The 115,343-nt window shown below is 43.7% G+C and carries 107 protein-coding genes, 6 tRNA genes and 4 pseudogenes (2 of these 117 cut by a window edge); 30 read left to right on the forward strand and 87 right to left on the reverse strand.

What is annotated here, in order from left to right:
- Positions 1-332 carry the 5' portion of a helix-turn-helix domain-containing protein gene (locus tag BK582_RS03610; protein ID WP_088035827.1) on the reverse strand. It extends 340 nt beyond the left edge of the window, so only the first 332 of its 672 coding nucleotides appear in the window; its start codon is at positions 330-332; the stop codon falls past the left edge of the window.
- Positions 333-399: 67 nt separating this feature from the next.
- Here BK582_RS03610 and BK582_RS03615 point away from each other — a divergent pair, with 67 nt between their 5' ends.
- A complete protein-coding gene (locus BK582_RS03615; RefSeq protein ID WP_078593023.1) occupies positions 400-624 on the forward strand; it encodes a hypothetical protein in 225 nt (74 codons plus the stop codon).
- A gap of 640 nt (positions 625-1,264) precedes the next feature.
- Here the strand turns inward: BK582_RS03615 and BK582_RS03625 are convergent.
- The gene (locus BK582_RS03625) at positions 1,265-2,215 is read right to left on the reverse strand and encodes an alpha/beta hydrolase (protein ID WP_078593025.1); all 951 of its coding nucleotides are present in this window, start codon (positions 2,213-2,215) and stop codon (positions 1,265-1,267) included.
- A gap of 21 nt (positions 2,216-2,236) precedes the next feature.
- Entirely contained in the window at positions 2,237-3,328 is a 1,092-nt protein-coding gene (locus BK582_RS03630; protein WP_078593026.1) for a serine hydrolase domain-containing protein, read from the reverse strand.
- Positions 3,329-3,464: 136 nt separating this feature from the next.
- Here BK582_RS03630 and BK582_RS03635 point away from each other — a divergent pair, with 136 nt between their 5' ends.
- Complete coding sequence (locus BK582_RS03635; RefSeq protein ID WP_078593027.1) at positions 3,465-4,541, forward strand: M42 family metallopeptidase; 1,077 nt, start codon at positions 3,465-3,467, stop codon at positions 4,539-4,541.
- Between the two features lie 49 nt (positions 4,542-4,590).
- Positions 4,591-5,079: a YusW family protein gene (locus tag BK582_RS03640; RefSeq protein ID WP_078593028.1), complete on the forward strand. Its 489-nt coding sequence runs from the start codon at positions 4,591-4,593 to the stop codon at positions 5,077-5,079.
- Positions 5,080-5,658: 579 nt separating this feature from the next.
- On the opposite strand, the gene BK582_RS03645 is transcribed toward BK582_RS03640, so the two are convergent.
- The 8 genes from BK582_RS03645 to BK582_RS27605 form a co-directional block, all read right to left on the reverse strand.
- On the reverse strand, positions 5,659-7,281 hold the full coding sequence (locus tag BK582_RS03645; protein ID WP_078593029.1) for an ABC1 kinase family protein: 1,623 nt from the start codon (positions 7,279-7,281) through the stop codon (positions 5,659-5,661).
- 226 nt (positions 7,282-7,507) lie between these two features.
- The gene (locus BK582_RS03650) at positions 7,508-7,831 is read right to left on the reverse strand and encodes an antibiotic biosynthesis monooxygenase (RefSeq protein ID WP_078593030.1); all 324 of its coding nucleotides are present in this window, start codon (positions 7,829-7,831) and stop codon (positions 7,508-7,510) included.
- Positions 7,832-8,221: 390 nt separating this feature from the next.
- The gene (locus tag BK582_RS03655; RefSeq protein WP_078593031.1) at positions 8,222-9,271 is read right to left on the reverse strand and encodes a siderophore ABC transporter substrate-binding protein; all 1,050 of its coding nucleotides are present in this window, start codon (positions 9,269-9,271) and stop codon (positions 8,222-8,224) included.
- 178 nt (positions 9,272-9,449) lie between these two features.
- Positions 9,450-10,205: an iron ABC transporter ATP-binding protein gene (locus tag BK582_RS03660; protein WP_078593032.1), complete on the reverse strand. Its 756-nt coding sequence runs from the start codon at positions 10,203-10,205 to the stop codon at positions 9,450-9,452.
- Positions 10,205-11,152 carry an iron chelate uptake ABC transporter family permease subunit gene (locus tag BK582_RS03665; RefSeq protein WP_078593033.1) on the reverse strand — a complete coding sequence of 316 codons (948 nt, stop codon included), beginning with the start codon at positions 11,150-11,152 and terminating at the stop codon, positions 10,205-10,207. Before BK582_RS03665 ends, BK582_RS03660 begins: the two co-directional genes overlap by 1 nt.
- Positions 11,145-12,095 carry an ABC transporter permease gene (locus tag BK582_RS03670; protein WP_078593034.1) on the reverse strand — a complete coding sequence of 317 codons (951 nt, stop codon included), beginning with the start codon at positions 12,093-12,095 and terminating at the stop codon, positions 11,145-11,147. The genes BK582_RS03665 and BK582_RS03670 overlap by 8 nt, the downstream gene beginning before the upstream one ends.
- A gap of 318 nt (positions 12,096-12,413) precedes the next feature.
- Positions 12,414-12,929 carry a MarR family winged helix-turn-helix transcriptional regulator gene (locus tag BK582_RS03675; RefSeq protein ID WP_244895335.1) on the reverse strand — a complete coding sequence of 172 codons (516 nt, stop codon included), beginning with the start codon at positions 12,927-12,929 and terminating at the stop codon, positions 12,414-12,416.
- 338 nt (positions 12,930-13,267) lie between these two features.
- Positions 13,268-13,495 (reverse strand): hypothetical protein, encoded by a 228-nt coding sequence (locus BK582_RS27605; RefSeq protein WP_139368207.1) that lies wholly within the window; start codon positions 13,493-13,495, stop codon positions 13,268-13,270.
- A gap of 61 nt (positions 13,496-13,556) precedes the next feature.
- Between BK582_RS27605 and BK582_RS03685 the strand changes: the two genes are divergently transcribed.
- The gene (locus BK582_RS03685; protein ID WP_078593037.1) at positions 13,557-14,132 is read left to right on the forward strand and encodes a DUF6944 family repetitive protein; all 576 of its coding nucleotides are present in this window, start codon (positions 13,557-13,559) and stop codon (positions 14,130-14,132) included.
- Between the two features lie 111 nt (positions 14,133-14,243).
- The gene (locus tag BK582_RS03690) at positions 14,244-14,951 is read left to right on the forward strand and encodes a DUF421 domain-containing protein (protein WP_078593038.1); all 708 of its coding nucleotides are present in this window, start codon (positions 14,244-14,246) and stop codon (positions 14,949-14,951) included.
- A gap of 106 nt (positions 14,952-15,057) precedes the next feature.
- On the opposite strand, the gene BK582_RS03695 is transcribed toward BK582_RS03690, so the two are convergent.
- Positions 15,058-16,239 carry an acetyl-CoA C-acetyltransferase gene (locus tag BK582_RS03695; protein WP_078593039.1) on the reverse strand — a complete coding sequence of 394 codons (1,182 nt, stop codon included), beginning with the start codon at positions 16,237-16,239 and terminating at the stop codon, positions 15,058-15,060.
- A gap of 281 nt (positions 16,240-16,520) precedes the next feature.
- On the opposite strand from BK582_RS03695, the gene BK582_RS03700 reads away from it, so the two are divergent.
- Positions 16,521-17,540 (forward strand): ATP-grasp domain-containing protein, encoded by a 1,020-nt coding sequence (locus BK582_RS03700; protein WP_078593040.1) that lies wholly within the window; start codon positions 16,521-16,523, stop codon positions 17,538-17,540.
- Positions 17,541-18,298: 758 nt separating this feature from the next.
- On the opposite strand, the gene murJ is transcribed toward BK582_RS03700, so the two are convergent.
- On the reverse strand, positions 18,299-19,822 hold the full coding sequence (gene murJ, locus BK582_RS03705; RefSeq protein WP_078593041.1) for a murein biosynthesis integral membrane protein MurJ: 1,524 nt from the start codon (positions 19,820-19,822) through the stop codon (positions 18,299-18,301).
- Between the two features lie 205 nt (positions 19,823-20,027).
- Positions 20,028-20,414: a nuclear transport factor 2 family protein gene (locus tag BK582_RS03710; RefSeq protein ID WP_078593042.1), complete on the reverse strand. Its 387-nt coding sequence runs from the start codon at positions 20,412-20,414 to the stop codon at positions 20,028-20,030.
- Positions 20,415-20,552: 138 nt separating this feature from the next.
- On the opposite strand from BK582_RS03710, the gene BK582_RS03715 reads away from it, so the two are divergent.
- The 3 genes from BK582_RS03715 to BK582_RS03725 all read left to right on the forward strand — a co-directional run bounded on the left by BK582_RS03715 (position 20,553) and on the right by BK582_RS03725 (position 22,055).
- Positions 20,553-20,864, forward strand: coding sequence for a DUF3892 domain-containing protein (locus BK582_RS03715; RefSeq protein WP_078593043.1), 312 nt, complete (start codon positions 20,553-20,555; stop codon positions 20,862-20,864).
- Between the two features lie 123 nt (positions 20,865-20,987).
- On the forward strand, positions 20,988-21,170 hold the full coding sequence (locus BK582_RS03720) for a hypothetical protein (protein WP_078593044.1): 183 nt from the start codon (positions 20,988-20,990) through the stop codon (positions 21,168-21,170).
- A gap of 417 nt (positions 21,171-21,587) precedes the next feature.
- Positions 21,588-22,055 carry a hypothetical protein gene (locus tag BK582_RS03725; RefSeq protein WP_078593045.1) on the forward strand — a complete coding sequence of 156 codons (468 nt, stop codon included), beginning with the start codon at positions 21,588-21,590 and terminating at the stop codon, positions 22,053-22,055.
- On the opposite strand, the gene BK582_RS03730 is transcribed toward BK582_RS03725, so the two are convergent.
- The 10 genes from BK582_RS03730 to BK582_RS03775 form a co-directional block, all read right to left on the reverse strand.
- Entirely contained in the window at positions 22,039-22,716 is a 678-nt protein-coding gene (locus BK582_RS03730) for a hypothetical protein (protein ID WP_078593046.1), read from the reverse strand. The two genes, BK582_RS03725 and BK582_RS03730, sit on opposite strands and share 17 nt — an antisense overlap.
- Positions 22,717-23,341: 625 nt before the next feature.
- The gene (locus BK582_RS03735; protein ID WP_078593047.1) at positions 23,342-26,203 is read right to left on the reverse strand and encodes a VWA domain-containing protein; all 2,862 of its coding nucleotides are present in this window, start codon (positions 26,201-26,203) and stop codon (positions 23,342-23,344) included.
- Positions 26,187-27,989, reverse strand: coding sequence for a vWA domain-containing protein (locus BK582_RS03740; protein WP_139368208.1), 1,803 nt, complete (start codon positions 27,987-27,989; stop codon positions 26,187-26,189). The genes BK582_RS03735 and BK582_RS03740 overlap by 17 nt, the downstream gene beginning before the upstream one ends.
- Before the next feature lie 34 nt (positions 27,990-28,023).
- Positions 28,024-28,887, reverse strand: a complete 864-nt coding sequence (locus BK582_RS03745; RefSeq protein WP_078593049.1) for a DUF58 domain-containing protein — start codon at positions 28,885-28,887, stop codon at positions 28,024-28,026.
- A gap of 2 nt (positions 28,888-28,889) precedes the next feature.
- Entirely contained in the window at positions 28,890-29,888 is a 999-nt protein-coding gene (locus BK582_RS03750; RefSeq protein WP_139368209.1) for an AAA family ATPase, read from the reverse strand.
- Complete coding sequence (locus BK582_RS03755; RefSeq protein ID WP_078593051.1) at positions 29,885-31,468, reverse strand: hypothetical protein; 1,584 nt, start codon at positions 31,466-31,468, stop codon at positions 29,885-29,887. Before BK582_RS03755 ends, BK582_RS03750 begins: the two co-directional genes overlap by 4 nt.
- 70 nt (positions 31,469-31,538) lie before the next feature.
- Positions 31,539-32,402 carry an ABC transporter permease gene (locus BK582_RS03760; RefSeq protein WP_078593052.1) on the reverse strand — a complete coding sequence of 288 codons (864 nt, stop codon included), beginning with the start codon at positions 32,400-32,402 and terminating at the stop codon, positions 31,539-31,541.
- A complete protein-coding gene (locus BK582_RS03765) occupies positions 32,399-33,331 on the reverse strand; it encodes an ABC transporter ATP-binding protein (protein WP_078593053.1) in 933 nt (310 codons plus the stop codon). Before BK582_RS03765 ends, BK582_RS03760 begins: the two co-directional genes overlap by 4 nt.
- Positions 33,324-35,711 carry a hypothetical protein gene (locus BK582_RS03770; RefSeq protein ID WP_078593054.1) on the reverse strand — a complete coding sequence of 796 codons (2,388 nt, stop codon included), beginning with the start codon at positions 35,709-35,711 and terminating at the stop codon, positions 33,324-33,326. Before BK582_RS03770 ends, BK582_RS03765 begins: the two co-directional genes overlap by 8 nt.
- Positions 35,712-36,024: 313 nt before the next feature.
- Complete coding sequence (locus BK582_RS03775) at positions 36,025-36,585, reverse strand: DUF3231 family protein (RefSeq protein WP_078593055.1); 561 nt, start codon at positions 36,583-36,585, stop codon at positions 36,025-36,027.
- A gap of 312 nt (positions 36,586-36,897) precedes the next feature.
- On the opposite strand from BK582_RS03775, the gene htpX reads away from it, so the two are divergent.
- Positions 36,898-37,815 (forward strand): protease HtpX, encoded by a 918-nt coding sequence (gene htpX / locus BK582_RS03780; RefSeq protein WP_078593056.1) that lies wholly within the window; start codon positions 36,898-36,900, stop codon positions 37,813-37,815.
- A gap of 196 nt (positions 37,816-38,011) precedes the next feature.
- On the opposite strand, the gene BK582_RS03785 is transcribed toward htpX, so the two are convergent.
- Positions 38,012-39,196 carry a CYP152 family fatty-acid peroxygenase CypC gene (locus BK582_RS03785; RefSeq protein ID WP_338066798.1) on the reverse strand — a complete coding sequence of 395 codons (1,185 nt, stop codon included), beginning with the start codon at positions 39,194-39,196 and terminating at the stop codon, positions 38,012-38,014.
- 184 nt (positions 39,197-39,380) lie between these two features.
- Between BK582_RS03785 and BK582_RS03790 the strand changes: the two genes are divergently transcribed.
- Positions 39,381-40,832 (forward strand): DEAD/DEAH box helicase, encoded by a 1,452-nt coding sequence (locus BK582_RS03790; RefSeq protein ID WP_078593057.1) that lies wholly within the window; start codon positions 39,381-39,383, stop codon positions 40,830-40,832.
- A gap of 185 nt (positions 40,833-41,017) precedes the next feature.
- Here BK582_RS03790 and BK582_RS27610 read toward each other — a convergent pair whose 3' ends face one another.
- The 4 genes from BK582_RS27610 to BK582_RS03810 all read right to left on the reverse strand — a co-directional run bounded on the left by BK582_RS27610 (position 41,018) and on the right by BK582_RS03810 (position 45,877).
- A complete protein-coding gene (locus tag BK582_RS27610) occupies positions 41,018-41,230 on the reverse strand; it encodes a hypothetical protein (protein WP_078593058.1) in 213 nt (70 codons plus the stop codon).
- Positions 41,231-41,953: 723 nt separating this feature from the next.
- Entirely contained in the window at positions 41,954-42,565 is a 612-nt protein-coding gene (wrbA, locus tag BK582_RS03800) for an NAD(P)H:quinone oxidoreductase (protein ID WP_078593059.1), read from the reverse strand.
- 545 nt (positions 42,566-43,110) lie between these two features.
- Positions 43,111-43,557, reverse strand: a complete 447-nt coding sequence (locus BK582_RS03805; protein ID WP_078593060.1) for a MarR family winged helix-turn-helix transcriptional regulator — start codon at positions 43,555-43,557, stop codon at positions 43,111-43,113.
- Between the two features lie 139 nt (positions 43,558-43,696).
- On the reverse strand, positions 43,697-45,877 hold the full coding sequence (locus BK582_RS03810; RefSeq protein ID WP_169910832.1) for a sensor histidine kinase: 2,181 nt from the start codon (positions 45,875-45,877) through the stop codon (positions 43,697-43,699).
- A 309-nt stretch (positions 45,878-46,186) separates the two neighbouring features.
- Between BK582_RS03810 and BK582_RS03815 the strand changes: the two genes are divergently transcribed.
- Positions 46,187-46,732: a GNAT family N-acetyltransferase gene (locus tag BK582_RS03815; RefSeq protein ID WP_078593062.1), complete on the forward strand. Its 546-nt coding sequence runs from the start codon at positions 46,187-46,189 to the stop codon at positions 46,730-46,732.
- On the opposite strand, the gene BK582_RS03820 is transcribed toward BK582_RS03815, so the two are convergent.
- A complete protein-coding gene (locus tag BK582_RS03820) occupies positions 46,729-47,184 on the reverse strand; it encodes a hypothetical protein (protein WP_078593063.1) in 456 nt (151 codons plus the stop codon). The two genes, BK582_RS03815 and BK582_RS03820, sit on opposite strands and share 4 nt — an antisense overlap.
- A gap of 147 nt (positions 47,185-47,331) precedes the next feature.
- Here BK582_RS03820 and BK582_RS03825 point away from each other — a divergent pair, with 147 nt between their 5' ends.
- Both BK582_RS03825 and BK582_RS03830 read left to right on the forward strand, forming a co-directional pair.
- Positions 47,332-48,570, forward strand: coding sequence for an MFS transporter (locus tag BK582_RS03825; protein ID WP_078593064.1), 1,239 nt, complete (start codon positions 47,332-47,334; stop codon positions 48,568-48,570).
- 60 nt (positions 48,571-48,630) lie between these two features.
- A complete protein-coding gene (locus tag BK582_RS03830; RefSeq protein ID WP_078593065.1) occupies positions 48,631-49,347 on the forward strand; it encodes a hypothetical protein in 717 nt (238 codons plus the stop codon).
- A 9-nt stretch (positions 49,348-49,356) separates the two neighbouring features.
- Here BK582_RS03830 and BK582_RS03835 read toward each other — a convergent pair whose 3' ends face one another.
- Positions 49,357-49,761: a phage holin family protein gene (locus tag BK582_RS03835; protein ID WP_244895336.1), complete on the reverse strand. Its 405-nt coding sequence runs from the start codon at positions 49,759-49,761 to the stop codon at positions 49,357-49,359.
- A 193-nt stretch (positions 49,762-49,954) separates the two neighbouring features.
- Positions 49,955-50,668, reverse strand: a complete 714-nt coding sequence (locus tag BK582_RS03840; protein WP_078593066.1) for a YebC/PmpR family DNA-binding transcriptional regulator — start codon at positions 50,666-50,668, stop codon at positions 49,955-49,957.
- A gap of 262 nt (positions 50,669-50,930) precedes the next feature.
- On the opposite strand from BK582_RS03840, the gene BK582_RS03845 reads away from it, so the two are divergent.
- Positions 50,931-51,836 (forward strand): hypothetical protein, encoded by a 906-nt coding sequence (locus tag BK582_RS03845; RefSeq protein ID WP_078593067.1) that lies wholly within the window; start codon positions 50,931-50,933, stop codon positions 51,834-51,836.
- Positions 51,837-51,944: 108 nt separating this feature from the next.
- Positions 51,945-54,512: a septation ring formation regulator EzrA gene (locus tag BK582_RS03850; RefSeq protein ID WP_244895483.1), complete on the forward strand. Its 2,568-nt coding sequence runs from the start codon at positions 51,945-51,947 to the stop codon at positions 54,510-54,512.
- A gap of 38 nt (positions 54,513-54,550) precedes the next feature.
- On the opposite strand, the gene BK582_RS03855 is transcribed toward BK582_RS03850, so the two are convergent.
- From BK582_RS03855 to BK582_RS03875, 5 genes and pseudogenes are all read right to left on the reverse strand, one after another.
- The gene (locus BK582_RS03855) at positions 54,551-54,856 is read right to left on the reverse strand and encodes a TIGR04104 family putative zinc finger protein (RefSeq protein WP_167553336.1); all 306 of its coding nucleotides are present in this window, start codon (positions 54,854-54,856) and stop codon (positions 54,551-54,553) included.
- A gap of 200 nt (positions 54,857-55,056) precedes the next feature.
- Positions 55,057-55,245 carry a hypothetical protein gene (locus BK582_RS03860; RefSeq protein WP_078593070.1) on the reverse strand — a complete coding sequence of 63 codons (189 nt, stop codon included), beginning with the start codon at positions 55,243-55,245 and terminating at the stop codon, positions 55,057-55,059.
- A gap of 151 nt (positions 55,246-55,396) precedes the next feature.
- Complete coding sequence (locus BK582_RS03865; RefSeq protein WP_078593071.1) at positions 55,397-56,077, reverse strand: PspA/IM30 family protein; 681 nt, start codon at positions 56,075-56,077, stop codon at positions 55,397-55,399.
- Between the two features lie 343 nt (positions 56,078-56,420).
- Positions 56,421-56,976: pseudogene (locus BK582_RS03870) on the reverse strand (DoxX family protein).
- A gap of 58 nt (positions 56,977-57,034) precedes the next feature.
- Entirely contained in the window at positions 57,035-59,338 is a 2,304-nt protein-coding gene (locus BK582_RS03875) for an ATP-dependent DNA helicase (RefSeq protein WP_078593072.1), read from the reverse strand.
- Between the two features lie 303 nt (positions 59,339-59,641).
- Between BK582_RS03875 and BK582_RS03880 the strand changes: the two genes are divergently transcribed.
- On the forward strand, positions 59,642-60,088 hold the full coding sequence (locus BK582_RS03880; RefSeq protein ID WP_078593073.1) for a GNAT family N-acetyltransferase: 447 nt from the start codon (positions 59,642-59,644) through the stop codon (positions 60,086-60,088).
- A gap of 61 nt (positions 60,089-60,149) precedes the next feature.
- On the opposite strand, the gene BK582_RS03885 is transcribed toward BK582_RS03880, so the two are convergent.
- Positions 60,150-60,614, reverse strand: a complete 465-nt coding sequence (locus tag BK582_RS03885) for a staygreen family protein (protein ID WP_078593074.1) — start codon at positions 60,612-60,614, stop codon at positions 60,150-60,152.
- A gap of 102 nt (positions 60,615-60,716) precedes the next feature.
- Positions 60,717-61,154 (reverse strand): GNAT family N-acetyltransferase, encoded by a 438-nt coding sequence (locus BK582_RS03890; protein WP_078593075.1) that lies wholly within the window; start codon positions 61,152-61,154, stop codon positions 60,717-60,719.
- A gap of 333 nt (positions 61,155-61,487) precedes the next feature.
- Here BK582_RS03890 and BK582_RS03895 point away from each other — a divergent pair, with 333 nt between their 5' ends.
- Positions 61,488-62,882: a hypothetical protein gene (locus tag BK582_RS03895; RefSeq protein ID WP_078593076.1), complete on the forward strand. Its 1,395-nt coding sequence runs from the start codon at positions 61,488-61,490 to the stop codon at positions 62,880-62,882.
- 148 nt (positions 62,883-63,030) lie between these two features.
- Here BK582_RS03895 and BK582_RS03900 read toward each other — a convergent pair whose 3' ends face one another.
- The 3 genes from BK582_RS03900 to BK582_RS03910 form a co-directional block, all read right to left on the reverse strand.
- Positions 63,031-63,543: an ankyrin repeat domain-containing protein gene (locus BK582_RS03900; protein WP_078593077.1), complete on the reverse strand. Its 513-nt coding sequence runs from the start codon at positions 63,541-63,543 to the stop codon at positions 63,031-63,033.
- Positions 63,544-63,705: 162 nt separating this feature from the next.
- A complete protein-coding gene (gene msrB / locus BK582_RS03905; RefSeq protein ID WP_078593078.1) occupies positions 63,706-64,662 on the reverse strand; it encodes a peptide-methionine (R)-S-oxide reductase MsrB in 957 nt (318 codons plus the stop codon).
- A gap of 263 nt (positions 64,663-64,925) precedes the next feature.
- Positions 64,926-65,162 (reverse strand): heavy-metal-associated domain-containing protein, encoded by a 237-nt coding sequence (locus BK582_RS03910; protein ID WP_078593079.1) that lies wholly within the window; start codon positions 65,160-65,162, stop codon positions 64,926-64,928.
- Between the two features lie 301 nt (positions 65,163-65,463).
- On the opposite strand from BK582_RS03910, the gene BK582_RS03915 reads away from it, so the two are divergent.
- The 3 genes from BK582_RS03915 (at position 65,464) to BK582_RS03925 (ending at position 67,049) form a co-directional block, all read left to right on the forward strand.
- A complete protein-coding gene (locus BK582_RS03915; protein WP_078593080.1) occupies positions 65,464-65,757 on the forward strand; it encodes a hypothetical protein in 294 nt (97 codons plus the stop codon).
- 181 nt (positions 65,758-65,938) lie between these two features.
- Positions 65,939-66,397 (forward strand): DinB family protein, encoded by a 459-nt coding sequence (locus tag BK582_RS03920; RefSeq protein WP_078593081.1) that lies wholly within the window; start codon positions 65,939-65,941, stop codon positions 66,395-66,397.
- Positions 66,398-66,533: 136 nt separating this feature from the next.
- Positions 66,534-67,049: a DUF3916 domain-containing protein gene (locus BK582_RS03925; RefSeq protein WP_078593082.1), complete on the forward strand. Its 516-nt coding sequence runs from the start codon at positions 66,534-66,536 to the stop codon at positions 67,047-67,049.
- An 813-nt stretch (positions 67,050-67,862) separates the two neighbouring features.
- Here the strand turns inward: BK582_RS03925 and BK582_RS03930 are convergent.
- From BK582_RS03930 to BK582_RS03950, 5 genes are all read right to left on the reverse strand, one after another.
- Positions 67,863-68,003 (reverse strand): YfhE family protein, encoded by a 141-nt coding sequence (locus BK582_RS03930; RefSeq protein WP_078593083.1) that lies wholly within the window; start codon positions 68,001-68,003, stop codon positions 67,863-67,865.
- 110 nt (positions 68,004-68,113) lie between these two features.
- Entirely contained in the window at positions 68,114-69,193 is a 1,080-nt protein-coding gene (locus BK582_RS03935) for a LolA family protein (RefSeq protein WP_078593084.1), read from the reverse strand.
- Position 69,194: 1 nt separating this feature from the next.
- Complete coding sequence (locus BK582_RS03940) at positions 69,195-70,655, reverse strand: HAMP domain-containing sensor histidine kinase (protein ID WP_078593085.1); 1,461 nt, start codon at positions 70,653-70,655, stop codon at positions 69,195-69,197.
- Positions 70,652-71,365 (reverse strand): response regulator transcription factor, encoded by a 714-nt coding sequence (locus BK582_RS03945; protein ID WP_078593086.1) that lies wholly within the window; start codon positions 71,363-71,365, stop codon positions 70,652-70,654. Before BK582_RS03945 ends, BK582_RS03940 begins: the two co-directional genes overlap by 4 nt.
- Positions 71,366-71,575: 210 nt before the next feature.
- Positions 71,576-72,217 (reverse strand): S1C family serine protease, encoded by a 642-nt coding sequence (locus BK582_RS03950; RefSeq protein WP_078593087.1) that lies wholly within the window; start codon positions 72,215-72,217, stop codon positions 71,576-71,578.
- Positions 72,218-72,614: 397 nt separating this feature from the next.
- Here BK582_RS03950 and BK582_RS03955 point away from each other — a divergent pair, with 397 nt between their 5' ends.
- Together BK582_RS03955 and BK582_RS03960 are read left to right on the forward strand one after the other, a co-directional pair.
- Positions 72,615-73,400, forward strand: a complete 786-nt coding sequence (locus BK582_RS03955; RefSeq protein WP_078593088.1) for an alpha/beta fold hydrolase — start codon at positions 72,615-72,617, stop codon at positions 73,398-73,400.
- A 646-nt stretch (positions 73,401-74,046) separates the two neighbouring features.
- Entirely contained in the window at positions 74,047-74,223 is a 177-nt protein-coding gene (locus tag BK582_RS03960) for an aspartyl-phosphate phosphatase Spo0E family protein (RefSeq protein WP_078593089.1), read from the forward strand.
- 279 nt (positions 74,224-74,502) lie between these two features.
- Here the strand turns inward: BK582_RS03960 and BK582_RS03965 are convergent, their stop codons facing one another.
- The 5 genes from BK582_RS03965 to BK582_RS03985 all read right to left on the reverse strand — a co-directional run bounded on the left by BK582_RS03965 (position 74,503) and on the right by BK582_RS03985 (position 78,792).
- The gene (locus BK582_RS03965; protein ID WP_078593090.1) at positions 74,503-74,703 is read right to left on the reverse strand and encodes a hypothetical protein; all 201 of its coding nucleotides are present in this window, start codon (positions 74,701-74,703) and stop codon (positions 74,503-74,505) included.
- Positions 74,704-74,912: 209 nt separating this feature from the next.
- Complete coding sequence (locus BK582_RS03970) at positions 74,913-75,995, reverse strand: AI-2E family transporter (RefSeq protein ID WP_078593091.1); 1,083 nt, start codon at positions 75,993-75,995, stop codon at positions 74,913-74,915.
- 150 nt (positions 75,996-76,145) lie between these two features.
- Entirely contained in the window at positions 76,146-77,507 is a 1,362-nt protein-coding gene (locus BK582_RS03975) for a sensor histidine kinase (RefSeq protein WP_078593092.1), read from the reverse strand.
- 1 nt (position 77,508) lies between these two features.
- On the reverse strand, positions 77,509-78,177 hold the full coding sequence (locus tag BK582_RS03980; RefSeq protein ID WP_078593093.1) for a response regulator transcription factor: 669 nt from the start codon (positions 78,175-78,177) through the stop codon (positions 77,509-77,511).
- A gap of 174 nt (positions 78,178-78,351) precedes the next feature.
- Positions 78,352-78,792 (reverse strand): CBS domain-containing protein, encoded by a 441-nt coding sequence (locus tag BK582_RS03985; RefSeq protein ID WP_078593094.1) that lies wholly within the window; start codon positions 78,790-78,792, stop codon positions 78,352-78,354.
- Positions 78,793-79,150: 358 nt separating this feature from the next.
- On the opposite strand from BK582_RS03985, the gene BK582_RS03990 reads away from it, so the two are divergent.
- Positions 79,151-79,861, forward strand: coding sequence for a C40 family peptidase (locus BK582_RS03990; RefSeq protein WP_078593095.1), 711 nt, complete (start codon positions 79,151-79,153; stop codon positions 79,859-79,861).
- 296 nt (positions 79,862-80,157) lie between these two features.
- Here BK582_RS03990 and BK582_RS03995 read toward each other — a convergent pair whose 3' ends face one another.
- Positions 80,158-80,286: a YjcZ family sporulation protein gene (locus BK582_RS03995; RefSeq protein ID WP_134163617.1), complete on the reverse strand. Its 129-nt coding sequence runs from the start codon at positions 80,284-80,286 to the stop codon at positions 80,158-80,160.
- Between the two features lie 266 nt (positions 80,287-80,552).
- Here BK582_RS03995 and BK582_RS04000 point away from each other — a divergent pair, with 266 nt between their 5' ends.
- A complete protein-coding gene (locus BK582_RS04000) occupies positions 80,553-81,503 on the forward strand; it encodes an arsenic resistance protein (protein WP_078593097.1) in 951 nt (316 codons plus the stop codon).
- A gap of 200 nt (positions 81,504-81,703) precedes the next feature.
- Positions 81,704-83,191, forward strand: a complete 1,488-nt coding sequence (locus tag BK582_RS04005) for a potassium/proton antiporter (RefSeq protein ID WP_078593098.1) — start codon at positions 81,704-81,706, stop codon at positions 83,189-83,191.
- 52 nt (positions 83,192-83,243) lie between these two features.
- On the opposite strand, the gene BK582_RS04010 is transcribed toward BK582_RS04005, so the two are convergent.
- The 12 genes and pseudogenes from BK582_RS04010 to sigW all read right to left on the reverse strand — a co-directional run bounded on the left by BK582_RS04010 (position 83,244) and on the right by sigW (position 96,369).
- Positions 83,244-84,533: a globin-coupled sensor protein gene (locus BK582_RS04010; protein WP_078593099.1), complete on the reverse strand. Its 1,290-nt coding sequence runs from the start codon at positions 84,531-84,533 to the stop codon at positions 83,244-83,246.
- Between the two features lie 195 nt (positions 84,534-84,728).
- The gene (locus BK582_RS04015; protein WP_078593100.1) at positions 84,729-85,355 is read right to left on the reverse strand and encodes a class I SAM-dependent methyltransferase; all 627 of its coding nucleotides are present in this window, start codon (positions 85,353-85,355) and stop codon (positions 84,729-84,731) included.
- A gap of 73 nt (positions 85,356-85,428) precedes the next feature.
- Positions 85,429-85,617: an SE1832 family protein gene (locus BK582_RS04020; protein WP_420841221.1), complete on the reverse strand. Its 189-nt coding sequence runs from the start codon at positions 85,615-85,617 to the stop codon at positions 85,429-85,431.
- Positions 85,618-85,662: 45 nt separating this feature from the next.
- Entirely contained in the window at positions 85,663-87,327 is a 1,665-nt protein-coding gene (gene rnjA, locus BK582_RS04025) for a ribonuclease J1 (protein WP_078593102.1), read from the reverse strand.
- 563 nt (positions 87,328-87,890) lie between these two features.
- Positions 87,891-88,127 (reverse strand): annotated as a pseudogene (locus BK582_RS28280) (LLM class flavin-dependent oxidoreductase); the annotation flags it as partial.
- A gap of 137 nt (positions 88,128-88,264) precedes the next feature.
- Entirely contained in the window at positions 88,265-90,067 is a 1,803-nt protein-coding gene (glmS, locus tag BK582_RS04035; RefSeq protein WP_078593103.1) for a glutamine--fructose-6-phosphate transaminase (isomerizing), read from the reverse strand.
- Positions 90,068-90,488: 421 nt separating this feature from the next.
- Positions 90,489-90,611 (reverse strand): hypothetical protein, encoded by a 123-nt coding sequence (locus BK582_RS28005; protein ID WP_276328189.1) that lies wholly within the window; start codon positions 90,609-90,611, stop codon positions 90,489-90,491.
- A 114-nt stretch (positions 90,612-90,725) separates the two neighbouring features.
- Entirely contained in the window at positions 90,726-92,087 is a 1,362-nt protein-coding gene (gene glmM / locus BK582_RS04040; protein ID WP_078593104.1) for a phosphoglucosamine mutase, read from the reverse strand.
- Between the two features lie 52 nt (positions 92,088-92,139).
- Positions 92,140-93,576, reverse strand: a complete 1,437-nt coding sequence (locus tag BK582_RS04045; protein ID WP_177344631.1) for a CdaR family protein — start codon at positions 93,574-93,576, stop codon at positions 92,140-92,142.
- The gene (gene cdaA / locus BK582_RS04050) at positions 93,569-94,387 is read right to left on the reverse strand and encodes a diadenylate cyclase CdaA (RefSeq protein ID WP_078593105.1); all 819 of its coding nucleotides are present in this window, start codon (positions 94,385-94,387) and stop codon (positions 93,569-93,571) included. Before cdaA ends, BK582_RS04045 begins: the two co-directional genes overlap by 8 nt.
- 766 nt (positions 94,388-95,153) lie before the next feature.
- The gene (locus BK582_RS04055) at positions 95,154-95,786 is read right to left on the reverse strand and encodes an anti-sigma factor family protein (protein WP_078593106.1); all 633 of its coding nucleotides are present in this window, start codon (positions 95,784-95,786) and stop codon (positions 95,154-95,156) included.
- 22 nt (positions 95,787-95,808) lie between these two features.
- On the reverse strand, positions 95,809-96,369 hold the full coding sequence (sigW, locus tag BK582_RS04060; protein ID WP_078593107.1) for an RNA polymerase sigma factor SigW: 561 nt from the start codon (positions 96,367-96,369) through the stop codon (positions 95,809-95,811).
- 189 nt (positions 96,370-96,558) lie between these two features.
- Here sigW and BK582_RS04065 point away from each other — a divergent pair, with 189 nt between their 5' ends.
- Positions 96,559-96,732 carry an aspartyl-phosphate phosphatase Spo0E family protein gene (locus BK582_RS04065; protein WP_078593108.1) on the forward strand — a complete coding sequence of 58 codons (174 nt, stop codon included), beginning with the start codon at positions 96,559-96,561 and terminating at the stop codon, positions 96,730-96,732.
- A 305-nt stretch (positions 96,733-97,037) separates the two neighbouring features.
- On the opposite strand, the gene BK582_RS04070 is transcribed toward BK582_RS04065, so the two are convergent.
- The 7 genes from BK582_RS04070 to BK582_RS04100 all read right to left on the reverse strand — a co-directional run bounded on the left by BK582_RS04070 (position 97,038) and on the right by BK582_RS04100 (position 98,412).
- Positions 97,038-97,113 (reverse strand) — tRNA-Ala (locus BK582_RS04070).
- A gap of 49 nt (positions 97,114-97,162) precedes the next feature.
- Positions 97,163-97,238 (reverse strand) — tRNA-Lys (locus BK582_RS04075).
- Positions 97,239-97,604: 366 nt separating this feature from the next.
- Positions 97,605-97,679 (reverse strand) — tRNA-Gln (locus BK582_RS04080).
- A gap of 95 nt (positions 97,680-97,774) precedes the next feature.
- Positions 97,775-97,849: transfer RNA gene (locus BK582_RS04085), tRNA-Glu, on the reverse strand.
- A gap of 6 nt (positions 97,850-97,855) precedes the next feature.
- A tRNA-Thr gene (locus BK582_RS04090) sits at positions 97,856-97,931 on the reverse strand.
- 2 nt (positions 97,932-97,933) lie between these two features.
- Positions 97,934-98,008, reverse strand: a tRNA-Asn gene (locus tag BK582_RS04095).
- 155 nt (positions 98,009-98,163) lie between these two features.
- Positions 98,164-98,412 (reverse strand): hypothetical protein, encoded by a 249-nt coding sequence (locus BK582_RS04100; RefSeq protein WP_078593109.1) that lies wholly within the window; start codon positions 98,410-98,412, stop codon positions 98,164-98,166.
- Between the two features lie 115 nt (positions 98,413-98,527).
- Here BK582_RS04100 and pdaB point away from each other — a divergent pair, with 115 nt between their 5' ends.
- Complete coding sequence (gene pdaB, locus BK582_RS04105) at positions 98,528-99,289, forward strand: polysaccharide deacetylase family sporulation protein PdaB (protein ID WP_078593110.1); 762 nt, start codon at positions 98,528-98,530, stop codon at positions 99,287-99,289.
- 92 nt (positions 99,290-99,381) lie between these two features.
- Here pdaB and BK582_RS04110 read toward each other — a convergent pair whose 3' ends face one another.
- Positions 99,382-100,056 carry a KinB-signaling pathway activation protein gene (locus BK582_RS04110; protein ID WP_078593111.1) on the reverse strand — a complete coding sequence of 225 codons (675 nt, stop codon included), beginning with the start codon at positions 100,054-100,056 and terminating at the stop codon, positions 99,382-99,384.
- A gap of 179 nt (positions 100,057-100,235) precedes the next feature.
- Between BK582_RS04110 and gerD the strand changes: the two genes are divergently transcribed.
- The gene (gene gerD, locus BK582_RS04115; protein ID WP_331249172.1) at positions 100,236-100,886 is read left to right on the forward strand and encodes a spore germination lipoprotein GerD; all 651 of its coding nucleotides are present in this window, start codon (positions 100,236-100,238) and stop codon (positions 100,884-100,886) included.
- A 102-nt stretch (positions 100,887-100,988) separates the two neighbouring features.
- Here gerD and BK582_RS04120 read toward each other — a convergent pair whose 3' ends face one another.
- The 3 genes from BK582_RS04120 to BK582_RS04130 all read right to left on the reverse strand — a co-directional run bounded on the left by BK582_RS04120 (position 100,989) and on the right by BK582_RS04130 (position 103,598).
- Entirely contained in the window at positions 100,989-102,038 is a 1,050-nt protein-coding gene (locus tag BK582_RS04120; protein WP_078593112.1) for an Mrp/NBP35 family ATP-binding protein, read from the reverse strand.
- A gap of 336 nt (positions 102,039-102,374) precedes the next feature.
- Positions 102,375-103,097, reverse strand: coding sequence for an N-acetylmuramoyl-L-alanine amidase CwlD (gene cwlD, locus BK582_RS04125; protein WP_078593113.1), 723 nt, complete (start codon positions 103,095-103,097; stop codon positions 102,375-102,377).
- A gap of 63 nt (positions 103,098-103,160) precedes the next feature.
- Complete coding sequence (locus tag BK582_RS04130; RefSeq protein ID WP_078593114.1) at positions 103,161-103,598, reverse strand: DUF2521 family protein; 438 nt, start codon at positions 103,596-103,598, stop codon at positions 103,161-103,163.
- Between the two features lie 319 nt (positions 103,599-103,917).
- Between BK582_RS04130 and BK582_RS04135 the strand changes: the two genes are divergently transcribed.
- Entirely contained in the window at positions 103,918-105,372 is a 1,455-nt protein-coding gene (locus BK582_RS04135) for a mechanosensitive ion channel (protein ID WP_078593115.1), read from the forward strand.
- A gap of 97 nt (positions 105,373-105,469) precedes the next feature.
- Here BK582_RS04135 and BK582_RS04140 read toward each other — a convergent pair whose 3' ends face one another.
- The 11 genes and pseudogenes from BK582_RS04140 to BK582_RS28285 all read right to left on the reverse strand — a co-directional run.
- Positions 105,470-106,285 (reverse strand): inositol monophosphatase family protein, encoded by an 816-nt coding sequence (locus tag BK582_RS04140; RefSeq protein WP_169910838.1) that lies wholly within the window; start codon positions 106,283-106,285, stop codon positions 105,470-105,472.
- A 72-nt stretch (positions 106,286-106,357) separates the two neighbouring features.
- Positions 106,358-107,161: a phosphonate ABC transporter, permease protein PhnE gene (phnE, locus tag BK582_RS04145; RefSeq protein ID WP_078593117.1), complete on the reverse strand. Its 804-nt coding sequence runs from the start codon at positions 107,159-107,161 to the stop codon at positions 106,358-106,360.
- Positions 107,161-107,979, reverse strand: a complete 819-nt coding sequence (gene phnE, locus BK582_RS04150) for a phosphonate ABC transporter, permease protein PhnE (protein WP_078593118.1) — start codon at positions 107,977-107,979, stop codon at positions 107,161-107,163. The genes phnE (BK582_RS04145) and phnE (BK582_RS04150) overlap by 1 nt, the downstream gene beginning before the upstream one ends.
- The gene (gene phnC, locus BK582_RS04155) at positions 107,979-108,752 is read right to left on the reverse strand and encodes a phosphonate ABC transporter ATP-binding protein (protein ID WP_078593119.1); all 774 of its coding nucleotides are present in this window, start codon (positions 108,750-108,752) and stop codon (positions 107,979-107,981) included. Before phnC ends, phnE (BK582_RS04150) begins: the two co-directional genes overlap by 1 nt.
- Before the next feature lie 343 nt (positions 108,753-109,095).
- Positions 109,096-109,998 carry a phosphate/phosphite/phosphonate ABC transporter substrate-binding protein gene (locus tag BK582_RS04160; RefSeq protein WP_078593120.1) on the reverse strand — a complete coding sequence of 301 codons (903 nt, stop codon included), beginning with the start codon at positions 109,996-109,998 and terminating at the stop codon, positions 109,096-109,098.
- Positions 109,999-110,540: 542 nt separating this feature from the next.
- Positions 110,541-111,371 (reverse strand): HAD family hydrolase, encoded by an 831-nt coding sequence (locus BK582_RS04170; RefSeq protein ID WP_078593122.1) that lies wholly within the window; start codon positions 111,369-111,371, stop codon positions 110,541-110,543.
- Between the two features lie 248 nt (positions 111,372-111,619).
- A complete protein-coding gene (gene fni, locus BK582_RS04175; RefSeq protein ID WP_078593123.1) occupies positions 111,620-112,651 on the reverse strand; it encodes a type 2 isopentenyl-diphosphate Delta-isomerase in 1,032 nt (343 codons plus the stop codon).
- Positions 112,652-112,752: 101 nt separating this feature from the next.
- Positions 112,753-113,565 (reverse strand): squalene/phytoene synthase family protein, encoded by an 813-nt coding sequence (locus BK582_RS04180; protein WP_078593124.1) that lies wholly within the window; start codon positions 113,563-113,565, stop codon positions 112,753-112,755.
- Between the two features lie 375 nt (positions 113,566-113,940).
- Positions 113,941-114,018: pseudogene (rpsI, locus tag BK582_RS26405) on the reverse strand (30S ribosomal protein S9); the annotation flags it as partial.
- 762 nt (positions 114,019-114,780) lie between these two features.
- Positions 114,781-115,242: a Mov34/MPN/PAD-1 family protein gene (locus tag BK582_RS04185; RefSeq protein WP_078593125.1), complete on the reverse strand. Its 462-nt coding sequence runs from the start codon at positions 115,240-115,242 to the stop codon at positions 114,781-114,783.
- A 2-nt stretch (positions 115,243-115,244) separates the two neighbouring features.
- A pseudogene (locus BK582_RS28285) lies at positions 115,245-115,343 on the reverse strand (ThiF family adenylyltransferase) (its annotated part continues 651 nt past the right edge of the window); the annotation flags it as partial.

Raw genomic sequence — 115,343 nt, forward strand, 5'->3', positions numbered from 1 at the left:
TTAAGTGCTTTATGACCATTATAAAGCTCGACCCATCCCATGAGAACCGATCTAGTTGAGATCCCATATTTCCTTATAACTTCATTTTGTGAAAATCTGCCGGAGAGATAGTCACGAACGGCTGCCTGCTTTAGTTCGGCTGAATAAGATGTATGACTCCTTATTGGTTCCAGGCTCTCAGCGCCGGACTCTTCATACAGAGCCCTCCAATTCCTAATGGTTCTTGCATTAAGACTATATTTTCTGGCTACCTCTTCACCAGGGAGGTCCCCTTCGTTATATTCAGCGATAATCCTAAGTTTTTCTGATGCCGTAAAGTCTTTTCTAGACACAAAAACTCCCCCAAAGGTAAACAGATTTTGTTTATTTCATCTGTCTACCTTTGGGGGAGCATATCAGATGGAACGCCCTTTCAAGCTTCCCGGAGGCACAATAATTGGCTGGTTTGCCGCTATTCTCGCTGGAGGAGTAGTACTTCTTTATATGCCTGGGATGCCTGCATCATTAGGTGCAGCAGAATGGGTTATGGTCGGTTTATGGAGCCTCGTTGGAGCGATCCTGTACATCTATTCCACAGCTAAATACGGAAAAGAGCATCAGCATCACGATGATCAGGCAGGATAACTTGAAAGAAAGAGCAGCCAGAGCCGGCTGCTCTTTCTTCATTTTAAACTGTTTTCTTCGGTGGCGATGCTAGCTCCTATTGCGTTACCGCTCGCTTCATTTTTTTGACCGAGCGGGCATGCGAGATCCTCTTGGGTTACCGCTCGCTTCATTTTTTGACCGAGCGGGCATGCGAGACCTTCTTGCGTTACCGCTCGCTTCTTTTTTTTGACCGAGCGGGCATGTGAGACCTTCTTGCGTTACCGCTCGCTTCTTTTTTTGACCGAGCGGGCATGCGAGACCTTCTTGCGTTACCGCTCGCTTCATTTTTTGGCCGAGCGGGCATGCGAGACCTTCTTGCGTTACCGCTCGCTTCATTTTCTTGTCCAAGCGGGCATGCGAGATCCTCTTGCGTTACCGCTCGCTTCATTTTTTTGACCGAGCGGGCATGCGAGATCCTCTTGCGTTACCGCTCGCTTCATTTTTTGACCGAGCGGGCATGCGAGACCTTCTTGCGTTACCGCTCTTCTCGCATTTTCCGAAGTTCAGGTATGCTGAACCCTCCAGCGTTACCTTTCTCCTCACATTTTCCAAAGTTCGGGCACGATGGACCCTCCAGCGTTACCGTCCTCCTCAAAATCCCCCCATAAACCTGCCTATCCTAATCTTCCATACTATTTTCCAGAAACTCCGCCAGCCTCTCCTGATACTCTGTTGTTGCAACTGTGTAAGATTCCACGTGCCCGGCGAATGGAACTGTCCATAATGTTTTTTCCCCACTGGCATTTTCATAGATCACCTCGGACATCCAGGCAGGGACAAGCTCGTCCCCTTCCCCATGCACAATAAATAAGGGAAGCGTGTTGTTCGCCACCTGGTCTACCGCAGAAGCCTCACCGAAGTAAAAACCAACCCTGATATTAGTCACGAAGCTAGTGATATCAAGCACTGGAAAAGATGGCAGTCCGTATAAATGCTCGAGCTGGTAGGTCAAAATGTCTTCCGCTGATGTGTAGCCGCTGTCGGCGATGATACCTTTCACCTCCGCCGGAAGTTCCTCTCCGCTCGCCATCAGCACTGCTGCAGCTCCCATAGAACTTCCGTGAAGAAAAATATCCCCGCTTCCCTTTTCACCAGCAAGAAGCTCCGCCCACTGGACCAAATCAAGCCGGTCGTGCCAGCCGTAGCCGACATAATTTCCTTCGCTTCCGCCATGTCCTCTTGAATCAGGCATTAATACATCGAAGCCTTTCTCATAATAAAACTGGACGAAATCTCCCATATCCACTCTTTCACTGCGAAAACCGTGGGCCAGAATGACAGCTTTCCCGTCCGAATCTTCATTCCTGAGATAATCGGCCTCCAGCTTCAGACCGTCATGGGAGGTAATCACCAACGTTTCAAACTCCTGTTCCTCGTACCACTGCTCTGCTTCCTCCACAATCTCTTCATTTTTTTCATCAAGAAAAACAGGGACGGCCTCTTCTTCCCGGTGAAGCTCCACCTCGGTTCCCCGCCTGACTGCCTCACCATAAAAATAATCCGCGGCAAAGGCAGCAATAACTATTAAAAAAACTAGTAAACTTCCGGCTATCTTTATAAACTTCCTCACAAAAATCCCTCTCCGTTTCTGTCAATCTGTCTGTCTTGTTCCCGCCTTCATTAACTCCTCTTTGAAAAGCTCTTTTGCGATATTTTCATTTACAAGCCCTTCTATATTTGTAAGCATTTTAATAATTCTCCATGGACGCAGCTGAATGGTGGAGAAGATAACTACACCTGCCTGTATCTCTTTGATAAAAGCGCAGTAAGTATGAAACCCAATGGTCGTTCCTCCGTGATGAATAACAGGATACTGGCTCCATTTTTTCTCTTCAATCATCCAGCCTAATCCCATTTTAATTTTCTTCGCGCTTGTTTTTCCATGGATTTGATGGGTTAACTCGATGGCTTCTTTTAAGGGGCTGTCTGTTAACCCTGTCTGATGCTCTAAATAAATGAGCATATCGTTCAGCGTGCTTTTCAGCGCTCCTGCGCCATTGATGGCAGCAAGCTCAATTGGCGGAACCCGCTCACCCTTCTTATTATAAGCCTTCACATACCGGCTGTTCTGCTCAGGAGTGCCGGTGATAAACGTGTCATCCATTCCGAGGGGTTCCAGAATCCGGGTTCTCACAGCATCTTCAAACGGCATTTCTTCGATCTCCGCCAGCGTGTTACCGAGAAGGCCAATGCCTATATTGGAGTACTGCCATTTTTTCTCCACTTCTCTCTTCGGCTGATGATTCGTGTAAAACTCGTGGAGGTCCGCTTCTGTAAAGTATTTAAAGGGATTATCCTTTTCCTCTTTGTTTTCCTTGATCCGCTGCCTTAGTTTTTTCATATCTTCCCGGGGCAGCCCTGAACGGTGAACAGCAAGATGCCTGAAGGTAATGTCCTTTCCGTTAAGTGACAATGCCTTCTCATATCTCGGCTTATAGTTTTTCACCGGATCGTCCAGTGACACCTTCCCTTCCTTTACGAGTATGGCGAGGAGCAGGCTTGTGAACGTCTTTGTTGTGGAACCTATTTCAAAAACATAATCACCTGGCTGAACACTTTCAAAAATCTCATTAAAGTAACTTGTGACTGATTTTCCATCCTTTGATACGACACCGATTGCAAGACTTGCCTCCCTTGCACTATCCAGTTCCTTCCTTACTAACGCTTCCAATGTTTTTCCCATTTGTTTTCCTCCCCTGCCTCTTCTACTTCCACTTAAGACATGTGAAAAGAATATCGTCAAGGTAATTTACAACACTTCTGTATAAAAAATCCTTTCTTAACTGATTCTATTAGTAAAAAAACAGGGGGGCTCCGCCATGTCAACTACTGATCATCAGCTAATGAAAGAGCTGACGGAAACAGAAGGACTGCCTGGTTTTGAAGACCGGGTGTATAACGTAATGAAAAGAGAAATTTCCAGCCATACAAATGAGGTGGAAACAGATAATTTAGGAAGTATCGTTGGGAAGGTCGGCAGCGGTAAAAATAAAGTACTGCTGGCAGGCCATTTAGACGAGGTTGGTTTCATTGTAAGTGCCATAACGAAACAAGGGTTTTTACGTATTAAACCTCTTGGAGGCTGGTGGGGGCATGTTCTTCTTTCCCAAAGAGTAAAAGTGCTGACAAAGTCCAGAGACTTGACCGGTATTGTCGGTTCAAAGGCTCCTCATGTTTTACCGCCGGAGGAGCGTAAAAAGGTGCTCCCAATCGATAAAATGTTTGTTGATATCGGGGCCAGTTCCCAGGAGGAAGCTGAATCATTCGGGGTTTCTGTTGGCGACCCTGTGGCGACAGTTTGTCCGTTCGAGCCGCTGGCAAACGAAAAGCTGCTCCTGAGCCGGACATGGGACAACCGGGCTGGCTGTTACATAGCTTTGAAGGTTCTGGAAAAATTGAAAGGTGAGTCCCTGCCGAACACTCTCTATTCCGGAGCTACTGTTCAGGAGGAAGTTGGCCTCAGAGGTGCAGAGACGTTAGCCAATAAGATTGCTCCCCAAATTGCTTTTGCCACAGATGTGGGTGTCGCCGGAGATATACCCGGCATGAACCAGGAGGAATCAGGGCTGAAGCTTGGGGACGGGCCAATTATTTATTTAATGGACCGGTCGATGATCCCCCACCGGAAACTTAGAGACTTTGTGATGGAAACAGCGAAACAGAATAACATTCCGTACCAGGTAGATATTATGAGCGGCGGCGGGACCGATGCTGGTAAGTTTCATGTAGCCCATGAAGGTGTGCCGACACTTGCAGTGAGTGTTCCTGCGAGATACATCCACAGCCACGTTTCTGTCGTGCATTATGATGATCTGGAAAACGCAGTAAAACTGCTTTGTGAAGTAATCAAAAAGCTTGATGATACTATGGTGCAGAAAATTACCGGGCTGGAATAACGGAGTCAGGTGAAACAGAGGCGCCAATAAAATAAGAGGTGAACATAACATGAAAAACTTAAGGAAAAACTTTGTTCTTACTTTGGCCGCAGCTTTCTTTTTAACAGCGTGCGGAACGGACAACGGTGCGGCGGACACACCAGGAGATGATCAGAATATGCAAAATAATACTGAGGAAACAGGCGATACCGGTGATATGGGGGAAGACACTGGCGAAACACCTGAAATTGAAGACTTTGAACTTGAAATAGATTTTGAAAACAATGACGAGCTGGACATGGAGTATGAAGACAGAGGCGGATCTACCTCCGCTGAAATTGAAAGGGAAACTGCTGAAGGCAAAGAGGAGATCAGCGGTGAGCAGGCATTAACAGAAATCAGGGACCTTCTTGACCAGGCTGCACTCCATCCTGACATGTCATCTGAGGAAGCTGTGGCCCAGATCCTTGCAGCACTTGATATCGCTGAAGAGGATGTACGGAAGCTTGAGCTGGAGGTTGATTTTACGACAGGCGATAAGCTGACAGCAAATCTTTAGTTAGAAATAAGGCTACGGCACCCTTTAAATGGGTTCCGTTATTGGGTGCTTTCTTAATTAAAAGAGACTAAAAGTGACGTATGAATTGGCATACGTCCTTTTCTTTGTTAACCCAGTTTTTACGAAATTTCATTAACCTGGGCATAGTAATTGCCATTATTATTAAAGCGGGCAATAAGTATTGTCCAATTAAAATAGGAGGGGGGCAGTACTTCTGCCATTTGCCGTGCCGGCTTTATTGACTTGTCGTTAAAAAGCTGTTGCTTTCCGCATCCAGGAGTGGTCAGGCCCGGGTTAAGAAGCGGAGGTGTTAAATAGACGGATAAATTCCCCTTAATTCGTAATTATTAGTATAAAACGCTTGAATAGACGGAGAGATTCCGCCTATTAACTCGAAACATTCGAAAATGAGAGCTTTTGCTTTGCTTAACCGGAAAACCTCCCCTTATCTCCTATCGAAACGTGCTCCAATCTGTATATAAACGGAAAATCTCCGCTTATTTAATGAAGGACAAGACATCAAAAGGAATTTTCTCAAAACCACCATATTGTTTGATGAATCACTGTAAAAGCTCAAAATCATCTCCTTACCTCATGCATAAATCTCATCCATTTTTTCAGCTTATGGCCGTAGATTAAAAAGCCTGCACCGCCAGCTGCAGCCGCTCCCGCTGAAATATAGAGGATTATCTGTTCAGCAGTATAAAAACCTGCTGCTATTCCAATAAAGCCAAGCAGCATTATCTGGAAAAAACGCTTCTTATTGTTTTCATAAAGCGTAAACTGAAACTCCCTCCGCTGCTCATTTTCCTTCAGATGTTCAAGCTTTTGCGGAAGCTTCGAAAACTCTGTAAAGGATTGGACCAATTTAAATAATGGCTGTGACTGAAGCCAGTACCAGATAAATGACCATTTGTTATTCCCCTGCTTATTAAGCCAGTCCATAAACACCGGTTTTACTATGTCAGTCAGCTCTTTATCGGAAGCGAGACTGCGGACAATTCCTTCGATTGTTATAAAAGACCTCCCAAGAAAAACAAATCTTGTGGGCACCTGGATTGGCAATGCTCTCACCATATCGTTCATTTCCAGCTTTAAAGCTACGAGATCCATTTCCTTCAGCTGGGCCGGCTGAAATAACATCAACTCCGCAAGCAGCCTTTCCATCGTCCGGGGATCGGCTTCAGGAAGCAGAAACCCTAAATGTGTTAAACTCTCCACCGCCTTCGGGTAGTTTTTCGACAGGATGCTTTCAATAAGTGTCTGGAAATGGACTGCGTCCCGCCTGGATATTTCCCCTGTCATCCCGAAATCCAGGAGAATGATCTTCCCTTTCTTCGTTACATGAATATTCCCGGAATGAGGGTCTGCATGAAATGCGCCAGGCTCAAGCCACTGGGGCAGAAATATGCTGATTAACCTCTTTGCCAGCTCCTGGCGGCTTACCTCCAGCTCCCCAAGCCGTTCGTCATCTGTCAGCCTGATCCCCTCCACCCATTCCATCACAAGAACTTTCTTCGTACTCAGTTCCGGATAAACATCAGGGATTTTTACTTCCTCTTTATGTTTAAAACGATTCTTAAAGTAAAGCAGTGAATTCATTTCTTTGGAAAAATCAAGTTCTCTCACGATCACCTGTTTCAGTTCATCGTACAATACTTTGAAGTTAATGAATCCTTTAGGCACCGGAAGAAGATGATCAACAAACCAGATAATAATTTTAAGTGTCCTGAAATCCGTTTGGATAATTGCCTGTATTTTCGGCCGCTGTACTTTAATAGCAGTTTCTTTGCCGTCTTTCAAAGTCCCTTTATAGACTTCTCCAATAGATGCTGAAGCGACTGCTTTTTTATCGATACACTCAAAGTGAGCTTCTATCGAGGCGCCCCATTCAGCTTCGAGGATTCTTTCCACTTCTTCCCATTCAGAAGGAGGCACTTTATCTGTCAGATCCTGAATCTGGCGGATAAAACCGTGAGGGAGCAAATCAGAACGAATACTTAAAAACTGGCCGATTTTAATGAGCAAGCCTTCCAGTTCAAACAGTGTTCTCCTGAACCTGGTACCGATGCTCTCCCACAGTTTTTCCCACTCAGCATCAGATTTTTTGCTGATTTTGAACCAGTAAATTTGAATAAAAATAATAAAAGCGAGCGACAATACTTTCCACATCCGCCGGACTTTACTCTTTGTTTTCAACATTCCCCACTCATTTCTCTCCCGATTATTTATCCTTACTTATTTAAACTTTTGCTTCCAAATTTCCTTTCTTTAAAGCTATTTACTTAAAGAAAACCCCATGCTGACTTTGCATGAGGTTAGAATTATTTTTCATATTTGAGGTTGCCCCATACTGCACAAGCAGTAAATTAAGAACAAAATTATACTTGTTAATTAGTCACTCTGAAGGAGCTCATTTTAGTCACTCTCACTTTTCAGCAGCGTTTTTCACTGCCTGCACTTCATACCTGCCGCCTTCTGCGCTGATTATGTATTCGGGCTTTGGTTTCCCTAAATTTGCTTTATGCATAGCTATATGCACGTCGCTTTTTTCCCACTGCTTCCAGTGCTGTTCAGATTCCCAGCGCATCATTACAACCACTTCTTCTTCCCCACGCTTTGCTTTTTGTTTCATGACAGTTAAATCAACAAATCCCTCTTGTTCCTCAATAACTCCAGGACTTGCGAATCTTTCTGTGACTTTATCTCCATTACCTTCCGTAACGACCATTTTTCTGAGTGTTACAAACATCTCATCAGCTCCCTTTTTGTTATGTAATTAAATATTCGCGTGTTAAGTTAATTAGGTTTCGCGTGATAACTGCTTAGTTTGGCGTGATTGCACTCCAACTTGGCGTGATAACAGCTTAGTTTCGCGCGATAACCCTTCCCTTCGGCGTGATAACTATGGGGTTTGCTCCATAACGCATTTTTGCCCTGAGTTTCCAATTTTCAATTTTCAAGTACCGCAAGAGCTTCTTGCGTGACGGGCAAAAACGAAAATCAAACAGCAACAACTTTTGAATAAAGACAGCCGAAGGGGGTACGGCTGTCTTCCTGTATATACTTAGCTTTTTATAAAACTAAGCCTCGAATATGGTGATAATGATTACTATTCTCAGTCAAAAAGTTTTTTTAAAAATTACTGGATTGCATCTTCGATTGATTTAATCATTTCAGCTACAGAGGTTAGTCCGCCGCCGGAAAGGTACCAGTAATCAGAGTGCAGGTAGACAACATTGTCGTTCTGGAATGCTCTTGTGCCTGCTGTCAGATCGTTTTCGATTACCTGTTGTGCGGATGATTCGCCGCCTACTGCTGCGCCGCGGTCAATAACAAACAAGTACTCAGGATCCATATCAGCTATATATTCAAATGATACGTTCTGTCCGTGGGTAGATACTTCAATACCTTCGTCAACTGGTGTGATGCCGAATTCATCATGGATAATACCGAAACGGGAACCAGGCCCGTATGCGCTGATGTTACCGTCGTTAGCAAGGATGATCAGTGCGTTTTCAACGTCTCCTGTTTTTTCCTCAAGTGCTGCAACTTGTTCTTCCAGCTGTGTAAGCTCACTTTCAATGAACTCTTCCTGTCCGAAAATATCGCCAAGGAGTCTCATATTATCTGAGAAAGATTCCATATAGTTTGAGTTATCGATTTGTACAAAAACAGTTGGGCCGATTTTTGAAAACTCGTCATATAATTCCATCTGTCTGCCGGAAATGATGATTAAGTCAGGGTGAATTTCGCTGATTTTTTCAAAGTCTGGCTCTTTCAGGCTTCCAGTGTTTTCATATGCAGAATCCCCGTATGCTTCCAGGTAAGAAGGTAGGTTCGCCTGTGGGAGACCTGCTACTTCAACGCCCATTTTGTCTAAAGAATCAAGGATGCCGAAATCAAATACAACTACTGATTCAGGGTTTTTAGCGACAGTTGTTTCGCCTAATTGATGCTCGATTACAATCTCGCCAGCATCTTCTTCTGCAGCTTCCGCATTATTGTTAGCTTCGTTTTCTTCATTTGCTTCATTTGCTTCATTTGCTTCATTTGCTTCATTATTATTTTCTTCTGCTGCGTTTGCAGCTCCGTCTGCACCGTTATTGTCTGAAGCGCTGTCTGCTGCGCCGCATGCTGCTAATGTAGCGATTAAAACTAAAGCAGCTATGATCAGAATAAATTTCTTCATGTTAAAATTCACTCCTGTTTTTTAGAATTGTGCCGGCTCCAGCTCATCAGGCACAGGGGTTCAGATTTACGCTCCCGGGTAAATATCGCAAACTATGAAAACTCCTGCCCTTCTTCACCTTGCCAGTTTGTATAACACTTGCCTGAGGAGTCTCGCCTCAGGCAAGTTGATGCCTCATTTAGAAATAAATACAGATATTTTTATCATTGATGCACTTAATATCAATGTCCATATCGTAAATCTCTTTCAGGACAGGGCTGTGGATGATCTCGCATGCCGGCCCTTTTTTCACGACCCTGCCATCCTTCAAAGCTACGATATTATCGGAATAGCAGGATGCAAAGTTAATATCGTGAATCACGATGACGATTGTTTTTCCAAGCTCATCAACAAGTCTGCGAAGTACTTTCATAATCTGCACGGAATGCTTCATGTCGAGATTGTTCAAAGGCTCATCGAGGAGAATGTATTCTGTATCCTGGGCAAGAACCATGGCGATAAACGCTCTCTGCTTCTGTCCGCCACTGAGCTGGTCAAGATACTTGTTCTCCATATCCTTTAGCTCCATATAGTTGATTGCTTCCTCAATGTGGCGCTTATCTTCCTTGTTAAGCCTTCCTTGTGAATACGGGAAGCGCCCGAAAGAAACAAGTTCTTTCACTGTCAAACGTACGCTGATATCATTTGCCTGCTTAAGGATAGAGATTTTCTTTGCAAGCTCATTGTTCTTTGATTTGGTAATATCCTGTCCGTCGATAAGGATTTCACCAGTGTCCTGTGCGATCAGTCTGCTGATCATAGAAAGGAGCGTACTCTTACCAGCACCGTTCGGCCCTATAAAAGAAGTGATCTTTCCTTTTTCAATGTTCAGAGAAACGTCTTCCACCACTGCTTTAGATCCATACACTTTTGATAATCCAGTTACTTCGACCATTATCTTTTCCCCCTTAATAACAGATAGATGAAGTACACGCCGCCGACAAAGTTGATGATGACACTGAGCGTCGTGGAGAAAGTAAACACTCTGTCCACGATGAGCTGTCCGCCCACAAGCGCGATAATGCTGATGAATATTGAACCCCAGATTAACTGGCTGTGCTTATATGTTTTTAAAAATTCGTATGTGACGTTCGCTACGAGAAGCCCAAGGAAAGTAATCGGGCCAACCAATGCTGTTGAGATGGAAACAAGTATTGCGATGATGACAAGGAGCCTTTTGACCACATAATCGTAATCCACCCCAAGGTTTACTGCTTGTTCCTTCCCGAGTGATAATACATCGAGATACTTTACAAATCTTAAAAAGTAGATAACTACCAGGACTATCATGACGATGGCTACCATCAGGATGTCTGTGTTCACATTATTAAAGCTTGCAAACATCCTGTCCTGAATGATCATAAATTCATTCGGGTCGATGAGCACCTGCATAAAGGTGGACAAGCTACCGAAAAACGTTCCGAGAATAATCCCTACAAGGAGAAGGAAATATATATTCCTTGCCCCCTGCCCCCGGAACAGGAGCTTAAAGAACACACCTGCAAAGAGCACCATGATCCCTACTGAAAGGAAAAAGTTTATATTTTTATCCGCGGCCGTTAAGCTCGTGGATCCAAAACTGAAAATAATTACTGTCTGGATCAGCAGGTAAAGCGAATCCAGCCCGAGAATACTCGGTGTTAAAATCCGGTTGTTCGTAATTGTCTGGAAGATTATCGTTGAAAATGCGATCGTTGCGCCAGTCAGCACGATTGCGAGGACGATCATCCCCCGCCTCGGTAAAATATAGCTTAAGTTCGTCCCGAGGTTAGTGAACATGAAAACAGCGATCAGTACGACAGAAAAGACTGCGAGTAAAGTAATTTTTATCCGGTTACTCATACGATTTCCTCCTCAGCAGCAAGTAGAGGAAGATACCGCTTCCAAGCACTCCGACAGTCATTCCAATCGGTATCTCGTACGGGTAAATTATCACCCGGCCGAGGATGTCGCAGAACAGAACGAATACTGCTCCAAGCAAAGCTGTGTGAGGAATGCTGTTTCTTAAATTATCTCCTCTGTAAATGGAGACGATGTTCGGGATAATCAGACCGAGAAACGGTATGATCCCGACGGTGAGAATGACCACCGATGTTACTAGTGCTACAAGGATAAGTCCGAGATGGACAATCCGTTTATGGTTCAGCCCGAGGTTCGTGGCGAATTCCTCGCCCATTCCGGCAACCGTAAACTTATTGGCATACATATAAACGATGACTAAAACCGGAATACTTATATATAAAAGCTCATATCTCCCGCTGATAATCAGGGAGAAGTTGCCTTGCAGCCAGGATGACATATTCTGTACAAGGTCTTCGCGGAGGGCGAAAAACGTTGTAATTGACCCGATAATATTCCCGAACATGAGTCCTACAAGAGGAATAAATATCGCATCCTTGTACCTTACTTTATCAAGTATTTTCATAAAAATAAGCGTCCCTGCGAGAGCGAAGGCAAAAGCGACCAGCGCTTTCACAAATGGGCTGGCCGATGCGAAAAGCATTAAGGAAACTAACACACCGAGCCTGGCGGAATCCATTGTCCCTGCTGTCGTAGGAGATACAAATTTATTTCTCGTAAGCTGCTGCATGATGAGTCCGCAAATACTCATCCCCATGCCGGCGATAATAATACTGATCAGCCTGGGCAGTCTGCTTACAAGCAGAATCTCCCTCTGTTCCTCTGTTAACTGGAAAATGTCCAGGGGTGAAATGTTATGTACACCGAGAAACAGAGAAATGAACGACATTATTATTAGTGCAGCGACTAGATACCATAATCTCATGTCAAAAACGTCCTTTGAAAACCAAGTTGTGTAAGACAGATTAGTAACTTACCAGATTAGAATCATTCTAATTGAGAACGATTCTCGTTACTAACTAACTCGTATTATAGCCGTCATTGAGAATCATTGTCAATGGAGTTTTTTTAAATTTATTTGTTTAAACAACTATTTTGTTTAAAAAAATTCACAATTTAGCCATTTGTTAAAGGGGTTCCGGTGTTTTGTTTTAATTGAAAAGTATTATCATTGTCTGGACAACCTTTAAGAACGCAAAAAAAGCACTCTGCTTCTCTGTAAGCTGAGCACTGTCATGTTTCTTTATTTTTCTTTCCTTAAGTTTTTATCAATCTGGTCTAAAACAGAAAGAAAAGTTTTCATATCCTCGTCAGGAATATTTTCTGAGATGTCCTCAATTGTTTTCTGGGCCTGTTCAATAAGCCCCACCTGCATTTTCTTTCCCGTTGCCGTTAAAAAAATTAGTTTTGTCCGTTTATCAACCGGATGTGGCATTCGTGTTACAAGGTCATTCTTTTCCATATTATTAATAAGCCGCGAAACACTTGGCTGATCTTTCCCAGTCAGCTCCGAGAGCTTGTTCTGGGTAAGTCCGTCTTCTTCCCATAAACGAATCATAATCGCCCATTGTTCATTGGTAACAGGGTAATTCCTCGCCTTAAAGTTATTATTCAGCCGGTTTATCACCAGCCTCGCAGTCGCAGTAATCCGGTAGCCTACTGATTCTGCAAGCACATATTTCCGGTAATCCATCGTTTTCTCCTGTTCTCGTAAAAATTTATTTCCTGAATCAATTTCATAATTCAAGATTTTCATCATTAATACGAACATTATCTTAAAATGTTACTTTGTTGTTCGATTTACGCTGCTGACTGATGCGTTCTGCGGGCACGGCTTCAACTAATTTTTTCCGGCTGAACGCCGTCAAAAATGGATTTTCAGCTTTTCATGCTTTTCCCGCAAGAACGAGCATCTTCTTCACCGCAAATACGTCGAGTTGTCTCGACGGATAATCTACGGAGCTAAGCTGGCAAAACTCTTTTTGCGACGAGTAACCGCAGGAGCAGAGGAAGAGACAACCACCGCCGTCTTACGCTGCAATCGAAAAATAATGTTCGTCCTTTTTTAATGCAAAGTCTATATATGAAATTCATACCCTATGTTAAATATACCATAGATACAAGTCTTATTTGCATGGAAATCAGTCTATGGCGAGTGGTTCCGGACTTTGTTGGATAATCTGGGATTACTTCGGGAATTGAATGCCTGATTTCGAGAATTAGCCCCCTGGTTTCGAGAATGGAAGCACTGATTTCGAGAATTGAACCGCCGTTTTCCATCGCCATAATTAACAAACCTCGGCCATCTTTTAATAATACAGGCAAAATAATTTTACCTTCATACTTTATTAACAGCAGACTTTTTACCAAAGGATGGCGAGACGGCATGCCACACGAGGGGCTCTATATACTGGGTAACTGGATCGAGGCAATCGGTGCTAACCTTGCTGCACTGGGAGTGGATATTGAAATACGGGACAGCGATCAGGGCAAAAGGCTCCGTATTTTAGGGGACGCTGTACAGGGAGCGGGAAACTTTCTTATTGCGGAAACAACACCTTCCGATGGACTTGCTGTACTCGGAAACCGGCTTCAGGCCATCGCTTCCACAGGAAATGCGATCTTAGCCCACAGGGAAATGTATGTGGATGAACTCATTAATGACCAGTTGGAAATTATAAGTGACTCCCTGCAGGCGATCGGCTCTTATGTAACTGCAATTGCCCGGCTGGATGACAACCCGCCAAAAGCAGCGGGGAACTTCATTCAGGCAGTTGGCGCAATCATTGAAGCGGCCGGAGTACTGAATATAATACTCTCAGATAAAGAAAAAGGAGATTTAATGAGAAGCTCCGGCAAATGGGTGCAAGGATTCGGAACGATTATTCAGGCGATCTCCGTTACTCCGGGTCTGAGAGAACTTGTCGGCCAAAGCGGCGACCAGGAAGATGGTAACAGCTGACAGTCCCCCTTTAAGCAACTCCTTTCCTGCAAAAAGGCCCGCCATCACATTTGTTTTTAAAAATTAAAGCGGGGAATATATTAGGCAAGCAGCCAGGAAAGGAGATATAACATGTTATATTTATCTATCCTAAAAGGTATGTTTATTGGATTGCTGGGAGTTGTCGTAATTACCCGCTTCCTTGGGAAAAAACAGCTGTCCCAGGTAACGACGCTTGATTTCGTATACATTCTCGTACTTGGCGGCATTGTTCAGCAGGCAATCTATGAGCCTCACATCCGGACCCATCATATGCTGTTTGCTTTCTTAGTATGGGGAGGATTCATCTGGATTGTGGAAACATGCGCCCAGAGATTTGATAAATTCAGGACTATTATAAAAGGTCCTAATTCCATCCTGGTGCAGAACGGAAAAGTGAATGTAAAAGCTCTGGAAAAAAGCAAACTGGAAATGGGCCAGCTCAGGACCTTACTGCGGGAGCAGGGTGTATTTTCCGTAAAGGACGTAAAACATGCCGTCCTTGAAACAAGCGGCATGCTGAGTGTAATGACGTACGCAAGTAAAGAACCAGTCACTAAAGAAGACATACTGGAAGACTATCCGGAAAATGACCCTACTTATTTACTGGTGGAAGAAAAAGATATTAACTATCGTAATCTTAAGCATATAGGAAAAACAAAAGACTGGCTGCTTAAGGAACTCGAAAAAGAAGGCCATAAGCTGGAGAATCTTTATTTTGCAGAATGGAACAAGCTGAACGGTTTCTATTTCCAGACATACGATGAAAAAGAAAGCGAAGGGGCGTTTTATACAAAATAAAAAGAGGAGTACCCCAGGCTGGCCCTGGAAGGCCGCCTCTACTGTACTCCTCCTTATTTATCTGCCGGGGCTGTCCTGGGATTCCGCAACCCCGCCCAGGATTAATCTACTCCCGTTCTACAATCAACGAGGTACCCTGGCCCCCGCCAATACATAGAGTGGCAAGACCAGTTTTTGCCTCGCGCTTAACCATTTCATGCAGGAGAGTTACGAGAATCCTCGTACCTGAAGCTCCTACCGGGTGGCCGAGTGCAATTGCCCCTCCGTTTACGTTCACCTTCTCCGGGTCGAATCCTAAGTCCTTCACAACAGCTAATGACTGGGCTGCGAAAGCTTCATTCGCTTCCACTAAATCAATGTCTTCCACTGATAAACCAGCATTCTCAAGTGCTTTCTTCGTTGCCGGCACAGGACCGTAACCCATGATTTTCGGATCAAGTGCCGCGGAACCGTACGATTTAATTACCGCTAACGGTTTTACCCCCAGTTCTTCCGCTTTTTCCCTGGACATGAGTACGACCATAGCTGCACCATCATTAATACCGGACGCGTTACCTGCAGTTACTGTACCGTCCTTCTTAAATGCCGGCCTTAGTTTTCCAAGCTTCTCCGCAGTTGTCCCGTGTTTCGGATACTCATCTTTGTCAACTACAACCGGGTCGCCTTTTCGCTGCGGGATTTCCACAGAAACAATCTCATCCGCAAAACGCCCCTCCTGCTGAGCCTTTTCTGCCTTCTGCTGGCTTTTCGCGGCAAATTCATCCTGCTCTTCCCTTGAAAGGTTCCACTGTTCAGCAATATTTTCCGCTGTGATACCCATATGTGTACCGTCAAATGCATCGGTCAGCGCATCATTAATCATCGTATCAACAATTTTACCGTCGCCCATCCGCTGGCCCCAGCGTGCTTTTGGCATAACATACGGAGCATTGCTCATACTCTCCGAACCGCCTGCTAAAACAACGTCTGCATCGCCGAGCATAATAAACTGAGCTCCCATGCTCACAGTTCTCAGCCCGGAACCGCACAGCTTATTGATCGTCATAGATGGAGTCGTATTTGGTATACCCGCATGAATCGCAATCTGCCTTGCCAGGTTCTGGCCAAGCCCTGCTGATAGAATATTTCCTACTAAAACTTCCTGGACTGCGTCCGCTTCAATCCCGGCACGTTTAATAGCTTCCTTTGCCGCCACAGTACCAAGCTCCACCGCCGACAAAGAACTTAAAGCTCCTCCAAAGCTGCCAACCGGAGTTCTGACAGCGCTTGCAATAACAACTTCCCGCATAATGTAAATTCCTCCTTTTATGTCTTCTATTACTATTCTATTGCAAAACTATTTAGAAAACTACTAAACTTATGCTGAGTTTTACCTGTTTTTTGCGGAAAATAATAGTTTAACTCTGCGCAATCTAAGGTATAAGAACTAGACGAGCAGACAAACAGAAGTATCCAAATGCTTAAATTCATTTAATGCTGTTTAATAATTTTGAATTTACTTTCAATTAGTTTTACACTATAAATGATACATACAAACCGGATTTTAACAAAAAAGAAGGACGATGCGTGATGATAAATGTTTTAGTAACAGGAATTGGCGGACCTACTGCCCAGGGTATTATGCGCGGTTTAGCCGACATTGAGAATATTCATATCATCGGCGTAGACCGGCGGGAAATAAACAGTGGCACCCCTCTTTGTGACACCTTCTATAAGGTGCCAAGTGTCAGGGATGAGGAAGACGCATACAAAAATGCTGTAAAGAATATTGTTGAAAAAGAAAATGTCGATGTTATTTTTCCATCATTACACGAGGAAATTAGTATTTACCATAAGTTCCGAAAACAGCTTTCCGCAGTTGTGGCTTCTCCGGAAAGCGAGATTTTACCTGCACTTACTAATAAAATCGAGACGTACCGTTTTCTTGAGGAAACACCTTTAAAGGAATATGTTCCAAAATATTTTGGATTTAAGAGCAGTGAAGAACTGAAGGAAATCATCGAGGAACATTTCAGCGATGAGAAGTACATTGCAGCAAAACAAACTTCCGCCCATGGCGCTTTAGGATTTGCTCTTTTAACAGACAGGGAGACTTATCTGAAAGGCCTGGAAGAGGGTAACAAACACCTCGTTCCAGTGGAAGATTATCTTCAGTTACAGCATTCCGGCGGAGAAATGGTCATGGAATACCTGGACGGCCAGGAATTCAGTGTCGATATCTACGTTTATGAAGGGGATGTAATAGCAACTGTCCCCCGTGAAAGATCCGGTGTGGCAAGCGGGATCGTTCTTGACGGTAAAGTAGTTTACAACGAAGAGCTGATCCACATCTCTTCTGCTGTTGCCCGGGAGCTTATCCGCACAGGATTTATAAACCTGCAGTTTATCACAAAAGGAAAATCCTACAAACTGACAGATGTTAACCCACGATTTTGCGGCAGCCAGATTATGAGTGTTGGCGCAGGGGTAAACTTCCCTTACCTGCTCATCCAGTATCAGCTGCTAAATGAATACCCGGCTGTTGAACCTGAGTGGGGTACAAGAATGATCCGGTTCAGGGATCAGTTTTTTATTAAAGAAAAAACTTGAGATTAATTGGGGACGGGTGCTGCTGCAGCACCCGTCCTTTTTTTGTGTCACTTTTCGTTGATTGACCAGCAGGTTTCGTTGATTAAAATCCCTGATTTCTCCAGTCTGGGCACGCGAGACACTCTTGCGTTACCGCTCCCCTATTTTTTTCCCCGAGCGGGCATGCGAGACACTCTCGTGTTACCGCTTCCCTATTATTTTTCCCCAAGCGGGCACGCGAGACACTCTTGCGTTACCGCTCCCCTATTTTTTTCCCCGAGTGGGCATGCAAGAACCTCTTGCGTTACCGCTCTCTACTTTTTTTGCCCCGAGCGGGCATGCAAAGCCCTCTTGCGTTACCGCTCTCTACTGATTTTTCCCCAAGCGGGCACGCGAGACACTCTTGCGTTACCGCTCTCCTATTTTTTTTCCCCGAGCGGGCATGCAAGGACCTCTTGCGTTACCGCTCCCCTATTTTTTTTTCCCGAGCGGGCATGCGAGACACTCTCGCGTTACCGCTCCCCCATTATTTTTCCTCAAGCGGGCACGCGAGACACTCTTGCGTTACCGCTCCCCTATTATTTTCCTCCAAGCGGGCACGCGAGACCTTCTTGCGTTACCGCTCCCCTATTATTTTCCTCCAAGCGGGCACGCAACACCCTCTCATCTTACCTCAATCCTCTTCCAACTCAGACACACCATACCCTCCCTCCCCAACCACACAAAAAAGAGCATCCAAAAGCCAGAACCTGCCCCCGGATGCTCTCCTATATTCTAAATTAACTTCGCTTTACCAGTCTTCTTTTAATTGCAGCCATTCCATTATCAAGGGCTTCCACTTTCATAAAATACAACAGAACAAAATAGATAACAGCTGCCAGGAAAATTGTCAGCAGAAGAGCTGCTGCGAAAGCCAGCACACCAAGTAAATAATTGTATAGATAGTAAGCTGCCAGCGCCATAACGGCAGAAGCAGCAACAATTTTACCAAAGGCCAGCCCCATTTTCCGGAACTGCAGTGATCCGATTCGTTTTCGCAAATTAAAGAAGAGGAGAATCGCGCAGAAGATTCCTGATATACTCGTTGCCAGTGCCAGGCCGTTGATTCCCATCACCGGAGCAAGGAGAAAGTTCAGTACAATGTTCAATCCCATGGCAATGGCAGCATTAATCATCGGTGTCCTTGTGTCCTGAAGGGAGTAAAACGCCTGTGACAGCACGACCCGGAGCCCAGCTCCCAGCATACCGATCGAATAAAAGAAAAATGCTCCTGCTGTCATCACTAAAGCAGTACTGTCAAAAGCTCCTCTGCCGAAAAGAAGCCGTACTACCGGCTCGGCAAAAACCAGTGCCCCCGCTGTTGCGGGTATAGTCAAAAGTGCAACTCCAACTACCGACTGATGGAGCGCATATTTCATGCTGGCTGTATTTCCCTTAGAAGCCATCCTCGACAAAGAAGGGAACATCACTGTTGAGATGGACATGACAAACACACCATGAACAAAGTTAGTAAGCGTATGAGCGTAATTTAATGCCGATATACCCCCGATTGCCACCTGGGAGGCCAGTGTCCGGTCTACAAGCTTGTTGATCTGATGCACTGCAGACCCTAATATAACCGGAACCGCCAGGATTAACATTCTCCGGAGATGTTCATCCTTTACATCAAATACCTTTTTGTACTTAAAGTCCTTCCGGTAAGAGAAAAACATAAGGATTACCCACTGGACAAACAGCGCTGCGACAAAACCGTATGGCAGTATCGCAGGTTCTCCCATTTCTGAGCTCACAACGATGGAAGCAATTACAATCAGGCTCATTGGAATACCAAGGAGATTCGGCACAGCAAAAAGCTTTTGATAATTTAAGTAAGCACTCAGCACCCGGATAAAAATGGTGAAATAAATACCTGCGAGAGTGACCCTTGTAAAATAAACAGCGGTGTCAAAGATCTCTCCCTCAAAGCCGCTGGCGAACAGCATCACTAACTGTTCAGCAAAAATCATTCCTAAACCGACTATCAATGTACTGAAAACGAGCAGAACATTGATTAAATTATTTGTGAACCTCAGAGCGTGCGCAGGGCCATTATTCTCTTCAATTCTGCTGTACATTGGTATGTAGCCGGTGGCAATCCCTCTGGCAACTACCCCGAAGATTACAACAGGAATCGTCAGAGCGATTAAGTATGCATCACTGATTCCTGAAGCACCGTAAAAGTATGCGAGGGTCACATCTCTTAAGAAACCTACTATTTTTGAAAGAAAAGTTAATATCATTAAAACGATAATTGCTTTTTTCATTAGAAACTCCTATGAATTTTAGCGGCTTTCTACAGTGTATCTGATAAGATTTCCTGTAAAAGGCCTTAATTTTCTTCATCTTCTGCTTATTATCTTATTATCAGCAGCGAGAAACAACTAAGAGCCTGCGTCATTAAGCTGCTGCCGCAAAGAATAAAACCGCAGACTCCCGTTAGAGAACCATGCGGTTTGCCGCTTAATATCATTAAATCTGGTTTTTTTTACTGGCGTCCAGAGTTACAGGGATATAATAGCTCGTTATCTCTGTAATTTTCCCCGGCTCGAATTTATCAAACTTGTAAACATCACAAAAAGCTGTTGTTTCCACGTTTCCGGCCGGGCATATAATTTTCATAATCCCATTACAGGAAGCCGTAAGTTCATGAGTGATAATATGTGAAATCTTTAATTCAATTATATTTTCTTCTTTCATCTTTCTGAATTCTTCCATTACTTCTTTTTTTCCGCGAAATGTTTCCTTCCCCATCAATGTCCAGATTACGTCTTCTATCATATGATCTGTTATAAATTCTGCATCATTAACTGTAAAGGCCTTGTTGAACTTCTCAATAAACTCCCGTTTTTGCGGCATAAGCCGGGACCTCCTTTATCTGTCTCTCTAACATAATCTTAACACTGCCGAAACGCCGTTTATATCTTTTTTTGTTCAAAGAGAGATTCATATTACTGATGAAACTGCAGAAACTAAAGAAAAAAGGAGGCGCAGTGTATGAGTGCAAAAGATTTTGAAGGCATCTACAATGAGTACAAAGCCCAGAGCGTCGACGTTACGAACTCTGCATTTGAAAATATGGAGAAAGGTAAGGAAGCAATTGCAGCTGTAAGGAAAAATGAAGATGGAGATTTAATCGCATTTAAAACAAATACAGGGAGGGAGCTTGATTATGTGACGGCTCTAAATGAAGCGAAGGCTGGGAAGCTAGCTCATATAGATGTTTTCCATAAGTATGGCAGAGATATTATCCGCAGTGAGCCAGACGGCATCCGCGAAAATAATCTGGATGAACTTCCTGAGTTTTAAGGTACAATAGAAGTGCAGACTATTTTTAACAACACACCCTTTTTAAATCTGTATATGGAGGGTACAAGGATGAATAGCATAGTAAGTATGTGAATATGTACAGTTTGCAGAAGGGGTGAAAAAATGAAAAAAAATCTGTATACAACAGGGGACCAAGTACAAATCAGAGCTACCGGGGAAACTGTGACTATCATGAAAGCCCAATACGTAAAAAATATGAAAAGGTATTCCTACACGGTGAACCAGTATCCAAATACCTTTTACTTTGAAGAAGAGCTTGCTGATTTGCCTGAAGGTGAAGAATAGAAAATCAGTGATACAGAAAAAACAGCGGGGACTCCTCTGAGCCTCCGCTGTTTTGTGCTGCATCTAATTTGTAAAGTATGGAACAAGATAATTTATAATCTGATAGCCGCAATAAACCAGGACAGCTGCAACAAGAATGATTAAAGCCCACACCAGTAACCTGACAGCTATCCTTCCCATTTCAGATCACCATCCCATATTTATTTCCATCATCCCATACCCCCGCACTTGCAGCACCCTTTCTTAATACTATTTTGAAAAAAGAAGATGTATTACTGTTTTTCAGAAGGATATTTAACACCGCACTGTTTAAAAACAACAGAGTGCTTAAAATACATGATCAAATTGTCCCGAAAAAAAGGATTACGGAACTTTAGCAGGAATATATAATCATCTGAACAGACAGGGGAGTTTGCTATGGTTTTATTGAATGGTGTATCTGGCTCCAATGGCCCTGATTCGAGGTCCGACGGTTTGTTATTTCAGAAGATATGTTATCTTGCCGCCGCTGAAGCCCAAGGGAGAGTCTTGTCTTTTCATGAGACGGAGGTTGCCAGAAATTATTATAAAGCTGAAGTTGAACTCTCCGGTAAGTCTGTATATAACCTGCTCAACAGCACTTACCCATTTGTCGCCTTTGCTGAGTTTGTTGATCTCACAAAACTGGTGTTCATTGATAACGACTGGCTTAGCAGAAAGTTCAAGCCATATTTTCAGGTGTTATCATCTGCTGAGCTCCATGAACCCATCCGCACCAGAGAGGGCAAAGGAAAAATTATTCTGTTAAATAACAATGAATTAAATGATGCAGAATTAAACATGCTGGAATACTACCGGTCTGTTACTTCCATTGTCGGGGATATTGTATTTAATTTCTGGGATTAGTTCCAGCACTGCCCGCACGCCTGCTCTGAAACAATTGCGTGGCAAACAGAGACAGAATCAGAACTAACTCGGTTATATTTCCTGCGGCCTTACTCTCAAAGGGAATAGAAAGAACGCCAACAACTCCCATGCCAATTAATCCTGCAATGAGCCATATCCACCTTTGCCTTCTCCAGAGGATAATGGAGGCAATTAGTATGGAGAGTGAGACTGCCATCATCATGAGAGGGCCACCGGAGGAACTCACCCGTTTATAGCTTAAAACACCTTGCTGCCATACTGGTTCAAGGGACAGTCCGAAAAGAGGGAGGGCTTCGATAATAATAATGACTCCTGTTAAAAAGACCACCCCGTATGTTCCCAATCTATTCAACGCCCATGTCACCCCTGCTGCCCTTAAAGTTTGCCAGGCAAAAAGGATGAGTAACGGGGTAAAAAAAACGTGCATCCAGTATCTCAGGAAATTTAACGATTCTAATAGCGTTCCTTCTCCAATATAACGCCCGGTGGTAAGTATGCCGTTATCATAAAGTAAAGCTGCGATAACAATTAACAGAAAGGCAGAAAATATATGCCAGCGGTCCTTAATTGCAAAGTATATTCCAGCTGCTAATAACAGAGCATACATAACCGACAGGGAAAAATAAATAACTGTATCCATCCGAAATCACTCGCTTCTTCATATAATGTTTATAGAATGCCCTTTGGTTGCAGATTCATGTGGGTTGGAATTCTGGCAGGCATCAAACGATATATTAACAGAAGCAAAATACAGTGAACCTTCAATCAGTGGCGTCCCCTCTGATTGTTAGTTGAACCATTCGGGATGTTAGCGTCCGTTATCCCCCGCCTAAACATCTTCGCTTCCACTCAGGAATTTTACGGACGGTTACCAGGATAAACGGAGGTTTTCCGTTTATATGGAGTTTGTAGCTCGTTTCGGGGTGATATAAGCGGAGGATATCCGGTTAGGCAAAACAAAATCTCCTATTTTCGGATTTTTTGAGTCAATTGGCGGAATTTCTCCGCCTATTTAAGCGTTTTTTTATAATAATTACGAATTAACCGGAATTCTTCCGTCTATATGAACCCAGGAAAGAATTCTGTGCGCTCTAGGGATGAATCACACTCATTCAGGAAATGAAATCTGTTGCTTAACCTGAGCCCACATACTCTTTAAATCCTGAAAGCTTAATAAAAAAAGACGTATGCAAATTCATACGTCTTTTTTGTCCCTGCTAGTAAGAAATTACCCGATACCTGCTGTTTTGGTAAGTTCCCTTAAATTACAATCCCCTTCGTTTTTTCGCTTCTAGTAGCCGTTTCATTCGATCCTGAGAACTTTCTTCCGTACTGGCAGTGTCTTTACCCTTTGTCTTTTCAGAGGAATACTGTAAACCTGCGGCTCCGGCCTTCTTCCCAAGCCCCTTTTTCCCGCCTGTCCCAGGATTTTCCGTTGAAATTACTTTCTCAGCTTCACTCCTCATCCGGCTCTCTGTTCCCTTCCCTGCCTTCCTACTAAACGAAGCAGCTTTCCGGCTCTTAAGCTCTCCAATTGTCCCTGCCCTCCCAGTTGTTCCTTCTTCTGCCCAGGCCCCTGAGTTCCCTCGCAATCTGGCGAAAGAAAACCTTGGAACACCAAATCTTCTGAGACCCACCTCTGTGAAAAACAACAGGAAGGCGGCTAAAATAAGCCAGTGAGCGATACTTTGTTTTGCAGACGGCGGCTCAGCAAGCGGACGGAAAGCTTCCGAAGCTTCACCGATTACCGCCCCATCTCCCCGGTCTGCCAGTTCCTCCAAAAACCGATCGTTCAATGGCTTTAGTTCGTACTCCTCGGGATAGGAAACAGTTACCCCAGTCTGAAACAGAGGAGTCTGTTCTTCATTCCGCTCTGTAAGCTGCACGAAATGCATTCCCTCATTACCTTCAAAACTCACTTCGTATTCCCCTGGTTTAGTCATACGCACACTGGCTTCCAGTTCGCTGCCCCGCTCATCAACCACTGCGGCATCCAGCGGTTTCGAGGTAGTTTCTTCAGCGGTAAATGTGAGGACACTAGTCATCCCGTCACGGCGCTGAGCCAGCTCGAATGGATCCTGTGTTCCAGCTGAGAATGTCCAGGTGACGATATCATTCCAGAGGGGAGCCCAATTTTCCCAGGCTGCCCAGTCACCAGACCACGCCCCATCCACATCGGATGTCCAGGCGACCGTTTTTCCAAGCCCGTACTGCCACCTGGAAAGAACGGGATCTTCTTTTTCGCTCGTTAACACATTTGTCGCCCGACCCTTTGGCGTTGTTGCGATATAAGCATTCATCCGGGGCACCCCGTTCATAAAAGCAGGTGTCCAGTCTGAGGTGCCTGAACTAATCTTTGGGTAAAAAGGATTGTCCTCGATATATGTCCTCGTCGCAAGCATCGTCTCTCTTGAGAGAATACTCGGCATAGTTGATTCATCGAAAACAGCGTAAAACCGCCCTGCACCATACTCAGCAAGCTCTTCAAGAAGATAGTGGTCTGCATCCGCCCCAACTGCAACGGCAGAAAGAGTAATATTATCCTCTAATCCCCCCTCGATTAAAGCTTTGTAGTCTCCGGTTTCCGGCGACTCCCCGTCTGTAAGGAGAATAATGTGCCGCCGCTGAAGTTCATGGGTCTCAAGCTGCCGGTACCCTTCTGCAAGACCCGGGTAAATATCTGTTCCTCCTCCTGCCGTAATCCCGAGGATTTTTTCCGTTACCTCTCCGATATCCTCCATTGGAGCTGTCTCCACAACCGGCCAGATCTGATCATCAAAGGCGACAACCCCGACTGTGTCCCCTTCCCGAAGAAGTTCAACAGATCTTGCTGCAGCTTCCTTCGCAAGCTCCAGCCGTTGGCCCATCATACTTCCTGACCTGTCAATAACAAATACCATTCCAAGGGACGGAAGCTCTTCTTCACTCTTGATCTCCATTTCAACAGGGAGAATTGTTTCGATCGGGGTGTCCTTGTAGCCGCCAAGTGCAAAACTGTTCATTCCCCCTGTCATAATAAAACCTACTCCAAAATCACGGACAGCTTTTTCAATAATCTCCATTTGTTGAGGGGATATACTCATTGCTGGTACATTGCTGAAAATGATAGATTCATACTGCAAATAATTGTTAAGTTCACCAGGGAGAAAATCAGCCGACACCCTTTCCACATCAAGCTCACTGGAAACAAGTGCATCATAAAGCGCATTTCCCGCCTGATATCTGTCTCCTTCCACAAGCAGCACTTTTGCTGAACCTCCCACGATGGTCATTGCAGAAAGCTGATTATTTTCCGGAATACTGTCTTCGTCGGTAAAAACCTCTGCGCGAATGTGATGTGTCCCGCTTTCTGTAACAGGATGGGTAAAGCTGAAAGAATTCGTCCCCTCCTTCAGCTCCACTACCTCCTCCAGGACCGCTTCTTGATTAATCATCACCTGGAGCAAAGCAGCTGCTTCTTCCGTACTTTCCACCGTAACGGAAATTCTGGCCTTCTCCCCTTTAAACATCTGCCGGGGCACCTGCAGATCCTTCATGGATACATCCTTCATTCCCTGAGAAAAGAACGGTACTGTGTCCACAGTGATCCCTTGTTCCCTTACAATACTCGCCTGATGCAATGCATCTCCTGCCGTTTCATTCCCATCACTCATAATGACAATTCTGCCGCCGCCTTTTTCAGCTAAAAGGCTCGTACTGAGCTGCAGTGCCGATTCCAGGTTTGTATAATCTCCGCTGATCCTGCTCCAGTCACTGCTGAAGCTGTTCTCTGAACTGATCATCCGTTCAATGACAGCATCCCTGCCAACAGAAACAATTGCAAAGGCATCCTCTTCCCCTTTCGCTGAAACAGCCTCCCTTATAAAAGAAGTCATTTCATTGTTCGCCCTGGTGTTTGAGTCAGAACGATCCATAATAAAAACGGTGTGAACTTCTTTTGCCGTAAATACAAGGTTTGGCATTGCCAATGCAACAGCCAGCAAGGTAAAAATAAGTATTCTCAGTGGAACAATAACAAGTTTTTCCCTTGAAGAAAGATGAAGCTTTGACCGTACAAACACTATTACAGCAATCAATACCGGTATAAATAACAATAAAGCGAGAGGCTGTTCAAGTTCGAATCCCACGCCGGAACACCTCCCACTCGATTACCAAAACGAAAAATCCTGCAAGGAGCAGCCAGGTCCACCATTCCGTTCTTGCAGATTCTGCCGGCAGTCCGTTCCCGCTTCCTTCTATGGAAAACGAAGCTGCCGCAACTGCCTCCTTCTCCCTGTCATCCAGGTTCACTGCAAAATAGGTGTACTGCTCCTCGCTATCAGCTAAATAATACAAACCTGGTTCACGAGGAGCCTGAAAAGTCTCTTCATCACGGTCAAACATCCCAATTTCCACGCCTTCCTCATCTATGATCCGGTGTGTGCCTCCTGTCTCCAGCTGTAACGGCCGGGATTCACCAGGGGAAAAATATCCAAGATGACCTGTTTCCCCTTGAAGAAACTCCAGTGCATTATAGACAAACACTGGAAAACTGGGCTGCAGCGGCCAGTCGGAATCCTGGATTTGGAAGAACATCTGCACATAGGGCTGTCCTCTGACCAGGCCCTTCTCCATTAAAGGGATCCCGCCACTTTCCATGATCGTCTCTCCTGACGCAGAAGCCATTGGAGTTGTTCCATCGGTTTTATATGCCTGGCTTATATAAAGCTCCCTCAAGTCCGCATATTCAAACAGCTCTTCCCCGCGTCTTGTTACAATATCTCCTTCGAGAGAAGCGAATTCCTCTTCCGGATCAGCAAGAAGGAGGAACGGACGCTCACCTTCTGTCACCTTTGGGTCTGAAGTTACCAAAATACTGCCGGACGCCGGATCATGAACATCAGACAGCTCCTCCGCCTGGACAATTTCATGCCCAAGCTGAAGCAGTACTTTATGTAAAAAAGGGTTAATATCCCCGATTAAATACAGTACAGATGCCTGCTCAGAAGACGCAAAAGCGAAGGCTGTGTTATCAAGAGCGTAACTGTCCTCCGTTTTTATTTCCGCTTTATAGTATATTCCATTGGGGATCTCTTCCACAGAAATGACAGTCTCCTCTCCTGCAGGCAGTGCCACAGTCTCTGAGTAGCTCGGCACTCCGTCGGCAAAAACCGTTAACTCAGCTGCCTCCGCTTCACCGCCTTCATTTTTTAAAGTAATCACCGCCTCTGCCGTATGCCTGCCAGTACTGACCCCAAACGTCGTAACTGCAATATTCCCTTCTGTCATCGTGTCGTAATTTACTACATGCACAGGCTGTCCTGGCGAAGCTTCCTCTATCATATCTTCCGTAACCTGGTCGCTGAATATATGGATACTGGCCGACTGCTGCTGGCTGAGCGCTCTCGCTAATGACAATGCCTGGCTGAAATTGCTGTGCTCGTACGTTAAATCCAGAGCTTCAATTTGATTTTTTACCAGATCTTTATCAAACTCCCGTGCAACAGCCAGTTCAGGAGATGCACCAGCAGAAATCACACTGACTGCCTGTTCCCGGCTTAGCTTGTCTGCCAGCTCCAGCATATCTGCTTTCGCCTGGCCGAACCTCGTTGTTTCTTCGTCTGTAAAGGCTGCCATCGTTGCCGAACTGTCCACGATAAAAATAACATGATCTCCTTCTACTCCTTCTGCATATAAAAACGGCCGGGCAAGAGCGAACATGAGCAGGAGAAGAATAAGAATCTGCAGCAATAAAAGCAGCTGGCGCTGAAGCTTTTTCCACCATTTAGACGCCTGTCTTTCATTCATCACTTGATCCCATAATATATTCGAGGAAACGATCTCCTCGTCGTACTGTTTCCGGAACATATAGAAGATTACCAATCCGCCAATAAATAAAGAAAGCCCGAAAAATGCAGGCGCTAGTAAACCCATTGCTGTCACCTTCTCCCCTCCGGCCGCTGCAGCTTTATGCCAGCCAGCCTTTTTTCCTCATTCTGCTGAAAAGAATTTCATCTATGGACTGGCCAGTGCTTACCTGCTCATACCCGATTCCCCGGTCCATGCATGTCTTTTCTATCAGGCGGCAATGCTCCCTTAACCGCTCCTTGTAGGAGGAAATTACTCCTCTTGTAACACTTACCTGCACTGTATCTGTCTCCTGCTCCACATTAATAAGCTTTACATCTCCAGACAGTTCCGGATTCATTTCTTTTTCGCTGAGCAAGTGAATGACTCTGAGCTGCTGGTTCGTCTGAAGAAGCTTCAGCCGGTCCGCCACCTGCTCCACTGGTTCAAGAAAATCGCTGATAATGAAGCTCAAAGCAGTCTTCTGCTGCCGGTACCGGGGGAGTTTCTCTGTGAAACTGCCACTCTCTCCCGCCTCAAAGCTTTCCATTTGCCGGAGCATCTGATTTGCGAAGACAACCCCTTTTTTCCGTGAAAAAGCAAGCCCCTTCTCTGAAACAGGAATCACCGAAACTCTGTCGTCGTTTACTAATCCTGTATAGCCAATAGCTGCAGCTAATGATTTAGCCATCTGCCACTTCTCTTTTTCCAGGCCCATAGAAAGGGAACAGTCCAGATAGACTGCCAGAGACAATTCCTGCTCATCTAAATAACGTTTAATATAATGGCGGTTGGTTCTCGCGTACACATTCCAGTCAATTTGCCGCACATCATCACCTGGCTGGTAAGCCCTGAAGTCGGAGAAGTCCAGGGAGCTTCCAAAAGCTGCTGAACGTCTCTTTCCTTTTTGCATCCCCCGCTTGAGCTGCGCAGTCTGCCAGTGATACTGACTGAGCCTTGTCCGTAAACCGGAAGACAGCAGCATCGTTAAACTGCCTCCGCCACAGACACAGCCTCTACTGCATCCTTAATCAGTTCATCGGTGGAAATCCCCGCTGCTTCCCCTTCAAAGTTCAGGAAGATTCTGTGCCTGAGCACCGGAAGTGCCGCATGTTTCATATCACCGATAGATACATGATAGCGCCCCTCCATTAAGGCTCTAACCTTGGCAACTTTTACCAAACTTTGCAGCCCCCTTGGTCCGGAACCGAACCTGACATACTGGCGGACTGATTCCGGAGCCAGTTCATTATCGCTATGTGTCGCCATAATCAGATTTACGGCAAAGTCCAGCATCTCATCTGCCACAAGTATGCCGCTGGCAAGCCGCTGTATATGCAGCATATCTTCTCCTGTAATAACAGGGCGGACTTTTTCCTGCTCCTTTGTCACTGTACGCTCAACAATCATCTTCAGCTCATCCCTGCCAGGATAGGAGATGTTTATTTTACAGAGAAAACGGTCCATCTGTGCTTCAGGAAGGGGATACGTCCCTTCGAGATCGATGGGGTTCTGTGTAGCCAGCACGAAAAACGGTCCTGGAAGCTCCTTCGTTTCCCCGATCACTGTCACTGTTTTTTCCCCCATTGCCTCCAGCAAAGCACTCTGTGTTTTTGGCGTTGCCCGGTTAATCTCGTCTGCGAGAACGATATTTGCAAAAACAGGGCCCTTGTGAAAAATAAACTGCTGTTTTCCATGCTCATCCGGTTCAATCATCATCGTACCGGTAATATCCGCCGGCATGAGGTCAGGAGTAAACTGTATTCTTGAGAAACGAAGTTCCAGTGCTTCGGAGATCGTTCTTATCATCATTGTTTTTCCCACTCCCGGCAATCCTTCCAGAAGAGCGTGTCCGCCGGCAAACATCGCCCATAAAGTCTCGTTTAATGCTTCCTCCTGGCTGACGATGAAAGACTGTACTGCTGATTTCACTGCCTGAAGCCGTTCACGAGCCTGTTCATATTCTGTTTCCTCCACTTTTTTCACTCCTCTTCCACATTCAATTCGCTAAAATAATCCCGGACGACCCCTTCTAAATAGCCCGGCAGCTGCATACGGTCCACACTTTCCCGGTAATTGGCTTCATATTCTCCGATCACTTCCCGATAAGGCCTCACTGTGCCTTTCAGTACCGGAGCAGTTTCCGACTCATATCGCTCTCCGCTCCCGGATCCTGTCTCCCCCTGGTCTCCTTCCACATTTTCCTGTCCGGATATTCTTTCTGGTACAGTGACCAATTCCCTTGGCCCCTGGCCAGAACCTGCACCCCGGCCTCCAGCTCCGGAGCCGATGCCCCCTGAGCCAGAGCCGCCGCTCTGGCCTTGTCCCTGCCCGTTTCCGGAACCGCTGCCCTCTCCTGCTGAACCGTTGTTCCCGCCGGAGCCGCTTCCTTCAGTACCTGACTCACCATTACTGCTTCCCTGGCCAGCAGACGGGTTCACTCCCGCCGAAGGGCTCCCTGAAGAGGCACTGGCGAAAGTGAGGGGCCGATTTTCAGACAGACCTGCATTTGCCATACTTGCATTCAGCGAGGTCGCTGCCTGCTGCAGCTGTTCCTGAAGGCTCTCCAGATCTGAAAGTGTGCGGCCTGCAAACAGTTGCTCCAATAATTGTTCTTCCAGCTTCTCCAGCATCTCGAAAAGCTCCTCATCGGTAAGTTCTGCCGGAGAACCTGCTGATTCGCCGCTGAGCTGTTCAAATAAGTCTGCCAGTGCCTGCCTTTCTTCCTGTGTGAGTTCTCCAATTTCATTTCTTATATCTGCAGCAGCTTCATTTAATGCCGACTCATGAAGGGTCTTCAATGCCTCGGCCAGTTCATTAAACCCAGACTTCTCCAGCTCCTCCGTATGATGCTGCAGTTGTTCTTCTGACATTTCCAGTTCCAGTTTCATTTCTTCCAGAAGCGCTTCCGCCAGAAGCAATTCCTCTAAGGCTGCCTCCGCCGTTTCCATTTCTTCCAGCTGCTCCTTTAAGTCGTTAACGATTTTTTCAAGCTGATCATCTTCCTGCTCTTCCAGCTTCTCCAAATTTTCTCCAACCTTTTTGAGCATCTGCTTATTTGCCTGCAAATCTCCTGCAACAAGCATTTGCCCTCCTGGAAATAAAACAGAAGCTGTAGTTCCGCAAACGAGGAGCAGTGCAGCCCCGCACTCTTTCCAGTGAAACCTCAGCTTCCTGCTGTCGAGCACTTCCTGTTTTTTCTTCTTCATTTTTGTTACTGCTTCCTGACGCTGCAGCAAGGCAAGGCCATTTGTATCCTCAAGAAAATCATATGCTGTCGCCACACGGTTTTCTCTCACTGCCTGATCGTATAAATGAACAGCCTTCTTGTCCCCCGGCCTGTTTTTTACCCAGTAATACAATACAGCTGCTGCTGTGAGTACAGCGGGGACCAGGACCCACCAGATAAAATTCATCATTATAAACCAGCGTGCCGCAAGACTAACAAGAAAGATTACAGCAGCTGTAAAGAAAAACACGTACTGAACTGCACTGAAAAAATGCTGCTTCACCAGCTTTCGTTTCACTTCTCTGATCAGCATCAGAAACTGATTTCTTCCTTTCACCTGATCCCCTCCTTCCCTTGCTTTCACAGATTTTTATCGCAGCAGCCCGCAAGATATTTGCCGTAAAGCTTCACCCCATCTTTTCCGCGGGCTTTCCTTTCGTCTTCATCCTTGGCCGGAGCTTGCGGACAGCGATCAAAAGGCATCCGGCGATAATTACTCCGTAGAAGATAAAGAAAGTAATCCATGGGGAAAAGCTTGTTCCCGCCATTGTCTGCAGTTCCTGCATCACTGACCCTTCGAAAACAGAAAAGAACATCACCGGTATATTCACAGAAGCGAAAACATACGGCCAAATATAATCCGTCCCCTGAGAATAATAAGCATAGTTGAAATTAGTGAGCATCATTGCAATGACAGCAATTCCGCCAGTAAGGAAAAACGCCACGCTGTATGTTGTCACCATCGCGAGTATCGTCCGGCGGATAAGTGTTGACATAAGCACACCGATACTGCCGACAACAAGCATTGTAAATACATAAAGGGCAAAACTTGCCAAAATGCTCACAGGCGATATTCCTCCAAAAAGGAAAACGATCATATATAAAGGAGCCGATGCAAAAACAATGAGTAATAAATAAGAAAGAGACGATGCAAGCTTGCTCAATATAATCGAACTGGAAGACTGGGCAGTTGTAAGGAGAATCGGCAGTGTCTGCCTCTCCCTCTCACTGCTGATTACTCCTGCAGTCAGGCCGGGTGTGATAAATATAACGAGAGCAAGCTGAAGCATACTGATCATCAAAAACATACTCCGGCTCTCTTCCGGGCGGAATACCCCAGCATAATCAAAGCTTAGTGTCATACCGATGAAACCGAGTGAGATTAACCCGAGAATCCCAAGGTAAGCGGCGATTCCAAGAAAGCTTTTCGCCGAACGGAACCGCAGACGAATCTCTTTATTAAGCACAGGATTTAAGAGTGCAGACTTCATGCTTTTTCCACCTCTTTCGTAATTTCCATAAAAACATCTTCCAGGTTTTTCTCTATTGGGCGGAAACTCAGCAGAGGGATATCATCCAGAACAGCTTTTTTCAGAAGAACCTGCTGTTTTTCATCTGACCCTTTATAGCCGAACTGAATTGTCCCATTCGGTCCCTTCTGCACGTTAATTACGTCCGGATCGTCTTCAAAAAACCTCACTGATTTCTCCAGCTCCCTTGAAACCGTGACAACAATTTCTTTCTGTTGCTGCAGTTGTTCCTGAATGTCGGAAACAGATCCAGTAGCAATGAGCTTCCCATGGTCGATAACGCCAATCTCATCGCACATTTCTGCGAGCTCCGGGAGAATATGGGAAGAAATAATAATTGTTTTTCCCATCGTCTTTAACTCTTTAAGGATTTCTCTCATCTCTATCCTCGCCCGCGGATCAAGCCCTGAGGCAGGTTCATCAAGTATAAGCACCTTTGGATCGTGGATAAGTGACCTGGCCAGACAAAGCCGCTGCTTCATTCCTCTCGAAAGAAGATCAACATAGGAATCATGCTTATGAGACAGATTGACCAGCTCCAGAAGCTGTGGAATTACCTCGGAACGTTCTCTCTGTGAGAGGCCGTAGCTGCTCCCGTAAAAATCAAGGTACTCGCTCGCTTTAAACTGATCGTATACTCCGAAGAAATCAGGCATATAGCCGATAACCCGCCTTACTTTTTCCGGATCCTTCGTCACTTCAAGTCCATTAATATAAGCCGTTCCGTAAGTTGGAGCCATCAAGGTGGCTAATATCTGAAATGTCGTGGATTTCCCTGCACCGTTCTGTCCTACAAAACCGAAGACCGTCCCTTCAGAGACAGTGAGGTTCAAGTCATCCAGGGCAGTAAATGCACCGTATTTTTTTGTTAAATTAACTGTCTCAATCACGTTTCATTTCTCCTTTCAGGGACAACTCAGGAACGAAAACTTCATCAGGCATCTCGCCTTTTGAAATTTGGATACGAATCTGGCCATATTCCTCAATATATTTCTCAGGGCTCTTAAACGTATTGTTCTCATCAAGGGAATCGAAGGTTTCTGTTTCAACGTTAAATACCTCATACGTAAAACCTCCGCTGTGGCGGATTTTAATTCCAAGTTCCGAGAACGCGGCCTTATTTTCCAGAAGTTCAACAGGCACTGTATAACTGAACTCATACTTCCCTGCCGGGGCGTAAACCGTCCGTTCTCCAGGATGCAATTCAAAATCGTAAGATCCAATATGCCCGTCTACAGAATAAAAGTATGGTAAAAAATCTTCCCCCTTAAGCTCAAATGGACCTGATAAGTGGCCTTTAAAATCAAGCGGATGAACAATGAGGCCCGTTCGTTCTGTCAGAGCCTCCCTGCCTGAAATGCTGCTGTTCAGTAACTGATCACCTGTAAAAGCGGCCAAAACAGGCTTTCCTTTTTCAAACATGTCAAATTCATGCATCGTGCGCATTAAATCTTCTTTTTTCCGCTCCGCCAGCTCCATATCATTCGAATAATTATAATAGTAGTCAGCCACGGGGGCCTGCAGCAGCGATCCTGTCAGCTCTATATTTACTTCGATTGTTTCACCAGGTCCTAACGAGCCTAATGATTCTTTCTGCCTTCCTGACAGGAAAACAAGGTCATCGATCCGTAATTCTGTTGGATTCGTAACCGTGCCTGAAATTTCCTGTTCGCCGCTAATTTCCAGATCCGTTTCAAGCTCACCTATATCAATCTTTGAAATCGGTCCGGAAGCATTTCGTATAGACCAGTATTCAACGTCCTTAAATAGGATATCCAGCTGATCCCCTTGCTGCCTGATCCCTCCGTCCGGCTCATCAGGTGTACTGCCCATTGAATAATTACTTCGGATTGGAAATGCTGCAAATCCTGCTGTTGCCACATTAAGTTCGTAGTCCCCGCTATTATTGCTTAAGACAGAAACACTTCCGTAACCCCGGCCTTCGCCTTGTTCATCGACAGTTACCACGAGAGATTCATTAATCTGCGGCTGGGCGATTCTGTCCTTGCCGCCAAACCCGAATATTCCGGCGGATATTAAGAGAGATATAGCAGGAAGGATCCACCACGAGTGCTCCCGCTTATCTATTTTTTTCAACAGGAAGTAAATGACCGGGAAAATTATAAGTACGTAAACTATGAAAATCGTAACGAGCACTGAAAACGGCAGAAAGGATGACGGGAATAAACTTGTCGTTTCTGCCAGACCCCAGTTTAATCTGTCATACACAGACTCATAGTCCATATAGTTTGGGGTTATCACTGACTGGAATGTTTCCGTCCAGTAAGATTCAGCCCCATCCCACTCTGCAAATGATTTAGCCCCTGGGGAGAACGCCAGCTGCACTACCTGCCCGCTTCCATGGAAGGCCCTTGCCGCAACTGGGGTGCCTGATTCAGCCCTCTGCAGGATATTAGCTCCGTCTGAAACAGCTCCGGCTGTCAGATCTATTGTTTTAGCAGGGTATTTACGGTCACCTTTATTAAAAAAATCAGCATCTTCTTTTTTCGTATTCATCTCTAATCCCATAGGCAGGAGTACTGCAAGACTGTCAAGCTTCTGCTGTAATCCCGGGTCAGCCCCTATAACGAGTGTGCCTCCAAAATCCACCCAGGCTTCCACCGCATCCTGCTGCTCCGGGCTCAGTGCCTCCGCCACAGAATACTGATCGATGATGATTGTATTAAACATCGTTAACCCAGCGGAATCGTTCGGAAGCTGCTTAGGATCGACCGGAACTATACGCATGGAATTCCCATGGGCAGCCCGGGCGTTTTTCAGGTAATTAAACGCATCGGGGTTATCTGTTAACAGCCCGACAACAATATCCTCCTCGTTTATATGGGCCGGGGTTAATTTTGTCTGTCCCCCAAGTTTTACTTTTTTCCCATTTTGCCAGCCGCCTTCATAAAAGTGGATATCGTCAGGTACTGGTCCGGGACCGCCATAATGCATATTACTGTACCCAGGAAGGCTCAGCAGGAATGTTTTTTCACTGTTTGCCGGCAGGTCTGCCTGTGTGATGACCATGCCATTATTCCAGTTGTACCCTGGCATGACCGAGATTGCCAGTTCCCCTGAAATATCCTCGCCATTGTTCTTCAGGGTGACAGCAATTGGGAAACCCTGGTTGGCCTTTATCAAGTTATTAAAGCCTACCTCCGTTGAGACTGTAATACGCTCTTCTTCATCAGCTGACACTGCATAGAACGGCAGTGCGAAACTTAATAGAAAAAGAGTTAAAGCTGCTATTGATAATTTTCTGATCATGACTCCCCCTGCTTTCTCTTTTTTCTGAACTACTGTTTTTACCGATAGTTATTAGAAAATGAAACTGCGTGTCCAGCTCCTTCCTATTTAATATATCTAATATACATTTTTTTCCTTGAAAAATGCATATATTTTTTTGAAAATTTACAAGAAATAAATTACTTCACTCTTCCTTAGACGAAACTCCCGCCAAAATAGTTTCTTCCCCTCCAAAAAATGTTCAGGGGCCAAAATGTTCAGGGGCCAGACCCCGCACGATTTTGTGAACATAGTAAAAGCCGGCCTCACAATGAGACCGGCACTATATGATGAATTATGTGCTTTCCTGCGGGGAGCCTGGAGTGTAATAGTACGGGGGCACTTTAAGCCAGCCCCGCTTCCTCATCAACGCTTTCAAAGTAGCTCCAAAAGTTACCCATTCAGAGAAAAACTGAAGCCAGAGCATACCGATATCATATCGAATGGCATCTGCCTGGCCTTTTGCGCAATGCTGGGCGCATAATACCATTTTAAATGCAATTCCGTTTGCGATTTCATCATCAGTAAGTTTAACTCCAAGAGGAATTTCATTAGGGTTGGAGACCGGCTTCGCGGAAGTAACATCTGGTAAAGGTATTCCTTCCTGTTTCATAAACTTCGAAAGCCTTTCTGCCTGTGATTCACACACTTTAATCACATCGTTCAGCATTTCTCTTATTTCGTCATCTGTAGATGTATTCATCCCCGTTTCCTCATAACGGAGAAAGTTCTCTACCATCGTCATGTATTTCCAGCAGTCACCTGCCTCTATAATATTCAGCGGAGCGGTTGGTTCATCTGCAGAATCCACTCCAACCTTCAACATATTCCATACAGCCTCAAAAGGATTTGGCATTCCTGGCACCTCACTTTCCATAGTTAGGTTTTCAAATTAACTGGAAAAAATGTATGTATGATAAAAATAATTTCCCTGCTCTTCCATCAAAGCATTTTAGTGCCCCGCAACTCCTGGTCCAGAAACCGTGCACCTGCTCAGGTAACAGCGTAATATTTCTTTATAAATCTGAAACCTTCACCCATTGCTTTCCGTATAAAACAATTGGCAGAAAAAATCTGGTTAGTTGTCTCTTTTACAGGGACAATAACCTGACCAGCCTGCGAAAACGTGATAAAATATATTACTATACTATAGATATGGAGGACTACGATGGGGAAAAGAGTTTTATTTTTTATTTTGACGAACATTCTCGTTATGACCACGATTGTTATTGTCTGGGGGCTTATCGTTTCATTCACAGACATTGGAGGCACATTTGATACCGGCGGCGCTGGTCTGGGAATAGATTTAGTTGCTCTTGGTGTATTCAGTCTTTTAGTTGGTTTTACTGGTTCCTTTATCTCTCTTGCCATGTCCAGGTGGATGGCAAAGAAGATGATGAAAGTAAAAGTGCTCGACCCGAACGACAACTTAACTTCACAGGAGCGTGCAGTAGTTGAAAAGGTGCACCGCCTTTCCCGTGCTGCAGGGCTTCCTCACATGCCGGAAGTCGGGATTTACCAGTCACCTGAAGTAAACGCATTTGCAACAGGACCTTCGAAAAAGCGTTCCCTCGTGGCTGTATCATCAGGCCTGCTTAATTCCATGGATGATGATGCCGTCGAAGGTGTTATTGCACACGAGGTTGCTCACGTTGCCAACGGTGACATGGTTACAATGACACTGCTTCAGGGAGTAGTTAACACCTTTGTTGTTTTCTTCTCCAGAATAGCTGCAATCCTCGTATCCAGACTCGTGCGTTCTGAAATGCAGACTGTCGTACGGTTCGCAGCAATTATCATTTTCCAGATCCTGTTCTCAATTCTTGGAAGTATCGTGGTTATGGCTTTCTCCCGTTACCGTGAATTCCATGCGGACCGTGGCGGAGCCGACCTGGCAGGCCGTGATAAAATGGCACACGCCCTTCGTTCTCTTAAAAGACATGTTGACCGTGCGAATGTTAACAATGACCGCACTGACGACGCAGCAATCGCTACAATGAAAATCAGCGGAAAAGGCGGAGTAGCCAAACTGTTCGCCTCCCACCCTGATCTCGACGAGCGGATTGCCCGCCTTGAAGAGCGTTAACAGAAAAAATTAAGCAACTGCCCATTTATACAGGCAGTTGCTTTTTACATAGTTAAAAACCAGGTGTTTCCGAAAATACAAAGTGATCGTGTGAACCCTGTAAAAAGAATCACGATCCGCCAGTTTTATTTTCGTTTAATATTTTTCATCACAATATGGCTTTCCGGGACACTTGGCATATCTACCATGCTGAAGCTTAGATCCTGCTCCGGAATCTCGTAGAAAGTTTGTTAACAAGATGATCGAGGCTCACCTTCATTATATCCATAGTGATCCATTCCCCGGCACAGCGATGCCCAATTTCAAATTCTCCTCCTCCTTGAGGAATAAAGTCAAATGGGCTTCCACTCCATTCCGCAAACCGCTCCGGTTCAAAACGATCAGGATTCTCCCAGTATTCCGGATGATGATTTGTCCCGTATAAATCCAGCAAAGTAAGTGTGTCTTCTTCAAATTCATACCCTCTCCAGCTGAAATTATCTTTCACTCGTGCCGCAGTAAACGGAAAGAAAGGATAAAAACGGCGTACTTCCTGCATAAACCAATGCAGCCGCTCACTGTCATTATTCTTTAGCTTATCTGCCTCTTCTTTATTAAAATAGACGGCATGCGCCGTAAAACAAATATAAACAGTAATCGCAACCATAGGACGCAGTAAGTTCAGAATCTCTACCGCCACAATACTTTTATCGAGGAGATTTCCATCGAGATCCCGATGCCAGGAAAATGTATAAAGAGGCTTATTTTCCGGCGGATTCACTTTTCCTTCTCTGACCTTTTCCACAAGTTCTTCAATCCAGTCTTCTCCCCTTGAGCGGGCTATCCTTCCTTTCCAGTGTGCCGGCCCAATAGCTGCCGAGGCTTCAAACATGTTGCTTAACTGATCTGCCAGATCTTCCACCTCATCATCTTCCAGCGGTACCCCTGTCCATTCGCAGGCAACCTTCGTAAGTATTTTTTTGGCTTCTTCATACAAAACAATTTCGTCCTTTGTTTCCCACCTGGCAGCAAACAAATCCCATTGTTTTTCCGTAAGATCAATAATTTCCTGCAGACTTTCTTTAGACATCACAGACATAAACATTTCTTTCCGATGCTTATGAGCCTCACCATCAAGGCCCTGGACGCCCCCTTCGCCAAAGAGTGTTTTTTTCACCCTCCCAGGCGCTGCTTCACTACGCTCAAATTTACTATTATCATAGAATATTTCAGCAGCATCCTTTCCAGTTAAGCAAATTGCCTTCTCACCGAGCAGCCTTGTTTCAAATACATCTGTCTGATATCTGTGCTGCCGGTTTAAAATATACTCATACCCTTCTTTTAACAGCTTCAGGCTATTGTCCAGCCCTTCGTCCTTCGGCAGGTTTCTTTCGCCTCCCATATACTAAATCCCTCCATTTTCTGGATATTAGTGTGTCATTGCACTAGTAAACGAATTTTGCTGTCCCTAAACGTCAATTTTTTACACCCTGGTATGAAATAATCAGTATCATATCTTGACTAGCATAGTGGGAATATATAATATAAGCTCAATAAACTATCAGGAAAAATGAGGTTGTTAATAGATGAATACAAGTAATTTTAAAGATTTTAAATTAAGCGGGGAAATCATCGAAGCACTGGAACAGCTGCATTATAAAAAACCAACCGAAGTACAGCAAAAAGTGATACCTGTTTTTCTCCAGAAAAAAGATCTGATTGTAAAATCTCAGACAGGCACTGGCAAAACAGCTTCCTTCGGTATTCCTCTCTGTGAACTGGCAGAATGGGAAGAGAACAGGCCCCGGGCACTCGTACTTACACCAACAAGGGAGCTCGCCGCTCAGGTCAAAGAGGACATCACTCATATCGGCAGGTATAAGCGGATCAAAGCAGCAGCCATTTACGGGAAAGAGCCGTTCGACAGGCAAAAACTCGAATTAAAGCAGAAAAATCATGTAGTGGTGGGCACACCTGGCCGTACCCTTGACCATATTCAGAAAGGGACGCTGCCAGTGGATAAGATCGAATACCTCGTAATTGATGAAGCTGATGAGATGCTGAATATGGGCTTCATCGACCAGGTGGAAGCAATTATAAATGAGCTGCCGGATGGCAGAATGACCGCTGTTTTTTCCGCAACTATACCCGAAGATGTGCAGAAGCTCTGCGGTAGATACATGACCGATCCTCAGGAGGTGGAAATTGCCGGTACAGGAGTAACAACGGAAAAAATCAGCCACGAACTACTTGAAGTCATGGAGGAAAATAAGTTTTCTCTGCTAAAAGATATAACCGTTGCTGAGAATCCCGACAGCTGTATCATTTTCTGCAACACTCAGGAAAAAGTGGACAAACTGTTCAGCCAGCTGAAACGCGCAGGTTACCCGTGTGAAAAGCTGCACGGCGGCCTCGTTCAAAAAGACAGATTCTCTGTTATGAATGCCTTTAAACAAGGAAATTTCCGTTATTTAGCAGCTACAGATGTGGCTGCCCGGGGAATTGACGTGGAGAACATTTCCCTGGTTGTTAATTACGATACTCCTATGGAAAAAGAGAGTTATGTACATCGTACCGGCAGAACGGGCCGTGCTGGCAACACTGGAAAAGCAATTACGTTCGCAACGCCTCGGGACATTAGATTTGTAGAGGAAATCCAGGAATACATCGGCTTTTCGATTCCGGTCAGGGAGGCACCCGCTCAAGAAGAAGTATCAGCAAATAAGGATTCCTTTAATCAGAAAATCAGTACAAAAGCTCCAGAGAAAAAAGACAAAAGTGCAGCAGTTAATAAAAATATAATGAAACTCTATTTCAACGGCGGCAAGAAAAAGAAGCTCCGGGCAGTCGACTTCGTTGGCACCATAACGAGTATTCCAGGGGTTACAGGCGATGACATCGGGATTATAACCATTCAGGAATCTGCTACTTATGTTGAGATCCTCAACGGAAAGGGTTCCCTGGTTCTTCAGGAAATGAAGGACAAAACGATAAAAGGTAAACAACTGAAGGTTCATAAAGCTAAAACGAGGAAATAAAGGGGTGTGCATATCGGCAATAATCTGGGCAAAGTAGGAACACCTTGTCTAAGTCTCTGTCTCTGCTGGCATCTCTGCGGGGGCTGTTGGGGTATCTTGTCTTCTTAAGTCTTATCATTAGAGGATAAGAGAGGGAGGGGGAAATCCGTCGCCTTTCGTTCCCTCAGTTGATGGGATTCCCTTCCTCAGATACCGCAAGAGCCTCTTGCATCCCTTGAGCAGTAACCTTTCCCATTCTCAAGTACCGCAAGAGCCTCTTGCATCCCTTGAGCAGCAATCTCTTCCCTTCTCATGTACCGCAAGAACCTCTTGCATCCCTTGAACAGCAACCTTTCCCCTTCCTCATGTACCGCAAGAGCCTCTTGCATCCCTTGAGCAGCAACCTTTCCCTTCCTCAAGTACCGCAAGAGCCTCTTGCATCCCTTGAGCAGTAACCTTTCCCTTCCTCAAGTACCGCAAGAGCCTCTTGCATCCCTTGAGCAGTAACCTTTCCCATTCTCAAGTACCGCAAGAGCCTCTTGCATCCCTTGAACAGCAACCTTTCCCATTCTCAATTCCCGCAAGAGCCTCTTGCATCCCTTGAGCAGTATCCTTTCCCCTTCTCAAGTACCGCAAGAGCGTCTTGCATCCCTTGAGCAGTATCCTTTCCCCTTCTCAAGTACCGCAAGAGCCTCTTGCATCCCTTGAGCAGTATCCTTTCCCCTTCTCAAGTACCGCAAGAGCCTCTTGCATCCCTTGAGCAGTATCCTTTCCCATTCTCAAGTACCGCAAGAGCCTCTTGCATCCCTTGACCAGCAACCTTTCCCATTCTCAATTCCCGCAAGAGCCTCTTGCATCCCTTGAGAAGTAAGCTTTCTCCTTCTCAAATAGCGCAAGACTCTCTTGCATCCCTTGTACACCAATGTTGTTCCTATTCAAGCACCGTAAGTCATTTTTGTGGTATTTCGCTACTTCTGAAGCTACACTTCAAGAACCCCATGACACTCTTCCGGTACCTCAGTAGATGGATGGCATCCCCTCAAGGACCGCATGCATCTCTTGCGGTTCCAACTAACTCGACAGGTGCAAAAAAACCAGCAGGCAAATAAATGCCCGCTGGCTGATACCCATAAACTATCTTATTACTGCTTGCCCTGCTTAACCCACTCTGCAACTTGCACTGTACGTTTAGCCTGGTGTTTTGCAGCTTCTTCTACGTCTTCCTGCATTTGGCCGTCCTGGCCTACTGTAACACTCACACCGTAAGGATTACCTCCTGAAGCGAACTGTACTGGGTCGGTATATCCTGGTCCGGCGATGATTGCTCCCCAGTGGAACATGGATGTATAAAGAGAAAGAATAGTTGCTTCCTGTCCGCCATGAGCGTTGCTTGCTGAAGACATTGCGCTCACAACTTTGTTTACCAGCTTGCCTTCTGCCCACAGTCCGCCTGTTGTATCAATGAACTGTCTCATTTGTGCAGGCATGTTACCGAAACGCGTCGGTACGCTGAAGATAATTGCGTCTGCCCACTCAAGATCTTCATGAGCTGCAGTTGGTACATCTTTTGTTTCCTCAAGATGTTTTTCCCAGGCAGGATTTGAAGCGATCGCTTCTTTTGGTGCAAGCTCAGGAACCTTAACAAGTTTTACTTCTGCGCCAGCATTCTTCGCGCCTTCTTCCGCCCACTTTGCCAGCTGATAGTTCGTACCTGTAGAACTGTAATAAATTACTGCTAAATTAACTTTTGCCATTCTCGTCATCTCCTTTTTTTAGGCTATGTTCTTTGCTGCTGATTGCGATAAAAGAAGATCGCTTGCCTCTGGACATTGCTTCAGCTGCCCCGAAAGCAAACATCGCTTTCGAGGGAAACTTCAGCTGATGCTATTCCCGAAGGCGCTCGCGCTTTTATCTCAAATCAACATAATTGTTTAAAAGTAACAATTACTTTTAACAAAGCCTTTTTTAAACATTCCTCATACAATTGACTCCGTATACTGCTTCCCTTTAAGCATTCCTATCATTCCGGAAAATTCCTGCTTTCATACATTACACAAATCTCTCAAATTAATTTATCTTTAATTCGAGATATAATAGCAGAGTACCGCTCAAAAAAGAATCTTTCGTACTCAACCACGTTTTCAGAATATATGAAAGTCTTTGAATTTCCTTCAATAAAATATTAACATATCGTTTATTACTAATTCAAGTTAAATAACTTTATTTTTGTAAGTTAGTAAAGAATCCCCCAAATTAACAGTGCAACAATGCAGAACATACTATGCCCGGGGCTGTTAACTTACAGCTCCTGGGCATAGTACCCCAGTTTTTTCAGGAGTAAAATCAGCTGTTCCTTTTCCTTTATATCCGCACCTTTAAATATCTCCCCGATAGCTTCCTGATGCTTGGGAAATATTTCATCCATTAAAGCAGTCCCTTCCTCTGTTATTGTAGCGTGTGTGATACGCCGATCCTTCGGGCAGGGCCTTCTTCTCAGATAATTCTTCTTTTCCAGTTTATCAACGACATAGGTAGTACTGCTGCTTGCAATAAGCACCTTATCACCAATTTTCTGGATCGGCTGGTCTCCCTTATTATAAAGAAGCTCCAGAACAGCGAACTCAGTAGGGTTGAGCCCATGTTTTCTGATATCTTCCTCCACACGTTTCTTTACTGACTGCATTGCACGTGTTAAGACGACGAACAATTTCAAAGAGAGTTCTTCTTCATTAATTTCCTTATCCATAGTGATCAAATCCTTTTTTCCTGCCAATTAATTCGAATTCGAGATAATTTATAATTACTATATTATACCCTTTTACCGCCTGTCAACACACCGATAAAATACGAAGGTCTGATACTGCCATCAGTACCAGACCTTCCGCTTACGCTCCTTTAAGTCCTGCATCCTTCAGTTTCACAGGAAGCCTTACAGTAAACACAGTTCCTTTGCCTGGTTCACTTTCAACTTTGATTTCGCCGCCTAATTCTTCAATAATCATATAACATGTAGGCATCCCCAGGCCTGTGCCTGTCTCTTTTGTAGTAAAGAATGGCTTTCTTAAATTTTCCAATGTGTCCGCATCCATGCCGATGCCGGTGTCTGTAAAAATAATGTCCACTGTTTCCAGGTTTACATTGTAAGAAGTCCTGATCATCAGGCTTCCTCCATCTGGCATAGCTTCAAAAGCGTTTTTGATTATATTAATAAAAACTTGTTTAAGCTTGCTTCCAAACGTAAGGAATGTCGGGACATTCTCATCCAGCTCTTTTTCAATAGCAACTTTTGAGCTGGAAACCTGTCCGTCATAAAGAAGGGTAATATCTTCAAGAAGCTCATTTACATCGGCTTCCATCAGCTGAGTATTCCCGTTAGGCCGGACAAGATTCATTAAATCTCCTACTATACCATTGATCCGGTCAATCTCCTGAAGGATAATCTGGTAGTAGTTTCTGCTATTTCCCTGTTCCCCTATCCCTCTCGCTTCCATGAGCTGAATAAAGCCCCGGATTGTGGTAAGAGGGTTCCTGATTTCATGGGCAAAGCTTGCTGCAAGCTCTCCCGCGGCTTTTACCTTTTCAGACTGGATAAGCTGCTTTAACATCATCCTGTTTTCAGTAACATCCGATATGATGACAAGTATTTCTTTTTTGTCTTCATTTTCAGATGCCGGAAGCTGATTAAACAGGATATAAAAATACCGCTCTTCCCCGTCGATTGGACAGGTAAACTCGAAATCTTCCAGGCTCGTTTCAGTCTCTAAACGTTTTATTAAGCCAGAATGTTCCTCAATGGATCTGAAAGACTCTGATGACTCGTTTAAATCCTTCACTGTAGCACCAATTACATCCGATTTATTTTTCCTAAACATAGTTTCACATTTTTTGTTAAACGTAGTAACTTCAAGTGTATCAGTATTGACTGCAAACACTGCGTTATCTGTTGCTTCAAGAATTAATGTGGATTTTTTATGGATGTTTTCCCGCTCCACCGCTTTAGCCATCGTTACGTTAAATTCACTGGAGAGCTGATTGATCTCCTGATAGGAATCAACCGGCACAGGATCGGGCTTATGACCTTCCGAAAACTCAGCCTGAGCTTTAAGCAGCCTTTCTACAGGTGATACGAGATAATTAGAAAAATGAATAATTGCAAGCCACATTGCTGCTAATACAAATAAAAAAATCATTAAATACTGAGTGAGAAGATTTTTCAGCGGACTCATTAGTTCAGCTTCAGGCACCGCCACTCCAAGATACCAGTTATGGGTGAAGATGTCTGTATGCGGAATCTGCCTGACCATGCCAACTTCCCCATTTTGACCGTTATAAAACAGCCCGTCCGAGGCAGCCAGTTCCGGCAAAATACTTTCTGAAAGATTAAAATCCCTTAAATAATTTCGTGTTAAAATCTGCTCCTCCTCAGGGTGGCCGATAACGTCTCCCTGTTCATTCAGAAGGAAAGCATAAGCGTGATTGCCTATTTCCTTCTGCAGTTCAGAAAAAGCGTAAACATAGTCCCATAAGTGGACCAAATCATAATAGGGGCTGAGGATACCCACTAAATTTCCTTCATTGTCAGTTACAGGAACAGCAATAACTGAAACGGGCTTTTCTAAAAGAGAAGAAAAGTAAATCTCCGCAAAGTTTGCTTCACCGTTCAGAGCCCGGCCAAACCATTCCCGGTCTTTCACATTATAGCCAATAAATCTCCCGTCAGCTATATCAGCGACTACCGTACCATCCAGATCCAGCAAAACCACATGTTCAAATATTGAAAAATAGGTGACGAATTCTTCTAACTGCTCCTTGATTTCTTCCGTTGAAGCATCTGGGTTTTTCAGGACAGGATTAGCAGACAGATAACCTACATCTCTGCTGACTTCATCGATAATATTATGCACACTGGTGATCAGCCCCTGAGCATACAGCTGAAATGATCTTTCAAGCTGGGTCTCCATGGCTTCCTTTTGCGAATTATAGGAAACAAACGCAATAACAAATAAGGAAAAAAAGGTAATAGTCATAAAGAACAGAAGTAATTTCGACCGAAGTGTTTTCATCATATTACTAATACCTGCTTTTTTATAATTTTGGCAATAAAATTCTGTTATGTAAAAGATACCATATAATTGCGAAAATAATGTAAAATTCTTGAGATTTTTTTGCCAAACTTTCTCGTATTTTATTAGATTGCAAATTGCCTGGTTCTTTCCCCAGTTCCCCCAGGGTCTTTTTACCACGAAAAAGGAAATTAATGTTAATATCTGAGTAGTTGCTCTTAAAAACATTGTTCCATTTACATCTGCATTTAGTTACAATTTTAATTAAACATTTGTTTAACAAATAATTCAGACAAAAAAAGGGGAATGTATATGTTTACCTGTAAAATTGACGAGAAAGTTTCATTGAAGCTGGTGGATTTGAGAGACAGAGATGCGATTTTCCAGCTTACTGACAGCAGCCGGGAATATCTCCGTGAATGGCTGCCGTGGGTTGACTTCACCACAAAGCCTGAAGATACAGAGCAGTTTATAAAATCAAGCCTCAAAAGCTTCGCCGAAAATAAAAGTTTAACTTCTGTCATTTTATATGAGGGAAAAGCCGTGGGGATTGCCGGGTTTAATAAGCTGGACTGGCAAAACAAGACAGCGAAAATAGGCTACTGGCTTGGAGAGGGATATCAGGGAAAAGGGATTATGACAAAAACGGTGAAGGCACTCACCAGTTATGCCATCAAAGATTTAAAAATGAATAAAGTGGAAATCTGGGCCGGAGTAGAAAATAAAAAAAGCCGGAGTATACCTGAACGTCTCGGCTTTGTTAAAGAAGGCGTGATCCGGCAGGCTGAATGGCTTAATGACCGCTATACCGACCATGCAGCCTACGGTATGTTAGCTGAAGAGTGGAAGGAAGATTAAATTTCCTCCTCTTCAAAAACGAGCTTCTCTATCATATGCTCACCGTCTTCAGACCAGTGAACTTCCGTCTTCCATTTCTGTCCGATAGAGTAACCTCGTGCGAATTCCCTTTCCTCGAAAGTTTTTTCGTACGGGTTACCGGGGGTCGGCAAAAAGTCGCCAATAATTACCATGGCTGGCTCTTCTTCCGCCCAGTCCTGCATATGCCTGTATGTAACTCTCTGATTTTCATCAGCTGTGCCGGCGGTATATACATACTCGATTGTAATATCAAAGTACTCCTCCGGCGGAGCCGGTGTAACCACTGTCATGGAAGCGTGCCAGCACTCTGTTTCCGCAGAAAAATGACGTAATTTTTCGTCACCTTCTGATGTGGTTATTGAGGCTGAACAAGCTGGCAGGAAAATTATCAATATAAGCAAGTAAAGCAAATAAGGCAGTTTTTTACCCATAACATCCTCCTTTGGCGGCACTTCACGTGAAAATATTTTCATACTTTATATTTGATTATTATACCATAAAATTGGAAATTTAGGGAAATTTACACTGATCTATTTATTTACGAAAGCTTTCAGAAAAAGGGAAGGTGTATCAGCAATATGACATACATAACAAAAGACCAGCCTGCCTTTAAAAAAGCGAATCTGGCACTTTTTTCAGGGAGCTTTATTACATTTATGATTTTATATTCTGTACAGACCCTCTTCCCCCTTTTTTCGGAAGAATTTGATGTAACGCCTGCTGCATCAAGCCTGAGTTTATCTGTCACCACAGGGTTTCTAGCCATTACTATGCTGTTTGCTTCCCTGATGTCAGACTCCTTCGGAAGAAAAAGGATAATGAGTATCTCCTTAACGTTTTCAGCTCTTCTTTGCATCCTGGCTGCATTCAGCCCGAATTTTTCCACTTTGCTAGCCATTCGTGTTCTCCAGGGGATCGTCCTTGCAGGATTTCCCGCTATTGCTATGACGTATGTGAGCGAAGAATTCCATCCAAAGCATTTAGGGATCGCCATGGGAATCTATGTAAGCGGGACAACGGTTGGCGGGCTGGCAGGGAGAATGGCAACAGGAATTATAACAAGTTATTTTTCCTGGCAGACCGCATTGCTGGCCATCGGGGCAGTCAGCCTGCTCCTCAGTCTCTGGTTCTGGAGATCCCTGCCTGCACCTAAAAACTCAGCACCTAATAAAAAGGATAATAGCAGTGTCAGAACACCATTGATAAAATCATTCGCCCACAATCTGAGAAACCCCCGGCTGCTCTGTCTGTACGGAATCTCTTTTTTACTCATGGGCGGATTCGTCACTATATATAATTACTTAGGATACCGGTTAATGGCCCCGCCGTATTTTTTAAGCCAGGCAGTTATCGGTTCCTTGTTCATCGTTTACCTGGTGGGCACCTTCAGCTCCACTTTTATGGGAAAAATGAGCGACTCTTTCGGCAAACCTAAGACACTCCCCCTCAGCATTTTGCTTATGCTTAGCGGGGTGCTCCTGACCTTGAATGACAGCCTTCTGCTGATTATTACCGGCATCGCAGTCCTTACATTCGGTTTCTTCGGAAGCCATTCCATTGCGAGCAACTGGGTAGGGGAACTTGCTTCTGATTACCGGGCGCAAGCAGCATCGCTCTATCTCCTCGCCTATTATCTTGGCTCAAGTATTGTTGGGACAAGCGGTGGAATCGTCTGGAAGCATCTTAACTGGGGTGGAATTGTCACTATGACCGGGCTTCTCACTACAGCCTCCCTGGTGCTTGTGACAATTATCGTAGTAAAAACCAGGAAAAAAAGCCGCCTTCACCAGGAAAACAGTGCAGGTGCAGGCCGTTAATCTATTATTCACGAAACTATTTAACCCCCACCTCGTCAAAGTAAATAAAGAGGTGAACCGATGTACAGTAAAAGCAGTGTGCCTGTCATTATTTTGCTGCTTTTGGCAGCCGGTTGTTCTGAGATAAACAGCACGTTAAGAAACTGTCCTGACGGAGCTATCGAGTGGGTGGACATACTAAAGTTTAACGACGTGGAATACCACGGATATGTGGATGGTTCTGAGCAGGTTGACCCTGCCGGCAGAGGAAGCGTACTTGGTGAAGTGACGTTTAAAATGGCAGATAACGCTTGTTCTGACCATAACCTGAGAAATGGGGATGCAGCCTATCTGCCGGAGGGAACGATAATTTATGAATACACCGGTTTCTCCCCTGATTTCCGGGTTCTAGCCGGCAATAAAGTTTATCAGGTTCAGCACAATGATGCTGCCCAAACCTTTGATGATTTATTCGATATACACGGTAACCTTGAGCAACTTAGTATAGACAGCAGCTACGACGGACGGACGCTCACCTTTTTCCCGGAAGGAGAGGCAGCCCTGTTTATCGATGATTTTCTTACTCTCGATTATGAAGGATTTGATGAAATTTATCCTGTAATAGAAACAGAGTCTGGTCCTGGTGTATTCATTGGTTTTCACCTGACGGACGGTACTTCTTTTCAGCTCACATACTGGGTGGAAGAAAACGTTATAAATCCCGGTGGTTTTGCTACAGAAAGAATGCAGGAAATCATCCTTTCATTGAAGGAGGGGCTGGAACTGGAAGAGGAGTGAGATACTAACTTATTCTTTTTTCTTTTTCTCTTTTTTGAATACGTGAACCGCCCTTTTAAGAAGGTCCGGAACCGGAACCCCTGCTCTGCCGGCATTTTCTATGATGCTCAAAGCTTCATTTGCGATGTAAAAAAAGATGACCGCTTCTCTTATGAAATGGCTGTTTCCGAGAATTTTATCAATAAGGTGTCCTGCGGCAACCAAAGCAAAAATGAGCAGTTTCCTCGCAATCCCTGTAAAACCTGCTTTGCTGCTAAGCTTAGTCGTTCCAGTCTTTTTCCCTTCTATATATGCAGCGAGTAACCCTGTTATATAATCAAGCATTACAAAAGCAACGAGAATTGTAAGCAGCCCTGTCCATCCTCCAAATAAAAAGGACAGGGCTGCGCCTCCGATGCCTATTAAAGTTTTCATCACCGTTTCCACCATTACCCTCTCCCTTCCCTCACTTCTTTTCCTAGTATTATTAGATGATGTCTGCGCCAGGTTCTCCTGTATGTATGCCTGCTTATTGTTAAAATAGAGGATTGTCCATGCCTTGCCAACACAAAAAAAAGCCTGGCCCCCATACTTTCAAAGGACCAGGCACTAAATTTAGTATATCCCATTAATCTTCCACATTATGATAGACCTGCTGTACGTCTTCTAAATCTTCAAGAGCGTCCACCAGTTTTTCAAACTGCTCCTTTGCATCTTCCGGTAGTGCTGCTTCGTTCTGGGGAAGCATCGTGAGTTCCGCTGCTGTGAACTCTTCAATTCCTGCATTTCTCAACGCTTCCTGCACAGCATGAAACTGATCAGGTTCAGCGTACACAATGACATTATCCTCTTCCTCAATAATGTCCCTTGCATCCACATCTGCTTCCATCAAGATTTCCAGCACCTCTTCAGCCGTTTTACCTTCTGTCCCTATTACCGCCGTTGCATCAAACATATAGGAAACAGAGCCGCTCACGCCCATGTTCCCGCCGTTTTTCGTAAAGGCAGAACGCACTTCCGCAGCCGTCCGGTTCACATTGTTTGTAAGAGCATCAACGATAAGCATGGAGCCGCCAGGCCCGAAGCCTTCATAGCGTAGTTCATCAAAACTTTCTTCTCCTCCGCCTTTTGCTTTCTCTATCGCCCGGTCAATTATATGCTTTGGCACATTGTAAGTTTTCGCCTGCTCAAGAACGAATTTCAAAGGCTGGTTTGCTTCAGGATCAGGTTCCCCCTGCTTTGCAACAGAATATATCTTTCTGCCGAATTTGGCATATATGCGGCTGACGTTTTTATCCCGTGCCGCCTTCTTTTCCTTAATATTACTCCACTTACGTCCCATGAATACTCAACTCTCTTTCTGTGAAACTTTCATTCCGCTGGCAATAAAGAAACTTACCCGCTGAAAAACCGGAAGGGGCTGTTCCCTGCCTCTAATGGATTAATCTGTATTTGTTATTATACATCAGTTTACGGAAAGCGTGGAGCTATGCCTGAAAACGAAGCTCAATTATTGAGAAACTTATATTTTTTTTGTTTTGAGGGATGATATGTTCATAAATAGGAAATTTCCGCGCAGACACTCCACCTGGGAGGCTTATTATATGACTTATAATACTTACATATATATTTCACTTGCTTTCCTGGCCTCATTATTATTTCTCTGTACACTTGCCAAACAGAAGGATTTTAGAATTATATTGCTTTACTTTATAATGGCCGGCCATACATTTTTGTTTGAGTATGTGATATTCACCCTCCTGGACAGTTATGTTTATTACCCCAAAATCCTGCAAAACCCCTTTTACGACAGTATTATGGGAGCAATTGTTTCAAATGGCTTCGTTATTCCAATGGTTTCCGTTTCCATGGCGGCATTTTATGTAAGCTGGAAAAACAGATTCTTAACTGCCTTCTATATTATGGCTATTGAAGTACTGTTTCTTAGTCTAGGCATTTATGAACACAACTGGTACCGGACCATTTATACAGGATTCGGTGTCCTCGGAGCCTTTCTGATTGCAGATTTTTGGCATAGCACCCTAAGAGGCAAACCTGGCAGGCTGGCCAGATTCTTCAGTCTGTTTATCCCTGCTTATACCTTCAAAGCAAGTGCGCAATTTTTTGCCTCAGGAGTATTTAATAAATTTATCTATACAGCGGGCTGGTTTGAAAATCCATACCGGGACTCCATTGCTTACGCCACCCCTTCAGCAATATTCTGCAGTCTGATCCTTGCCTATACTTTTACCTATTACAAAAGATGGGCTGTATTACTGCTAAGCCTGATTTTCTTGTGTCTAACAGATTATCTTCAGTACTATTTCGGCTTCATACAGCTATATGACTGGTCATTGTGGATGTATTTCCTGCTGACCCCGGCTGCACTAGCTTTCATTTGGCTCCTGGATGCCATTCTTTCCGCAGGTGATTCCTTTTTTAGATGTCAGCCCTCTCCTGAAAAATTAATCCACTCTCCCTTTCCGATAATTGATATACTATATATGTAAACAATTGGCAACTTTGCAACCATTTCGTTAACTATACGTATATTTAATTATCGATTACATACCTCAGCCTCAAGCTGCAGGTTTTGGGAGGGGATAGTTTTGAAACTCATGCTTAAATGGGTTGTCAGCGCGCTTATTGTATTATTCATATTCGGCCCGGAAATCGTCCACGCAGATATAACCGTTGATGACGAAGGGAATTTTTTGTCCCTGGAAGAAATACAGGAACTTGAAACACGTTTTTCAGATACTGTTTTTGACTATTATGTGAGTACGGTTGAAAGCCTTAACGGGACGCCGATAAGGGATGCTTCCCTCAGTTTGTTTCGTTCAGTGAGTGATGAAGGCTTTGACACAGCAATTCTGATTTCAGCCGCTGAAGGAGAAATCCATATGAATGTGGCTCCTGGATCGGAAATTGATGAAGCAATCAGCCAGCTCTCCTCCACTGACCCGTTTGGAGAACTGATCGATAGTACGTTCCTGCCGGCCGCCTATGATGAAAGGTTCGCTGACGGCATTGCAGATCTTGTTCTCAAAGTAGAAGAGCTGGAAGAAATGCGCCTGGAAGCCTCAGGTTCAGAAGCTGCCCCTTCTGCCCCTGCAGCTGAAGCATCGGAAGAAAATTCAAACGAAGGGGCAGTTGGTACTGCCCCGGCATCAGGCGGTTTTGGCGGGGGATTTCTTTATGCCATTCTCGTTTTGTTCCTGGTTGTTATTGGGGGGCGTATCATTTATTTATTAAGCAGCGCTAAAAAAGTTAACAAGGAACTGCAGGCAGTGAAGGATGCGCATAATTCCCTCCTTGCAAATGTCCTCACTCCATATTCTGAGGCTAAAGACCGCAGTGAATTGAGCAGAGGACTTACCCAGCAGCAGTTCATTGCTTTAAAAGAAAACTTCTTCAGCTTACTAAACCATGTAAAAGACAGAGAAACTGCCCTTGATAAACTTCAGCTGTCTTTATCAAAGCAGAAATTCCGGACATTAAGTGCTTCATTTTTACCAGCAGGTAAGAAAAAAGGCCAGGAAACAACTTCAATGTCGCTGTCCTCTGTAAAACAGGAAATAAGCAAACTTGGAAAATGGACGAAGGAACAAGGCGGGGAACTTGAAGCCTTGAGTGGGGAGCTCAAATTATTATCCAGTAAAGAGCTTGAAACAACCCAGAAAATCAGCAGCATGAAAGAGACACTGGCCCGTTCTTCTGCGGCTGTAAGCATGCTTCAGGAAGAGACTTCTATGCCTTTCAGCCATTTAAAAGAAAAACTTGGCGAAGCCGCTTCGGCTCTGGAAGAAGTCGTTAAGCTTGATGAGTCGTTTGACTTCGCAGCAGCATACGAAGGCATCGCCGGAGCGGAAAACAGGATAGCAGAAGTCTCTAAGGATTCTGAAGCGATTAAAACTCTCGCTGAAGAGAAGAGTGATCTTCAGGAACAAATTAGAGAAAGAGATGCTGAGATTAGAAGACTGGCAGCGGAAGAAAAACTCCTGCTTGCAGACGAAGATCCTTATTCTGTTATCGAAGAAGCACGGCATTATTTTTCCCAGTTTGAAGCAACTCTTGCAGAAGGCGATGCAGCCAGGGCACAAAACACTAAAACTGCTGTTCTCAACTCGCTTACCGCAGCTTTAGAGAAGACGGAAGCGCTTGTGAAATACAGGAACGAGACTAAACAGGCTTATGAAAATGTAAACAGTACCCTGCCTCAGTATAAAAACCTGGATAGCAGTTTTGCTGCTGAGCTGGAAAAACTCCGGGTTTCTTTTACAGAAAATCACTGGGAGCATCTTAACCGAAGATTTTTTGATATGAAGAATCTCGTGCAGAATATTGAAGCTAAGCTGCCGTTCATTGCAGAAAACCTTAAGCCGGACGTTCAGCAGTACAAACAGGCATATGCAGAGATGAATGAAACTCTCCAGATGCTTGCTTCGGTGGAAAAGCTGCACAGCGAATGTTTCAGCACCTGTAACGACCTGACCGGGCAGCTGAAAGGGCTGAAAAAATCTGTTATTTCTTTAAATAATGACCTGCAGAGAGTGTTCAATGACAAGCAGAAACACGGTCTGCCGCTTGATATGCATCCTCTTACATCTTTAGAAAAGGAAATTAACTTCCTCCACGAGGAAGCAGATAAACAACCAGTAAACCTGGCTGAAATATCAGATCGCCTTTCGCATGAGCAGCAGCTCCTTCGTGAAGCAGACAATCAGATTCAGCAAATGATACGTGAAAAACAGAAAGTAACCCGTGAGCTGGACAGCCTGCAGGGCTCATACCGTGAAGCAGAAAGACGGCTTGGACTCCGTACAATGATGACTTCCTACAAAAATCGTTTTCAGGCGTGCGAAGCACAAATCAGGAATTATATTAATACTGGAAATTACGAGCAGGCAATGCACGAAGTCAGCATTGGAAGAAGAATCGTGGATGAAATGCGCGAAGAATATCGCCGGATTCAACACCGAAGGCAAATGGAAGCAGCAAGACGGGCGGCACGTACTGCCCAGCGAAATAACACCTTTGGAGGCGGTGGCGGTTTCGGCGGTGGCTTTGGCGGCGGAAGCCGGGGCGGTGGTTCAGGCTTTGGTTCCAGAGGAGGCGGTGGCGGCTTTGGCGGCCGTGGCGGCGGTGGAAGCTTCGGCGGACGCGGAGGCGGACGGAAGTTTTAACACCTCAAATGATAAAAAGGCTTGGAGAGTTCAGCTCTCTAAGCCTTTTTGCCTGAATGGTCCAACTCGTACCTTGTAATAAATGGAAATAATACAGAAATACAAAACCCGAAAACAAGAACAGATACGAATGCCGGAAAGGACGGCATTCCACTAAGGAATATACTAAAGAAAAAGATACCGGCTATAATTGTAATCACAGCAACAATTGTCTTCGAAACAGACTTCACCTCATGCCTGGCCCGGCAGTTCTCACAGACAATGGGCTTGTATGAAAATAATACAGATTTATATACCTGGCTCCATTTAAACCTTTCTTCACATATCTTACATTTCTGCAACAAAGCAATTTCCTCCTGGCTGTTTATAAAGTGCAACATCAATCAGTGGAGGTTTTGTTTATCCCCCACTGATTGTTAGTTAATCTAAATTGGATATTAGCGTCCGTTATCCCCGCCTGGGCATCCTCACTTCCACTCATGTTTTACGGCGGGGAGTTCCACGGAAGCTCGATCTGGATAGACGGTTTTGGAACAAAGCCGTCCTAATTTTCCCGTTTGTTCTCCGAGTTTCTGATCATCCTCATCAGCTTCACGACTCCTGCTATATTAAAAACCATACTTGCCGCAAGCATGATAACCAAAACTATATTTGGAAGAGGAATAACGAAGGTCAGCATGATCAGAGCAAAGCCGCTTAAAATAAAAATGATTCCCATCTTCTTATCTTCCACCAAAATCCCCCCTTAATCTGTAGTAATTGTAGCAGATTTTCTTATTTAAAAGAAAGGCTGCCTGATATATAAAAAAAAAGAAAAGCGCACTGGATTTCTGAATTGAAAATCCAATGCGCCTGTAATTTGTGTACCATACTCAGGCCGCCACTTACTCAGCCTTTTTATCCTGGCCCAGCTTAGCCTTAAGAGCGGCGAGTTCACTGTCTACAGAGCTGCTCTGATCAAGTACTGCAAGCTCATCATCCAGTGTTTTGTTTTCGCTGCGCAGTTCCTCTGAAGCCTCAGCAGCTGCTTCATCCCCGAGAACTTTCTCCTCCATACGCTCAAAACCACTTTTAGCACCTGTTCCAATACCTGACAGCGTACGGTTCACCTTCGCACGGGCTTTCGCACTTTCTGAACGTGCCTTCAGGGAATCCTTCTTCATTCTCATTTCCTTCAGTTCGTCCTTCATCTCCCGAAGCTTTTCCTTCAGTTCCTCTGACAGCTTTACCGCTTCATCAAGCAGCTGTTTGAGAGAATCAGCCTGAGACTGCTGCTTATTTTTATCTTCCAGCACTCGTCTTGCCAGGCCTTCATCCCCTGCTTCCAGCGCTTTCACCGCTTGCTCTTCCCGCTTTGCCACCATAGCAGCAGCTTCTTCATACTGTTTATTCAGCATTTTTTCATTAGCGATCTGCTTTGCAACAGATGCTTCCACTTCGGAAATATCCTTTTCCATATCAAGAATGAACTGGTCAAGCATTTTTCCGGGATCCTCCGCCTTATTCAATAATGAGTTCAGCTCAGACGACACTATTGTACGTACCCTGTTAAAGAACCTGAACATACTAATCCCCTCCACTATTAGTTTCCTGTTTTAAAGATACCACACTTCATTGCCTGTTTTTCTTTTATACGGAAATTAAACTGGGAAAGTTTCATATTTTGCATTGCTTTTTCATCTTGAACTGAATGGAAAAAAACAACGCAAGACGGTTCCTCATTCCACTAAATGGCTAAAAAGCGTGCTCCAGGCAGGTGCATCGGTTCCTCGTTCCGTTAAGCGGCAAAAAACGCTGCTCTTCCCCGGACCCAATCCGCAACTAAGCGCATCTCCCAGAGCCCAAACAAAACGCCTGGATACTAAAACCCAGGCGTTAATGCTCCATTTTCTAGTCTTTCGCTTTTCCTTATGGTGTACCTAAAGCAGGAAGTGCCCAGCGGTCAAGACCATACCAGCCGGCAACCTTCCAGGCCAGTATCAGAAAAATTGCGATTGTAAACATGACAGGGTTTGTACTTACCGTACCGGCAAGTAAAAAAGACATATTCATCAGGGCTCCAAAGAATGCGGCTATGCCTGTCAGTAAGCCGGCAATCAATCCTATTCCTACCAGTACTTCTCCCCATGCCACCATAAAACCAAATGGTGCTGCGTTCGGTATGACTACACTTTCCAGAAACCAGGCATACCATCCTGCAACTTCACCAGCTTCTGCCCTTGCAAGTGCTCCCTGCATATACCCTTCGATTGCAGCTCCTGCATTTTCACCGGTCCATGCATCATCGGTTACCTTTTCCCCAGCCAGCAACGAGCCAGGAATATCCAAGATAAACCCTTAAAATGAGCCAAATCCACGCAGACTTCGTATTGCTGAACAGCCAGCTCGACACAGGGTTTTCCTGAATAACGATTTCTCCTTCAGGTGTTCTGAAGTTGTTACCAGCCAAAGCAGCCACCTCCATAAGAGTACTACTAGTAGGCTTCCTCATTTTTCCCAATTTAAACAAATAAGTTTGCCTGCTATCTAAGCCGGAAATTCCTCCACTCGGCAGGAAGCAGCTGCTGATATTTAGGTGTAAGGAATCTGTCATCTATCAGAAGAAGCGTCCCTGTATCGGTCTCTGTTCTTATTAAACGTCCGCCTGCCTGAAGCACTTTGCTTATCCCTGGATAAACATACGCGTAATCATACCCATTTTTTCCGGCGGTCTGAAAATACTCTTTCATAATCTCCTGTTCTGTATTAAACTGTGGCAGCCCGGTTCCTATAATTACTACTCCCCCAAGACGGTCCCCTTTCAGATCAATTCCTTCTGAAAATATTCCCCCAAGCACAGCGAAACCTGCAAGAACACCTTCGTTACCGCTCTTAAACTCCTGTAAAAAGCGTTCCCGTTCTTCTTCATTCATGGAACCTTCCTGAACGAGGACAGGCACGTCCGGATACTTTTCCGTAAACTCTTCAAAAATAAGGTTCATATACTGATACGAAGGAAAGAACACAAGGGAATTACCTTTTCTCCCTTGCTCAGCCACGGTTTTATAAATGAGATCCGCGATTTTCCCGCTCGTCCGTTCACGGTCTTTATACCTCACCGAAATACCGGCGATAGAAACATCAAGATTATCTTTATCAAACGGAGATGTAAGCGCGAGGGTATAATCATCCTCTGTCCCTCCAAGCATGTCCTTATAATAGTGGCCTGGTATAAGAGTTGCCGAGAAAAAAACGGAGCCGCGGTAGTTCTTCGTGTATTCCTTCAGCAGCCTGGATGGATTCAGACAGAGAATTTTTACGATCACTTCACTCTTAAATTGTTCTAAATAAGTAATGAAGTGGTCGTCATACAGCCTGCATATTTTCATGTAATTGTTTGCGTTGAAATATACCTCGAGCAAATCTTCGTACAAATCACTGCCTCTGTTTTCAAGGAGCCACGCTTCACAAGCCTCCAGAAAGCCTTCCAGCAGTTCCTCCAGTTCAGCCGGCTTCGTCTGCCTCGTTGTATACCGCTCATCAGGAATTTCTTCTTTTTTCAGTTTCAGCAAATAAGAGTTTATTTCCCCTGCAACCGTGGATATTCCTTTATCCTTCCCGGTGAATAGCCGTTTCACAGACAGGAAATCGGATTTATTTAATGAAGCGGAGTACATCGACCTGGCTCTGTCAACGAGATTATGAGCCTCGTCCACGAGCAGGGTATAGTTTTTCCGGTTACTGTCTGAAAGCCTCCTCAGGGCCACCCGGGGATCAAATATATAGTTGTAATCACATATAATCCCGTCGGCAACCATGGAGAGATCAAGAGAAAACTCGAATGGGCAGACAGTATGCTTCCGGGCATACCGCTCGATTGTCTCCCTGTCATACTTATCTTCGTTTTCAAATATATCAAGGATAGCACCGTTAATTCTGTCGTAATAGCCATCCGCGAATTCGCAGTAGTCCGGCTGGCAGATCGTTTCTTCTTTAAAACAGACTTTGTCCTTTGCAGTAATCGTACAGGTTTTCATCCGGAGGCCCTTTTCCCGGAGCAGATCAAAAGTCTCCTCTGCGACAGTGCGGGTGATTGTTTTGGCGGTAACATACACGACTTTACTAATTTTCCCTTCACCAATCGCTTTTACGGCTGGAAAAACAGTCGATATTGTTTTTCCAATACCTGTCGGAGCTTTTACATAAAGTTTCTTTTTATCGAGGATAGTCTGGTATACAGAGGCTGCGAGTTTCCTCTGTCCTTCTCTGTACTCTGCAAAAGGAAAGTTTAGCTGCTTTACTGAAGCCTGACGGACCTCTTCATAAGCTGCCTTCACACTTGCAAACTTGATGTATTCATCAAGCACCTTATAAAGAAACATCTCAAGCTCTGTCAGTGTGAATACCTTTTTAGCGGATTTAATTTCATCACTATCCACATCTGCATATGTTACCTGCACAGCTATATCTTCCAATCTATGATCCTTCGCATACATAAACCCGTACAGCTTTGCCTGAGCCCAGTGGACTTCATTTCCCTCCGCATTAATCTGGCCGACGCCCCGCTGAGAGGATTTAATTTCATCGATGGTCACCTTCCCTTCTTCATCCTTCAGAAGACCATCGCACCTGCCTTCAATCTGGAAGGTAAAATCCTTATATTCAACAGTACATTCCAGAGGCACTTCCTTCCGGTCATTTACGCCGTACTGCCCCTGTACCCGCTGGTGAGTCTTCACGCCGTCCAGCAGAGCTGTATTTTTCACTTGTAACGCCGCATCAATACTGCCGCTCCGGAAAGCATATTCCACCAGCGGCCGGACCGATATTCGAATCTCCCTGCTCATTTAATCAACACCTGTCTGTCTGAATACGTGATTAGTTCTCTTTCTCCCGCAAAATTAATTAATCTAATTTTAGCACGTACGTTCGCTAAGAAGAAGACATTATCTTTTTACCCTGCCCTGTCTAATTTTTACCGTAAAAATAAATAGCTCTTTTTGAAGCACCGTTGTAATATACAAGTATACAAACGGGAAGGGGCCAGGACTATGATTGCTTTAAACCTGTCAGATGCAAAAGAGGCGAAAAAAATTTAAACTGCCAGACCATTCGTTCAGGCTGAGCCTGGCGGGAAAAAGGAGAAGAACATGGAACTGCAAACACAAAGATTAAGATTAATCCCTTGTACGGAAGAAACTGTCGCTGCCGCAGAATATGAGGCCGGTCCGCATATTAAAATGCATCTGGAGGAAATGAAGGAAAACCCTCATCTTAAAGGATGGGGTGTCTGGTATGTCATCGACATTGAAACAGACAGGATCATCGGTGATATTGGCTTTAAAGGAAAGCCAACACTTGAGAAAATGGTGGAAGTAGGCTACGGAATCCTGCCTTCCGCTCAGAACCGGGGATATGCCACGGAAGCTGTTGGAGAACTTATCAGGTGGGCGTTTACTTCCCCCGAGGTAGACAAAGTGACAGCTGAATGCCTTGATGATAATTCCCCCTCCATTAAAGTTTTGGAGAAACTAAAGATGGTCCCCATCGGAAAAGAAAATAATATGCTGAAATGGGAACTGGCAAGACAGCCTTAAACAGCGGAAATATAAGATTATAGAAAAAGCATGTGGTCCCCGGGAGGATTCACATGCTTTTTTACCTGGCTCTGCTCTTAAAGTCAGCAAAGCTTCCCCAGTTTTCTCTCCTGTTTAACTTTCGGTAAGAAGACTTAAAGTGAACAATAACAGGAGCGTAATCAAGCTGGGGGTAACTGCTGAAAAAATTGCTGTCACCATACCTGACCGCTTCTAAAGCCAGGGGAAGTTCCCGGATAAATACCTGATTTCTGATGGAAGCTTCTTCAAGGGTAAACTGCCTTTCATCCACATGCAAATAAACACAGTAAATATATCCTCTGTCGTTCTGCAGCCATTCTCCAAGAACTTCGTCCCGCATCTTCAGGTCCACTTTATCATAGGCAAACTGGTGCCCTGTGGTAAGAAAAAGCTCTCCGGTTATATCTGAATGAGTAAGGGTGTGCCGCCTTCCGGAAACAGGTGATGAATAACCGGCTCCGTCCCTGTACTCCCTAAAAAGCTTAGCAGGGTCTAATTTGCCCATATAACCTCTCCTTTTGGCCTGAAATTATATCGTATGAATATTTTATGCTTTGATACATGTTTCAGGACCTTTTCCGAAGAGACCTCGAAGCGGAGATAATTGTTAGTCTAACGTGTGCTTAAAGACATAGCTTACTTTATCATAGGACATTTTTTCTTCATAAAATCGATGGGCTGCTGTACGCTGGAGGCCGGAGGAAAGTGCCACACTTTCAAAGTTATTATTCCTTGCCCAATCATGCACAAAGGAGAGCAGCTTTTCTCCATAACCTTCCGAACGCTTTGCAGAATCTGTAACAAGGTCGCATATCCAGATAAACCGGCCATAGTATAATGTAGTCATCGGCTGAAACCCGGTCACTGCCGCCAGCTCCCCATCAGTAAAAAGACCGTACATCACATATCCGGCATTTTCTTTAGCCTCTGTTACAAGCTCAAGATAAGATGCTTCATCAAGATGGCTTCTCAGCTGTCTCATCACCTGAAAAGCTTCCAGAATTTCATGTCGATCAGACAGTTCTCTAATTATAATATTTCCCATTGTTATTAACTCCCTTCACGTGCAGTACGGTATTGGAATATCTTTTCTCCTTTCATACTACCACTCACCCAAGCTATTCGTCTTCCCTTCCTGCAGCACATGTAATTTCCGGAATTAACCAGGCTTGCGCCACATAATAATAAAGCAAATACAGCCTTTAATAATCACATTTTTTCAGGAGGTCTTATGAACTTTTCACCCACTTTCGCTAAAAAAGGTCCTCCTTAAAAATCCAAAAAGGTACTTTATACCTAGTTAAAAAGAGCAATAAGAACTATGACTTTTGTGAGACAATACTTTTGGAAATATTATCAATATTAAGGATGTGGAAATATGAGTTTGAAAAAAGCTGTTATAAGTATAGCGGTTCTCGCTGTACTGATAATTGGCGGGTTCCTGAGTTATTCAGCATTTGCTTCTCCGGAACTCAAGCTGGCTAAAGCTGTGAATGACATTATGGAAGAGGATGTCGTGCAGGTTAACACTGATTTTTCTATGACAATAGATTTTAGCGGATCACCTGAAGATCTCTATTTATCTCCGGATGAAGAAATCTATTTCGATATTTTGAGAGATTTACTGCAAAATATCGAGGGCAGTAATTCCGTAATAGTAGATTCAGAAGCTAAAGTTATTGAGATGATTGGTTCCTATGGAATTAGCGGAGATATTCAGGGAGAGAATATCAACTTACAGTTGCCGTTTGGTTTATACATAGATGAAGAAGCTGACGAACTGGCAATTGATTTAGACCCATATGCAGACTTTTTCCCTGAATTAGTAGATATTTTTGCATTTAATATTCTTCCTTATATTCCTGAAATAGAACAAGAGCTTCTTATTTTTACGAATGGTGAAGATACAGGAGAGTGGGTTTCAAGAGAAGTGAATACTTTGTTGGGCCCTGTACTGGAAAATACTTTAAGGGGTGCAAAATTCACAGACTCACTTGACCTGGAAGAAAGCATTTTTCCTGAAGATGGAGAAGAGGAATATTTAGCTCAATTCATGCTGGAGCATATTTTTGATTACCTGAATGAGCACGGCGGTGATTCTTTAGTTACTGAAAGAGACGACAGAATTTATTTGGAGCTTGATGAGGACTTGATGCTCCACTCTATCCTTCATTCTCTTCAGGAAGTTGAAGCTGACGAAGAAGCCAGAGAAGCTTTTGAAAAAGGAAGCGACGAATCTATTGAGTCGGTAATCAGCGATTTTGAAGAAATGATTGATGAGATCGAAAAGCTGTCTGTTTCCTTTGTTTCCGGGTTCAAAATTGAAAGTGGAAGAATAGTGGAATCTGATACAGAAGCCGTTATTTCCATTACAGAGGATGGCGTAACTGTAGACATGAGTGTAACTGCAGACAGCTCATATATATATGACAGAGCAGAATTCTCCTTCTACGGACATGACAGAGTCGTCTTTACGGAAAGCGACTTTGATGAGGTAGCATATGAACTGGAAATGCAGTTTGAGAGCCGTATGGGTGAGATTTTCCTTGAGATGGAGGAAGACTTTTACTTTGATGAAGATTATGACGACTCCGCTTACGATTATGACTATGATCTTACTGACGAAGACTTGGAATTCATCGCAATGATTGAAGCCCAGGAAGTCAGCCATGAAGATTTTGGTTTCACTCCTGAAGAAATGTATGAGCTGGTCCTTGAGCTTGAACTATCAGGGCTGGTGGAGCCAGGTACATCTGACTTGTACCTCGATTAATTCCGATCCGGCAGATTATTCTGCAAGAGCGGACTAATGGTTTTGAGGGGCCAAAAGGCTGCAGGCGAATTGCCTGCAGCCTTTTCTTATGCAGCCCGCTCCGCTCCCGACCCGGCAATTGGCTGTAAGCTTTTATGAACATCCTGCTTCAAGCCGAAGCGTCTGATACTCGCAGCAGCTCGGCAGCTTTTTCGTTCATCTGTTCCTCTGCCAGTTCCAGGGCAGTCTTTCCCCCTGCAGCTCTTCCGTTAACCTCTGCCCCGTGATCAATTAACAGCTTGATTAGTTCCGGATTATCCGCATGATAAGCGGCAGTATGAAGGGCGGTATGCCCGTTGCTGTCAAAAATCACAGTTTTAGCCCCATTGGATAAGAGCAGTTTAATAACATCCATATCCCTCTCGCCGGCAATTGCGGCATGTAATGCTGTATTTGAAGGTATGTATTCTATTTTAGAATGGGAAAGCGCGTTGATATCTGCCCCGAAATCCAGTAACACCTGTACAGCCTCTTTTCTGCCAAAGTGAGCTGCAAACCCTAATGGTGTCAATCCATCCTTGTTTTCTTCGTTTACAAGCTCCCCGTTTACCGAAAGTATTTTTTTCAGCCTCTCAGCATCCCCCGACTGTGCTGCCTGAAAAACTTCATTGATCAATCTCATCACTCCGTTCTGGTTTTATTACTAATTAATTCCAGATCGATCTGCGATTTCCTTTGAGAAAATTAATTTTTATCTATGAGGCTTGGCTGTCTTTGCTTTACGGTTAACAAGGCTAAAGCAGTAGGCATGCTGGCTTACATCAGGAACTACCCTCATAGGCTGCTAAAAAAACTTTTTATATTCCCCGTATCCTTCCTTTTCCAGCTTCTCTACAGGTATGAACCGAAGTGCTGCAGAGTTTATACAGTAACGGAGTCCACCTTCCTTTACCGGGCCATCCTGGAACAGATGTCCAAGATGAGAGTCAGCTTCCCGACTCCGCACCTCCGTTCTGACCATATCGTGGCTTACATCCATTTCTTCTTTAATACTGTTTTTATTTACCGGACTTGTAAAGCTTGGCCACCCGCAGCCAGCATCGTACTGATCTTTAGTGGAAAACAGCGGCTCTCCTGAAACAATATCAACATACAGTCCCTCTCTTTCGTTATCCCAGTACTCATTTTCATATGGCATTTCTGTTTTGTTAAGCTGAGTCACATTATACTGTGTGGTGGTCAGACGCTTTCTTAACTCCCTGTCTTTTTCGGTGTCCTTCCAGATTTCTTTAAGGGCTGCCTCCCGTTTGGATCGTTCAACAAGAAGCTTGTAGCGGAAAGGATGCTTTTTGTAAAAATACTGATGGAACTCACTTGCATAGGAGAAGTGTTCCAGCTGAAGTATTTCAACAGCTATAGAGGTTTGGAACCGGCCGCTGTTTTTCAGATCCCGCTTTGTTTTCCCGGCCTGGAGCTTCTGTTCTTCATTATGGTAAAACACTGCAGGTGCATAGCGTTGTCCCCTGTCGTTAAACTGTCCTCCACCATCAGTGGGATCGATCTGGTGCCAGAAAACATGCAGGAGATTATTATAGGAGGTAATGCCTGGATCATATTTTATCTGTACTGCTTCCCGGTAGTTGCCGTTATGGCGATCGTTATGTTCTCCCCCGTCTGCATCTGATGCCGGATAAGCATAACCCGAAATAACTTCTTTCGTTCCCTCCAACTCAATGAATGGCCGGACAAGATACAAGAATCGCCCTCCTGCAAAGGTCGCTGTTTTATAGTGATTGGTCATTTTGATTCCTCCTTTCTCAGTTAGTTTTTTCGCAGGTTGGCCTGCTGGTTTCGCAAGCAGAAGCTCTATTTTCGCTGATTGACACGCTGATTTCGCAGGTTGGATACTGGTTCGCTGGTTAGCGTGCTAATTTCGCAAATAGATCTTCTCTTTTCGCAGGTTGGCTCCTCCACTTCCATCCGGGCAGCTTATTTCCCACTTTTAATTGACTAAACTATCCCATCGCAAGTAAACAAGCATGAGCCCGGGCAGGCTCATGCTTGTTATGCGTTTATATCTCCGCCCTGGTTCGGTCCTTTAAGAGTGAAGCCTTCCTGCTTAATCTTATCAATAATTTCTTCCTGAGAAACCGTTTCTTCATTGTAAGTCAATTTAACCTCCCCGTCATCCGTATCGACGAGTGCTCTTTCAATGCCCTCAATATTCATCAAAACTGATTCCAGCTCCTGTATCGGCTGCTGCTCAGTAGCTTCGCTCACAATAAGTGTAGTTTCAACCATTTTGAATTCACCTTCCTCAGATTATATTTTTTTACACTCTATGTTTTTTCTATACCCTCCACGAGGAAGATTGACCCTAAACAATTTTCTATTCAGGCAAGAGCAATTATACCCATCCTCAAAAAAGTTCGGGGGTCTGGCCCTATGTGAAAGTTTACACAAAACAAAAACAAGGTAAATAATTTAGCAGAAGGTACCCTTTTTGGGGCCTCATTGACTGCAGATCCCCCTCGTTGACGAGGAGAAGTAATTTAACACTTTTAACTGATTTTTATCAACGAAGAAGGAAGGGTGAGGCGAGATGATAGAAGTAAATGTATATAACAGCGGAAGAAACGTGCTCAGTAAAGAGTATCCTGGCAAGTTCGTTCAGGAAGTTAAAGGCGTACTTGACGAAAAAAATGTAAGTTACGAGACTGATATTCCAAAGCAATATATTAAAGAATCGTCCGAGGAAAAGGGCAAAGAGCTAATAAGCATCGGAGTATACGCTGAAGAAGGAAAAGGACAAATCGACGACAACTACGTTGAAGGCTATTGCCTGGATTACAACGAAGAAGTATTAGAAGATCTGATGAGAAGATTAGACGTTTAATATAGTGATGAAACGGCATCCAGCTTTGAGGGTGCCGTTTATTTATGAATAAAAGAAGGTTCTCAACCTTATATGAGTACCCCCCTGGGTGGCAAAACTTAAATGTCAATTTTTTGACTCCCCTGCCGCGTTACGCTACATTGTAGGTAGATACATATCCTGAATTTAGGAGGAATGGAAAATGAGCAAAAGTGATAATTTTGTAAACTACTTTTTATCTCACCGGAACGTAACGGATGAGCTGGCAGCAAAAATCAGCAAAGAGGATTATGACTATAAACCAACAGAAACGTCGATGAGCGCGAAGACCCTTGTAACCCACATGCTTACAAGCTTTTATCAGTTCGCTTCCGCAGCTGCAAAGCAGGAGGCAAAGAAACTCCACGACGAAAATGAAGAAGTGGATTTACAGCAGTTGACGAAACTTTATACTGATGAAACGGTTAAAGTTATTCAGTCCATGTCCGATGAAGATTTTGATGCCATGGTGGACATGACGAAAATGCTGGGAGCCGAACTCCCTGCAGGACAGCTTCTCCGCATTGCCATGGACCATGAGATAAACCATAAAGGGAATTTATTTGTTTATGTACGTGAGCTCGGCCATACGGACTTGCCGATGTTCGTGAGCAGAGGTTAATATCAATAACGGGCTTTCCGGGTACGGAAGCCCGTTTTTATTTATACTAAAGAATACTGTTACCGGCGGACCACTGCCAGAAGGAGACGTCTGTTCTTTACAGGAGAATAAAGTTAATAATCAGGGGGATAACACGATGACAAAAAAGAAAATAAGAGGGCTGAGCCGCAAAACCGAAGCGATCACCCGCCGCCTTAAACAGGAAACGGAACATTTTCCAGCCGAGTTTTATAATGGCTTCTGGCACTTGCACCTTCCTGCAGACTACAATTTTATAACTTCAAAGAAGGTCCCCCGGAAAGTAAAGCGTCAATGCATCCAGACATTAATAGACAGAGCGGCACATTTAATCAGCTGCAAGCCTGATGGGCCGGAAAAATACTATGTGTTTGTCTCCGCAGATTTACCTGCTCTTTGGAATGCTCAAATCATCATCTTTGAAGGAGCCGCCAATTTTGAAGGATTCTTTACACGGGACAATGAGTATCAGAAGTGGATCCCTCTCCCGGAGAACAGAAACCTGAAGGAGGAATGGGCACTGGCCGTGCCGGAAAAAATGCAGGTTTCAGGATATAAAGAAATCCTCGCTGACGAAACAGGGGCTTCAAGTGAAGGTGAGATATGGTTCTTCGGCGAGTTAGGAGAAGAATAATCTCTTGCGGTCGAGCTTATTAAATAGCCTGCCTGTGCCGGGGATATTTTACTACCAATGAGCCTTTATAAATTTATTCTGCTGAAGGAATATTGCTTGCTTGTAGGGATTTGTTTAGGGGATTACCTTCAGAAGGGATTATTTTAAATTTTTCTGAGCGTTTTCTGGACAAACTTTCACCTTTAAAGGAAAATTTGTCCTGCAAATTCTTTTTGCTGGACATATTTCTCTTCCCGGGGCCAGATTTGTCCAGTAAATCTATTTTGCTGGACAAATCCAGCCTATTTTTCTGGAATTTGTCCAGGTATTCACCTTTAAAAGGAACTAAAGGAATTTTATGGAGCTTTTTTTGGACAAATCTTTGCCTTTAAGCGAATATTTGTCCTGCAAACCTTTTTTGCTGGACAAATTTCCCTTCCTAGAACCAGATTTGTCCAGTAAATCTATTTTGCCGGACAAATCCAGCCTATTATTCTGGAATTTGTCCAGGTATTCACCTTTAAAAGGAACTAAAGGAATTTTATGGAGCTTTTGCTGGACAAATTTCCCTTCCTAGAACCAGATTTGTCCAGTAAATCTATTTTGCCGGACAAATCCAGCCTATTATTCTGGAATTTGTCCAGGTATTCACCTTTAAAAGGAACTAAAGGAATTTTATGGAGCTTTTGCTGGACAAATCTCACTCGCCACAACCAAAACTGCCCTGAAATTTCTAAATGCAGGACAAGCAAACTAAACTATCATAGTCTGCACTAAGTCAAAAGCCAGCCCCCGGAACGACACGCTCCGGAGGCTGGCACCTTTACAAAAATATTAACGGCCGCTGCCTTTTTTTGCACTCTGGGCAGCACGGTCTGCCTTCTTAAAATCAGCACTGTAGTGAACTTCCTGTGCTGAACTTAGTCCATTGTGTTTTTCGTTCATGTGTTTATGCGGTGAATGTTTTCTGTCCATTTCAGATAACCCCCTTCAAATTGTAAGAGTTATCTTCTTCTTTCCCGACATTCCCAATCTATAAACTACAGTGGAACAGCAGGCTGCCGTGACCTCGGGCCTGTATTTTCTTACTGCTCTTCCGAACTAAGAATCATTTTCTCAGCCATTTCGAGTATTACTTCTTTTTCCAGTTCTGGGTTCTCTATTATTAACGAGTATCTCAGCTCCTCTTCATCCCAGATAAGGCCTCTGATTAATTCTTCATACCCTGCCTGATTGCCTCTCACCTGGAGTTCGCTGTCCTTATAATCCTTTTCGGCTCCTTCAGGGGAGGGGAAAACTGTTAAATTAAAGGCTGGCAGGCCATCCATCAGATAATCAATCGAAATTTCCTCCCGATCCACTATCCCTGACATTGAGTATATTTCTATATTTGCGATTTCCGCTTTTTCATCAGAGAATAAATAAAATGATTTGCCTAATGCTTTCTCGGCCTCATCTACCGTGCCTGACGTGCCGGAGGAAGTGACATCATCAAGAGAGGTGACCTCAATTTCTTCGGGAAGGGTTAATACAAATGTTCCGTCATCGAAATCAGGAGTGAAATCAATATCCGTATAAACCACTTCACTCATGAATTCCCCAGCAGCAGACTTTGTTTTTACCATGAACCATGTTTTCTGGTCTACCCAGAACTCTATATCTCCAAGAAGAGAGCTCTCTGAGTCCGCCTTCATTTTCAGGTGATACGTCTGCATCCCGTTAATCTCTTCTTCCCCTATGACCTGGTACGTATGGGTATCCTTCATGGACTCCAGCATATTTGTAACCTGCTCCCGTGGGGCCATCATGCCGGGAAGCTCCATATTTTCAATATTGATCGTATGGGCAGTTCCCCCCGCTTCCTCATAGATTAGTATTTGTTTTCCATCGTTTATGGAGATAGTCTTTTCCTTTGTGTCCATATCCATTAAGATAGTTTTCCTTTTGCCATCTTCAGCAGCATATTCCTGGAAGTACGACCTTTCTGAGGTATCCTCCCCGCTGTAAAAAATCATCTCGCCTTCCCCGTAATAAGCATTAATCTCTTTATCTGATTCTAAAACATTGGTTACAATATCATCTGCAGATGCCGCCATTTCCCCAGCACACCCCGTTCCTGTTAATAATAAAAACAATGAAACTGCTAATAAATATATTTTTTTCATCCTATTCCTTCCTTTCCTCAAGACGGCAGGCAGCAAGAGTTCCATAGCCTTTTTTTGACCATATGCGTATTTTCCCGCCATGTAGCTCCATGATCATCTTAGAAATATTAAGGCCGAGTCCCGAGCTTCCACCTTTTCCCCTCGTATCTTCACCCTGGACAAATGGCTCAAAAATGCGTTCCAGCCATGCCTCCGGGACTGCTTCTCCTTCATTCTGAAAGATAAATACTGTCCCGTTGCGCCGCCATAATTCCAGTTCTTCTTTTATCCTAGGGAAAATCCACTCTGGCAATGGCTGATTTTCAGAAGCTGCGCCGATCCACAGCATACGCCCGGCATCTGTATGCCTCAGGGCGTTCCCTGCAAGGTTGTCAGCCACCCTGATCATCTGCTTCACATCAACCGAATATGTTCCTGATACTGCCTGCTCCACTGTTAAGCCAATTCCTTTTGCTGATGCCGCTTCCTCGTAGCCGGACAACAGCATGTCAAAAAACTCTTCCCCGTCCACCTGCACGAACTCCATATTGAGTCTCGCGGAGCTCAGGGCATTATACATTACCAGATCATCGAGCATCTGCTTCATATAGTGCAATTTTTCGAATAAAACAGCTTTGTATTCCCGGCGCTCTTCCAGGGAGAGTTTCCCTCCGTTAAGTGCCTCGGTATATGCCTGAATGACGGTAAGGGGTGTTTTCAGGTCATGTGATAAAGAAGCTACAATAAACTCCTTCTCCTGCTGCTGTTTCAGTAATTCTTTCCTTGCACTGTCAATCTGAAGCCGCATCTCATCGAAGTGGCCCATCAGCTCGCCGATTTCGTCACCGGATCTCTTCGTCTCCGTTTCCACTGGATGCCCCTGAGCAAAAGCATCCATTTTCAAACGAAGTTTTTCCAGCGGCCGGTTCAGCTTTCGGTGAAGAAGGATGATAACAACCACGTAAATAACTAAAAATATCCCGCTGAAGATGATAAATAAAGTAGATGTTCTCTCATTAACTCCCTGCAGCCACTCTTCACGGCCTTTCACGATTTCATAAATGCCAACCACTGACCCATCCTGGAAAACTGGTTTCTTTAAGGAATATGTCCGGTGATTCATCTGTATCTCGTTCAGCCCCTGATACAGCTGATCAGGTTCCGCTGAGTAAAAATAACTCTGTTCCGGTGTTTCCAATGAAGAATAGAGTTTTAATCCATCGTGCCTGTACAAAGTAACCCGGAGCGATTCGTCTGTAAGCTGATTTACCGGTTCATAGTCTGCACGAGGATTCGTCTGATAAAGAGATGCTTCTGCTAACTGCGGGGCAAGCTGTGAAAACAGCTGTGATACCTCCACATATTCCATAAAGCTTTGTTTCTGATCGTAATTGGTCAGGCTGACGTAGATGCCGTAAAGGGCAGCAATAGGAAGAACCATTACGAGAAAGTAGCTGATCATAAGCCAGGAACGGATCTTCATGTCGTTTCCTCGCCAATAAACCGGTACCCTGCTCCCCATACTGTCTGAATAAACTTCGGCGACTTGCTCACGTCCTTCAGTTTGGAACGGAGACCTTTAACATGCACAGTAACTGTATTATTACCGTCCACATCCTCCAGCTGCCAGATATGCTCGTACAGCTCTGGCTTAGAAAAGGTCCGGAAAGGGTTTTTAGCCAGCAAAAACAATAGTTCAAGTTCCTTAGCCGTCAGAAGAACCTGATCGCCTTCCAGCTGCACAAGCCTGTTAGTAAAATCGATTGTAAGGCCATGCAGGTAGGTCGTTTTCCGGCCTCCTTCTCCTCCATTTTCATAGCGCCTGTACCTTCTTAAGTGAGAGTGAACTCTTGCAGTAAGCTCCTCCAGGCTGAATGGCTTTGTTATATAATCGTCAGCCCCGGAATCCAGACCAAGCACTTTATTTTCGTCTTCATGTTTGGCACTGATAATGAGAAGAGGAACATCGCTTTCCAGCCGGATCATCCTGGAAAGGCTGAATCCATCCATTTCCGGCATCATAAGATCAACTAGTACCAGGTCAAACGGCGTCCGCTTAAATTCTTCCCAGCCTTCCTTTCCGGTTGACGCCCAGACAGTATGGAAACCTGCTTTACGGAGATGATCAGCAACGATGCGGGCAATTTCCAGGTCATCTTCCACAATGAGAATATTTTGCTGTGGCAAATTCATCTTTAATACCTTCTTTCTGTCTTCATTATAGCTCCGCCATGTATGTATTTTTTTAATCTTTATATTTGCTTAATAATTACAGATCCCCGCCGGAAAAAGAAAATTCCGAAAACTCCACGAAGGCAACCAGAGTTTATTCTGGTTACCTACGTTATTTTCCAGGGGATTGATTATATGAAAAGTAAAAATCTGATGAGCCAGCAGTGTTATTTACTGGCCTTCTACGTATTCTGCAAAATACTCTGTCGGAACTGCAAGCCCGACCCGTTGTCTCGATCCGCCGTGTTCTATCCTCGTAGTAGCATAAACAACCGCCACTACCTCACCTTCATGATTTATGACTGGACTGCCGCTGTTCCCCTTGTAAATGGGAGCGTCAAGCATCAGCATTGGAGCTCCCTGGCCATGGTCTGGCCGGAGCCCGATTACTTCCCCTTTATTAGCTATATAATTAAAGAACAGCGGGTTACCAATAATATAAACCGGCATATCCGGCTCCCATGTATCAGTAAATTCCAGGGCTGGCCGTTCGGTATCCTCTGGATTTATCCGGAGTACTGAAATATCAATGTCAGGATCGCTTGAAACAACCTCCGCAAGATGGCTTTCTCCGCCGTCAAAAACAACGAGAATTTCAGGCGCATCTTCTATTACATGATGATTTGTCATAATGTAGCCGTCCTCCGAGAAATAAAAGCCTGTCCCTTTGCTGTCTCCTGCTCTTACGACCACAACTGACTCTTTATATAACTGGACGTCTTCATTTTGCGAAAGCTCTCTCGATACGGCTAAAAATTCAACCGTATCAAAATTAAACAGCTGGGGCCACATGCTTAACACACTGCTCAGCATTGCAACTGCTACAATGGAGGCAATCGTCGCCTTTATCCACTTTCTTTGTTTTTTCGGCTTGAGTTCTTCTTCTGCTTCGTCTTCAGGGGGGTTAAAAAATTCCTCTTTTGTATAATATCTTTCCCCGTCAAAAAACAGCTCTTCTTCCTGCCTCTCCGGCTTATCCTGCTTGTCCTCATTTTTCTCATCTTTATTATAATCAGTAATCGTGTTCCCCTCCTGACTGCCCTTCCTGCTGCTATAATTTTACCATGCGCCGCTTCATTAGTTACAGTCTTTAATCGAACTTCCCATTCTAAATAAACGTTTGTTTAAATTTTATAAAAAAGCGATTGCCTTTATGGCCTCTCTCAGTTACCCTTGGCTTAAATGGTGCAGGTAAGGGGGCGAGTAGTGTATGGCTTATGTTAAAGTCAACGGGGTAAAGCTTTTTGTGAGAACATACGGTGACGGTGCTGGAGAACCTGTTGTTGTCCTGCATGGCCTTCATTCCTCCCATGCCTCGATGCTTCCTGTCATCAACGGACTAAAGAAAAAGTATAAAGTCATCGCTTATGATTGCCGGGGTCACGGCCGGAGTGAAAAACCCGTAAACTACAGCCTGAAGGATCATTCAGAAGATTTGAAGTCGATTATCGGCCATTATGGGCTGGAGAAAGTTAATGTAATAGGGTTCTCGATGGGAAGCTACATTGTCCAGCAGACAGCAATCCTGTCTCCAGACCTGTTTAAAAAGATTATCTTAATTGCCCCTAAGTCCCGTGGAGCAGGATCGTCTGTAGAAGAACTTCTTAAGGGACAGGGGATAAGTCTAAGTGAGTTGTCGGAATTAAAGCTTGGGCGGTTACTTTCCAGACAGTTGTTCTCTCCGGGGACTTCCTTCCTGAAAAAAATAAAGCCTATGCTTTTAAAAAGGTTTTCCCCTGGCCTCACTTCTGTTCAAAGAATGACAGCAAGTCATGCATTAAAGGGATTTGATTTCACAGTGGATTTAAAAGAGCTGCCAGCCCCGACACTCATACTCTCCGGAAAAGAAGATAAAATCAATCCCCCTGAGCTGGGACAGGAAACAGCTTCTCATATTCCCAGCTGCGAGTTCCTCCTTTTTGAAAAATCCGGCCACATGATTCATTTTGAAGAGGAAAAAAAGTGTATTCAGGCTATTAATAAGTTTTTAAGTTGATAAGGTAATTGCAGGTTGAAGTGGCAGGACCTTAGATTGCTCAATTGGTTCTCTCGCGTTACCGCTTCGGGCGAATTTTTACTCGAGCGGGTATGCGAGGCGTTCTCGCGTTACCACTTGAGGACAATTTTTACTCGAGCGGGCATGCGAGACGCTCTCGCGTTACCGCTTGAGACCAACTTTCCCTCGAGCGGGCATGCGAGATGCTCTCACGTTACCACTTCCGGCTAATTTCCCCTCGAGCGGGCATGCGAGACGCTCTTGCGTTACCGCTTCCGGCTAATTTTCCCTCGAGGCAAGACACCTTCGCGTTACCACTTCCGGCTAATTTTCCTTCGTGCCGGTATGCAAGACACCCTCGCGTTACCACTTCCGGCTAATTTTCCTTCGTGCCGGTATGCGAGACACCCTCGCGTTACCGAACTCTTCTATTTTTTATCAGTTAAGCCCACACCAAAAGTACGTCATATTACGCTTCCCGGCTGACTCAGGAATTTCGGTCTGCCTGATTCACTAGGACTTTTTACTAAATTTTTACCTTAGACAAATTTCTACAATAACTTTCCTGGCAATATTATATGCTGATAATTATGGTACTCTCTTATTAATTTAACAAATCAAAGTATAAATAAAGGCGGAGACTAATATGGTAACTATATTAAAAAAATACACGCTGTTAACTCAAATTAAGATCAAACAAAGGAAAATGTATGTTAACGCAAAGAAACTCAGCTTTACAGATCCTAGGGTTGTAGATTGCAGCCAGCAATTGGACAAGCTCCTGAATGAGTATCAGTCCAAATATAAAAACAACTTATATTAGGAAAACTTTCTGCTAATTAGCTTTCCTTCCATTTAACCGGGCTTTTCAGACAGATGGTTTCTTAATAGTTCTTTTTCATTCTGTCCGTGTAAATATAAAGTCCAGGTTCCTCCTGACCTCAAGTTATCGCTTCTTTTGTGTGGACATGCGGATAGAATTCGTATACCTGCATACAAAAAGCCTGTCCCAGGCGAGACAAGCTTCCTCCGGCACCTGCTCTGAGAGCTTCCGGAAATAACTCTATGCTGTTAACAATCTGAAGTTTCTTTCTGCTCTTTTTTACGGCCAGTCAGTTTGTTCAGAGCTGAACTTGTTTCTTTTACAAAGCTCAGCATGAACACCCTGTCCCTGCAGCTTACTGATAATTTGTTGTACAGACTTTTTCTGGTATCCTCTTTCCTGTCCGGAAGAGCTTATCATGTTGGAAACTGCCGGTTTCTCGGCGGAAGGAGCATATTTGTGAAAGTCGGTGACATCCATTAGCAACACACCTCTTTACTTTTGCCAGGAACAGGCGGCTGTTTCTTTCTTCCTGCGTTGGAGAAGAAGCAGCTCACCTGCTAAGCCCTGGCTTTTTTTAGGCTTGCCCTTATCTTCTTTTATTATAAATCATTTATATGAACTAATTATGAACTCAAAAACATTTACAGATTTTTTTACAATTTGGCTCTGTTCACTTTATTTTGGTTTTACGCTTCCCGCTGCCGCAGCTTCCATATCCTGTATAAATGGGAGACGATTACCTTCCCTACTGCATAAGCAGGTACAGCAAGGATCATACCTACAATTCCGGCAAACCGCCCTGCAACAAGTACCAGGAACAGTACAGTTACCGGATGCATTTTCATCTGCTTACCCATTACCTGGGGCTGAATCAGTATGCTTTCAAGCTGCTGAACGATGACAATGACGATGATAACGAGCAGTGCCATAAATGGAGAATGAAGCAGTCCTACTATGACGGCCGGCACAGCTCCGATCCATGGCCCGAGATATGGTATGACGTTAGTTACCATGGCAATCAGCGCAAGGATCAAGGCGTAGTCAAGTCCGATAATGGTGAAAGAAATATAACATAATACCCCGATAAAAGAGCAGACAATTAAAACTCCTTTTATATAAGAGCTAAGTTTCTCATCAAGGGCATGCATAATTTTCCTGACTTCATCCTGCTGGTTACGATTAAAAAACTGGACGATTCTTTCAGGAAACTTTTCTCCTTCTTTAAGCATATAGAAAAGGATAAACGGTACGATAAAAAACAATAGCAGAAAATTAACAACTGCTCCGAGAAAACTTACTACGTTGGTAGTGACTCCCCTGACAAAGCTGTTTACCATACTTCCCAGCTGTTCAAGCTGATCTTCCAGGATGAAATTTTCCGTCAGGTCAAGCTGATGGATAAGTTCACTTTGCTGAATCTGAGCCAGTAAAATCTGGATTTCTGTAATGACCATTGGCAGGTTATCCATCAAACTGAGAAACTGATCTCTGACTTCCGGAACAATCAGAGAGAAAACACTAACGAGCAGACCCGTAAATCCCAGGTAGATGATAATAATTGAAAGTGTGCGGGGAATTTTTCTGTCCAGCAGCCGCACAACAGGCCGAAATAAATAAAACAGCACCCCTGCAAGGAGCACAGGAACAAATAGAGTCTGTACCAGAATTAAAACAGGCTGAAACAGCCAGTCAATAAGCGTGCCGAGATATATGATCAGAAATAATATAATAACTCCAATCCCTGTCTGAAATAACTTATTATGAAACATTTGATAGCTCCTTAAACCCCGCATTATGTAATCGAAGACGAAAAAGCCTTCAGTGAAGGCTTTTTCCTATAAATACTCACTACTATCTATATTAATCTTTTTAGCCAACTTTATCATTATTAATCTGCAATTAAATAAAATTTTACTACCTTATTTTTCCCCTGTTGTATTAAAACTTCTGTACAAGGTAACCGTGAAGACTGATCCTTCTCCTTCTTTGCTGTCTACGTCAATGAAGGCATTATGGAGCTCCAGTATTTTTTTGACAATCGACAACCCAAGGCCGGTCCCTTCTGTGGAGCTGCTTCTGGCCTTATCCACTTTGTAAAACCTTTCGAATAAATAAGGGATCGCTTTTTCTGGTATTCCTTTACCGGTGTCGGACACACTAACCTTGACCATTTCGCCTTCCTTTTGCATAACAACCCGGATCTCTCCACCATCCTCTGAATATTTAACAGCATTGCTTATCAGATTCAGCCATACTTGTTTGAGGAGATCCTCATCCCCTGATGCCAGTATCGGCTCCAGTTCCAGATGAATTCTTAAGCTTTTATCTTTCCATTGCGGCTCTGTAGCAAGCACCACTCTTCTGATTTGTTCATCAAGCCTGAAGCTGACCAGGTTAAATGGATAATGCTCTGATTCAAGTGACGCCAGCTGCAGCAGACTTTCGCTTACTCTTGAGAGCCTTTCTGTCTCCTGATATATAATATCTAAATATTCTTTCTGGCTCTCCAGCGGCACAACTTCGTCCCGGATCGCTTTCGTAAATCCTCTGATCGAAGTCAGGGGCGATTGGATTTCATGGGAAACGCTGCTGACAAAATCTTCTCTCATTTGATCTGTTTTCTCTACTTCAGATGCCATATGGTTAAAACTTCTGATCAGTTCCCCAACTTCACTTTTATCGTTCTTGCTCTTGATCCGGGTGGAAAAGTTCCCTTTTGCTATTTCTTTTGCAGCTCCCGTTAATTTCCGTATAGGATCTACTATATACCTGGAAGCGAGAACGATAAGCAGGCTCCCGGTAATCAAAACAAGAAGCAGTGCAATAAGAATAACTTTTCTGACAGCCTGTTCTTCTTCCTCGTAATCAACATGGACATACAGTGTATAGTTTTCCCCGTTTATTTCAATTGGCATGCCGCCCACTCTTGTGTATGCATCCTGATAAACAAACGGAGTACCCGGTCCTGATCTGTGTATACCAGCTGCTGCCCCTTCATTAATCACCCCAGGGTTATCGGTTGCATAAACGAGACCATCTTCCCCTTCAATAAAAACATTGAAATGAAATTCTTGAAGCCTTTCAATAAGCCCGGGTATTTGGTCAGCTTCCGCCGACTCAATAAGCCCCGCTACTCCTGTAGTGATATCAATAATCTCTTCCTCGAACCCCGTATCTTCCGGAAAAAACAATGAAGTAATTACAAACGAGACAAATAAGCTAATTAACACAATACTGATAAAGATACCAACAATTCGCAGGTAAATGCTTCTTTTGAGCACTTTACATTTCCTCCAGACGGTAACCAAGACCTCTGACTGTAGTGATTATTATATTTTTAAAGGGGAAAATCTGCTCTCTTAAACGTTTAATATGAACATCAACTGTCCGTTCATCCCCTTCATAATCATAACCCCAGATTTTCTCAATGAGCTGAGCCCTTGTAAAAACTTTACCCGGCGACCCTGCAAGAGTAAATAACAGTTCGCATTCCTTCCGTTTCAGATGAACGGAAGCATCCTCAGATTCCGCTGTCAGCCTGTCTAAATCAACAGTAACTGAACCAGCAGTTACTTTATTTTCTGATCCTGGGTGATAGCGTTTCAGCAGGGCCTTTACCCTTAGCGTTAGCTCTACCGGGTCGAAAGGTTTTACTAAATAATCATCTGTTCCAGCATGAAAGCCCTTTACCTTATCCTGGGATTCTCCTTTAGCAGTCACCATCAGTATTGGAATATCCATAAATGAGCGAATGTCTTCTGTGAGCTCTAGCCCATCCAGATTGGGCATCATCACATCTACAATCGCCAGATCAATTTTTTCCTTTGTTAACAGGTCCAGAGCCGCCTGGCCATCAGCCGCTTCCAGTACAGAATAACCGCTGTTCTCCAGATAAAGGCGGATGAGTTTTCTAATATGGGCGTCATCATCGGCAACAAGTATAGTATTCATCTTTTTCAGCCTTTCTTCATATCATTCGTCACCGTTAGCATAGCATTCTTTTATGAACTATGTATGAAATTCCGCTAACTAAAATAAAAAACGTATTCCTGATTACAGGAATACGCTGTCAGTCAGCAGCTTTTTTGGGGATATACAGGATGTGTGTAATCCCTGGCAAGCTGCTTAATACAAGTCCCGGCCATCGGCATTAGGGACAGAGATATTTGATAAAGCCTCTTCCGCCTCATCCTGGTAAATATTCTGTCTGGCAAGGTCACCTATTGCCAGCATTCCCACAAGCTGTCCATTTTCCACGACAGGGAGCCTGCGGATCTGATTTTCTCCCATGATCCTGGCGGCTTCATGGATATCCATATTTGCGTCAGCTACTTTTAATCCCTCACTCATACACTGGGAAACAGGTGAATGAGCAGCAAGACCTCTGGCAGTCGCTCGAAGAGTAATATCCCTGTCCGTTAAGATCCCTCTAACCTGTCCATTTTCCACAACCGGTATTGCGCCAATATCATTCTGGTCCATTAGAGCTGCTGCTTCCTGAATGGATTGCTGCGGAGAAACGGAAACCACATTGGTGCTCATTAAATCTCTGATCATTTGGCTCATTTTATCGCTCCTTTCGCTGTTATCTTTTGCAAAATGGTGAAATTAATGCGAAAGAAAACCCATGAATGATGAGCAATGAAAGATCTTGAATTTTTTTAGTTATTGTCGAAACCAGAGGACTTTCGAACGCCTGCACAGGTAATAATTTCCATAAAAACCAACTTATATTACGATCAAGTAACAGGGAGTTTTTAGTTAAATAACATTCGCAGAAAAGGGTTTATTTTTATACCCTGCTGCATGTAGTATTAAACCTGCGAGCGGGACAAGCCGCCGAAACAGCAGTAAAAAAACTTCATAAAAAACTTAACAGACTTTATATATATAATTTTTTAGAGAAAGTGGGAGAGGAAAGTAAATGAAAAAGTTCATCATGAGTATAGCATTGGCAGGAGCATTTTTCGCGGTACCGGCAATTTCAGAAGCATCAATGAATATCGGTGACAGAGGAGATGACGTTAGACAGCTTCAGTCGGAATTAAACAGCAACGGTAAGAGCATCGCAGTAGACGGAATTTTTGGGCCGGAAACGCTTGGAGCAGTAAAAGCATATCAGCTGAGAAACGGCATCTCCAGCCCGGCAGGCAACTTCTATGGAACAGCTGGCCCGGCAACAACTAGTTCACTGGGATTGTCAGGATCTAACAGCGGAACTCAGACAGCAACAAGAACTACAAGCACAGCAAGCAGCACTGCTTCTTCATCTGCAACAAGCAGCAGCGCAAGCGGAGTTATTTCCACAGCAAGAAGCTTAATCGGAAGCTCCTATGTATGGGGAGGAACTACGCCACGAGGATTTGACTGCAGCGGATTCATTCAGTATTCATTCGCTCAGAACGGTAAGAGCCTTCCGCGTACTGTAGCGCAAATGTGGAGCGCAGGTACTTCTGTATCTAACCCACAGGCTGGAGACCTTGTATTCTTTGAAACTCGCACAGGTCCTTCACACGCTGGTATCTACCTTGGAAACAACCAGTTCATCCACGCTGGATCTTCAACTGGCGTAACAATCTCAGACATGAACTCTTCCTACTGGGGACCACGTTACCTTGGTGCGAAAAGGTTCTAATAAATTTTAATATACAGCTGCAGAGGGTGTCCCAAAAGCAACTAGCTTTTGGTGACACCCTCTTACTTTATAGCGAATTAATTGAAGTAAATATAATAAGTTCGCTCGAATCGCTCTCGGCTGAAGCGTTCCCCGGGCAACGCTTCAGCCGTTGCTTTTCCCGCGGGAGTCGCCGCCTGCCACTCTTTCGAGCTATTTTAATAAAATTGAACCAGAAACCAGCCTTGACTTGATCTAATGGAAAGAGCGCCCAAAAAGGCGCCCTTCAGATCAAACTTCATCTCGAAAACAGGAAATTAATATCCGTAACCGCTCCAGGCAACAGCTCCAATAATAACGAGCAGGATAAACACTACTAAAATAAACGCGAAGCCCGCGCCTGCACGAGGTGCTGCCCCTGTATCTTTGCATACATCGTGACTCATAAACACACCCTCCTCCCTGTAACAGGTCATTTTCATGTTATGCGGCAAGGTTTTCAAATGACTGGTTAATTAGCCTGTATGTGTTAAATTAATTGCCCCCGCTTTTTTATCTGAGTCAGAAGGGAGAGCATTCTGCTTCAGCACCTGAAACCTTTCTGATTTATAGAGAAGTTATGGAATGGTACAATATGCTACAGAACAAAAACTTCTGTCCCGCTATAATCAGAAACAGAAGCTGAAATTGTAATGATTAAGCTGGTGCTAATATGAAAATGATTGAAAAACTTTATACCTTCCTGATCATTCTGTCGGCGCTTCTGGGGATCTTTATAGGTCAGACAGAGACAAATCTTCAGTGGGACTACTATATAACCCCGCTGCTAGTAGTTATGCTTTATATTGCCTTTTTGCAAATCCCCTTTAAACAATTCACAGCATCCTTTAAAAACATCCGCTTTACTACGACTGCTATACTGATGAACTTTATTTGGACCCCTGTCCTGGCCTGGAGTTTAGCATACTTATTTTTATTAGACCATCCGATGTTATGGATTGGATTTATTATGCTGATGGTGACTCCCTGCACAGACTGGTACATCATTTTTACCAGAACTGCCAGAGGAAACATTCCTTTGTCAGCTTCCATTTTACCGGTAAATCTTATATTACAGGTTACTCTGCTGCCTGTTTATTTACTTATGTTTACTGACACTACAGGGATATTGCCTGTACAGCAGCTTATTGAAAGCATTATTTATGTACTGGTTATTCCTCTGTCCCTTGCCTGGGTTACGAACCTGCTGCTGAATAAACAGGTAAAGTTAAAAAGACAGTTACAGGAACGAACAGAATCACTTCCGATCGTTTTATTGTGTCTCGCTGTAATCGCTATGTTTGCTTCTCAGGGCCGGCTGCTTACGGAGAACCTTGGGCTCCTTTGGCTGATCACTTTGCCGATACTTTTCTTTTTCAGTATTAATTTCATTGCCGGACTGGCTGCAGGAAGGTTTCTCCGTTTTTCATACAGGGATCAGGCCAGCTTTTCCTTAACAACACTGGCGAGAAATTCACCCATTGCTCTTGCTATCGCACTGACGACTTTCCCTGAGGAACCATTAATAGCTTTAACTTTAATTATCGGTCCTTTGCTTGAACTCCCATTACTGGCCTTTTTCACCCAGCTGCTGCTTTGGCTGAATGTTAAGTGGGATAATTAAAGCATTCTCCGGCCGGTTTCAGTTTTATTTTTTCAGGACTAATCTTTTTACACATTACATAATATTATAGTAAAATGGTATTATGACACATTTGAGATGTAAGTTTTCACTCATTCTCTGATAACACTGCAAAAACCAGCTTAGCCGAAATATAAAATGGCTATAAAATAAATAATAAATTTCAGGAAAGGGGGCCGTGTATGTTTCTTGAATCTTTCGGAACAGATGCTTTAGTTTTACTTGGTGCATTGCTGCTCATAAGCGGTGTATTAGTCGCGAAATTCTCCAACAGGCTGGGGCTCCCTTCCCTTGTTCTCTTCATACTTGTAGGGATGCTCCTTGGAAGTGACGGCCTCGGGTTTGTTTACTTCGACAATGCCTATATTGCTCAGATAATAGGTATCTTTGCACTTGTCATTATTTTGTTTGAAGGTGGTCTCCAGACAAAATACTCTACTGTAAAGTCGGTAATTGTTCCGTCGGTGTCACTGGCTACCCTTGGTGTTCTTCTTACATCGGCGATTGTAGGCTGGTGCGCGTATTTAATTTTTGATGTAACCCTTCTGGAAGGTATGTTATTCGGAGCGATTGTAGGCTCAACAGACGCGGCTGCCGTTTTTGCTACATTGAAAGAAAGAAATATTAAAGCAAAAATGGGCGCTACTCTGGAGGCCGAATCAGGAACCAACGACCCAATGGCTGTGTTTCTTACTATTTCTTTTATAGAACTCATAAGTATCCCTGAAACAAGCATTTGGTTATTGGTTCCGTCCTTCTTCTGGCAAATGGGGATTGGCCTTGCTGTCGGACTAGCTGTCGGTAAACTCGCTTCCGTCTCCATTAACAGAATCAATCTGGATTCAAGTGGTCTTTATCCAATTTTTTCAGTAGCCTTTGCATTATTAACTTTTGGTATGGCTTCTATCATAGGAGCCAGCGGGTTCCTTGCAGTTTATATCGCTGCTCTTGTCATTGGAAATTCAGAATTAACCTACCGATACTCTATTTTTCAGTTTAACGAGGGTTTTGCGTGGATGGCACAAATATTGATGTTTATCCTCCTGGGACTACTCGTATTTCCTGGACAGCTGTTTACTCTTGGAATCATCCTTGAAGGCTTGCTGTTGTCTTTTATTTTAATGTTTATCGCCCGTCCTGTAGCTGTTTTCCTTTCCACAATAGGGATGAAATACACACTAAAAGAAAAAACGTTTCTTTCGTGGGCTGGTTTAAGAGGAGCAGTACCTATCGTACTTGCAACTTTTCCAATTGTTGCTGGTCTTGATAACGCTCAGTTTTTCTTCAATGTCGTCTTTTTCGTTGTCCTTTCCTCTGCGCTCGTTCAAGGGTCTACAATATCCTGGCTTGCGAAGAAGTTACATTTAACAGGACCGAAAAAAGATAACCCTCACCACTCCCTGGAATTGATCTCCATGGGTAAGGCGAACGCTGAAATGGTACAGTATAAAACTAATGCCGACTCAGCCATAGTAGGGAAAAAACTCCATGAAATTGCTTTCCCGAATAAGGCAAATATCAGCGCGATTGTCAGAGACGAAAAATTAATCACTCCTTATGGGGAGACAGAAATTCAAGAAGGAGACTTCCTCTATATCCTCGTTTCTACTAAATATAAGGAAGACTTGAAAAAGGTGCTTGAAGCAAAAAAAGATGCTTCCTATTCTTAACAAAAAAAACCTTGAATCCCCGGCTTTATTCTGCCGGATGATTCAGGTTTTTTTAATTTGTCAGCTCCTGAGAAACGACCGTTAAATTATCCGCAGCACTTGCTACTTCTTCAAAGGCTGCTCCCAGCTCGTTCATCACATTTACAAAAGCTGTTATTTCCTGTTCTATTTTCTTATTTTGATCCTTGGTTTCTGTCATCGTCTGATGGATCTGTAAGAAATGGTCCTTTGTCTTTTGCATATTTCTTGTACCTTTGCCCATTTCTGCTTTAATAATTTCCATTGCACCTGTAAGCTTTTCTACCTGAGCTGTGGAATTTGAGATAAGCTGCCTTACCTTGGAAACAGACTCCTTCGTTTCGTCGGAAAGCTTTCTCACCTCACCAGCTACTACACTGAATCCCTTTCCATGCTCTCCGGCCCTTGCTGCCTCAATGGCTGCATTTAATGAAAGAAGATTAGTCTGGTCAGCTATATTTGTAACAAGGCTGATTATATCCTGCATTTGTTTCATAATTCCAAGCAGCAGTTCCATGTCTGTATTAATCTCATCCAATGAGCCGTCAATACTTGCAATCCCCTGAGTCTGGAAGTTCATCAGCTGCATTCCTTTATCTGCCCGCTCTTCCGCCACTGCCGCAAGCTCTGTGCCGCTGTTAGCAATAGATACAATCTCCCCGGACTGGGCAGTAAGCTCCTGAAAGGAAGCATTTGTCTGCTCAGATACAGCTGCGAGGTTCTGTGATTCCTTAAAAACCTTTTCCTGTATTTGTCCCTTTTGTGCTTCCGCTGCCTGTTTAATTCTTGCTGTCTCCAGATCGTATGCCTCCAGAACCAGCTGCTGTTCCAGATTTAGCAGTTTTGTAACGGCTTTTACAGCAGGAAAATACTGCTCCCTGTCCTCAATCTTTTCTTCAATTATTTCGATTATCGAAAGCAGCAGTTCCTGAAAAGAACATACATACCATTTAGTCGGAAGCCCGATTCTCACATGCATATTTGCAATCATTATCCGTTTATCCAGGTACTCTTCATCCACTGTACCTTGAAACAACTCTGTGATATGCTGCCTTAGCGTCCCTTTTAAGGCTTCCACTGAACTATGATTGTTTATAATCTGTAAAAGCGATGGTTCCGTTTCAAGATTATCGTAAAACCTGTTAACAATTTCGTGTATTTTTTCCGCTACAAACGGTTTAAGAAACTTAATAACCCCCAGGTCCTCCGGCGTTAAACCAGTCATAGCAAGCTGCTTTTCCACATCGCTTCCTCTTCTGACCTGAATGTCTCCCCTTAAGCCCTCATAAATATCCGGCTTCTGTCTTACTTTTTTCAAAAACATAACATCCCCCCCTTTTCAATGTTAAAGTAGCTTCTTATTATATCGGCTATATTAGCGGAAAATTTTAGGATTTAAGCCAGGAGATTTCCATAAAGCTCATTTAATATTTCGCTTCTATGGAACTTTCCTTTGCTGAAAACTTTTATTATAAAAAGCCAGCGCAAATTTAATTGCACTGGCCATTTGGAAAGTATATTAAGCTTTTACAGCAACGGCAATCCCGATTGGATAATCTCCTTCAGGGCGTTTATATTTCTCAATGGCTACCCCCTGCTGATAGTAAAAGTCTGTTGCTTTAAACTTCAGTTCACTGCTGAAAAGGGCAATAAATTCCCTTTCAGACAGCTGATGATAATGGAACGGGGAACCGCATGGTTTTCCTCTTCCTTCTCCAAATGGAGTTGATAAAACTAGAGTGCCCCCTGGCTTCAGCATGCTGTATAGATTAGCTAAAAATACCCTGTCATCAGGAACATGTTCTATTGTTTCAAACGACAAAATCGTATCGAACGTACCTGCCCTTTCTTTAAGTGCAGGGTCCAGAGCATCGCCGGTAAAGAATTTTAATAAAGGGTGGAAATGATTATGCCGCCCATATTCCACGGCATCTTCATTAATGTCCACACCGATAACTTCTGTCACGGTTTTTCTCCTCAGCTTGGCCATCATTTTTGCCCCGTAACCTGTGCCACAGGCAATATCGAGTACACGGCCGCGTCCGTACGGAAGGGCAAAGTAATACCGTGCAAGGTGCTCAAGAAGCAGACCGTTCGCAGGCTTCATTACTTCAGGAATAACTCTTTCCCCTGTATCTTTCAACACAAGAAATCACCGCTGTCTTTTATATTTTTTAGTAGCTAAAGCGCAGTCAGGTCTAAAAGAGCGTAAAGAAGTTTTAATCCTCTTTGTTATCACGCAGCTTTTCATTTAAAGAATGCAGTTCTGCCTCAATTTCAGTGAGCCGCTTTTCCAGTGGGGAAAGGTTGCCTTTTACAGACTCCAGTTTTTCCAGGTTGTGCTGAAGCTGCAAATATTCATCCTTTAACTCTGCGATTTCATACTTAATTTCTGTTTTATTCATCATATTCCACTCCCTCATTCACTGTTGTTCCGGCAACGACTCGGTTAGTCAGACCTCCATAATAATAGGGAGAATCATTGGTTTTCGTTTTGTTTTTTCATATAAGAACGGTCCGAGGAGATCTGTAATTTCGTTTTTAATCTCCGACCATTTCGTCGTTTTGCTGTCCATTAATCCGTCAAGATGGCCCGAAAGCTTTCTTTCAGCTTCTTTTATTAAATCTCCTGATTCACGCATGTAGACAAAGCCTCGTGAGATAATATCAGGTCCGGCTGACACTTTAAATTCCTTCATGTTCAATGTGACAACTACTACAACAAGCCCTTCCTCTGAAAGGATTCTTCTGTCTCTTAAAACGATATTTCCTATATCTCCGATGCCTTTCCCATCCACATAAACAGTGCCGGACGGAATTTTTCCTGAAATCGCCGCTTCTTTTTCTTCCAGCGCCAGTACATCCCCGTTATCCATAATAAAGCAGTTCTCCTCAGGGATACCGCAGTCATTAGCCAGCTTTACATGCTGTTTCAGCATCCGGAACTCTCCGTGAATAGGCAGGAAGTATTTAGGTTTCATTAAACGAAGCATTAACTTTTGTTCTTCCTGTCCTCCATGGCCTGAAGTATGGATATCGTTTAAAGGTCCATGGATAACCTCTGCTCCCACCCGGTATAACTGATCAATCGTTTTGCTTACACTTAAAGCGTTCCCTGGAATAGGTGAAGAAGAAAGAACAACTGTATCCCCAGGATGAATTTGAATCTGCCGGTGGGTGCCATGGGCTATACGGGACAGAGCCGCCATCGGTTCCCCCTGGCTTCCGGTACAAAGGACTGTTACCTGATCACCAGGAAGCTTATTTAATTGAGAGCGATCGATGAACGTCTCTTTAGGGACATTTATATATCCCAGTTCGAGAGCCAGGTCTATCGCTTTTTCCATGCTGCGCCCAAACACCGCTACTTTCCGGCCATATTTAACAGCTGCTTCCACGGCTTGCTGAAGGCGGTATATGTTAGACGCAAAAGTTGCAAAAATAATTCTTCCTTCTACAGACTGGAATATCTGGTCAATACTTTGTCCTACTTTCCTTTCAGACATCGTGAACCCAGGCAGTTCACTGTTAGTACTGTCAGACAGAAGACAGAGAACACCTCCTTCTCCGATTCTCGCCATCTTTGAAAGGTTTGCCGGTTCTCCTACCGGAGTGAAATCAAACTTAAAATCTCCTGTGTGGACGATATTACCAGGTGGCGTTTTTACTGTTACTCCGTACGAATCAGGAATACTGTGTGTTGTCCTGAAGAAAGAAACGGAAGTTTTATTAAATTTAATTACTTCGTCTTCATGTATTTCCCTTAACTCAGCTTTTCGCAGCAATCCATGTTCCTCCAGCTGGTTACGAAGAAGACCAAGTGCCAGTTTCCCTCCAAAAATAGGCATATTTACTTCACGGAGCAAATATGCAACACCGCCGATATGATCCAGATGCCCGTGAGTTATAAAAAGCCCTTTAATTTTATCTTCGTTATTCACTAAGTATGTATAGTCAGGAATGACATAATCGATTCCCAGTAATTCGTCTTCCGGAAACTTTATTCCTGCATCAATGATTATAATCTCATCCTGAAACTGCACTGCGTACATGTTTTTGCCAATCTCGCCCATTCCTCCGAGGGCAAACACAGCAGTCTGGTGGTTTTTAACTTTCATAAATTACTCTCCATTTTCTTAATTTTATTTGCTTAAAGAATTGATGCGGCTGCAATCCTCTCTTATGAGAAACGTTTGATAATTCCCCTTCTGCTTATTATCTCCTTAATGGCTGGGGGTTCAAACGCTTTCCCTCGCATCTTTTCTCCTTGCAGCAATCCAGCAAAAATTTTGCTCAAGCAGTAAACCGTAACTAATCATATAAATATTACTAGTAAACATTTTATCATACAGGCTCTCATTATGTATTTTGCCAGGAATAAAAAAATTCCGCTGGCGCAAAGTTTATTAGGCATTAAAATAAATTTTGCTCAGAAGTTTTCCTAAATCCAGAACCCGCATTGAAACAGTTCTTTCAAAATGAATTCTTTCATTGTGAAGTATTCAATAAATTAATTAATAAGCCTATTTACTGGTTTCTCTTCGAATTACTGGTGCAATCTCCGTTGCTAACAATTCAATACTTTCTGCTGCATGTTTAAATGGCTGGCCTCCAATATCCAACTGAGCTAAGAAACGCTGGTGTCCAAAGAGCTCATGCTGCTGGAGAGAATCTTCTCTACAATTTGCTCAGGACTACCCTCTGAGACTAAATCCAATGTAGCAGAGTCTTCAAACAGACGAACAGGATCAAGGGTACTTAGAACACTTATGGCACTCGTTAATCTAATTTGCATCGTTACTTGTGCAATAGCAGCCAAAAGCACAGGAGGAGAAAAAGAAGCATAATCGAGACGATGATGCTCTCCTAACCCAAAAACGTCAAGTCCTGCTTCATCAGCCAGTTCTGCGGCCTGAATATTTCTTTTACTCTTTCATTAACTGTTTGCTGCTATGGCCTTACTCAATTCTTCCTAAATTTAAAAAATCGAGACGCCATACGGACTGTATGGGTCTCGATTCCATGTATGTTAACTATTTTTTACAGGCAATTATCTTACTCTACAGTAACTGACTTTGCCAGGTTTCTTGGCTTATCTACGTCACAATCACGGTGAAGCGCTGCATAGTAAGAGATTATCTGGAGAGGTATTACACTTACAAGCGGAGTAAGGTATTCGTGTACACGAGGGATGACTAGCTGGTCATCATGTTCCTCGAGACCCTCCATGCTGATCATGCACTGGGATGCTCCGCGGGCAACTACTTCTTTCATGTTTCCTCGAATGCTGTAATTGACATGTTCCTGTGTAGCTAGCCCTACTACAGGCGTGCCTTCTTCAATAAGAGCGATAGTCCCGTGCTTAAGCTCTCCTCCGGCAAACCCTTCCGCCTGAATATAAGAGATCTCTTTAAGCTTGAGAGCACCTTCAAGGCAGACGAAGTAGTCAATTGCCCGACCGATGAAGAAACAGTTACGGGTAACACTCATGTAGTCACGGGCGATTTTTTCCATTTCTTCTTTTTTGTCTGTTAAAGTTTCCATGGCGTTAGCAACGATCGCCAGCTCCTGAAGCGGATCGAAGTCAATTTCAATCCCCGCCGCTCTTGCAGCGTCAACTGCAAGTATAGCTAATACAGCCATCTGAGCAGTATATGCTTTCGTGGAAGCTACGGCAATTTCAGGTCCGCCATACGTGTGCAGTGTGTAATCAGCCTCACGGGAAAGGGTGGATCCTGGAACGTTTGTTATTGTGAGGGCTTTATGCCCCATTTTCTTGACATTTACTAATACTCCGCGGAGGTCTGCTGTTTCCCCGCTTTGCGAAATAAAAATAAAGAGTGGGTTTTTGCTGATTAACGGCATATTATACAAAAATTCACTGGCAATATGCGTTTCAACAGGTTTTTGCGCGATCTGTTCAATCATCTGCTTACCAACAAGCCCTGCGTGATAGCTCGTTCCTGCAGCAATAATATAAATACGGTCTGCGCCGTTAACAGCCTGGCGGATATCTTCGTCGAGCTTGATGTTATCATTTTCATCCTGGTATTTTGTGATGATATTACGGATCACAAACGGCTGCTCATCGATTTCCTTGAGCATGAAATGAGGGTATGTCCCCTTTTCAATATCACTTGCATCAAGTTCAGCTGTATAAGGCTCCCGGGAAACTATTTCACCATCGAGTTTCTTGATGGTTGCTTTCTCCCGAGTAACAATAACGATTTCCTCGTCCATTAGTTCAACAAATTCGTTAGTCACCTGCAGCATTGCCATAGCATCACTTGCTACAACATTTACTCCGTCACTTAGCCCAACGAGAAGAGGACTTTTATTTTTCCCTACATAAATGGTTTCCTTGTCTTCTTTATCAAGAAGTGCAGTGGCATATGATCCTTTAAGCAAACTCAGAGTTTTCCGGAAGGCTTCCTCGGTATCCATTCCTTCCTTAGCAAAACGCTCTACCAGCTGTACGATAATCTCTGTGTCCGTTTCACTCTCAAGAGACACTTCAGATAAATATTCACGCTGAAGCTTGCTGTAATTTTCAATAACTCCATTATGAACGATTGTATAACGCTTCGTTTCACTCTGGTGCGGGTGAGCATTCAACTGGCTTGGCGCACCATGCGTTGCCCAGCGTGTATGTCCAATCCCGACGTAAGCCTGCTCGTCTTCATCCACTACATTACGTAAAGTTGCGATCCTGCCCTTTTCTTTATAAACATGGACGCCTTCTTCGTTTGCTATCGCAATACCAGCCGAGTCATATCCTCTGTATTCCAGCTTTTCAAGACCTTTTAAAAGGATTTCTTTTGCATCTTCTCTTCCCACATATCCTACAATTCCGCACATAAATAACATTTCCTCCCTTAAGCAGGGCAGGATAATACCGGGGCATTACCTGCCCCACTCTTTATCATCAATTAGTATAATAGTTACAGATCTGTTATATGCCCACGCAACTGCCTTTGTTCGGAAAGTCGCCTTTCCGTTTTAGTCAGCTGCTTGCGGCTGAGGCGTACAGCCGGGAGGTATCCGCCGAAAAACTCGATAAACCTCCTCCTCGTCAACTATCCATCGTTTCGTCCGCACGGATAGTTCAGGCGCTTTATTTAATAAGAGAGCTTCTGTAGTTCAGGCAGATCAATCCTGCACTTTTCAGCCTCTGCTTATTACTCGTACTCCTCTGTCCTCCTTTTCTGTATAGAATCTTTCTAATCATACTACACGAACAGAAATAAGGTCAACGTTTTTTCAGCAGTTTGGTGCCTGCCTACTGTTTACCCGCTGAAACCTCCTTTAAACTGTGTTTTTTCGGAAGCCAGGCGTAATCAATTCCTTCTCCCTGCTTCTCAATAATAAAATATGCACGAACGGCACTACCTGTGCTGCTCATGCATATTCATCCTTTTATTACAGTAAAGAGTACTTTCGTTCCGGCTTTGCAGCCTGTACAGGGAACAGTGCTTTTATTTTTCCCGGGTAAGGCTAATAAATCCCGGCCTCCCGTTTACTCCAGTGCTCCTAATTCTCTTTTTACTACATCCACAATTTTTTGAACATATTTATCGCACATTTCTTCAGAAGGCGCTTCTGCCATTACACGGACCAGAGGTTCTGTACCAGAAGGCCTTACGAGGATTCGCCCTTCGCCTTGCATTTCAGCTTCCACAGCATTAATTTCATCTGCAATTACCTCGTTATAGGTTAATGCATGCTTGTCCGCAACACGTACGTTAACAAGCTTCTGCGGATATTTTGGCATCTCAGCAGCAAGCTCGGATAATGGCTTGCCAGAAGCCTTCAGAATGCTGCAAAGCTGGATTGCCGACAGCAGACCGTCCCCTGTAGTGGCGTAATCAAGGAAAATAATATGGCCTGACTGCTCTCCGCCAAGATTATAATCCCCTTTTCTCATTTCCTCCATTACATAACGATCTCCAACTGCTGTCTGCTTTGTTTCCACCTGAATGTTCTCTAACGCTTTATAAAAACCAAGGTTACTCATAACGGTCGACACGACCGTGTTATTATTCAGAGCACCTTTTTCTTTCATATACTTTGCACAAATATACATGATCTGGTCCCCGTCAACTATGTTTCCAAGTTCATCAACAGCAATCAGTCTGTCAGCATCCCCATCGAAAGCGAGTCCAATATCTGCTCCCTTTTCTTTGACAAGTTCTACGAGAGTTTCTGGATGTGTAGAGCCTACCCCCTCGTTAATGTTAATTCCGTTAGGGGAAGAGCCTATCGTTGATATTTGATCTGCTTCCAGATCTGCAAACAAGTGAGCAGCTAAAGGAGAAGCTGATCCATTTGCGCAATCCAGTGCAATATGCAGTCCGGACAAATCTCCAATTATTGTCTGTTTGAGGAAATGAAGGTATTTTTGTCCCCCTTCAAAATAATCGTTTACCTGGCCGATATCTCCTCCAACAGGCCGGGGAAGCCCGTCTTCCATATCATCTTCTGACTGAAGCAGTTTTTCTATCTCTTCTTCCTGATCGTCAAGGAGCTTAAAGCCATCTGATCCGAAGAATTTAATACCGTTATCTTCAACCGGATTATGGGAAGCTGAAATCATTACACCGGCATCCGCACTTAGTGCTTTGGTTAAATAAGCAACTCCCGGAGTGGAGATAACGCCGAGGCGCATCACTTCCGCCCCGATGGATAAAAGCCCTGCTACAAGAGCACCTTCAAACATATGGCCGGAAACCCGGGTGTCCCTGCCGATCAGCACTTTTGGTTTTTCTGTTTCCTTTGTAAGTACATAACCGCCAAACCGGCCTAATTTAAAAGCCAGTTCAGGTGTTAATTCTTTATTAGCTATTCCTCTTACACCATCTGTTCCAAAAATCTTTCCCATTTGAATCTCTCCTTAAGGTTTATCAAAGGTCGATATATAAATAATTCCTGAATTAATTTTCGTTGTTTTCGTTACCGTTTGTCTCATCATCCGGCTCTTCATCCAGCTCTTCGTCAGGTTCCTCATCAGGCTCCGGCTCGTTTTCAGTCTCGTTCCCAGCTTCGTTTTCCTCTGTGTTCGCATCGTTATCGTTCTCTTCGACGGTTTCCTCGTTTTCGTCCGGGTCTGCCAGTCCTTGAGAAAAAACTTCATCAGTTTCTGTAATAACAATCCGGACGCTGCTCCTGTTTATACTTACTCGGACATTCTGTGGTCCGCTGAATTGCAGAGGCAATGTATGCTCTCCAGGACCCAGTCCTTCGGCGTCTGCATAAATTTGCAGATCCTCCCGGTTAACCCTTCCCAGTACGTTTGGGCTTCCAAACAACTGGAAATCTACAACCCCATTTTCAGGAATAATGAACTCATAATCATAACCTTCGTTTTCCTCAATACCTGTCACTTCTATTGGAAAATCAGAAAACTCTCTGGTATCTTCTTCTGTCACTTCCACAATTACATTTATTGTTTCCGGACTAACACTCTCAACGCCCCGTGGTACCGGGACCTCCACTTCGTATGTTCCGCTTTCTGATACCTCACTTAAATCAAGTGTAATACCATCAATAAAAGAAATATCGTTTATCACATCTACCGGCCCGAATATTGTAACTTCCTCAGGTTCAGTTACAATTGACTCTATTGCCATTCCTCCCGGAAGCTGCCCCTCTCTTTCTATTCGAACAGGAACTTCTTTATTTGGGCTTGTTATTGGCACCATTACTTCAACAGCCGGCGGGTCAGTATTCAGGTCCATCACATTGCCTGCTTCATCCAGAACTTCCACCCCTGCTGTTTCCTGAAAAGTTCCGTCTCTGCCCGCTAAGTCCACCACTGCCCTTACTCCAGCAATTTGATCTACCACACTCTGAGCGGCCGTAATATCCACATTGGACGGCTGTACAGAAGGTGTGCCGGCGCTGTATCCTTCTTCAATTTCACCGGAGTTTATTAATTCTATCTCTACAGGAAGAGATACTGTCTGCTTTTCCTGTATGGTTACCCTTACAGTCATTGGGACAATGGAGACTGATAAATCCGGCGGGAAGTTCCGGTGCCGCACTCTTTCATAATGTGTCCCCGCTTCTCTCTCCCGAAGATCAAGGTATACTTCATAATCTTCAGGTCCAATCTGCAGCATTGTCAGCACATTTTGCGGCCCTCTCACCGTTACTTGTACACTTTCCGGAGCTTCTGTCACTACATACTGATCTTCATCGTAATAAATATTAAGCTGTACTTCTTCCAGAACTCTTGAACCGTTCGTAATTCCAGGTATCCCTCCTGGCTGAGGCCCTCTGTTTTCCAGATTCACCATAAGAAAAAGCATGACGGCTATTAAAAGGGAAATCCCTTTAATGACCCAGGTATTATTAAACCATTTATCCATTCTTTTTCCCTCCCCATTGCCAGCGTGAAGAGGTATTTGCTGTGTCGTTTTTCAGAAGCTCATTTTCCAGTAACGTCCTGAGCGAATCTTCATCAAGGTTTCGGTGAAGTTCTCCATTTTTAGTAATGGAAATCCCTCCTGTCTCCTCAGAAACGACTAAAGTAACAGAGTCTGTAACTTCACTGACCCCTAACGCAGCTCTGTGACGGGTTCCAAGCTCCTTGGAAATAAAAGGGTTCTCTGACAGAGGCAGATAACAGCCTGCTGCCATAATTTCGTTATTTTTTACAATTACCGCCCCGTCGTGAAGCGGCGTGTTTGGGATGAAAACATTAATAAGTAATTCGGAAGTAAGCTTTGCGTTCAGCTGAATGCCTGTTTCAACATAGTCATTCAGCCCAGTACCCCTTTCCAGTGTTATGAGCGCTCCAATACGCCTTTTACCCATATAGTTAGCCGACTTGACTATATGTTCAATTGAATTCTTAACTTCTTCTTCTTCAGCAACGGTACTCTTTGAGAAAAACCGCCCTCTTCCAAGCTGTTCAAGCGCACGGCGAAGTTCCGGCTGAAAAATAATAATTATCGCTAATAAACCGTATGTAACAGCCTGCTGCATAATCCATTGCAAGGTATTCAGCCCTAAGTAACGGCTGAAAAACCACACGGCCAATATCACTGTAATCCCTTTGACGAGCTGCACGGCACGTGTCCCGCGGATTACCATGATTAGTTTATATATCACATAAGCCACCAACAAAATGTCGATGACGATAACCAGCATTTCAAGAAAAGTTAGCTCTTCAAACATGGCTCTGCCTCCATCGTATTACTGCCTTAATCCTTTAGTTCTTTAACTTTAACATTATATCATAAATTTTTGAAATCAGACCTTATTCATGGAGCTATCAAACTAAAGAAAACCCAGCCATATTTTATACTTTCTTAAAGTTTAAAAAAGCACAAGCGTCTTGACACGAAAGGAACTCTATATATGTGACGAGTAACCGCAGGTCCAGGGGGGGGCACTGCCTCTTCCTCTGCGAGTGTATTATGATGGTGTATTGGTAACGTTGATGGCCACTTGCTGCATATGCACGATAGACTGTAATATTACTTAACCGATTCAATTTAATTCCTTAATGAGCCGCTTTCGTACGTTGAGTGACTGCGTTCCTTCAATTCCTTAATGAGCGGCTTTCGTACGTTCAGTGACTGCGATCCTTCGATTCAATTCCTGAATCACCCGCTTTCGCACGTTCAGTGACTGCGATCCTTCAATTCAATTCCTGAATGAGCTCCAATTCATACCTTGAGTGATTGATTCGGCGGACCGTGGAGCTGGACATTGTCGTGGAAGGTTATAAATAAAATTTGCAAACCAAGCCTTAAAAATCGAGGATTATAATTTCTTCTGGGCCGAGACTGCTTCATTGCTAGTATATTATACATTCTTCCAGTGTTAAAAAAGCACATTGCTGGTAGCAATGTGCTTTGTTTTTCTGTTCGACGAAATATATGTCAGCGATTATTTCATGCAGCTGGCTTAATTCCGGTTAACATTTCCTGACCGCTCATTATTCATCGCTGCTATTCATAAAACTCATTACATCAGCAAAGAAGGCCTTAGTCCGGTACCATAACCAGTCGAACACCCTGTTGATTTCTTCAATTTCACCTGCTACATGGCCAGCTGAAGCTAAGTACTGTTCTCCATTGATTACTGTAATACTGCCAAGTACTTCTCCCTCTACTTCAATATTTCCATTGCGTACGAGAAGGTCTCCCGAAATGGTCTCTCCTTCCGGTACAACCACTACTCCCCGCTCCTGGTCCACATAAAACTGTCCCTCTCCTGCTACAGTAATTTCTCCATCGCCATCATTCCATATGGAGGAAATACTTAAAATAAATACAAGAAAGAAAGTTGCTGCTGTTATGATCAGAGGATGCCTTCTCACCCATGTTTTCCACTTGTTTTTCTGCGTTTCCTTCGGCAGCCCGGCCATCACCTGGGCCGTAAAATCAGCAGGGGCTTCTATATGTGAGGCACTTTGAATAATCGCTACAGTTTTTCTTAGTTCCCTCAAATGTCCATGACATATATCACACTTAACAAGGTGGGCTTCCAGCTCCTTTTTTTCAAGCAAAGTAATGTCTTCATCCATATATTTATGGATCAGCTGATGTTTTTCCTTATTACAAGCCATAAGCCGCTCTCCTTTCCCAGGCTTAATCACGCAGTCGTTTTCTCAGAGCTTCCCTGCCACGGTGTATTCTTGTTTTAACGGTGGCTACTGGCAAATTTAAGACTTCCCCTATTTCTTTGAGTGAAAGATCTTCCATGTATTTCAAAATAATAGCAGATCGGTACTTTGGCGGAAGCATCATAATTTCATCCTGAATCCATTCCTGCATTTCATGCTGTACAACCACATCTTCAGGGAGCTCGTCATCTCCTGGTATTTGTGAATAATAATCAAGATCCTCTGTTCCCGCTACCTGGTCCTCCAGATGAAAGTCTGGTTTCTTCTTACGAATCCGGTCTATCGCCAGATTCGTTGCAATGCGGAAAATCCAGGTGGAGAATTTCCGGTTAATATCGTAGGATTCAATGTTAGTATACGCTCTTAGAAACGCCTCCTGAGATATATCCTGTGCTTCGTGCACATTCCCAAGCATTCGGTAAGCAACCTGAAAGACCTTGTCCTTGTATAATTCAACAAGCTCAGCAAAAGCCTGCTGGTTACCTTTTTTAACTTCTATTATAATCTTTTTAACTGTTGCGTCCATTTATATACCTCCGCGACATTGCGGTTATCTCCTATACGGCAACAACCTGCTAAAGGTTTCGTTTCAGAATTAATTTTATCATGTTAATTAGTGGAAAAAATAAAAATCTCTAAAAAAACATGTTTTATCATTATTTTTTCGGGGTAAAAGGTCTTTAAATAAATTTGTTTTATCATTAAGGAGGTACTCATGGAAAAGTCATCCCAAGAACGTTTACTAAAGGAAATTGAAACGGCCAGAGATAAAATGCATCGGCTCTCGTATGAAAAAACGAGAACATCAGAGGAAGTAGTTAAGGTGAGTACCTATCTGGACGGACTCCTAAACCGTTATCAAACAATCCTTTATAAGAAAAATGCATAACTATTTAAAAAACCGAGTCGTTTTAAACACGGCTGTTTTTTTTGCCTTTTTTAGGTGTCAGAACGGGTGGGTTGGATCTGTATCTGTGTTGGACCACGTTTTGTTAGGGGACTCCCGTTTCCTCACTCCCTCAACCTTGCACTTCGGGACCGGGTTCAACGGTGCCACGTTGAGCTGCTCACTCATCCTCCATCTGAAAAATTGGTCAGCGTTCGGGTTCAACTATGTATAATTAATTACACTTTTTATTAACACAAATAAAAAACCCTGGACGTTGTTTCATCCAAGGTGAAGTTTCCTATGTATGGTGGAGCCTAGCGGGATCGAACCGCTGACCTCCTGCGTGCAAGGCAGGCGCTCTCCCAGCTGAGCTAAGGCCCCGTAGATTTTTCAATGATGTTATGCCGGAGCTTGTTTCTTAAAAAGAAAATGGTGAGCCATGAAGGACTCGAACCTTCGACCCTCTGATTAAAAGTCAGATGCTCTACCAACTGAGCTAATGGCTCGCAGTTAATTCCACGATGATTATTCATGAAGCTTACGGACGACGTTTTGCTCCGCAGTCTCACCTGTTTCTTCCTCTTCCAGCTTTGCTTCGAAGTAGATCCGTCGAAACAACTCGATGCATTGGCTGAGAAGTAAATGCTCGTAACTGTGTCTCTTCCTCTGCCAGCTTCACTATGCAGTATATACGTCGAGACAAGTCGCAGTATTTCGGTGAAGCAAATGCTCCTAGCTAATGGCTCGCAGTTAATTCCACGATGATTATTCATGAAGCTTCCTGATTACTGACGATGCTTCACTTCGCTTCGTTTGTTCACTCTTCTGCTTATACCCGGCATTTCTTATTTTAAACAGGAATAAGAGAAAAATGGCTGGGCTAGCAGGATTCGAACCTGCGAATCACGGAATCAAAATCCGGTGCCTTACCGCTTGGCTATAGCCCAACAATCTGCAGACTGCTTCTAAATTTAATGAGCAGCTGTTTTAAACAAACGTTTATTTAATTCTTGTCTATTTTAGGAAAAAAGGCAAAAAAAAATGGTGACCCGTACGGGATTCGAACCCGTGTTACCGCCGTGAAAGGGCGGTGTCTTAACCACTTGACCAACGGGCCTCTTCATGGAGCTTCCTAGCGGGCTTGAACCGCTGACCTCATCCTTACCATGGATGCGCTCTACCTGCTGAGCTAAGGAAGCAATGGCTCCACAGGTAGGACTCGAACCTACGACCGATCGGTTAACAGCCGATTGCTCTACCACTGAGCTACTGTGGAATAATCTAATGATGAGACATAAAGTATTGTACATCATCACCGGATCAAATGCAAGACTTTTTCTATACTTTTTTCTTAATAAACCCCTGATTTTTTTCTCAGACAGACGTACGGCATAGGAGCAAAATTAATATATCAGTAATACAGAGTTACTGTCAATCTGTTGATGAAAACCTTTTGTACTTTTCCGAGTATTGTCTGCTTCTAACGTACTTCATGTATTCTTCCCGCGGTGTAAAACGTTTATATAAATTAAAGATAATCTGGTATCTTTCCTCCATCGCTCTTTTTACAATTCCTTCAATCCTTGAATCTGACAGGTCCAGTAAGATTTCTTCCATTTCCCGCTTTAGTAAGTATTCCATTTCCTGTGATTCCTTACTTGTCAGCATCATCCCTAACATGGTAGCACCTCCGTTAGTAGTTATAAAAATTATTTCTTTTTTTTATGTATTTTATTCATAACTGCCTGTCCAAGGAATAGACATGTAACTAAAGATAAGACAGGGGGGAAATGGGATGAATTTCATCTGGGTTTGGCACGCAAAGACGTTGAAAAGATTCATGATCGTTGCGATTGCAGCCTTTTTCACAGCCGGAATCCTGTATGTTGAATCACCGGAGCTTGCTGTATTTTCAACTGGAGACAAGCCTGTGGCAATTTATAAAGCAGAAACAGAAGAAAAAAAGGTGGCGTTAACTTTTAATATTAGCTGGGGAGAAGAAAAAGCAGTGCCCATCCTGGACACATTAAAGGAGCATAACATTAGTGAGACAACTTTTTTCGTGTCTGCTTCCTGGGCAGAACGGCACCCGGAAATTATAGAACGGATCCTTGAGGACGGCCATGAAATCGGGAATCATGGATTCAGACATGAACATTATACAAGCTGGGAAGAAGATAAAATAAAAAGTGATATTCAGACAGCCCACAGGATTATTGAGGAAGTTACCCAGGAGGCACCAAAGTATTTAAGGCCTCCGAACGGAAGTTTCGATGAAAGGGTACTCAAAATTGCAGAAACGCTAAACTACGATGTAATCCATTGGAGTATTAACTCTGAAGACTGGCAAAACCCTGGCGTGGAAAAAATTATTGAAAATGTAACTTCGAATACCGCCAGCGGTGATATAATTTTACTGCACGCCTCTGATTCAGCAAAGCAGACGAACAAAGCTCTTCCGGAAATAATTAAAGTTCTTGAAAGTGATGGTTTTCAGTTCGCAACTGTTTCACAGCTCATCTCTGGAGCCGAGGCTGAGGCTGAGGAAATAAAATGAAACTTCATCAGTGGGTTTTTTGTTCCCCCCCCGGTGATTGTTAGTTGCACCCATCGGATGTTAGCATTGGGATAAAATAGAAAAGCCAGCCATCATGTTGATGGCTGAGCTTTTTTGTGGTTAGCAGATTTGTTTTTTGTTGTTTTTCCTTTTTTCTGTCCTTTTTCTTCCGCAGGCTTACTCTCCGGTTCATGTAGTCGATGAAGCACAAGAACCTGCCATGTGTTGGCAACTAAAAGAGGGACAATGGATGTAAGCAGAAATGTCATATCATTTTCTCTTAGAGCCGGGATCCATTCAACCATTGTAACCACAACAATAAAGAATAAAGTAGGTATAAACGCAAGCCAGTGTGTGTCCTTACTTTTGAAGTAAGCCACGATGAGCCCGTAACCGAGCAGTAACAGAGGCATCACCGCAAACCCTAGCATGCCTTGTCCTTCTTCAGCAAAAGCCATATGCCTGAAGAACATTAAATCAAATAACGCAAACCCGATAAGGACTATCTGTACTCTGCTCCAGAGCTTTACTGATTTAAAGATCCCGAGGCCGAAACGATGTATTGTTAAATATGCAAAGAAACCCATTTGGGCAATAACTGTCCATATAGAGGCAGTAATAACCACCATCGCAATGCCCCCGAACTGGACGTTCATAAGGTCATTAAGATGTGTACGCCAGTCGAGAACAAAACCCATAAGCGACCCGGCAATTGTCCCAATCAGAAATGTTGTATAAAATAAAAAAACTACTTTTCGTGTATTCACTATGTTTCCTCCTGTAAAATCAGTACATACCATCCTTTATTCTAACAAAATAAAGCTTCCTTCCGCTAGTTTTTTCTTGAATTTGTCACTGCACTGCCATATTTAATCCCGCATAAATTCAGGGTTAATAACTCATATTATAAACACGGGCAATTGAAACTGAAAGGGGACTGCATCCTGTGTGTAAGTGGCATAATTTAAAAATATTCCTTTTGTTTACCAGCCTTATACTCATGATTTTGGCTACCGGCTGTGCTGCTGCAGAGGGGCAGAGCAATTCACAGCCCGATTATGAAAACACGAAGAAAATGATGGTAGATATGCTGAAAACCGATGAAGGAAAACAGGCCATTAAAGAAGCTCTAGAAGATGAAGAAATCAAAGGAGCTCTTGTCATGGAACAGGATTTTGTCAGGGATACTGTCACGTCTACTTTGACCTCGGACGCCGGCAAGGAGTACTGGACTACCGTCATGAAGGACCCTGAATTTGCAAAATCCTTCGCCGAGAGTATTCAGCAGGAAAATGAAAAAATTATAAAGAATTTAATGAAAGACCCTGAATATCAAAGTATGATGATTACCATTCTTCAGGATCCTGAAATGGAAGAAGAATATCTGGAGCTTATGCAGAGTAAAGCTTACCGCCAGCAGGTGATGACCGTTATGACAGAAGCGTTTGAAAGCCCTTATTTCATTTCCCGTTTAAATGAAATAATGGGAAAAGTCGCTGAAGAGCAAATGAAGAAAAAAGAAGAGGAAAAAGAGACACAGTCAGAAGGCGGCGAATCAGGCGGTGGTTCCGGCGGCGAGGGCGGGGGCGGCAGCTAAATAAACTCTTGAAAAGCCTGGCAGCATAAATCGGTGCCAGGCTTTTTTTTGCTGCAAAAACAGCGCTTCCCCGTAGAAGGAAGCGCTGAGTAATAACCTTATTTAATTTTCCAGTTTGCCGATTACTTTGTCAGCAATATCGGAATAAATCTCTCCAATTTTATGTTCCTGATCATAAATAGATGGAGCGAAATTATCTTCATCAATTTCCGGCTGGCCAAGTGGAATCTGAGCCAATACTTCCGTACGAAGTTCATCTGCAAGCTTTTCTCCGCCGCCTTTTCCGAATACATATTCTTTCTCGCCAGTTACTTTACTTTCAAAATAAGCCATGTTTTCCACAACACCAAGGATTTCATGGTCTGTTTTGATTGCCATGGCACCTGCCCGGGCTGCAACAAAAGCAGCTGTTGCATGCGGTGTTGTTACGATGATCTCTTTAGATTCAGGAAGCATGGAATGGATATCTAATGCCACGTCTCCTGTTCCCGGAGGAAGATCAAGCACTAGATAATCAAGGTCATCCCATTCAACTTCAGAGAAGAAGTTGTTAAGCATTTTTCCAAGCATTGGCCCTCTCCAGATAATTGGGGAGTTGTCTTCCACGAAGAATCCCATAGAGATTACCTGGACGCCGAAGCGTGTGACAGGGTATATTTTCTGCCCTACCACTTTAGGTCTTTCTTCGATGCCCATCATGTCCGGAACACTGAAACCATAGATGTCGGCATCAATGATACCAACTTTTTTGCCTTTACGGGCAAGAGATACAGCCAGGTTAACTGATACTGTTGATTTACCTACGCCGCCTTTACCACTTGTAACTGCAATAAAGGTTGTTTTTTTGTTGTTAAGGAGAGAACCGCCTTCTTCTTCCTCAGCTTGTCCGCCATGTTTCTCCAGTTCTTCGTCAGACATTTTTTCAAAACGAAGACCTACAGATTCAGCTCCTGCACCTTTTACTGCGTTAACCACGTTCTGCTGAAGCTGCATCTGTTCTGCTGTTCCAGGCTGGGCAATTGCTAATTTTAAGCTGACCATATCATTTTTGATCTTCAGCTCTTTTACTGCATTAATCTCAACAAGGCTCTTCTTCAAATGAGGTTCATTTACATCTTTAAGGGCGTTAAGCACCTGTTCTTCTGTTATCATTTTAGCACCGTCCTTTGCATATCCATGTATACGTTCTCACGTCAAACCTAGTATAACATACTATCCCCTGTGTTTATGATGATATAAATCACACAGAACCAAGTATCCGTTTCTATACTTTTAATTTTAGTGGCTGCCGGTTCCAACGTAAAGGATGGTGCTTTGTTATAGTATATTGCTATGGATTTTCGATAAAGGACGCTCGCTTGCACCACGGGCATAAGCGCAACATCTGCTTAATCATCACTCCGTTCGATTTCGCAGTGTTTTCTTTACCTCTGGCATTGCCTCAGCTTCTGTTATAACAAATTCCCCTGGGCCTTTAAATAAAAAACCTCACCCAGCATCGGGCAAGGGATCTTCAACCATATAGCGCATGATTCCTTCGTAAATAGAAGCAGCGACTTGCTGCTGATAATCTTCAGACTTCAAAAGCTCAGCCTCAGTTGGATTAGACAGGAAGCCCACCTCTACAAGAGCACCCGGGACGGAAGCCTGCTGTAATAAGTAAACACTGTTTATCGGCTTGGCTTCCCTTGTGGTGTTTTCCAGGTTTCTGATTATTTCTCCCTGTATATGCTTTGCCAGAATTTCATTTCCCTCTACAGTACGGTTATAAAAAGTCTGTGCTCCCCGCCACTTAGGAGAAGGGATTGCGTTCAGATGGATACTTATAAAAAGATCTGAACCAGATTCATTTATAAAAGCAACTCTCCTTCTTAAATCCTCTACCTTTCTCGACCTTACCCGCTTTGTGCCTTCTGCAGCTAAATCATGGTCTCCTTCCCTTGTCATCAACACCAAGGCTCCGGATTCCTGAAGATAGTCCCTGAGCTTCAGGCTGATCTGAAGGGAAATATCTTTCTCGAGGTCTCCAGCTTTAGAAGTAGCCCCGCCGTCAATTCCTCCATGGCCTGGGTCAAGCACAATCACTTTTCCGGAAAGAGGCAGATGCCAGCCAGTGGAATCTCTGCTCGAAAACTGATGTTCAATAAATATAATTAGTAAGCCGATACCAAGAGCCACGGCAAAGAGCTTCCATAAATTTATACTCCCCATTACCCTCGTCCCTCCTTATTCTCCCTTTCCTATTTATATGGGACGAGGTTTGTATTATGACTGCTAATGGAGTCTTAACCGATACTTTTTTTCTCCCTCTGTAAAGCCTTTTTTCCACCATTTTTTAATAAAAGCGGAGCTTTTTTTCCTGTGTTCGTCTATACTTCTTTCTCCCCCGGTATACCAGGCTGTAAACTGGCTCGCCGTCTGGCCTGTAAGAGCATTCAGTTCCTCTTCACACCGCTTTTCAGCTTGCTCTGCTGTTTCCCCGAAATAGCCAAAGCGGGCATACTCCGAGCCCAGCAGGTAAGCGTCTATTCCAATATCAAGGCAAAAATCCATTAGATACAGTGTTCCGACCGTTTCTCCAATTTGTCCGGAAAAGAACGTCCTCTCTGCATCATTTCTCATTTCGTGAATAGAAAGTGAACGGAGCATACTCCGCTCAAATTTCCACTGTTTCTTTCTCCTTCGTTCTCCAAGGTTATAAACGACGTTCATGTCTCATCGCCTCTGTTGTCATAATCCGGGGCTGCTCGCTCCGTTTGTCCTCTTAAAGCTTCCGAAAAAAGCGGAATTAAGTTCACCTTTCTCATCCTTTATTGTTTATCCTCTCGCCTAAATCATGATGGCGAAAAACTGGCACTGCTAGTAAATATCCACCATGGAGTCGTTTACCAGCAAATAACCGGAGATACTTGTTCACCACTCCTTACTTGCATCCCAAGTTTGACTTTTCACAAGTTGTGGTAACTATGCAATATGGCCGCAGCATTTTTCTACGTTCATTAACTAACAAAAAAATAAGGAGGAAATTAATATGCAGAATGTGTTCGACCAGTGGATGGCCTATCTTGGCTTCCTGCCTGAAATACTGATTGCACTGATTGTCCTGCTGATTGGCTGGCTTATTGCTAAAGGAATCGCTAAAGCAGTGAAAAAAGCATTGAATAAAACAAGCATGGACGATCGCCTTTTTGACAAGATGAATATTGATACGAAAAAATATTCTTCCGAGGATATTATCAGCAAGATTGTTTTCTGGATTTTATTCCTGTTTGTGATAATGATCTTCTTTAATATGCTTAACCTCGGAGGAGCAGTCGGGCCATTCAACGCCTTACTGAGCACTATTTTTGGGTTCATTCCTAACATACTTGGGGCTGCACTGATACTTGCTATTGGCTATGTTGTTGCCCGGTTAGTTAAAGGAATTGTAGTAAGCCTGTTAAAGAAGGCAGGAGCTGAACGTCTTTCAGAGCGAATGGGATTAAGCAAAGCACTGGAGGGCACTACTTTATCTAATATTATTGGTACGATTGTCTTCGTATTAATTCTCATTCCTGTTGTAATCGCAGCTCTTGAACGGCTGGAACTTCAGGGTATCGCCGCACCGGCAATCGCTATGCTTAACTCGATTATGACAATGATTCCAAATATCATTGTAGCAGTTCTGCTGATCGCAGCTGGTGTGTGGCTCGGTAAATGGGTGAAAAAAATCGTTTCCGGCCTGCTTAAGAATGTTGGCTTAAACAGCTTCTTCAGCAGTCTCGGACTTGGTGCAAAAGCCAGAACTGAGAACACTCTGACACCTGCTGATATTGTAGGATATGTTGCACAGGTTATTGTTGTATTACTGTTCACAATTGAAGCACTGCAGCTTGTGAACCTGCATAACATTGTAGGAATCGTGAATGCGATACTTGCATACTTGCCAATGGTAATTGGCGCACTGCTCGTGCTCGGTATCGGGCTGTATGTGGCAAACCTTGCACAGAAATTTGTTTCCAGCATGATTGTCCAGCGCTCTGAGGCAAAGCTCTTCGGAAACCTGGCAAAATATATCATTATTATCTTTACAGTATTCATGGCAGTTGACCAGCTTCAGATTGCCAACACTGTAGTAAACTCAGCATTTATGCTCATTCTTGGAGCCCTCGCCCTTGCATTCGGACTTGCATTCGGGCTGGGAGGAAGAGATTTTGCTTCCAGACGCTTAGCTAAACTGGAGCAGAAAATGGAAAAAACACAGACGAAAGAACCTGACACAGAGGCAGTAAAAGAAACAGCTAAACCGGATACTCTGTCTAAACCAGATACAAATCAGGAGGACTTAACTCCACCAGCAGGCGGGTCCGGAAGAAAAGATATGCGGGGCAAAACTACCGGTACTGCAGCAGATAATGATGCAGATATGTACAAGCCTGGGGATGCAAAAGACCCTGGTGACGACCACGATAACTTTGGACCAGGTAAAGGCGGACCACGCCGCTAACTTAACCTGCAGGAAAAGGATGGGCATTCGCCCATCCTTTTTGCTGTGCAATAATTCAGCTTTTCTTATGACAGCCCTGTGCGGGCACCGCCGGACGTCAATTAGATATTAACGGGCGGATGTATTCAGCGCAAACTTTTTTGTGGAGGTTCTTATGGGCTGTCAGCACAGAAGAATGTTTAAACACATATATATCTTCACCGCTTAGGGTCGACAGCTCCATTCCCTGTTCTTTCAGCAGGACATAAGCCGCTCCAAAATCCCACGGTCCGAGCCCGGCAAAAATTGCGCCATCAAACCGGCCGACAGCGACATAGGCCATCTCTAATGCAGCGGAACCTATACAGCGGAAGCCCCTGATCTCAGTGGCCATCTTCTGCAATGGCTGTTCTTCCAGATAATCATTCGGTGTCAGCCATAAATGATTCATACTGATTAAAGCCTGTTCAGATGAAGGTCCGTTAATTTGTTTATCGATTCTCTCTTCATTTAAATAAACGCCCTCTCCAGCAAGAGCATGGAACATTTCATCAGCCATTGGATCATAAATGACACCTGCTACCGGCTTTCCTTGTACAAATATACCGACCGAGACACAAAAGTTCCGCTTTGTATGTACAAAATTTGTTGTTCCATCAATTGGGTCAACCAGCCAGACGATTTCATTTTCCGGCTCATAATCTCCTTGCTCTCCAGCCGCCCCTTCTTCTCCTAAAAGAAAGTGGCCAGGAAAAGACTCTTTAATTTTCTCCGCGAAAAACGCTTCAATTTCTTTATCCTTTTCTGTTACCAGATCAGCGGCTGAAGTTTTATATTCTACTTCCAGCTCCCTGGTTACCGCATCCTTCAGATTTCTCCCTGCTTCATATGCCCATTCCTTTGCTGCCTCGTAAATTACTTTATACTCATCCATAACCATAATCCTCCCGTTAAAAATACAGATGGAGAATCATCAGATCCCCCATCTGGTTATCAGCATTGCAGATTAAACTAACTTCTTACGGATTTTACCACTGATTAAATCAATGATACTTACGAATACAACGACAACGATTAAGATCATACCTACATCTTCCCAGTTCCGCTGATACGTTGCCAGAATAAGCGGAGCACCGATACCACCGGCTCCTACAATACCTAAAACAGTAGATGCACGTACATCAATCTCGAACCGGTATATAGAGTAAGAAGAGAACTCCGGAAGTACCTGCGGCAGGACACCATACCACATTGCCTGAATTCTGTTCCCGCCGCTCGCCTTTATTGCGTCAATATTACTTTTATCAATGGATTCGATTACCTCAGCATACAGTTTCCCCAGCATCCCGATGGAGTTAATACTGATAGCAAGCACACCGGCATACGGTCCAATACCAACTGCAGCTACGAAAATAATCGCGAAGATTAATTCCGGGATGGCTCGGATGGCGTTTAAGATGGATTTTCCAATGTATGAAAATCGATGCGATATATTACGTGCTGCAAGGAACGCAACAGGGATAGCCAGGATTGTCGCCACTGCCACACCAGCATATGCGATAGCGATAGTCTCCAGCATATAGCCTATGTATACTGGAAACTGGACGATATAATCCATGTTAGTAATCGGGACAATAAATATGCGCCTTAATGTTTCCAGAGGTGAGGCCGCAGATCCTGAAACAGAGAACGAAGTGGTAAAGAATGCGTTTATATATAACGCACTGAGAATAAACATGATGATATAAAAATAAGTCTTTTGTTTCTTCGTCATTGCCATACGTAATGATACTTTTGGTTTTTCACTCATTATTCTAACCGCTCCCTTACGCGATTACTAATCAAGTCAATGATTGAGATCGCTACGAATGTCACGAGGATGATTGTTGCCACATTAGCATAGTTGAACGTGTTCAGCTGCTGGCGCAGTATTATACCAATACCGCCGGCGCCAACGAAACCAAGCACAACAGAGGCTTTCACATTTATCTCCAGAACATAAAGAGTATAAGATGCAAACTGAGGTAAAATCTGTGGCATAATCCCAAAAGTAATTACCTGAAAGACATTTCCCCCTGAAGCTCTTACCGCTTCCACAGGTCCAGGATCGATCGCTTCAATAGTTTCACTTATCAGCTTTGCAAGTATCCCTATAGAGAAGACGAATAAAGCGAGAATACCTGAAACAGCACCAATCCCTACCAGCGCAACAAACAATACAGCGAGGATAATTTCAGGGATCGTTCTAAGCAGGTTCAGAAAATTACGCACACCCTGGTAAAAAAGCGGATTTCTGTTAATATTGCTTGAAGCTATAAAACTTACAGGTAAAGCAACTAATGCAGCAAGCGTTGTACTGAAAAGAGCCATGTTCCATGTTTCCAGCAACGCCATCGCTACGCGGGGCAAATAGCTCCAGTTAGGCGGCCATAAGTCATCTACTGCAAATAGAAAAATGATCGGCAGCCCGTCAATCACCCTGTCAGGAAAGGCTTCTGTCTGATAGGCAGCGAGAAAATACAGGCCAATCACCACAGCTATTACAGACCCGATATACCACTTCACGCCTTTTGGAGTAAGAGGATATTTCTTTTGCTCTGTAGGTTGATTGTTTTCCTGCTTTTCCATTAGCTCTCATCTCCTCCGAGAAGATCCTCTTCTTTGATCGGACGGCCATAGATTTCTTCGAATGTTTTATCAGTTACTTTATCAATCGGTCCGTCAAATACAATTTCACCATCGCGCAACCCTACAATACGGTCGGCATATTCCTGAGCCATATCAATAAAGTGCAGGTTAACGAGGGTTGTTAAATTGTCTTCACGGCTTACCCGTTTAAGGTCTTTCATTACTTTATGTGATGTGGGAGGGTCAAGGCTGGCAACCGGCTCATCGGCTAAGATAACTTTCGGCTGCTGTGTCAAAACACGGGCAATACTAACCCGCTGCTGCTGTCCTCCACTCAGCTGGTCTGCCCGTACATATGCTTTCTCTTTTATTCCCACACGCTCGAGGTTATCCATTGCCATTTGCAGATCCTCCTGCGGGAATAAACCGAGCATAGAACGGAGAGTCCCGGTATGGCCAAGGCGGCCTGCCATAACATTTCTCAAAACGGACATTCTCTTAACGAGATTATAGTTTTGAAAAATCATTCCCGCTTCAGTACGGAGTTTTCTCAGCTGTTTTTCTTTAAATTTAAGGATATTTTCCCCGCCAAGGAGTAGCTCTCCCTCTGTCGGTGTTACCATGCGGTTAATGCTTCGGATTAAGGTCGATTTTCCGGCCCCGGACATACCAACAATGACCACAAATTCACCTTCATTAAGCTTTAAGTTTATATTCTTTAATCCCTGATGCCCGTTCGGGTATGTAAGGGAAACATTCTTGAATTCAATCACTGCTGTTCACCTTCCCAATGTTAACTTTTCTATAAGACCTGAGTGTTCTATTACAAATATTGATCTTTTCGCCGTACTGCCATGACAGCACGGTCCCGTTTCATGCTGATAATCTCGCCGCTCCAGTCAACAAGGCTTCCACATAAAGTGAAACTTCAATCAGTGAGGGTTTTGTCCATCCCCAACTGATGGTAAGTTGAGCTAATCGGGATGAACATCAGTATTTATCAGAATTTTCTATGAAAAAAGAAGGGCTCGCTGTCACTGCAAAAACGCACTCTCAGTGACAACAAAGACCTTCTTCATATTAGCAGTGCATTAATAATTTATTTATAACCTGAAATTAGTTGGCAAGGTCGTCTTCAAATTCAGCGAAAACTTCTCTGACAATATCGTAATCTTCTGATTCTGCTTCAACAATACCATCCCAAGTATAAATCTCGTGCATGATTGCAAGCATTTCTTCGTTATCATTTAAGCTCATGAACGCATCTACAATTTCTTGTTTAAGATCTTCCGGCATTCCGCTTCTTACTGAAATAGTATCATTTGGAATTGGATCTGTATAACCGATAACACGGAGATCATCGTAAATGTCCGGAAACTCGCCTGCGAGTGTATCCCGGGCATCGTCAAATGTTGTAGCGAAATCTGCCTGCCCGTCAAGTAACTGCATTATCGCGTTATCGTGACCGCCGACACTGAATCTCTGAAAATGGTTGTCCAGATTATCAACGCCCATATCAATTAACTGCTTAGCCGGGAACAGGAATCCTGAAGTAGAAAGGTCATCTGCGTATGCCCAAACAAGTCCTTCTTCCTCCAGTAAATCTTCAATACTTTCAATTGGAGAATCTGCTGGTACCGTGTATTGCGCTACATAGGAATCTTCCCCATGACGTACCGATTTCAGAATTACTTCCACATCAGCACGGTTCTCTGCCTGAACAAATCCAAATGGATTTAAGAAACCGATATCAACTTGCTGTGTTCTCATTGCTTCAATAAGACCACTGAAATCTACCATAACTTCTGCCTGAACTTCGATTCCGAGTTCTTCAGAAAGAAACTCTTCCAGAGGCTCAGCAGTAGTAGCTATTTCCCCTGCATCCTGAGAAGGAATAAAACCCATGACCAGTGTGTCGATTTCTTCGTTACCTGCAGCGTTATTATTTCCCCCGCCGCATGCAGCTAACGTTCCTGTGAGCAAAACTGCACCTAAAGAAAAAGCTAAACGTTTAAACAAAGCATGCCACCCCAATTTTCTGAATTTGTTGAAAAATGACGATATAAGTCGCCAAATCACTAGTTATAATTATTATTGAATACCATTGTAATGTCAATGTAATTTTAAGCGATTTCATAATAATTTTTGCAAAACTGTTAATATAAAGATTTTGCTGAAATTCCTTTTGATACACGTAAAAAGATCCTCGTTTATCCCAAAGGCCTAAGCACACAACGACCTAACGAAAAGTGACTCCTGGTCTATGTTTTAAAAAAGCTCTGTTAAACTTTATTGTTGATTTCCACTACAGGACGCTCGCTTGCACCACAGGCATTAGCTGAAGGCGCCTCGCTTCCTTTCGCTACAATCAGCATACATGTAAAAATCAACATTGGACTTTAACAAAGCCTTTAAAAAAGAAAAAACGAGGTTCCGTAAATACGCACATTCGCTATAAAACAAACAAGAACGCCTGGATAATAAAATCCAGCCGTTCTTGTTCTCTTTATATAATGGTATTTATATTTTTCCGGACTTTCTCTCCAGTCCGGAAAACTACTTTAAGATGTCTGCCAGCTCTTTCTTAATGAGCTTGTCCAGTCATTTATTTTGTTTACCTGATACAAGTCTTTATGCTCTGTCGGGTGGGGGTGTTCAGATATATAGACGGCTTTCATACCAAGTAATAAGGCTGGTGCTATTTCGTTAATAAAATTATCACCAACTGAAACCATTTGGCCGAAAGGAATCTTATAAATGCTCTGAAGCTCTTCAAAGAATGCTTTCGTCCTGGCCGGCTTTTGAGCGGAGGTGATGACATGATCAAAAACCCCTGTTAACTCCAGTTCGCCAAGAAGTCTTAGTACGTCTTCCCGGTCACTGTTAGTCATAAGTGCTATATCATGCCTTTCTCTTAGCTCCAGTAAGAATTCCCGAAGACCGGAGATCGCTTCAAGTGTAAACTCCTCGCTGACCATGTATTCTTTCGTTTGCAGATACCTCGGATAACAGTCTTTTACTCCGTAATGTTTTGCACTGGCAAATGGCAGCCACCATCCATCTCCAATTGCCACCAGTTTCTTAAAATCAAATACAAGCTGCTCCTCCCCATATATTCGTTCAGGGGCATCGACTTTTTCTCCGTTCCACTTATGGGCTTCCACTGCCTTCAATGTGAGTGGATCCACGGTAACGGCTAAATCATTTTCCACATCATAGGCTTTTCCAATAGCTACGGGATGCTCTCCAGCCTTCATTTTTTCATAGTCGTTCCAGAATGCTTCCCGATTCTCTTCAGGCACATCCTGCATCAGCAGTTCTGCATAGTAGTCAAAATGGTCTGTTCCTTCATAAAGCGTTCCGTCTAAATCAAATATGTATAAATTTTTCATTTTGTCTGTCTCCCTTTTCCTAATAAAGACTCCTGCATTATTTTATCATTGCGGCAGATAAAATTACAGCTCATATACGGTCGTGAGTTTATAGTATAAAAAACCTCTGTCCTTTAAGGGGACAGAGGGTGTAGACTTTCGGAGCTGACTGCTCACCGCGTCTCCGGTAAGAGATATAAATTTCAGCTTCTCTTTAAGCTGCTAATAACTGTATCCGAAAAAGGCTCTCTCCTGAGCCCGCTGAGACTCTAGCGCTGTTCCCTCAAACGAGGGGAGTCCTTCAATTCCCGTATCGTCTCCGCTCCTATTCCGAACATCGCCATTCGAAGTTCCATTTCCCTGATTTCCATCACGTTAAGAACATCTTCCGGGCTCTCGGTCGCTTCTTTCAGGATCGATCTGCCAAACCCAGCCATGTCAGCTCCCAGAGCGATGGCCTTGGCCCCGTCAAGGCCTGTCCGCATACCGCCGCTGGCAATCAGCGGATGGCCCCCGACTTGTTCCCGAACCTGCCTGATCGATTCCACTGTCGGAATGCCCCATTCGCTGAATGCTTCTGCTGCAGCCTGCCGTACAGGATCTTTCGAACGGAATTTTTCCACCTGGCTCCAGGAAGTGCCTCCTGCTCCGGCGACATCGATAAACGAAACCCCGGCTTCCATTAGATTTTTAGCTGTCTGTCCATCGATTCCCCAGCCTACTTCTTTCACCCCAACAGGAACCTCCAGTGTGCTGCAGAGTTCTTCGATTTTCTTTAATATCCCTTTGAAGTTAGTATCGCCTTTATCCTGTATTACTTCCTGAATACTGTTCAAATGGAGAACGAGCATATCAGACTCGGTTATCTCAATAATCTTCCTGCATTCCTCGATCCCGTAGCCATAATTAAACTGAACGGCACCCAGGTTGGCAATTATCGGAACACTCGGTGCGTATTTCCTCATTAAGAAGGAGGAGGAGTGCCCGTCGCTGTCAAGCAGTGCTCTGGTGGATCCGAGCGCGAGGGCCCAGCCTCTTATCTCGGCCGCCTCTGCCAGATTACGGTTTATCTTCTCAGCCAGGGCTGTACCGCCCGTCATGGAACTTATCAGAAACGGCGTTTTGCATTCAAATCCAAGAAAAGTGGTTTCCAGAGAGATTTCATCAAAATTGATTTCCGGGAGAGCATTGTGTATGAACATAAGCGAATCAAATCCTGTTGAGATAGATTCCCCCGTAACCTTTTCGTTCAGCGCAATTTTAATATGTTCAGATTTTCTTTGCTCGATTGAGCTGGCCAATGCCAACACCTGCCTTTGCCATCAAGATTCCTTACAATTTCTCCCCTGTATACAGAGGAAGATCATATAATATAAACCTTCTTCCCTCTCAACATCGAGAGTTAATCGATTTGAACTTCTTTCACGGTTTGTTCCACTTCCGCACGGGACATTTTTTCACGGCCCTCTTTCAGCGCATTTAATGTTTTATGAGCCAGGGAGAGGGGCAGACGGCAAAATAATATAATGCTTTTTTTACTAAGAGACTTCATATATTCATCTGCTTTTGCCAGATTTTCATCTGCGTATGCGAACAGCTCTGTACGTGTCCAGCCATCAGGCACAAAGCTTACCCCCCGTTCTTCCAAATCTTCCTGCTCATTCCGCAGTATATTCACAGCCTGAAGCCCTCTTCCATAACTGATGGCAAGGTCCCTGTCTGTTTTTTCCCCACCATAGTACTCCCAGAGATCCGAAAGCATAACTCCAACAAGCCCCGCAACGTAATATGTATAGTTGTCCAAATCCTCACGAGTGCGGATTTCCCAATTTGCTTTTGACCACGTTGCCATACCAAAAGCCATCTCACATGCAGCATTACTGATGATTGGCCGGGCATCCTTGGGGCAGGCTTCCAGCCATTCTTCTAATCGGAGCGTGACTTCCGGCATCCGGTCTTTTACCGGTTCAATAATTTCCTTATATTCTTCCCTATTAAATCCATGCTTAAATAAATCACTTACTTGCATCAGGATAGTATGTTTTACCTCATTGTCCACTTCTTCATGATCTTCAATTTCATCAATAGCCCGAAATACCAAATAAGCAGCTGCGACCGATTGTTTTAACTCCTTCTGCAAGAAAGTAATGGGAATATAAAATGTTCTGCTCGTCTCTTTCAGCATACGCATTGCATCTTTAGGAAACCTGCTCATTTTATTTTCGTACCTCCTGTTTTAATCTGTCTATACTTTCAGTAACTCATATAAAAGGAATTGTATATAAACATGATTCGCCAGACCTTGCCTTTGATTTCCATTATTCCATTACATGCTGTTCAAACACAAGGATAAAGGATAGAAAGCTTTGAAAAAACTGAGGCCGACGTTCTTCTTCTGAATTTCTTCCCCCTCAAAAGCATCACCAGGTTAATTTAGCAGGCTGTTATATCTTTTGTTCAAACTATAATCATTATCCTTCATGCTGTCCAAGTAATCTATTTGAAACTCCTATGCGTGATCACCACTATACCGGAGCACAAAAAAGACCCCCAACCGAAATCGGTTGAGAGCCTTCCAAACGTAAGTTTATTATCGCTTTGGGAACTGAGGTGCACGACGAGCAGCTTTAAGACCGTATTTCTTACGCTCTTTAAGAGGTGGGGCTCTTTTCCGTTTTATGGAAATCGATAAACCGCTTAAAATCAGCATTTCTCCCTTTAATATTTGATGGGATTTTTTTCTATTTCACACAAAGGGTATTCAAGGGGTATTCAAAAAGGTATTCAATATATATATGCTGGCAGGCTATATACAGGAAACCCTCTTGATTTTTGCTTTACAGATTTTGGCTCAATTCATTATTAGAAATGGAGTATCTATTTGCTTGTGTTTCTACACTATGTTGCTGCTTTTTAAAGCTACTTCTCAAAGAAAACATTTACTGCCACAATGATACCCTCATATTATCTATGTGCGGTATATCATTCTGGTTTTATTCTTATCCTCCAGTAACAAGTTTGTGCTTCACCGCAGCTTTATAGGGAAGAATGTATAGAAATAACTAAAAACATTACTTCGGTAATTATTACCGGATTAACTACCGATTACTGCATTACCATCTATGCGATGTTTTTTACCAAAAGTTACCACAGAATTTGCCACTTGTTGTCAACGAGTTTAAAGTAAAAAAGCTTAATCTCATTTTCTTACTGTGAAATTAAGCTGTGGTCTTTCGAAATCACGCAATAGTGAAATAACATTTTATATTGAATGGTATTGTTGTACTGCGTAACAAATGACTTTGTTTTTTTATTAATTATGCAAATTTATTAACAAACCCTTGTGGGTATGTGGCTCTATGATGTGATTACAAATTACAAATAACAACAAGAAAAGGAACTGCCTATTCACAGTTCCTGCATTCGAATATTACTCCTCATATATTATATAATCTAGCTTCTTCCTCTTACTGTTCAGATAAATAAAAGTTCCGATCGATATATCATTACGTTTTTTCCGTACAATGATAAGGAGTGGACAATCATTTTGGTAAGAGTCAGTTTCAGATATTTCAAACATAGACTTATTATCTTGTGGACTAGGAACGGGCTTTCCTAAAGGGTGTGTATGCCACTCGCCAAGATAATTTAATCCCCCATTCGACTGCTCAAATATTTCCTCTATCTTGTTATTACAATAGTCAACATCTCTCTCAAAGTGTAACAATTGATGCTTGGCATTTGGACCAGGACCTGTATTATCTGTAATAACAAATTCATTCCCTACCCGATACCCAATTAAAACTCCTCCTGTTTCTTTAAGACCAAATAATTTTGTCTCATTGAAAAAGGAGTCCATAACTTTATAATGAATAAAGATTTTATATGACATTTTTAACTCCTATTACAATGATCACAGTCAGGATGTTTATCTATCTTCTTCTGAACAAGCTTCATATTACCACCCTTCCCTTGACTTATCCAAAAGATATG

It is taken from the genome of Evansella clarkii, assembly GCF_002019695.1.
In the GTDB taxonomy this organism is placed as follows: domain Bacteria; phylum Bacillota; class Bacilli; order Bacillales; family Salisediminibacteriaceae; genus Evansella; species Evansella clarkii.

Coding starts and splice junctions, on each gene's coding strand:
- BK582_RS03690 (WP_078593038.1), top strand. CDS start 14,244: ATGTTATATTTATCTATCCTAAAAGGTATGTTTATTGGATTGCTGGGA.
- rnjA (WP_078593102.1), bottom strand. CDS start 87,327: ATGAAAGTTAAAAACCACCAGACTGCTGTGTTTGCCCTCGGAGGAATG.
- BK582_RS03655 (WP_078593031.1), bottom strand. CDS start 9,271: ATGAAGAAATTTATTCTGATCATAGCTGCTTTAGTTTTAATCGCTACA.
- BK582_RS03990 (WP_078593095.1), top strand. CDS start 79,151: ATGAAAAAGTTCATCATGAGTATAGCATTGGCAGGAGCATTTTTCGCG.
- BK582_RS04140 (WP_169910838.1), bottom strand. CDS start 106,285: ATGGATGAGTATAAAGTAATTTACGAGGCAGCAAAGGAATGGGCATAT.
- BK582_RS03885 (WP_078593074.1), bottom strand. CDS start 60,614: ATGGGCAAATTAGACCCTGCTAAGCTTTTTAGGGAGTACAGGGACGGA.
- BK582_RS03700 (WP_078593040.1), top strand. CDS start 16,521: ATGATAAATGTTTTAGTAACAGGAATTGGCGGACCTACTGCCCAGGGT.
- cwlD (WP_078593113.1), bottom strand. CDS start 103,097: ATGGGGAGTATAAATTTATGGAAGCTCTTTGCCGTGGCTCTTGGTATC.
- BK582_RS03715 (WP_078593043.1), top strand. CDS start 20,553: ATGAGTGCAAAAGATTTTGAAGGCATCTACAATGAGTACAAAGCCCAG.
- BK582_RS03880 (WP_078593073.1), top strand. CDS start 59,642: ATGGAACTGCAAACACAAAGATTAAGATTAATCCCTTGTACGGAAGAA.
- BK582_RS03770 (WP_078593054.1), bottom strand. CDS start 35,711: ATGATCAGAAAATTATCAATAGCAGCTTTAACTCTTTTTCTATTAAGT.
- BK582_RS03890 (WP_078593075.1), bottom strand. CDS start 61,154: ATGGGAAATATTATAATTAGAGAACTGTCTGATCGACATGAAATTCTG.
- BK582_RS04010 (WP_078593099.1), bottom strand. CDS start 84,533: ATGTTTTTGAAAAAAGTAAGACAGAAGCCGGATATTTATGAGGGCTTA.
- BK582_RS03875 (WP_078593072.1), bottom strand. CDS start 59,338: ATGAGCAGGGAGATTCGAATATCGGTCCGGCCGCTGGTGGAATATGCT.
- glmM (WP_078593104.1), bottom strand. CDS start 92,087: ATGGGAAAGATTTTTGGAACAGATGGTGTAAGAGGAATAGCTAATAAA.
- BK582_RS03960 (WP_078593089.1), top strand. CDS start 74,047: ATGGTAACTATATTAAAAAAATACACGCTGTTAACTCAAATTAAGATC.
- BK582_RS03775 (WP_078593055.1), bottom strand. CDS start 36,585: ATGCCAAATCCTTTTGAGGCTGTATGGAATATGTTGAAGGTTGGAGTG.
- BK582_RS03895 (WP_078593076.1), top strand. CDS start 61,488: ATGAGTTTGAAAAAAGCTGTTATAAGTATAGCGGTTCTCGCTGTACTG.
- BK582_RS03925 (WP_078593082.1), top strand. CDS start 66,534: ATGACAAAAAAGAAAATAAGAGGGCTGAGCCGCAAAACCGAAGCGATC.
- BK582_RS04120 (WP_078593112.1), bottom strand. CDS start 102,038: ATGATAACAGAAGAACAGGTGCTTAACGCCCTTAAAGATGTAAATGAA.
- BK582_RS03950 (WP_078593087.1), bottom strand. CDS start 72,217: ATGCTGAGCAGTGTGTTAAGCATGTGGCCCCAGCTGTTTAATTTTGAT.
- BK582_RS03615 (WP_078593023.1), top strand. CDS start 400: ATGGAACGCCCTTTCAAGCTTCCCGGAGGCACAATAATTGGCTGGTTT.
- BK582_RS03900 (WP_078593077.1), bottom strand. CDS start 63,543: ATGAGATTGATCAATGAAGTTTTTCAGGCAGCACAGTCGGGGGATGCT.
- BK582_RS03915 (WP_078593080.1), top strand. CDS start 65,464: ATGATAGAAGTAAATGTATATAACAGCGGAAGAAACGTGCTCAGTAAA.
- BK582_RS04170 (WP_078593122.1), bottom strand. CDS start 111,371: ATGAAAAATTTATACATATTTGATTTAGACGGAACGCTTTATGAAGGA.
- cdaA (WP_078593105.1), bottom strand. CDS start 94,387: ATGTTTGAAGAGCTAACTTTTCTTGAAATGCTGGTTATCGTCATCGAC.
- BK582_RS03675 (WP_244895335.1), bottom strand. CDS start 12,929: ATGATGAAAATCTTGAATTATGAAATTGATTCAGGAAATAAATTTTTA.
- BK582_RS03955 (WP_078593088.1), top strand. CDS start 72,615: ATGGCTTATGTTAAAGTCAACGGGGTAAAGCTTTTTGTGAGAACATAC.
- BK582_RS04045 (WP_177344631.1), bottom strand. CDS start 93,576: ATGGATAAATGGTTTAATAATACCTGGGTCATTAAAGGGATTTCCCTT.
- BK582_RS03725 (WP_078593045.1), top strand. CDS start 21,588: ATGGTTTTATTGAATGGTGTATCTGGCTCCAATGGCCCTGATTCGAGG.
- BK582_RS03910 (WP_078593079.1), bottom strand. CDS start 65,162: ATGGTTGAAACTACACTTATTGTGAGCGAAGCTACTGAGCAGCAGCCG.
- BK582_RS04185 (WP_078593125.1), bottom strand. CDS start 115,242: ATGTCATATAAAATCTTTATTCATTATAAAGTTATGGACTCCTTTTTC.
- BK582_RS04055 (WP_078593106.1), bottom strand. CDS start 95,786: ATGGCTTGTAATAAGGAAAAACATCAGCTGATCCATAAATATATGGAT.
- BK582_RS04100 (WP_078593109.1), bottom strand. CDS start 98,412: ATGTTAGGGATGATGCTGACAAGTAAGGAATCACAGGAAATGGAATAC.
- BK582_RS03745 (WP_078593049.1), bottom strand. CDS start 28,887: ATGCTGCTGTCTTCCGGTTTACGGACAAGGCTCAGTCAGTATCACTGG.
- sigW (WP_078593107.1), bottom strand. CDS start 96,369: ATGGACGCAACAGTTAAAAAGATTATAATAGAAGTTAAAAAAGGTAAC.
- BK582_RS03630 (WP_078593026.1), bottom strand. CDS start 3,328: ATGGGAAAAACATTGGAAGCGTTAGTAAGGAAGGAACTGGATAGTGCA.
- BK582_RS03830 (WP_078593065.1), top strand. CDS start 48,631: ATGTACAGTAAAAGCAGTGTGCCTGTCATTATTTTGCTGCTTTTGGCA.
- BK582_RS03985 (WP_078593094.1), bottom strand. CDS start 78,792: ATGAGCCAAATGATCAGAGATTTAATGAGCACCAATGTGGTTTCCGTT.
- glmS (WP_078593103.1), bottom strand. CDS start 90,067: ATGTGCGGAATTGTAGGATATGTGGGAAGAGAAGATGCAAAAGAAATC.
- BK582_RS03850 (WP_244895483.1), top strand. CDS start 51,945: ATGCTTAAATGGGTTGTCAGCGCGCTTATTGTATTATTCATATTCGGC.
- BK582_RS03635 (WP_078593027.1), top strand. CDS start 3,465: ATGTCAACTACTGATCATCAGCTAATGAAAGAGCTGACGGAAACAGAA.
- BK582_RS03645 (WP_078593029.1), bottom strand. CDS start 7,281: ATGTTGAAAACAAAGAGTAAAGTCCGGCGGATGTGGAAAGTATTGTCG.
- BK582_RS03685 (WP_078593037.1), top strand. CDS start 13,557: ATGCCACACGAGGGGCTCTATATACTGGGTAACTGGATCGAGGCAATC.
- BK582_RS03980 (WP_078593093.1), bottom strand. CDS start 78,177: ATGAATACTATACTTGTTGCCGATGATGACGCCCATATTAGAAAACTC.
- BK582_RS03965 (WP_078593090.1), bottom strand. CDS start 74,703: ATGGATGTCACCGACTTTCACAAATATGCTCCTTCCGCCGAGAAACCG.
- BK582_RS03670 (WP_078593034.1), bottom strand. CDS start 12,095: ATGAGATTATGGTATCTAGTCGCTGCACTAATAATAATGTCGTTCATT.
- BK582_RS03835 (WP_244895336.1), bottom strand. CDS start 49,761: ATGAAAACTTTAATAGGCATCGGAGGCGCAGCCCTGTCCTTTTTATTT.
- phnE (WP_078593117.1), bottom strand. CDS start 107,161: ATGAGTGAAAAACCAAAAGTATCATTACGTATGGCAATGACGAAGAAA.
- BK582_RS03695 (WP_078593039.1), bottom strand. CDS start 16,239: ATGCGGGAAGTTGTTATTGCAAGCGCTGTCAGAACTCCGGTTGGCAGC.
- BK582_RS03720 (WP_078593044.1), top strand. CDS start 20,988: ATGAAAAAAAATCTGTATACAACAGGGGACCAAGTACAAATCAGAGCT.
- BK582_RS03810 (WP_169910832.1), bottom strand. CDS start 45,877: ATGATGAAAACACTTCGGTCGAAATTACTTCTGTTCTTTATGACTATT.
- BK582_RS03730 (WP_078593046.1), bottom strand. CDS start 22,716: ATGGATACAGTTATTTATTTTTCCCTGTCGGTTATGTATGCTCTGTTA.
- BK582_RS04065 (WP_078593108.1), top strand. CDS start 96,559: ATGGAAAAGTCATCCCAAGAACGTTTACTAAAGGAAATTGAAACGGCC.
- BK582_RS03930 (WP_078593083.1), bottom strand. CDS start 68,003: ATGGACAGAAAACATTCACCGCATAAACACATGAACGAAAAACACAAT.
- htpX (WP_078593056.1), top strand. CDS start 36,898: ATGGGGAAAAGAGTTTTATTTTTTATTTTGACGAACATTCTCGTTATG.
- BK582_RS03825 (WP_078593064.1), top strand. CDS start 47,332: ATGACATACATAACAAAAGACCAGCCTGCCTTTAAAAAAGCGAATCTG.
- BK582_RS03815 (WP_078593062.1), top strand. CDS start 46,187: ATGTTTACCTGTAAAATTGACGAGAAAGTTTCATTGAAGCTGGTGGAT.
- BK582_RS03945 (WP_078593086.1), bottom strand. CDS start 71,365: ATGAATTTGCCACAGCAAAATATTCTCATTGTGGAAGATGACCTGGAA.
- BK582_RS03640 (WP_078593028.1), top strand. CDS start 4,591: ATGAAAAACTTAAGGAAAAACTTTGTTCTTACTTTGGCCGCAGCTTTC.
- BK582_RS03785 (WP_338066798.1), bottom strand. CDS start 39,196: ATGGGAGGCGAAAGAAACCTGCCGAAGGACGAAGGGCTGGACAATAGC.
- pdaB (WP_078593110.1), top strand. CDS start 98,528: ATGAATTTCATCTGGGTTTGGCACGCAAAGACGTTGAAAAGATTCATG.
- BK582_RS03970 (WP_078593091.1), bottom strand. CDS start 75,995: ATGTTTCATAATAAGTTATTTCAGACAGGGATTGGAGTTATTATATTA.
- BK582_RS03760 (WP_078593052.1), bottom strand. CDS start 32,402: ATGAAGTCTGCACTCTTAAATCCTGTGCTTAATAAAGAGATTCGTCTG.
- BK582_RS03865 (WP_078593071.1), bottom strand. CDS start 56,077: ATGTTCAGGTTCTTTAACAGGGTACGTACAATAGTGTCGTCTGAGCTG.
- BK582_RS04135 (WP_078593115.1), top strand. CDS start 103,918: ATGCAGAATGTGTTCGACCAGTGGATGGCCTATCTTGGCTTCCTGCCT.
- BK582_RS03995 (WP_134163617.1), bottom strand. CDS start 80,286: ATGAGTCACGATGTATGCAAAGATACAGGGGCAGCACCTCGTGCAGGC.
- BK582_RS03820 (WP_078593063.1), bottom strand. CDS start 47,184: ATGGGTAAAAAACTGCCTTATTTGCTTTACTTGCTTATATTGATAATT.
- BK582_RS03660 (WP_078593032.1), bottom strand. CDS start 10,205: ATGGTCGAAGTAACTGGATTATCAAAAGTGTATGGATCTAAAGCAGTG.
- murJ (WP_078593041.1), bottom strand. CDS start 19,822: ATGAAAAAAGCAATTATCGTTTTAATGATATTAACTTTTCTTTCAAAA.
- BK582_RS03740 (WP_139368208.1), bottom strand. CDS start 27,989: ATGGGTTTACTAGCGCCTGCATTTTTCGGGCTTTCTTTATTTATTGGC.
- msrB (WP_078593078.1), bottom strand. CDS start 64,662: ATGACCAATCACTATAAAACAGCGACCTTTGCAGGAGGGCGATTCTTG.
- BK582_RS03840 (WP_078593066.1), bottom strand. CDS start 50,668: ATGGGACGTAAGTGGAGTAATATTAAGGAAAAGAAGGCGGCACGGGAT.
- BK582_RS03845 (WP_078593067.1), top strand. CDS start 50,931: ATGACTTATAATACTTACATATATATTTCACTTGCTTTCCTGGCCTCA.
- BK582_RS03935 (WP_078593084.1), bottom strand. CDS start 69,193: ATGAAAAAAATATATTTATTAGCAGTTTCATTGTTTTTATTATTAACA.
- BK582_RS04005 (WP_078593098.1), top strand. CDS start 81,704: ATGTTTCTTGAATCTTTCGGAACAGATGCTTTAGTTTTACTTGGTGCA.
- BK582_RS03805 (WP_078593060.1), bottom strand. CDS start 43,557: ATGGATAAGGAAATTAATGAAGAAGAACTCTCTTTGAAATTGTTCGTC.
- BK582_RS03665 (WP_078593033.1), bottom strand. CDS start 11,152: ATGAGTAACCGGATAAAAATTACTTTACTCGCAGTCTTTTCTGTCGTA.
- phnE (WP_078593118.1), bottom strand. CDS start 107,979: ATGGAAAAGCAGGAAAACAATCAACCTACAGAGCAAAAGAAATATCCT.
- BK582_RS03650 (WP_078593030.1), bottom strand. CDS start 7,831: ATGTTTGTAACACTCAGAAAAATGGTCGTTACGGAAGGTAATGGAGAT.
- BK582_RS04020 (WP_420841221.1), bottom strand. CDS start 85,617: ATGATGAATAAAACAGAAATTAAGTATGAAATCGCAGAGTTAAAGGAT.
- BK582_RS03790 (WP_078593057.1), top strand. CDS start 39,381: ATGAATACAAGTAATTTTAAAGATTTTAAATTAAGCGGGGAAATCATC.
- BK582_RS03710 (WP_078593042.1), bottom strand. CDS start 20,414: ATGCCGCAAAAACGGGAGTTTATTGAGAAGTTCAACAAGGCCTTTACA.
- BK582_RS04180 (WP_078593124.1), bottom strand. CDS start 113,565: ATGAGCAGGTTTCCTAAAGATGCAATGCGTATGCTGAAAGAGACGAGC.
- wrbA (WP_078593059.1), bottom strand. CDS start 42,565: ATGGCAAAAGTTAATTTAGCAGTAATTTATTACAGTTCTACAGGTACG.
- BK582_RS03920 (WP_078593081.1), top strand. CDS start 65,939: ATGAGCAAAAGTGATAATTTTGTAAACTACTTTTTATCTCACCGGAAC.
- BK582_RS03940 (WP_078593085.1), bottom strand. CDS start 70,655: ATGAAGATCCGTTCCTGGCTTATGATCAGCTACTTTCTCGTAATGGTT.
- BK582_RS04000 (WP_078593097.1), top strand. CDS start 80,553: ATGAAAATGATTGAAAAACTTTATACCTTCCTGATCATTCTGTCGGCG.
- BK582_RS04130 (WP_078593114.1), bottom strand. CDS start 103,598: ATGAACGTCGTTTATAACCTTGGAGAACGAAGGAGAAAGAAACAGTGG.
- BK582_RS28005 (WP_276328189.1), bottom strand. CDS start 90,611: ATGAGCAGCACAGGTAGTGCCGTTCGTGCATATTTTATTATTGAGAAG.